Annotated in this window: 85 protein-coding genes and 1 other RNA gene; 30 read left to right on the top strand and 56 right to left on the bottom strand. The window is 31.4% G+C overall.

The genetic code is table 11. The features are described 5' to 3' along the window. Window positions 1-113: 113 nt before the first annotated feature. The 4 genes from DG435_RS10865 to DG435_RS10850 all read right to left on the bottom strand — a co-directional run bounded on the left by DG435_RS10865 (window position 114) and on the right by DG435_RS10850 (window position 4,501). Window positions 114-2,285, bottom strand: coding sequence for an ATP-binding protein (locus tag DG435_RS10865; protein WP_159025783.1), 2,172 nt, complete (start codon window positions 2,283-2,285; stop codon window positions 114-116). A 375-nt stretch (window positions 2,286-2,660) separates the two neighbouring features. Further along, window positions 2,661-3,089 carry a DUF4268 domain-containing protein gene (locus DG435_RS10860; RefSeq protein ID WP_106794901.1) on the bottom strand — a complete coding sequence of 143 codons (429 nt, stop codon included), beginning with the start codon at window positions 3,087-3,089 and terminating at the stop codon, window positions 2,661-2,663. A 3-nt stretch (window positions 3,090-3,092) separates the two neighbouring features. Continuing rightward, the gene (locus tag DG435_RS10855; RefSeq protein WP_106794900.1) at window positions 3,093-3,770 is read right to left on the bottom strand and encodes a ZIP family metal transporter; all 678 of its coding nucleotides are present in this window, start codon (window positions 3,768-3,770) and stop codon (window positions 3,093-3,095) included. Beyond that, on the bottom strand, window positions 3,770-4,501 hold the full coding sequence (locus DG435_RS10850) for a class I SAM-dependent methyltransferase (RefSeq protein ID WP_106794899.1): 732 nt from the start codon (window positions 4,499-4,501) through the stop codon (window positions 3,770-3,772). The genes DG435_RS10855 and DG435_RS10850 overlap by 1 nt, the downstream gene beginning before the upstream one ends. A 124-nt stretch (window positions 4,502-4,625) precedes the next feature. On the opposite strand from DG435_RS10850, the gene DG435_RS10845 reads away from it, so the two are divergent. Beyond that, the gene (locus tag DG435_RS10845; protein ID WP_106794898.1) at window positions 4,626-5,765 is read left to right on the top strand and encodes a class I SAM-dependent RNA methyltransferase; all 1,140 of its coding nucleotides are present in this window, start codon (window positions 4,626-4,628) and stop codon (window positions 5,763-5,765) included. A gap of 5 nt (window positions 5,766-5,770) precedes the next feature. On the opposite strand, the gene DG435_RS10840 is transcribed toward DG435_RS10845, so the two are convergent. After that, complete coding sequence (locus DG435_RS10840; RefSeq protein WP_106794897.1) at window positions 5,771-6,151, bottom strand: Fur family transcriptional regulator; 381 nt, start codon at window positions 6,149-6,151, stop codon at window positions 5,771-5,773. A gap of 199 nt (window positions 6,152-6,350) precedes the next feature. Here DG435_RS10840 and DG435_RS26090 point away from each other — a divergent pair, with 199 nt between their 5' ends. Next, the gene (locus DG435_RS26090) at window positions 6,351-6,788 is read left to right on the top strand and encodes a MerC domain-containing protein (protein ID WP_106794896.1); all 438 of its coding nucleotides are present in this window, start codon (window positions 6,351-6,353) and stop codon (window positions 6,786-6,788) included. Between the two features lie 182 nt (window positions 6,789-6,970). Beyond that, the gene (locus DG435_RS10830; RefSeq protein ID WP_106794895.1) at window positions 6,971-10,243 is read left to right on the top strand and encodes a glycosyl hydrolase; all 3,273 of its coding nucleotides are present in this window, start codon (window positions 6,971-6,973) and stop codon (window positions 10,241-10,243) included. A gap of 22 nt (window positions 10,244-10,265) precedes the next feature. Here DG435_RS10830 and ggt read toward each other — a convergent pair whose 3' ends face one another. From ggt to DG435_RS10815, 3 genes are all read right to left on the bottom strand, one after another. Beyond that, the gene (ggt, locus tag DG435_RS10825; protein WP_106794894.1) at window positions 10,266-11,951 is read right to left on the bottom strand and encodes a gamma-glutamyltransferase; all 1,686 of its coding nucleotides are present in this window, start codon (window positions 11,949-11,951) and stop codon (window positions 10,266-10,268) included. Between the two features lie 170 nt (window positions 11,952-12,121). Continuing rightward, window positions 12,122-12,832, bottom strand: a complete 711-nt coding sequence (locus DG435_RS10820; RefSeq protein ID WP_106794893.1) for a DUF6048 family protein — start codon at window positions 12,830-12,832, stop codon at window positions 12,122-12,124. Continuing rightward, a complete protein-coding gene (locus DG435_RS10815) occupies window positions 12,798-13,322 on the bottom strand; it encodes a DUF6452 family protein (RefSeq protein WP_024772586.1) in 525 nt (174 codons plus the stop codon). The genes DG435_RS10820 and DG435_RS10815 overlap by 35 nt, the downstream gene beginning before the upstream one ends. Before the next feature lie 88 nt (window positions 13,323-13,410). Here DG435_RS10815 and DG435_RS10810 point away from each other — a divergent pair, with 88 nt between their 5' ends. Then, on the top strand, window positions 13,411-13,596 hold the full coding sequence (locus tag DG435_RS10810; RefSeq protein ID WP_106794892.1) for a hypothetical protein: 186 nt from the start codon (window positions 13,411-13,413) through the stop codon (window positions 13,594-13,596). 88 nt (window positions 13,597-13,684) lie between these two features. On the opposite strand, the gene DG435_RS10805 is transcribed toward DG435_RS10810, so the two are convergent. The 3 genes from DG435_RS10805 to rlmD form a co-directional block, all read right to left on the bottom strand. Then, a complete protein-coding gene (locus DG435_RS10805) occupies window positions 13,685-14,095 on the bottom strand; it encodes a hypothetical protein (RefSeq protein WP_106794891.1) in 411 nt (136 codons plus the stop codon). A 41-nt stretch (window positions 14,096-14,136) separates the two neighbouring features. Then, complete coding sequence (locus tag DG435_RS10800) at window positions 14,137-14,445, bottom strand: hypothetical protein (protein ID WP_106794890.1); 309 nt, start codon at window positions 14,443-14,445, stop codon at window positions 14,137-14,139. A gap of 405 nt (window positions 14,446-14,850) precedes the next feature. Next, the gene (gene rlmD / locus DG435_RS10795; RefSeq protein ID WP_106794889.1) at window positions 14,851-16,260 is read right to left on the bottom strand and encodes a 23S rRNA (uracil(1939)-C(5))-methyltransferase RlmD; all 1,410 of its coding nucleotides are present in this window, start codon (window positions 16,258-16,260) and stop codon (window positions 14,851-14,853) included. Window positions 16,261-16,375: 115 nt separating this feature from the next. Between rlmD and DG435_RS10790 the strand changes: the two genes are divergently transcribed. From DG435_RS10790 to rocD, 3 genes are all read left to right on the top strand, one after another. Continuing rightward, on the top strand, window positions 16,376-16,933 hold the full coding sequence (locus tag DG435_RS10790) for an RNA polymerase sigma factor (RefSeq protein ID WP_106794888.1): 558 nt from the start codon (window positions 16,376-16,378) through the stop codon (window positions 16,931-16,933). After that, the gene (locus DG435_RS10785) at window positions 16,923-17,309 is read left to right on the top strand and encodes a DUF6768 family protein (RefSeq protein WP_106794887.1); all 387 of its coding nucleotides are present in this window, start codon (window positions 16,923-16,925) and stop codon (window positions 17,307-17,309) included. Before DG435_RS10790 ends, DG435_RS10785 begins: the two co-directional genes overlap by 11 nt. A 116-nt stretch (window positions 17,310-17,425) precedes the next feature. Next, complete coding sequence (gene rocD, locus DG435_RS10780) at window positions 17,426-18,670, top strand: ornithine--oxo-acid transaminase (RefSeq protein WP_106794886.1); 1,245 nt, start codon at window positions 17,426-17,428, stop codon at window positions 18,668-18,670. Between the two features lie 76 nt (window positions 18,671-18,746). On the opposite strand, the gene DG435_RS10775 is transcribed toward rocD, so the two are convergent. The 4 genes from DG435_RS10775 to DG435_RS10760 all read right to left on the bottom strand — a co-directional run bounded on the left by DG435_RS10775 (window position 18,747) and on the right by DG435_RS10760 (window position 19,994). Further along, window positions 18,747-19,055 carry a CCC motif membrane protein gene (locus tag DG435_RS10775; RefSeq protein WP_024772594.1) on the bottom strand — a complete coding sequence of 103 codons (309 nt, stop codon included), beginning with the start codon at window positions 19,053-19,055 and terminating at the stop codon, window positions 18,747-18,749. An 8-nt stretch (window positions 19,056-19,063) separates the two neighbouring features. Then, window positions 19,064-19,354 carry a DUF2752 domain-containing protein gene (locus tag DG435_RS26085; protein ID WP_159025781.1) on the bottom strand — a complete coding sequence of 97 codons (291 nt, stop codon included), beginning with the start codon at window positions 19,352-19,354 and terminating at the stop codon, window positions 19,064-19,066. Between the two features lie 85 nt (window positions 19,355-19,439). Beyond that, on the bottom strand, window positions 19,440-19,763 hold the full coding sequence (locus DG435_RS10765; protein WP_024772596.1) for a CCC motif membrane protein: 324 nt from the start codon (window positions 19,761-19,763) through the stop codon (window positions 19,440-19,442). Between the two features lie 12 nt (window positions 19,764-19,775). Then, a complete protein-coding gene (locus DG435_RS10760) occupies window positions 19,776-19,994 on the bottom strand; it encodes a DUF2752 domain-containing protein (RefSeq protein WP_369871921.1) in 219 nt (72 codons plus the stop codon). A gap of 283 nt (window positions 19,995-20,277) precedes the next feature. On the opposite strand from DG435_RS10760, the gene DG435_RS10755 reads away from it, so the two are divergent. Then, window positions 20,278-20,496: a hypothetical protein gene (locus DG435_RS10755; RefSeq protein WP_106794658.1), complete on the top strand. Its 219-nt coding sequence runs from the start codon at window positions 20,278-20,280 to the stop codon at window positions 20,494-20,496. Further along, on the top strand, window positions 20,493-21,041 hold the full coding sequence (locus tag DG435_RS10750; protein ID WP_106794659.1) for a DNA mismatch repair protein MutS: 549 nt from the start codon (window positions 20,493-20,495) through the stop codon (window positions 21,039-21,041). Before DG435_RS10755 ends, DG435_RS10750 begins: the two co-directional genes overlap by 4 nt. On the opposite strand, the gene DG435_RS10745 is transcribed toward DG435_RS10750, so the two are convergent. Beyond that, on the bottom strand, window positions 21,042-21,572 hold the full coding sequence (locus DG435_RS10745) for a hypothetical protein (protein ID WP_106794660.1): 531 nt from the start codon (window positions 21,570-21,572) through the stop codon (window positions 21,042-21,044). A gap of 16 nt (window positions 21,573-21,588) precedes the next feature. Beyond that, the gene (locus DG435_RS10740) at window positions 21,589-22,494 is read right to left on the bottom strand and encodes a hypothetical protein (RefSeq protein ID WP_106794661.1); all 906 of its coding nucleotides are present in this window, start codon (window positions 22,492-22,494) and stop codon (window positions 21,589-21,591) included. Between the two features lie 178 nt (window positions 22,495-22,672). On the opposite strand from DG435_RS10740, the gene DG435_RS10735 reads away from it, so the two are divergent. Then, complete coding sequence (locus DG435_RS10735; RefSeq protein ID WP_106794662.1) at window positions 22,673-23,821, top strand: cysteine desulfurase family protein; 1,149 nt, start codon at window positions 22,673-22,675, stop codon at window positions 23,819-23,821. A gap of 13 nt (window positions 23,822-23,834) precedes the next feature. Here the strand turns inward: DG435_RS10735 and DG435_RS10730 are convergent, their stop codons facing one another. The 3 genes from DG435_RS10730 to DG435_RS10720 form a co-directional block, all read right to left on the bottom strand. Continuing rightward, a complete protein-coding gene (locus tag DG435_RS10730) occupies window positions 23,835-26,303 on the bottom strand; it encodes a carboxypeptidase-like regulatory domain-containing protein (RefSeq protein WP_106794663.1) in 2,469 nt (822 codons plus the stop codon). 13 nt (window positions 26,304-26,316) lie between these two features. Continuing rightward, window positions 26,317-28,005, bottom strand: a complete 1,689-nt coding sequence (locus tag DG435_RS10725) for a M23 family metallopeptidase (RefSeq protein WP_106794664.1) — start codon at window positions 28,003-28,005, stop codon at window positions 26,317-26,319. 65 nt (window positions 28,006-28,070) lie between these two features. Beyond that, window positions 28,071-29,117 (bottom strand): beta-1,6-galactofuranosyltransferase, encoded by a 1,047-nt coding sequence (locus DG435_RS10720; RefSeq protein WP_106794665.1) that lies wholly within the window; start codon window positions 29,115-29,117, stop codon window positions 28,071-28,073. A 179-nt stretch (window positions 29,118-29,296) separates the two neighbouring features. Here DG435_RS10720 and glf point away from each other — a divergent pair, with 179 nt between their 5' ends. From glf to rny, 5 genes are all read left to right on the top strand, one after another. Beyond that, on the top strand, window positions 29,297-30,418 hold the full coding sequence (gene glf, locus DG435_RS10715; protein WP_106794666.1) for a UDP-galactopyranose mutase: 1,122 nt from the start codon (window positions 29,297-29,299) through the stop codon (window positions 30,416-30,418). 89 nt (window positions 30,419-30,507) lie between these two features. Then, entirely contained in the window at window positions 30,508-30,798 is a 291-nt protein-coding gene (locus tag DG435_RS10710; protein ID WP_106794667.1) for a hypothetical protein, read from the top strand. 7 nt (window positions 30,799-30,805) lie between these two features. Beyond that, window positions 30,806-31,096, top strand: a complete 291-nt coding sequence (locus DG435_RS10705; RefSeq protein WP_024772608.1) for a cell division protein ZapA — start codon at window positions 30,806-30,808, stop codon at window positions 31,094-31,096. Window positions 31,097-31,148: 52 nt separating this feature from the next. Beyond that, window positions 31,149-31,255, top strand: a non-coding RNA gene (gene ssrS / locus DG435_RS10700) — 6S RNA. A gap of 53 nt (window positions 31,256-31,308) precedes the next feature. Next, window positions 31,309-32,877 (top strand): ribonuclease Y, encoded by a 1,569-nt coding sequence (rny, locus tag DG435_RS10695; RefSeq protein ID WP_106794668.1) that lies wholly within the window; start codon window positions 31,309-31,311, stop codon window positions 32,875-32,877. A 98-nt stretch (window positions 32,878-32,975) separates the two neighbouring features. On the opposite strand, the gene DG435_RS10690 is transcribed toward rny, so the two are convergent. Continuing rightward, the gene (locus tag DG435_RS10690; protein ID WP_234387177.1) at window positions 32,976-33,377 is read right to left on the bottom strand and encodes a hypothetical protein; all 402 of its coding nucleotides are present in this window, start codon (window positions 33,375-33,377) and stop codon (window positions 32,976-32,978) included. A 262-nt stretch (window positions 33,378-33,639) separates the two neighbouring features. Continuing rightward, window positions 33,640-36,198: an ATP-dependent Clp protease ATP-binding subunit gene (locus DG435_RS10685; RefSeq protein ID WP_106794669.1), complete on the bottom strand. Its 2,559-nt coding sequence runs from the start codon at window positions 36,196-36,198 to the stop codon at window positions 33,640-33,642. A gap of 367 nt (window positions 36,199-36,565) precedes the next feature. Between DG435_RS10685 and gyrA the strand changes: the two genes are divergently transcribed. Further along, on the top strand, window positions 36,566-39,109 hold the full coding sequence (gyrA, locus tag DG435_RS10680; RefSeq protein WP_106794670.1) for a DNA gyrase subunit A: 2,544 nt from the start codon (window positions 36,566-36,568) through the stop codon (window positions 39,107-39,109). A gap of 30 nt (window positions 39,110-39,139) precedes the next feature. After that, a complete protein-coding gene (locus DG435_RS10675; protein ID WP_106794671.1) occupies window positions 39,140-40,414 on the top strand; it encodes a tetratricopeptide repeat protein in 1,275 nt (424 codons plus the stop codon). A 109-nt stretch (window positions 40,415-40,523) separates the two neighbouring features. Here DG435_RS10675 and pheT read toward each other — a convergent pair whose 3' ends face one another. After that, window positions 40,524-42,950, bottom strand: a complete 2,427-nt coding sequence (gene pheT / locus DG435_RS10670) for a phenylalanine--tRNA ligase subunit beta (protein ID WP_106794672.1) — start codon at window positions 42,948-42,950, stop codon at window positions 40,524-40,526. Window positions 42,951-43,079: 129 nt separating this feature from the next. Here pheT and DG435_RS10665 point away from each other — a divergent pair, with 129 nt between their 5' ends. The 4 genes from DG435_RS10665 (at window position 43,080) to DG435_RS10650 (ending at window position 46,558) form a co-directional block, all read left to right on the top strand. Continuing rightward, window positions 43,080-43,283, top strand: coding sequence for a hypothetical protein (locus DG435_RS10665; protein WP_024772615.1), 204 nt, complete (start codon window positions 43,080-43,082; stop codon window positions 43,281-43,283). Window positions 43,284-43,350: 67 nt separating this feature from the next. Beyond that, window positions 43,351-44,013, top strand: coding sequence for a hypothetical protein (locus DG435_RS10660; RefSeq protein WP_106794673.1), 663 nt, complete (start codon window positions 43,351-43,353; stop codon window positions 44,011-44,013). A gap of 78 nt (window positions 44,014-44,091) precedes the next feature. Then, on the top strand, window positions 44,092-45,321 hold the full coding sequence (locus DG435_RS10655; protein WP_106794674.1) for a peroxiredoxin: 1,230 nt from the start codon (window positions 44,092-44,094) through the stop codon (window positions 45,319-45,321). A 136-nt stretch (window positions 45,322-45,457) separates the two neighbouring features. Further along, the gene (locus DG435_RS10650; protein ID WP_106794675.1) at window positions 45,458-46,558 is read left to right on the top strand and encodes a DUF2911 domain-containing protein; all 1,101 of its coding nucleotides are present in this window, start codon (window positions 45,458-45,460) and stop codon (window positions 46,556-46,558) included. 76 nt (window positions 46,559-46,634) lie between these two features. Here the strand turns inward: DG435_RS10650 and DG435_RS10645 are convergent, their stop codons facing one another. Together DG435_RS10645 and DG435_RS10640 are read right to left on the bottom strand one after the other, a co-directional pair. Further along, entirely contained in the window at window positions 46,635-47,711 is a 1,077-nt protein-coding gene (locus tag DG435_RS10645) for a DUF418 domain-containing protein (RefSeq protein WP_106794676.1), read from the bottom strand. A 68-nt stretch (window positions 47,712-47,779) separates the two neighbouring features. Beyond that, the gene (locus DG435_RS10640) at window positions 47,780-48,649 is read right to left on the bottom strand and encodes a GyrI-like domain-containing protein (protein WP_106794677.1); all 870 of its coding nucleotides are present in this window, start codon (window positions 48,647-48,649) and stop codon (window positions 47,780-47,782) included. Between the two features lie 193 nt (window positions 48,650-48,842). Here DG435_RS10640 and DG435_RS10635 point away from each other — a divergent pair, with 193 nt between their 5' ends. From DG435_RS10635 to DG435_RS10615, 5 genes are all read left to right on the top strand, one after another. Beyond that, complete coding sequence (locus DG435_RS10635; RefSeq protein WP_106794678.1) at window positions 48,843-49,238, top strand: lipocalin family protein; 396 nt, start codon at window positions 48,843-48,845, stop codon at window positions 49,236-49,238. 13 nt (window positions 49,239-49,251) lie between these two features. Next, window positions 49,252-50,334, top strand: a complete 1,083-nt coding sequence (locus DG435_RS10630) for a hypothetical protein (RefSeq protein WP_159025759.1) — start codon at window positions 49,252-49,254, stop codon at window positions 50,332-50,334. 58 nt (window positions 50,335-50,392) lie between these two features. Further along, window positions 50,393-50,950: a porin family protein gene (locus DG435_RS10625; protein WP_106794680.1), complete on the top strand. Its 558-nt coding sequence runs from the start codon at window positions 50,393-50,395 to the stop codon at window positions 50,948-50,950. A gap of 270 nt (window positions 50,951-51,220) precedes the next feature. Next, complete coding sequence (pta, locus tag DG435_RS10620; RefSeq protein WP_108840604.1) at window positions 51,221-53,314, top strand: phosphate acetyltransferase; 2,094 nt, start codon at window positions 51,221-51,223, stop codon at window positions 53,312-53,314. Between the two features lie 51 nt (window positions 53,315-53,365). After that, window positions 53,366-54,556: an acetate/propionate family kinase gene (locus tag DG435_RS10615; protein WP_106795157.1), complete on the top strand. Its 1,191-nt coding sequence runs from the start codon at window positions 53,366-53,368 to the stop codon at window positions 54,554-54,556. 86 nt (window positions 54,557-54,642) lie between these two features. Here the strand turns inward: DG435_RS10615 and DG435_RS10610 are convergent, their stop codons facing one another. The 12 genes from DG435_RS10610 to DG435_RS10555 all read right to left on the bottom strand — a co-directional run bounded on the left by DG435_RS10610 (window position 54,643) and on the right by DG435_RS10555 (window position 64,545). Then, complete coding sequence (locus tag DG435_RS10610; protein ID WP_106795158.1) at window positions 54,643-55,083, bottom strand: SRPBCC family protein; 441 nt, start codon at window positions 55,081-55,083, stop codon at window positions 54,643-54,645. A gap of 61 nt (window positions 55,084-55,144) precedes the next feature. Then, entirely contained in the window at window positions 55,145-55,693 is a 549-nt protein-coding gene (locus DG435_RS10605; RefSeq protein ID WP_108840603.1) for a DUF1697 domain-containing protein, read from the bottom strand. 16 nt (window positions 55,694-55,709) lie between these two features. Further along, on the bottom strand, window positions 55,710-56,237 hold the full coding sequence (locus DG435_RS10600; RefSeq protein WP_108840602.1) for a hypothetical protein: 528 nt from the start codon (window positions 56,235-56,237) through the stop codon (window positions 55,710-55,712). A gap of 131 nt (window positions 56,238-56,368) precedes the next feature. Next, a complete protein-coding gene (locus DG435_RS10595; RefSeq protein WP_106794682.1) occupies window positions 56,369-57,883 on the bottom strand; it encodes a S41 family peptidase in 1,515 nt (504 codons plus the stop codon). A gap of 61 nt (window positions 57,884-57,944) precedes the next feature. Beyond that, on the bottom strand, window positions 57,945-58,718 hold the full coding sequence (locus DG435_RS10590) for an AraC family transcriptional regulator (protein WP_106794683.1): 774 nt from the start codon (window positions 58,716-58,718) through the stop codon (window positions 57,945-57,947). Between the two features lie 81 nt (window positions 58,719-58,799). After that, window positions 58,800-59,231 (bottom strand): hypothetical protein, encoded by a 432-nt coding sequence (locus tag DG435_RS10585; RefSeq protein WP_106794684.1) that lies wholly within the window; start codon window positions 59,229-59,231, stop codon window positions 58,800-58,802. Window positions 59,232-59,521: 290 nt separating this feature from the next. After that, a complete protein-coding gene (locus DG435_RS10580; RefSeq protein ID WP_106794685.1) occupies window positions 59,522-60,163 on the bottom strand; it encodes an MIP/aquaporin family protein in 642 nt (213 codons plus the stop codon). Window positions 60,164-60,231: 68 nt separating this feature from the next. Beyond that, window positions 60,232-60,633, bottom strand: a complete 402-nt coding sequence (locus DG435_RS10575) for a heme-binding protein (RefSeq protein ID WP_106794686.1) — start codon at window positions 60,631-60,633, stop codon at window positions 60,232-60,234. 133 nt (window positions 60,634-60,766) lie between these two features. Beyond that, window positions 60,767-61,606 carry an AraC family transcriptional regulator gene (locus tag DG435_RS10570; protein WP_106794687.1) on the bottom strand — a complete coding sequence of 280 codons (840 nt, stop codon included), beginning with the start codon at window positions 61,604-61,606 and terminating at the stop codon, window positions 60,767-60,769. Between the two features lie 159 nt (window positions 61,607-61,765). Next, window positions 61,766-62,257 (bottom strand): DinB family protein, encoded by a 492-nt coding sequence (locus tag DG435_RS10565; RefSeq protein WP_106794688.1) that lies wholly within the window; start codon window positions 62,255-62,257, stop codon window positions 61,766-61,768. A gap of 290 nt (window positions 62,258-62,547) precedes the next feature. Further along, on the bottom strand, window positions 62,548-63,945 hold the full coding sequence (locus DG435_RS10560; protein ID WP_106794689.1) for a hypothetical protein: 1,398 nt from the start codon (window positions 63,943-63,945) through the stop codon (window positions 62,548-62,550). Between the two features lie 168 nt (window positions 63,946-64,113). After that, the gene (locus DG435_RS10555) at window positions 64,114-64,545 is read right to left on the bottom strand and encodes a GNAT family N-acetyltransferase (RefSeq protein ID WP_234387179.1); all 432 of its coding nucleotides are present in this window, start codon (window positions 64,543-64,545) and stop codon (window positions 64,114-64,116) included. A 123-nt stretch (window positions 64,546-64,668) separates the two neighbouring features. Between DG435_RS10555 and DG435_RS10550 the strand changes: the two genes are divergently transcribed. Beyond that, a complete protein-coding gene (locus tag DG435_RS10550) occupies window positions 64,669-65,346 on the top strand; it encodes a class I SAM-dependent methyltransferase (protein WP_106794690.1) in 678 nt (225 codons plus the stop codon). 41 nt (window positions 65,347-65,387) lie between these two features. Here the strand turns inward: DG435_RS10550 and DG435_RS10545 are convergent, their stop codons facing one another. Further along, the gene (locus tag DG435_RS10545; protein WP_106794691.1) at window positions 65,388-66,245 is read right to left on the bottom strand and encodes an alpha/beta fold hydrolase; all 858 of its coding nucleotides are present in this window, start codon (window positions 66,243-66,245) and stop codon (window positions 65,388-65,390) included. Window positions 66,246-66,299: 54 nt separating this feature from the next. On the opposite strand from DG435_RS10545, the gene DG435_RS10540 reads away from it, so the two are divergent. Further along, on the top strand, window positions 66,300-66,929 hold the full coding sequence (locus DG435_RS10540; RefSeq protein ID WP_106794692.1) for a TetR/AcrR family transcriptional regulator: 630 nt from the start codon (window positions 66,300-66,302) through the stop codon (window positions 66,927-66,929). Window positions 66,930-67,234: 305 nt separating this feature from the next. Here DG435_RS10540 and DG435_RS10535 read toward each other — a convergent pair whose 3' ends face one another. Then, a complete protein-coding gene (locus DG435_RS10535; RefSeq protein WP_159025761.1) occupies window positions 67,235-68,056 on the bottom strand; it encodes an alpha/beta fold hydrolase in 822 nt (273 codons plus the stop codon). 115 nt (window positions 68,057-68,171) lie between these two features. On the opposite strand from DG435_RS10535, the gene DG435_RS10530 reads away from it, so the two are divergent. Continuing rightward, entirely contained in the window at window positions 68,172-68,780 is a 609-nt protein-coding gene (locus DG435_RS10530; RefSeq protein WP_106794694.1) for a TetR/AcrR family transcriptional regulator, read from the top strand. Window positions 68,781-68,807: 27 nt separating this feature from the next. Here DG435_RS10530 and DG435_RS10525 read toward each other — a convergent pair whose 3' ends face one another. The 5 genes from DG435_RS10525 to DG435_RS10505 form a co-directional block, all read right to left on the bottom strand. Beyond that, a complete protein-coding gene (locus DG435_RS10525; RefSeq protein WP_106794695.1) occupies window positions 68,808-69,845 on the bottom strand; it encodes a dienelactone hydrolase family protein in 1,038 nt (345 codons plus the stop codon). A gap of 122 nt (window positions 69,846-69,967) precedes the next feature. After that, complete coding sequence (locus tag DG435_RS10520) at window positions 69,968-70,465, bottom strand: DinB family protein (protein ID WP_106794696.1); 498 nt, start codon at window positions 70,463-70,465, stop codon at window positions 69,968-69,970. Window positions 70,466-70,652: 187 nt separating this feature from the next. Beyond that, window positions 70,653-71,324, bottom strand: a complete 672-nt coding sequence (locus DG435_RS10515) for a DUF6796 family protein (protein WP_106794697.1) — start codon at window positions 71,322-71,324, stop codon at window positions 70,653-70,655. A 115-nt stretch (window positions 71,325-71,439) separates the two neighbouring features. Next, window positions 71,440-71,808: a glyoxalase gene (locus tag DG435_RS10510; protein WP_106794698.1), complete on the bottom strand. Its 369-nt coding sequence runs from the start codon at window positions 71,806-71,808 to the stop codon at window positions 71,440-71,442. 306 nt (window positions 71,809-72,114) lie between these two features. Continuing rightward, window positions 72,115-72,585 (bottom strand): hypothetical protein, encoded by a 471-nt coding sequence (locus tag DG435_RS10505; protein WP_106794699.1) that lies wholly within the window; start codon window positions 72,583-72,585, stop codon window positions 72,115-72,117. Window positions 72,586-72,752: 167 nt separating this feature from the next. Between DG435_RS10505 and DG435_RS10500 the strand changes: the two genes are divergently transcribed. Beyond that, on the top strand, window positions 72,753-73,091 hold the full coding sequence (locus DG435_RS10500; RefSeq protein ID WP_106794700.1) for a helix-turn-helix domain-containing protein: 339 nt from the start codon (window positions 72,753-72,755) through the stop codon (window positions 73,089-73,091). 341 nt (window positions 73,092-73,432) lie between these two features. Here DG435_RS10500 and DG435_RS10495 read toward each other — a convergent pair whose 3' ends face one another. The 12 genes from DG435_RS10495 to DG435_RS10440 form a co-directional block, all read right to left on the bottom strand. Continuing rightward, window positions 73,433-74,461 carry a hypothetical protein gene (locus DG435_RS10495; RefSeq protein WP_106794701.1) on the bottom strand — a complete coding sequence of 343 codons (1,029 nt, stop codon included), beginning with the start codon at window positions 74,459-74,461 and terminating at the stop codon, window positions 73,433-73,435. A 211-nt stretch (window positions 74,462-74,672) separates the two neighbouring features. Next, window positions 74,673-75,065 (bottom strand): hypothetical protein, encoded by a 393-nt coding sequence (locus DG435_RS10490; protein WP_106794702.1) that lies wholly within the window; start codon window positions 75,063-75,065, stop codon window positions 74,673-74,675. Window positions 75,066-75,289: 224 nt separating this feature from the next. Further along, the gene (locus tag DG435_RS10485) at window positions 75,290-75,505 is read right to left on the bottom strand and encodes a hypothetical protein (protein ID WP_106794703.1); all 216 of its coding nucleotides are present in this window, start codon (window positions 75,503-75,505) and stop codon (window positions 75,290-75,292) included. 223 nt (window positions 75,506-75,728) lie between these two features. Further along, window positions 75,729-77,189, bottom strand: coding sequence for a serine hydrolase domain-containing protein (locus DG435_RS10480; protein WP_106794704.1), 1,461 nt, complete (start codon window positions 77,187-77,189; stop codon window positions 75,729-75,731). A gap of 151 nt (window positions 77,190-77,340) precedes the next feature. Next, complete coding sequence (locus tag DG435_RS10475; protein ID WP_106794705.1) at window positions 77,341-78,825, bottom strand: serine hydrolase; 1,485 nt, start codon at window positions 78,823-78,825, stop codon at window positions 77,341-77,343. Between the two features lie 86 nt (window positions 78,826-78,911). Beyond that, window positions 78,912-80,039 carry an AraC family transcriptional regulator gene (locus tag DG435_RS10470; protein ID WP_106794706.1) on the bottom strand — a complete coding sequence of 376 codons (1,128 nt, stop codon included), beginning with the start codon at window positions 80,037-80,039 and terminating at the stop codon, window positions 78,912-78,914. A gap of 263 nt (window positions 80,040-80,302) precedes the next feature. Next, complete coding sequence (locus DG435_RS10465; protein ID WP_106794707.1) at window positions 80,303-80,812, bottom strand: hypothetical protein; 510 nt, start codon at window positions 80,810-80,812, stop codon at window positions 80,303-80,305. Between the two features lie 217 nt (window positions 80,813-81,029). After that, complete coding sequence (locus DG435_RS10460; RefSeq protein WP_106794708.1) at window positions 81,030-81,566, bottom strand: hypothetical protein; 537 nt, start codon at window positions 81,564-81,566, stop codon at window positions 81,030-81,032. Between the two features lie 110 nt (window positions 81,567-81,676). Beyond that, the gene (locus DG435_RS10455; RefSeq protein ID WP_106794709.1) at window positions 81,677-82,330 is read right to left on the bottom strand and encodes a DUF4375 domain-containing protein; all 654 of its coding nucleotides are present in this window, start codon (window positions 82,328-82,330) and stop codon (window positions 81,677-81,679) included. Between the two features lie 144 nt (window positions 82,331-82,474). After that, window positions 82,475-83,335 carry a hypothetical protein gene (locus tag DG435_RS10450; RefSeq protein WP_106794710.1) on the bottom strand — a complete coding sequence of 287 codons (861 nt, stop codon included), beginning with the start codon at window positions 83,333-83,335 and terminating at the stop codon, window positions 82,475-82,477. A 267-nt stretch (window positions 83,336-83,602) separates the two neighbouring features. Then, window positions 83,603-84,049, bottom strand: coding sequence for a hypothetical protein (locus DG435_RS10445; protein ID WP_106794711.1), 447 nt, complete (start codon window positions 84,047-84,049; stop codon window positions 83,603-83,605). A gap of 253 nt (window positions 84,050-84,302) precedes the next feature. Further along, window positions 84,303-84,737: a hypothetical protein gene (locus DG435_RS10440; RefSeq protein ID WP_106794712.1), complete on the bottom strand. Its 435-nt coding sequence runs from the start codon at window positions 84,735-84,737 to the stop codon at window positions 84,303-84,305. Window positions 84,738-84,863 lie beyond the last annotated feature (126 nt).

Raw genomic sequence — 84,863 nt, 5'->3', positions numbered from 1 at the left:
CGAACAGAGAAGTTAAGCCCGTTAGCGCCAATGGTACTACAATCGTGGGAGAGTAGGTCGCCGCCTTCCTTGAAAACCCTTCATAATATTATGAAGGGTTTTTTTTATGACATTTATGAAGCTTTTGAAACTGTACTAGAAATATTTAATTCAATTTTTCGAAAAAACTCTTCACTTTTGTAAGGCTTTCTCATGAAATCACTAAAACCAGAATCTGAATTAAGTATTGCTTTTATGGTATCTTGCGTATCTGAGGCCGTCAATGCTATAATAGGTACATGAGAGTTAAATTCTCTAATTATTTTAGTAGATTCCATTCCACCCATATTTGGCATATTTAGATCCATTAATATAAGGTCATACTTTTTTTCTTTCACCATTTCGATGGCTACAAGTCCATCATCAGCAATTTCAGAATAGTATCCCTTTGTTTTAAGAATGTTTTGTGTAACTATTTGATTTATTTTATTATCCTCAACAATTAGAATATTATAATCTTTAGTGTTTAATAATGAGATACAGTTTTTGGTGTTATTTGTTTTATTGTTTATCTCACTTACAGTATCAATTTCAAAAGAGATAGTGAAATAAAATGTAGAACCTTGTTCTGGAAAACTTTTTATTTTGATATCTCCTCCATGTAGATCAACTAAGTTCTTAACTATATGTAATCCAAGACCAGTTCCTGTAGTATGATCTTTGGAATTGGCTTGAGAAAATTTATCAAAGATTATTTCTTGTTTGTCTAAAGGAATTCCTCTTCCGTCATCTTTTATTTCAAAAGTAATTTCGACCATGTTATCAGTAATAATTGGATTTATAAAATTTAACCAAATATTCCCTTTTTTGGTGAATTTATTAGCATTACTAATAAGGTTAATAAAAATCTGAGATAATCTCACAGAATCGCCAATAAGCAAATTAGGAATATTGGGATCAAAATTAAGGTGCAAAGTATTACCATTTTTATCAGCTTGATATTCGAATGAATTTTTAATATCATCTGCTAGATTTTTAATATCATAAGTAGATTTGTCAAGACGTATCTCATAAGATTCCATTTTAGAAACTTGAAGTACATCATTAATAAGATTTAGTAAATGATCTGCAGAAAACTTCATTAGTTTTATAAACTTATGATTTTCTTCATCCTTAATTCGTTCCATTAGAATTGATGATAACCCTACAACTCCATATAACGGAGTTCTGAGTTCGTGACTAACAGTAGATATAAATTTTGTTTTTACTGCTGCTAGGTGGTCAGATTTTTCTTTTGAAATTTTAAGTTGCTTATTTCGAAGAGCGAGAGATTTCCCGAGGATTTTTGTTTTTCTATGGTTATAAATAAAGAAGCAAAAGAGTATCAAACATAATAGAAGTAGAGAGACCGTAAAAATGGATATGGTTTTCGATTGCTGTGCCTTTTGAGTTTCTATAGTATTTTTTTCCTCACTTACGATTAATTGTTTTTTATATTGTTCGGCTTCTAATTTTTCTATTTCCAGTGCTGTTTGATGATGTTTAGTATATTTTTTTAGAATTAAATATGCTTTATCCTCTTTTCCAATTTTAACCAATAAATCTTCATATTTTTTATAAATGGTCATTGCTTGTCTAAACAATTGATTTTTTTCTGCAATGGTTGCAGCTAATTCATAATACTTTATTGCAGTACTATACCTTTTATTATGATAATAATATTCACCATAACTGGTATATGTAGTGGCTAATTTTGAAGGTTGTTGTTGCTGATTAATAAAGTACTTCTTGCACTTTTCTAATAGACGATAAGCTTTTTTGTAATTCTTTGTTTTTATATAAATATCCGCCAGGTTTAAGGCTAAAATATGTTGAGAGTTTTCATTTAAATCATCAGATTTTTCATATATATGCTTTATTCTTCTAAGAGCTTTTTTAGGTTTGTTAAACCCATTTATGTAAACCAGGGCAATGTTGTTATTTATATCTATGGCTAGTTCTGGGAATCCTTCAAGTTCTTTTACGAATAACTCGGCAATTTTATAGTTTCTAAGTGCTTCTTTATAATCTTTTGTCGAAAAGTGAATTTTTCCAAGTAAATTATATGAGTATCCTTTTAAATAATATTCTTGTTTAGGGTTAAATTTTTCAGAAATATCAATTATTGTTTCAATAATCATGATGCCATTGGCTCTTCTTATTGTTGAATTTAAATGATCTTCAGTGTGGATAATTACATTTTCTAATTCCGAAAAAGACATTTCTTCATATTGTTGAGTATATGCAATAGAATAAAGCAAACTCATACATAATAAACATATGTAATGCTTGTTAATTTTGACAGTCTTCATTGTTCAACATAGATTAGGGGTGTTTAAATATATTAAAAAATTAACAAATAATCGGTTAAAATGCATAAAATCATGATTAAATAATAATATTTGTTATTTTGTGATATACAATTGTAGTCCTAAACTTACTTTTATTAAAACAATCTAATTAGCCCCTTAGAAAGGCTATAATTATAGTCTATGAGTCTGTATATCAGTTTTTAATTAAGAAGAGATTAGTTTTATATATGAGTGAATCAACTGATTTTAATCTTTTAATAGGATATAGTAGTTATAAGGAGGGATTGTGTGTGTAATAAATTGATTACCGTATACTTTAAGTAACCAAATTTAGTCACTAATATATTCTTTATATTCCAAGAAGAATCCTTCAAGTTTATCCATGTTTTTTGATAAAAAAACCATAGTTTCTTTCCAAGTGTTCCTATTATGAATACTCACATTATCTACCTCTACATATATACGAGATACAATTTTACCGTTATCAAGTTCATAGAATTGTTCATAGATAATATCTTCTACAAATTCGGTGGTAAGAATGTTTTTTAAACTAATGAGTTTGTCATAATAATATGCTTTGATTATCTCATCATAAGGTTCAATATCAATAGATACTTGAGCTTTTTTTGTAGTAAAAGTAAATTTGAGAGTTACATCTTTAATTTTAGTATTATATAAAAGCCATTTACGAGGGTATTCTTTACCAAAGCTGGTCCAGAATTCCTGACGTATTTGTTTTGATTCTGATTTGCTAAACATTAATTATATAAGATATGCAGTAATGGTGGCTATAAGAATAACCATAAGCTTGGTAATATTAAATTTATGGCCTTCATTACTCTCAAAAAGAATTGTGGTCGATACATGTAGAAATATACCAATAACCAATGCAGTAATTTCTTTATAATAATTCTGAACTGCAGTGAAATTTTCAGCAATAAAAGTTCCAAGTGGTGTCATTAACGCAAATAAAGTCAATGATATGATAATAACACTTTTCTTGATTTTGGTATTTAATAAAAAGGTAGTCAAAATCATTGCAATCGGAATTTTATGTATAATTATACCTAACAGAATCCCATCTGTATGATGTATCGGAAATCCTTCGAGTATAGCATGCAGACCTAAACTAATAAATAATAATTTTGGAATGCGATGAGTCTCTTCATTAAGATGTATGTGCCCATGTTCTGCTCCTTTAGAGAAATATTCTAGAACTTTTTGAAGAAGAATACCAATCATAATCCAAACACCAGTACGTTTTGCAAAGAGGTTATCCTCAAATACCTCCGGTAATAAATCAAAAATGGTAATTGCAAGAAGAAAAGCACCACTAAAAGCTAAAAGTAGTTTTAAACTCTTTTGATTAGAAGTTTTAAAAATAAAAACTAATAAAGCTCCTATGAATACAGCGGTTATGGATAATATATAGTTGTACACTATTTAAAAATTAATATGAGTCTTGGCGAAGTAGTTTTATCAAATTTTTGAAGTTGGTAATTGCCAAAAATATCCAACAAATTTATATTGGCATTTTCAAAATAATTTTCAAAATCATTTAGTGTAATGCTCCTAACACGTTCGGTAAATAAAAAATCCTCGTTATTATCTTTAAATCTAATTTCTTTAAAGATATATCCATCTTGATAGTATCTCTTAATATTAAATGAGATGTTATTAACTTCTTTTGTTTCTTCAGCAACCAGATTATTAATGATATATTCAACATTCATAAAATCAATAACGCCAAATCCTTTTTCATTTAAATCTGATTTAATCGCTTTAATCGTATTTAGATTATCTTCTTCTTTGTCAAAGTAGCCAAAGCTGGTAAAAAGATTAAAAACAGCAGAGAATTTCTCAGAATAAGGTTGACACATATCGTGAACCCTAAATTTTAATGTTTCATTCTCAAATTGCGAAGCATATTCAATGCTATTTTTAGAGAGATCTACACCAGTCACATCATAACCTAATGTATTTAAATAGATACTATGTCGACCTTTACCACAAGCTAAATCCAAAATTTTTTCACCAGCTTCTAAGCTTAGATACTTAGTGATATTATCCATAAAGTCTTTAGCCTCAGTGTGATTTCTATCTTTATATAAGATATGATAGTATGGTGTGTCAAACCATGATGCATACCACATTGTTGAATCTTTTAGCATAGGGCGCAAAATTAGTGTATTTTTACGGTTTAATTATAGAAGTCGTTTAAAGTTTTAAACCTTTACACTTAAAAATTTAAATACCTTCGTGTCGAAAATAAGAATAGTGAGTAATTCGTTTAAAATGGTAGCCAAGACCCTTTATGGTTTTGAAGAAGTTCTTGCAAATGAACTTAGAAAAATAGGTGCTCAAAAAGTAGAAATTGGAAACCGTATGGTTAGTTTTTATGGTGATACAGGTTTTATGTATAAGGCAAATTTATGTTTAAGAACTGCAGTGAAAATTTTAAAACCAATTACTTCCCAAAAGGTAAAAAACGAAAAAGATATCTATGATTTTATTCAAAGTATACGATGGCAAGAGTATTTAGGTTTAGAAGACACTTTTGCTATTTCTGCTACAGTTAATTCTACCATTTTTAGTCATTCTAAGTTTATCGCATTAAAGACAAAAGATGCAATTGTAGATCAGTTTAGGGAAGAAACAGGTGAGAGACCAAATGTAGATACAGAACATCCTGATCTTTCGATTGATATACATATCCAACGTGATCTATGTACAGTATCATTAGACAGTTCTGGTGGTTCATTGCATCATAGAGGATATCGCACAGCAACTAATATAGCTCCGATTAATGAAGTCTTGGCAGCTGGCTTGTTGTTACTTTCTGGTTGGGACGGACAAAGTGATTTTCTGGATCCCATGTGTGGTAGTGGTACTATGGCTATCGAAGCAGCTATGATTGCTTGTAATATTCCGGCAAATATAAATCGTAAAGAGTTTGCTTTTGAAAAATGGTTGGATTGGGATTTAGACCTGTTTGAAAAAATAGAAGAAGCCTGTCTTAATAAAACCAGAGATTTCCATCATTCAATAATAGGAATAGATAAAGAATACTCTGCCGTTAGAAAGGCAAATGTTAATATAGAAAATGCTAATCTTACTGATTTTATAAAAATAAAAGAAGGAGACTTCTTTGAATCTGAAAAAGAAGTTGAAGGACCACTTCATATCGTATTTAACCCTCCTTATGACGAACGGTTAGAAGTTAATATAGAAGAATTTTATTCTCAAATAGGGGATACACTGAAACGAAATTATCCTGGTACAAATGCTTGGTTTATTACTGCAAATCTTGAAGCATTAAAACATGTTGGACTTCGACCATCCCGTAAAATAAAAGTGTTTAATGGAAAATTAGAAGCCAGGTTAGTTAAGTATGAAATGTATGCAGGAAGTAAAAAGGCAAAGTATCAGAATTAACAACACTAATTTATACACGCATCACAAATTCCTATCATTAGGAATTGAGTTTCTTGTATTTCAAAATCTTTAAGTTCTGGAACCTCTATTTTATGAGGCAGACAAGTTACTTTGTTACAAGATTTACATTGAAAATGAATATGATTATGCATTTCATGTTTGATATTACAATCATTACAAAGCGCATAATAAGCCTTGCCATCCTCACCAGTTACAAAATGTACTTTCCCTTTTTCTGCAAACCGCTCTAAGATTCTATATACAGTGGTCTTATTAACTTTTATAGGCATTGCTTTTAAAATAGACTCTACAGACATGGTATGCTTTGCATTGGCAAGTATATCTATAACAAAATCCTGTTTCTGTGTATTTCTTGTTTTTTTCATTCCCAAAATGTAATTGAAAACTATATTTTTTGTATTATTGCAACATTGTTGCGTTAATGTAATTTGATACTGAAAATTACAAAAAAAATCTGGTTGCTATTGCATCAATTTTTAGTTCTGATAAAAAACAGTACATAATACAAGAGTTAACAATAGAGAAGAGTTAAAAAACTAGTATTCTAAAAAAAGAATACGGTTTATGCCAATTGGTCAATTTTATATTAGTATGATACATAAAACAATACACGTAAATTGGGATTTTATAGGGTTTTCTGCATCATTTTTGTGTATGCTTCATTGTATATTTTTACCAATTGTTATAGCTATCTTTCCTTTGATGGGTCTTGCTTTTCTGACCGATGAATTCTATGAGATTTTTTTAATAGGAGCCAGTCTGATGATTGCAATGTTTGCAATATATAATGGATATAAAAAATACCATGGTAAACTATTACCAGTTTTTTTGTGTCTAACAGCATTAGTTCTTTTTTGCATTGGATTTTTAATAGAAAACCATTTTCTGGAAAGAACATTACATTTTTTAGGGACATTTTTTTTGATAATTGCACATTATTATAATTGGAAATTTACGAAAGATCATAAAAGTTGTAAGATTAAACAAACACATTCAATGTAATAGAATTATTGCTATCTAAGATTAATTTAAAGCTTTGATATTTATGTTATAAGACCGAAATAAGGAAAGTATAAACCTGTAAAGTCTTATTTAGACACTTTTATGTTTTTGTTAAGAGATTATTATTGAAATAACAATAATTTTCTACTTCTTTTTGAAGCTAACCCATCAATTATACTCTCATGAAAACAAAATTCACACAATTCTTTTTCATAATATTTTTGCTTGTATTTACTTTTTCTATTTATGGGCAACGAACTAAATCGAAACAAGAAGCATCAACAGTACTCTTAGATTCGATATTCTCTGGATTAAAACTAAGAAATATAGGCCCGGCTTTTATGTCTGGTAGGATCGCTGATGTTGCTATTCATCCTAAAAATGAAAGTATTTGGTATGTCGCTGTTGGTTCGGGAGGAGTATGGAAAACTGTAAATTCTGGAACTACCTGGAAACCAATATTTGATGATCAAACATCGTACTCTATTGGTTGTGTAACTATAGATCCCGTTAATCATAATACTATTTGGGTGGGCACTGGAGAGAATGTAGGAGGACGTCATATGGGATATGGTGATGGTATCTATCGTAGTAATGATGGAGGAGCCTCATGGACCAATATGGGATTAAAAACATCAGAACACATTTCTAAAATTATTATACATCCAGAAAACTCTAACGTACTTTGGGTAGCTGTTCAAGGTCCTCTATGGAAAAAAGGAGGAGATAGAGGGTTATATAAATCTAGCGATGGAGGAAAAACATGGAAAAAGACCTTAGGAGATGATACTTGGATTGGTGTTACCGATTTGGTAATAGATCCAAGAAATCCAGATCAGCTCTATGCAGCTACATGGCAGAGGCATCGTACAGTTGCAGCTTATATGGGAGGAGGTTCAGGATCTGGCTTACATCGTAGTACAGATGGTGGGGAAACATGGGAAAAACTCAAAAACGGGCTTCCTAAGTCCTGGATGGGTAAAATTGGATTAGCCATTTCGCCACAACAGCCCGATATTTTATATGCGGCTATTGAACTAGACAGAAGAACAGGAGGAGTATATCGCTCTACAGATCGTGGCACTACCTGGGAAAAACAATCTGATGCTGTTGCCGGAGCTACCGGACCACACTATTACCAAGAATTATATGCATCTCCTCATCATTTTGAAAGATTATATTTGGTAGATAATACGATGCAAATTTCTGAGGATGGAGGGAAGACGTTTAAAAGGATGAATGAAGAACATAAACATGGAGACAATCATGCTATAGCTTTTAAGAAAGAAGACCCTGATTACCTTTTGGTAGGAACAGATGGAGGCCTATATGAAACTTTTGATCTTACTAAAAATTGGAGATTTATAGAGAATCTTCCTGTAACACAATATTATAAAGTGGCTGTAGATGATTCTGAGCCTTTTTACAATATTTATGGAGGAACTCAGGATAATAGTACACAAGGCGGACCATCAAGAACTGATAACTTACATGGGATTCAAAACTCTGACTGGAAGATTGTGCTAAATTGGGATGGCCATCAACCTGCTACAGAACCAGGGAATCCTAATATTATGTATGCAGAGCGACAAGAGGGAAATTTAACTCGTGTAGATTTAGGTACAGGAGAAGTGATAGATATCCAACCACAACCTGCGGCAGAAGAGAATTTTGAACGTTTTAATTGGGATGCTCCAATTTTGGTAAGTGCCCATGATCCTGCCCGTATCTATTTTGCTTCTCATCGTATATGGAGATCTGATAATAGGGGAGATAAATGGACGACAATATCAGGTGATTTAACCAAAAATCAGGAAAGAATAGAATTGTCTATTATGGGCAAAAAACAATCATGGGATGCACCTTGGGATTTTTTGGCCATGTCTAATTATAATACAATTACTTCGATAGCAGAATCTCCAAAACAAGAAGGTGTTCTTTATGCAGGAACTGATGATGGAATTATTCAAGCGACAGAAGATGGAGGAACGAATTGGCGAAAAATTAATGTTGGTACGCTCCCAGGAGTTCCGGCAACGGCTTTTGTTAATGATATTAAAGCCGATCTTTTTGATACAAATACAGTATATGTTGCTCTTGATAATCATAAATATGGAGATTTTAATCCTTATTTGGTAAAGAGTATAGATAATGGAAGAACCTGGAAATCTATTAAAGGAAATCTACCGAGAAGAACATTGGTATGGAGAATTGTACAAGATCATATACAACCGAATCTTTTATTTGCAGCAACAGAATTTGGAATTTATTTCACAATAGATGGTGGTAATCATTGGGTAAAATTAAAAGGAGGTATACCTACAATTTCATTTCGAGATTTGGTAATTCAGCGCAAAGAGAATGATTTAGTAGGAGCTTCTTTTGGGAGAGGCTTTTTTATATTTGATGATTTTTCTCTTTTGAGAAGTGTTTCTGAAGCTAAATTGAAAGAAGAGGCTGTGCTATTTCCAACACGAGATGCATGGTGGTATATTCCAAGACCTAGTTTAAGTTTTGATGATAAAAAAGGAAGCCAGGGAGCATCACATTATGTAGCTCCTAATCCTGATTTTGGAGCTGTACTAACATACTACTTAAAAGATGGATTAAAAACCAGCAAAGAAAACCGACAGGAAATAGAGAAAAAGAATAAAGGAAAAGATATTGCTTTTCCTGGTTGGGATAGTGTAGAAGCAGAACGAACAGAAAGTAAACCTCGTATACTATTGGCAATAACAAATAGTGCAGGAAAGACTATTCGTAGAATTGAAGGACCTGTTACCCCAGGTTTTCATAGAGTAGCATGGGATTTACGATATCCAGCTACAAATGCAATTTCTTTAGAAAAACAAGAAAACTCATTTGGGGCTCCTAGAGGATTTATGGCTGCACCAGGAAAGTATACAGCTACGCTATCCAAAGTTGTAAATGGAAAAGTAACTCAGCTTTCAGACCCTGTTTCTTTTACGGTTAAGCGTATGCATAAAGGTACATTAAAAGGAGCTGCACTTGAAAAAGTGACATCATTCTGGAGAAGTTATGAAAATACAATTGGTAGAGTTTCTACTCTAAATATGCAAGTGAATAAAGCAGAAAAACGTATTAAAGCCATGAAAGTAGCTTTGCAAAGAACAAATAGTGCTCCTGGAGATTTAGATAATCGCTTAAATACTTTAGAACGAAGTATAGCAGATTTGAATAAGGAATTCTTTGGAAATAATTCTAAACAGCGAGTGGGCGAGAAGACGAAACCTACCATTGAAAATAGAATGTTTTCTATTTATAAAGGCGTAGATCGATCTACCTATGGACCAACCAGTACACATTTAGAAACAATGAAAATAATTGATGATCAATTAAAAACTATTGCTTCTAAGTTTACTGTTTTGAAAAATGAAATGGATTCATTTTCAAAAGCATTACAAGAGGCAGGTGCCCCATTTGTTGAGGAATAATTACTAGAAGTTTGTTGTTAGATTAATACCCAGCTGCCTGGCCATCTTTACGAGATTCGGAAGCTCCATAGTAGACACTATCTTTTATCATAATTGCCTGATAGCCTCCATAAGGGCCTAAAGCATACGATACATTATGACCTTTTGAAAGCAGACCTCTAATTGCTTGATAAGAAATTCCGGATTCGATATGTAATGTTCCTCCATTGGTCATTTCTTCTCCTGTGGGTTGAGACGATCCCATATGGTTTATTCTGGGAGCATCGCCAGCTTCTTGCAGGTTCATTCCAAAATCAATCATATTAACAATAATCTGCACGTGGCCTTGTGGTTGCATACCTCCACCCATAAGCCCAAAACTCATAAATGGTTTTCCGTCTTTAGTAACAAATGCAGGAATAATGGTATGAAAAGGTCTTTTTTTAGGTTCATAGGTATTAAAATGTCCTTCTTTCAACGAAAATAGCTCACCTCTGTCTTGTAAAATAAAACCAAGCTCGGTTGGTGTCATTCCAGACCCCATACCTCTATAATTACTTTGTATTAAGGATACCATATTTCCTTCTTCATCTGCCACAGTGAGGTATATAGTATCTCCATTATTGAGATTTCCGGCATCATATGTTTTTGCAGCTTTATTTTCATCAATAAGTTTTCGTCTTTTTGTGGCGTAGTCTTTAGAAACAAGCTCCTTTACAGGAATAGTATTAAAATCTGGATCTGCATAAAATTTTGCCCGGTCTTCATAAGCTAGTTTTTTAGCTTCAGTCAGTACATGTAGATATTCTGTTGTACCAAATCCCATAGATTTTAAATCATATTCTTCTAGAATGTTTAACATTTGCAAGGCAGCTATCCCTTGTCCGTTAGGAGGCAATTCCCATACATCGTATCCTCGATAGTTTGTAGATACAGGCTCTACCCATTCTGAAGTATGATTTTTTAGATCATCATAGCTCAGAAATCCACCGTTTTCTTTCATATACTTTGCAATAGTTTTAGCAATATCTCCTTTATAGAAAGCATCTCTACCTTCATTTGCAATTTTTTCTAATGTATTCGCTAAAAAAGGGTTTTTAAAAATTTCTCCTTTTTTTGGAGCAGAACCCTTTGGCATATATGTGGTTTTAAAACCAGGGTATTTTGATAAAAATTTAGCACTTAATTGCATATAATATGAAACCAGTTCGGTCACAGGAAAACCTTCACGAGCATAATTAATAGTTGGTTGTAAAATCTTTTTCATATCTAATTTACCAAACTTACCGTGTAGTTGATACCACCCATCTACACAGCCGGGAACAGAAACAGGAAGAGCACCATGAGAAGGTATTTTTATATGGTTGTTTTTCTTAAAATATTCTAAAGTTAATTTTTCGGGAGATCGTCCACTAGCATTTAATCCATATAATTTTTGGGTTTTAGCATCCCATACAATAGCAAACAAGTCACCGCCTATACCATTTCCTGTTGGTTCCATTAATCCAAGCATTGCATTGGCCGCAATTGCTGCATCAATTGCATTACCTCCTTGTTTTAAAATATCAAGAGCAGTTTGTGTAGCCAGTGGATGACTGGTGGCTGCCATTCCGTGGGTAGCAATTACTTCAGATCGTGTGGCAAAATTTTTACCGGTAATTCGATCCTGGGAGAAAACAATACTTATAGGTACTAAAAATAGAATGCAAAGGGTATTAAATGATTTCATGTGAATGATTATGAGATGATAAAATATCCAAACAAGATAAGCAATACCCCATAATAATTGATAGAATACCCAGCAAAATGATTAATTACAAGTTTATTACGAAGTGAGGTTATTAAGAAATATAGCTGAATGAATAACTAAAATGAGAAAAGGAGGAGTGGTTATTACTATTATTTTCTTTTCTTAAAAAACGGAATCAAATAACTTATAGAATATCCATAGCCTACACCGATACTACTGTAATCATTAGTACGACCAAATCCAGGAATATATAGATTATCGAATCTATCAGGTTTTTTTTCACTAACAAGATTTCTAAGAGATATATTAGCACCCAGGTATAGATTACTTATAAGTTCTACTTTTATACCAAGAACTAATTCTATCCAGCTGGCATTTAGGCCATCAGATTTGATGCTTCCGGTTATTTGATTTGGCCCAAAATAATCTGTGCTTGTAAAAATAGAATAATCATTCAGCGTTTGATCAAAAGTAGAAAATCCATATCGCAGCCCTACATAGATACTGTTTTGCATTCCGTACCAATTATCATATATGTTATAATCTATACCTACCCTTGCATAGCTTCCAGAACCTTTTGTGTTAATGTTTTCTTCATCTCTTATTAAGGATTCATTACCTATTTCGGCGGCGAGATAGAATTTTTTATAAAATCTATAATCTCCAACAATTTCGAATCCAGAATAGTTGTCATCAACCGCCGTTCGGATTAATCGACCAAGGTCAACTCCTGCTCTAAAACCATACTTTTCTGAAGGAGGAAGTGTGTCTTTTACACTAACCTTTGGTTCTTCTTGTCCATAGAAATAGCTGGTAATCAAGATGCTAATGAAAAATAAATACGTGTGCAGTGGTTTCATCGGTTACGTTCTCTCTTTGTATTGTTATATTTTTGATCCAACTCCCATCATCCCCAGCTTCTACAGGAGATACCGTTAGACCTTTGTAATTGATCTTAAACCCACAGGCACTACTTACATATTCTTCTTCTGTTGTGTATTGAAAACTTACAGTATCTTTATTTGGAAGAGGGTCAGTATCACTATTATTAGTAATGTCAGAATTTATAGTAAATTCATAATCAGTAATCGATACGTTATTTCTTAGTGGTATTAGAATAGAATCTGTAACTGTACCTAAAGTAAATGGAGTTTCTATACCAACTGCTTTTACCTGTAGCTCTAATGGGGCTTTTACTTGTGTACTTGTGTCAAAGTCAATAAATTTTATAACCAGAAAAGGTGTAGTAGGAGTACCTTCTGCACATATATCGTCTCGTTCACAACTTAAGTTTGAATATAAAACCAAGACCCCAATTAATATAAATAACGAATATTTGTATACTCTCATATAATATTTTTTTCTATCTCAACCACAATTTAATAAATATGGTTTTTCGCAATTATCCACAATACTATAGGGATAAAAATACAATTAGATGAATGCAAAAATATTGAAACAAAATAAGTTTCAAATTGCTATTTGCGTGACCAAAAATAAAAAAGATAAACCAATTCATACTGGTTATTTCTCAAAAATAAAAGACTGGAATAAAGAGGATGTGTTGCTACTTAAGCATATTTGGATTCTAGTGATGATTTTAATGACTATTATTTTGTTTTAAAAACCGGGAACCTTTGACAGCTCCCGGCCACCGCAATAGAAAATGTAGAAGATTGCTACATCAAGTTGCCATAATCTAAAGGGTGTAATTATTCCATAAAAACTAAATTCTGGGCTTTTGCCTTGCAGTTGTGGTTAAAAGTCACTGTACAACAGTAATAGTTTCTCCTATTTTCGCCTTTTTGATTTATCCAATCCACATAATTGATAACAGTAAATGTAGAATCATTAACGATCCTAACATCTTTATCACTTTCTCCGAAAGAAATAATAGTTGATGATCGTAATCTTTTGTTGATTATAGAGTATGATGCTGTTAATGCCTCGGATTTGTGAAAAAGAAATGTGTTTTTGTTGCTTTTTTTAGAATTGGTAATCTGACTGGTGTCATTAAAATGTTGGGTGTAAAAAATAGCCCCGATTACTATTGTAATACACATAATTGGTATTACGAAGAGTTTTATTATAAACTCTCCTTTTTTAAAATCTAATATCATCATTGTAAGCCTTGGTGGTAGTGAGATGGTTTGTGTGTAAAAAATTATGGTAAGTTAACGTTAGCATTTTTTGCATCCCGTTCTTCTTGTTCTTTTATTTTTGTCCATCTAGCATAGTTTTCTTTATCTCCAATTTGAAGAAAAGCTTCTGCAACGAATCCCGCATGTAATGATGCCTCTATTCCTGGACCGTTTCGCTTAACAATATTGTATTGTTTTATGGCTTCTTGCGCAACTTGATTTTTGGTTTCGTTGATTTGATGTTGATCAGTATCACTGGAACCGGTAGTAAATAAAAAATAAATTAAAATAAGAAGAATGAAGATCAGGGGTATTTTTACTACATTTCTCATAACTGTTAGTTTTGATAAACTTAGGTTTGACTATAAAATTTATTGTAGTAGCAATCTTCGGGTACAAATGTAGGAAATAACTCATGATATTAAATATGGTTTTTGAGTTAACTTTTTATGGTTTAACCGTAATGATTTTAACTTAATAAAATAAGATAAATCACTGATATGTAGTGTTTAGCGACTTTTTTGTTAAAAGGATTGGTTATGTGCTAATAAAGCATTTGAAGTTGATGAATTTATTGCAAATTGAATGCTTGAATATGTAATGAATAAAAAAATCGATGAAATGCATAATAGAGTTATGTTTCATCGATTTTATTTATTATTGAATCAATTTTCTGGTTATTTGCAGATATATAAGTTTAATGCAAACTCAGGTTTTGTCAGAAATTGATCATGAATCTATCTTTTTTCAAGTAATACAACGTTCTCTACGTGATATGTCTGCGGGAACATATCTACAGGTTGAACTTTACTTACTTTATACATCTCATCTAACAATGAAAGATCACGTGCTTGTGTTGCACTATTACAACTTACATACACTATTTTTTGAGGAGAAATGTTTAATAATTGCCCAACGACATCTTTATGCATTCCATCTCTTGGTGGATCTGTAATTACCACTTCGGGTTGACCATGTAGGGAAATAAAATCTTTGGTAAATACCTTTTTCATATCACCAACATAGAATTCTACATTGTCAATATTATTACGTTTTGCATTTTCTTTTGCATCTTCTATAGCTTCGGGAACTGCTTCTACGCCGATTACTTTCTTTGCTTTTTTTGCAACAAACTGTGCTATAGTGCCGGTTCCTGTGTATAGGTCATATACTAATTCTTCTCCGGTAAGATTGGCAAAATCTCGAGTTACTTTATATAATTCGTATGCCTGTTTAGAATTTGTTTGATAGAAAGATTTAGCATTAATTCTAAATCGCAATCCTTCCATTTCTTCTTCGATGTAATCTTTTCCTTTGTAACAAATAACCTCTTGATCATAAATTGTATCATTACCTTTAGGATTAATTGTATACTGCAGAGAAGTGATTTCTGGGAACTCTGAAACCATATAATCTAATAATAGCGTTCTTTTTTCTACATCTTCATGAAAAAATTGAAACAAAACCATAATTTCTCCTGTAGATGCAATTCTAATCATCAATGTACGCAAAAAACCATGCTGCTTCCTTGCGTTATAAAAAGAAAGGTTGTTTTCTGTAGCAAAAACTTTTACTTTATTTCGAATATCATTACTTGGATCTTCCTGTAGATGACATTTGTTGATGTCCAGAATTTTATCCCACATTCCTGGAATATGAAAGCCTAATGCATTTCTATTTTGAATTTCAGAATCACTTCTAATTTCATCTAGAGTTAGCCATCTGCTATCACTAAAAGAAAATTCCATTTTATTTCTATAGAAAAATTGATCCTCTGAGCCAAGTATTGAACTTACCTCTGGTAGCTCAATTTTACCTAATCGAGTTAGGTTATTTACAATTTCTTGTTGTTTATAAGCCAGTTGGTGTTCATAACCCATAAACTGCCATTTACAACCTCCACAAGTTCCAAAATGCTCGCAAGTGGGCTCAACACGTTTGTCTGATAGTTTGTAAAAAGTAGTGGCAGAACCTTCATAAAAGGCTTTACGTTTTTTGGTAGTTTGGATATCTGCTACATCTCCAGGAACTGCATTGTTAATAAAAATTACCTTCCCATCTGGGGCTTTAGCAATACTTTTTCCCTTTGCACCCGCATCAATAACTTCGATATTCTCAAAGATTTGTCTTCTGTTTTTCCTTGCCATAGCGCAAAAATAACAATAGAAAGCATATACTTATTAAATTTTCAATATATCTTAAAAAAAGAAATAAAAAAATGAACCTATTTATTATTTCTACGTCTATACTATAAAGGCCAATATGACAAACACCAATAAAACAATTGACTCTTTGTTGGTATTACAATGCCAATCAGGAAGCAAGAAAGCGGTAACTCTTCTTGTTAAAAGATGGCATACAAAACTATGTAAACAGGCGTATTGGTACACTCGAGATATGGAAATTTCAAAAGATATTGCTCAAGATAGCTGGAGTACTATTTTTTTAAAAATCAATAGCTTAAAAGATTCTAATAGTTTTGGAAGTTGGGCGTTGACCATTGTAACCAGAAATGCTATTAATTGGTTGCGGAAACATAAAAAGGAAGTAGAACATTTACAAGCATATAAGGATTGTAATACAAATCGTATTGAAGATGATGTCCAAAACAATCAAAATACGATGGTGTTATTAAAAAACTCAATTAAAAAATTACCTTATAATCAACAATTAGTACTTAACCTTTTTTACATAGAGGAGTATAGCATTAAACAAATAAGTGATATTATAAACGTTTCGACAGGTACTGTTAAATCACGTCTGTTTACTGCTAGAGAAAAACTGAAATTAATTTTAAAAAATAGAAATCATGGAGAATAAAATGAAAGATATCGATCAATTGATTAAAGAAACATTGAGTCAGGAAGAAGCAAAATTTTATGATGATTTAGATGAACAAAATCTTTTCGAAATGTTAGGAGGGCTTTTTAATACTAAACACAGATGGATTATTGTATTAATGAATATAGCAACTGTAATAGCTTTTGGTTTTTTTGTTTATTGTATTATTCAATTTTTGAATACAGATAATACCAACGAACTTATAAAATGGTTTGCAGGAGGAGCGATCTGTATAATGATTATAGGAATGACCAAATTATTTGCCTGGATGCAAATGGATAAAAATGCAGTATTGAGAGAAATTAAGAGGCTAGAACTACAAGTATCTTCTATAGCTGGAAAAATATCACAATAAGATTTTAGAAAGAAGCTTATATTTAGTAATTTGCAACCAACTTCAGTAGGATGATTTCTCTCCCGAACTTTATGTCGAAGTAGGAATTGTAAAGTTTTATTTTTAATACGTGAATAATGGCAATCTTAGAGAAAAAGTCATCACAGCATTTAATTGAATTAGAAGACAAGTACGGAGCTCATAATTATCACCCACTGCCGGTTGTTTTAAACAAAGGAGAAGGTGTATATGTTTGGGATGTAGAAGGAAAAAAGTATTATGATTTTTTAAGTGCATATTCTGCAGTGAATCAAGGACATTGTCATCCTAAAATAGTAGGAGCAATGGTTAATCAAGCGCAAACATTAACGCTAACCTCACGAGCTTTTTATAATGATAAATTAGGTGAATATGAGAAGTTTGCAACTGAGTTTTTTGGTTTTGATAAATTATTACCAATGAATACTGGTGCAGAAGCTGTAGAAACAGCATTGAAACTTTGTAGAAAATGGGCATATGAGAAGAAAGGTATACCAGAAAATGAAGCACAGATTATTGTGTGTGAAAATAATTTTCATGGAAGAACAACAACAATCATATCATTTTCGAATGATGAAGTAGCCAGAAAAAACTTTGGACCATATACTGCAGGATTTATAAAAATTGAATATGATAACCTATCTGCTTTAGAACAGGCCTTAGAAAGTAATGCTAATGTTGCAGGGTTTTTGGTAGAGCCTATACAAGGAGAAGCTGGTGTGTATGTTCCTTCTGAAGGGTTTTTGGCTAAAGCCAAAGCACTTTGTGAAAAACATAATGTACTATTTCTTGCAGACGAAGTTCAAACAGGAATCGCTCGTACAGGAAAATTATTAGCGGTCGATCATGAAAATGTTAAACCGGATATTTTAATTCTAGGAAAAGCATTAAGTGGAGGAGCATATCCTGTATCAGGAGTTTTGGCTAATGACACAATAATGAGTGTTATAAGACCAGGAAATCATGGTAGTACTTTTGGAGGTAACCCTGTTGCAGCAGCGGTAGCTATAGCTGCTTTAGAAGTGGTAAGAGATGAGAAATTAGCTGAAAATGCAGAAGAATTAGGTCAGTTATTTAGATCAGAATTAAGTAAGTACATTGAGGAGTCTAAAATAGCGAATTTAGTTCGTGGTAAAGGACTGTTAAATGCGATTGTAATTAACGATTCTGAGGATAGTGATACTGCCTGGAATATCTGTGTAGCGCTTAAAGAAAATGGTCTTTTGGCTAAACCAACTCATGGTAATATTATTCGTTTTGCACCACCTCTGGTAATGGATAAAGAACAGCTACTGGATTGTGTAAATATTATTATCAAGACCTTAAAAGAGTTTGAAAAATAGTGAAATGCTATTCAAAATTTATATGAAATAAAAAAGGAGGCATGATAGCCTCCTTTTTTTATTTTATGCAAAAAAATTATTGATTTAGTATTTCAGACCATGGCATTAGAGCACCCATAAATATAATATACCCAATAATGATTAATAGGTATAAAGAACTTAATATAGTACCAATTATAGCACAAATTCTACCTGCATTTAGATTTTCATAACCTATGTATAATTCGGGATTTGCTAGATATTGTTCTTTAGCTTTCTTAGCTAATACTAGTGCAATGATACCAAATACCAATCCAAGAAATCCATAACAAAAACAGGTTACTATTGATGCGATTCCGAATATTAATACCAATGTAGCATTTGGCAATTGTTGTTTGTTTTCCATATAATGTATTAGAATTTTATAATATAATTTGTAATGATAAGTATACTATTTAAGATATAAAAATATTGAAGGGTTTTAGCTCCTTTTTTAAATTTCAGAAAAAGATGAGCAATTAAATATCCAAACATTAATAGTAATGGTATAAGTGCAGGGTACATTAGAAAAGATTCTATTAAATTACCATTAATAAGTAATAAAAAACTTCGTTGAAAACCACAACCCAAACAATCAATACCAATTAGTTTTTTAGTTGGGCATTGTAATAGATTAGATTCAATATTATTAATAAACTGTTCCAAATTATAGTAGCAAGAAATTTATTCTAAATAAAAACTGTTCGAAATATAATTCCGAACAGTTTTTAAAAATTAAATTATTTACAGATTATCCTCCGTACTGTTCCATCATTCCTCTTTGCATCTCTAGGATGCCATCATATCCTACTGTTGCAAATATGAAGATAACATAGACTAAATAGATAATACTTAATATTAGACCTACAATTGCTAGTATCTTACCTGTTTTAACATTTTGATATCCAGTATATAATTCTGGGTTTTCATTGTATAATGCAGTAGCTTTTTTTGCAAGTACTATAGCCACAATAGCCAGGATGATTCCTAGTACACCATAACAACAGCATCCTAAGATTGATAGAATACCAAAAACCAAGATTAGGGTAGAATTAGGTAATGTTTGTTTTTCCATAATTTAGATTGATTAGTTAAAAATAATTTTCATTTTGATGACATAACTTATAATGATAGTAAGTATGGCAGTGGCCATAAGACTCATTCTTATAAGTCTATCATATTTAAATTTGATAAAAAAGTTGAATCCCAAAAATATAAGTAATAATAAAAGAGGATAAATCGCGGGATACATATAAAATGCTGCAACAAAATCTCCTTTAAATAAGAGAGAAATAGATCTTTGCATTCCACAGCCTAAACAATCAACGCCAAAAATTTTTTTGTTTAAACAAGGTAGCATATAGGTCTCCAAAAGCGAAAATCTTTATAATTATTAATCGCAATATACATAATTAAGTTATTTAAAATATTTGGAGGTTCAAAAATCTATTATTTAATACTTTTGTAACTGTAAAGAAAATGTCTTGAAGTTATTATTAGAAAAGAAATCAATTCTTATATATTAGATCGGTATATTATTAATGATTATAGATAATACTATCAGGTTAATGAAAAAAAGGTTTAGGTAAATGAATTATAGCAGGGTCAAAAAAATCATAAGTATACTTTTGGTAATTATTGGAGCTATTGCAATGATAAGTGAAATTTCCTCGGTAACGAAAAACTATTATATCCAGAGTGTTGGAGTGATTTTTTTAATGTTAGGAGTATTTCTGATTAATACTAAAGTGAAATCGAAGACGAAAATCGATTCTGATCCATACTTTGAAGAAGAAGAAGAATTATGATTAAAATAGGGGATACTGTATCTGTTTTGGATGAGCCAATTACAGGTAAAGTTATAGCGGTTACTGTAGATGAAGTAACAATTGAAACAGAAGATGGGTTTGATATGACATTTTTTGTTCGTGAAGTGGTAAAAATTGAATCTGGAGAGCTTATTATGCCTTCTTATGAAGAGATAAATAAAAACTTAAAGGAGAAGGAGGTTTTTAAAAAGAAACCCAAAAGACCTATCGTTAAACCAAAAGAACGAGATATACCACCGATGGAAGTTGATTTACATGTTAACAAATTGGTGAGGTCGACAAAGGGAATGACAAATCATGATATGATTACTTTGCAATTGGACACGGCAAAAAGACAATTGGATTTTGCGATTAGTAAACGTATTCCCAATGTGATTTTTATTCATGGGGTAGGGCAAGGAATTTTAAAAGAAGAACTCAAATACCTATTTGGGAGATATGATAATATAAGAATTTCTGAAGGTGATTATAAAAAATATGGGTTAGGGGCGATGGAGGTGTATATTGTTCAGAATCCAAAATAGTTATTTTAAAACCGTAATCTCGTCTTCACCGAGTTCTAATAATTCTTGTCGTATTGAAATCCCAGCTCCTTCCAGAGTGATATCGGTAAGGGTTATTGTTCTGGTATAGATGGTTTCTGTGGCAGTGTCACTCTTTACAACATATTTTATTACAGCATTTCCATTAGAGCTTTTTAGCTCTTGAGTAACTGTAATACCACTGGGAGGAACGCTGCTACAAAAATATGCTGAGCCATCGATTTGAGCATTAAACTGTCTATACACTAAGATATTCGTAGTGTTATTAAGCGCTATGGTTTGAGTAAGATCCTCTGGAGCTGTATTTAATTCAAAAGTAGTACTTGTAAAACTAAGAGAAAGAGATTGATTAATTTGAGAATCAATTTTGAAAAAAACAAAAGTATTTTCATTTTGATTAGAACAATTCTCTAACGGAGCTGTGAAATTACTGATGTCATTTTCAATAACATCTCCTTCACTACAACTAACCAATACTGCAATAAAAATTATATAGTAAAAAAAATTATTCATAATAATGTGATATGAGCTACTCTTTTTTGGTTGTCTTAGGGATAGTAACATCTCTAAAACCAAATGAAAAATTCTTGTCTTCAAAATTTTGATTGTTACCATCAAAAACAAGACCGTTTATTGATACAGTGGTCCTAAATGTGGTTTTTATAGTATTATCAAGAACAGGATCTACTGCAACTGCTACATTGGTTGATGCTGCGTCCAGATAAAATAGCTTTCCAGAAACGGCATCTCTATCATCTCTTGGGTTTCCATTCTCATCGGCATCTTCATTACGGGTTAAGATTCCATCATTATCATCATCTTGTTCGAGATAATCAGGTACACCATCTTCATCTGTATCCCGAGGATTATCATTATCAGGAATATCGTTTGGTAACTCAACACTAGTTAGAATGTTATCATTGTCGTCATCCTGATCTTTATAATTTGGAATTCCATCACCATCGGTATCATCATCCTCAAGGTTGCCATTACCATTAAGATCTTCTTGTTCTGCAGGAATCCCATCATCATCATCTTCTGTGATGATTTCGGTTAAAATTTCAGATGTTCCTGTAATACCATTAAGTTCTTCAGCAATTATAATTTCACTAGAGGGTACATTAGAACAAAAATAATCTACAGTTACGGGTACATTGAAATTTCTATATATTAAGTTATTGGAACCTTCGCTTAGTTTGATAGAAATAGGTGTAGGTGTTGCAATAGTGTCAGAAAAAGTATCGTTGATAAAGTTGTAAGAAATAGCCTCGTTTATAGTTTTACTAATCTTGAAAAAAACAAATTCATTTGCTTTTGCACCTTTGCAAAGTTGCAAATCAACATCATCAAACTCAAAACTGGTGATCACTATGTCACCATCATCACACGAGGTAATAGATAATAATAAAAAGAGAAATGAAAACAACTTTTTCATGTCAGAATGAGTATTTTTTTTGACAAAAGTAAAGGAATTGAAAGATTATAACGTGTCTACTCGAAAATAATTTTATTTAGATTAGTTTTGTAGTCGGAAAATTGGGAATATTGTAAGAATTAAAGTTTTTACAAAAAATAAATAAATATCTATTTCAACAACTTAATTACTTTGTTTTATGCAAAAAGTTTATTTTGATAGTGCGGCTACCACAGAGGTAAGACCAGAGGTTATTGCTAAAATGGTTTCTGTATTGAAAGAAGATTATGGAAATCCTTCATCAATACATGGTTATGGTCGATCTGCTAAGAATCATATCGAACAAACTCGTAAAAATATTGCTGGTTATTTAGGAGTAAAAGCCTCAGAAATTATATTTACTTCTGGAGGTACAGAAGCTGATAATTTGGCAATAAATAGTGCTGTTAGAGATTTAGGGGTTACCCATATTATCACCTCTAAAATAGAACATCATGCTGTATTACATACGGTACAGGAAATAGAATCTCGTACAAATATAACGGTAAGTTATGTTGCTATAAATGCAGATGGCTCTATTGATTATAAACACTTAGAATCACTTCTTAGTGATTCTACAGAAAAGACATTGGTAAGTTTAATGCACGTAAATAATGAAGTTGGAACTATATTAGATATTGAGCGTGTTGGAAACTTGTGTAATGAACATAAAGCACTTTTTCATAGTGATATGGTTCAATCAATAGGTCATTATGATGTAAGCTTAAGTAATTTGCATATTGATTTTACAGCTGTAAGTGCTCATAAATTTCATGGACCAAAAGGAGTTGGTTTTGCATATATTCGCAAAAACTCAGGTTTAAAACCGTTAATTTTTGGAGGAGAGCAGGAACGAGGATATCGAGCAGGAACAGAAAGTGTGCATAATATAGCAGGCATGGATGAAGCGTTACGATTATCATATGAAAATTTGGAAGAAGAGAAGAACTACATTATAAATCTAAAGCAATACTTTATTGATACTCTTAAAAGCAACATTGAAGGAGTAAAGTTTAATGCTAGTTGTTGTGATTTTAATAAAAGTACATACACGTTAATTAGCACGTGTTTACCTGTTTCTGAAGAAAAAGCTGGCATATTGTTATTCCACCTGGATATTAATGGAATTGCCTGTTCAAAAGGGAGTGCTTGCCAAAGTGGAAGCGGTAAAGGGTCTCATGTGTTAACCGAAATTCTTTCTGATGAGGATTTACAAAAACCATCAATACGTTTCTCACTTTCAAAATTTAATACTAAAGAAGAAATAGATTATACAGTTGATGTACTAAAGAAATTTATAGAAGAATAATCTATTCTTAAAATTAAAATTTCATTCCTAGTCGAACATTAAAAACCCGTGGCGTTAAATAGTTGGGGATAGCAAATTGGCGTTGACTTGCTGCGTCTCTAACAAAAGTATTGGTGATTGTATTTTGATTATCAAAGATATTGTAGATCTCAAAACCAAGGTTTAGTTCTCTAAACATATTAAGAAAATGACCTGCTCTTAATCTTTTGTTTTGATCAACCACGACATATGATATGCCTAAATCAGCTCTTCGATAATCTCGTAGTCTGGTCTGAAAATTATATGGATCTGCATAACTGGGAGAACCTCCTGGAACTCCTGTTTGATAGACCATATTTAAATACATCTTTAAACTTGGGATTGAAGGTACATAATCCTGAAATAATACTCCAATTTTTAGTCGTTGATCAGTTGGTCGAGATATATACCCGCGCTTATCAATATTTTCTTCAGTTTTTAAATATCCTAAACTAACCCAACTCTCTGTACCAGGAACAAATTCTCCATTAAGTCTTAAGTCTATCCCTTGCGCATACGCTTCCGCATTATTTCTAGCACGATATCGTATTCTAACATTTTCAATAGTATATGGGTTTACATCGGTTAGTTTTTTATAATACAGCTCTGTGGTTAATTTAAATGGTCTTTTCCACATAGAAAAGCTGTAGTCATTACCAAGTACGATATGTATAGATTGTTGCGCTTTAACATCAGGTCTTACAACTCCTAATGAATCTCGTAATTCTCTGTAAAAGGGAGGTTGATGATACAGCCCTCCAGAAACTCTAAAGATCATATCAGATTTCCAGTCAGGTTTAATAGCAACTTGTGCCCTTGGACTGAATACAATTTGCGAATCAGAACCCTCAACTGTGTTTCCATAGATATTCCAGTTATGTGCTCTGACACCTACGTTTGCCCAAATTTCATTTTCTTTTATATTAGAGCGAATGCTATATTGTACATATCCAGAAATACGGTCAATTTTAGTGTCATTTGTAGCTCTTACACTGGTAAAAGGAACAATAGGGCTTGCAAAAGGAGTGTATGGCTGATCATTTACAAAATCCAATACAGGAGGTCTGATAGAAAACCCAGCAGAATCAATGATTTCATATTCTTGTAAACGATCTCTAATATCTTCTGAGGTAAATTTGATACCCCAATCAAACTGATGTTGATCTGCAATATATGTTCCTTTGTGTTCTAGATTAAATATTAAGGCATCCAGATCATTTCTTGCATGCGTTAATTGAGAGCCTATTCCTTCGCTAAATTCTACTTCTCCTAAATTCTCACTACCAATGTCGGTATTTACAGTTCCTAGTGCATAAGCTGCAAAAATATCATAATGTTCTTGTTCTTGGGTGTGATATCCCGAGGCAATTAATTTTAGGGTTAGATTATCATTGGCTCTGTAGGTTCCCTTAAGTGCCCCAAAATAGGTTTCGTATTTATCTTTTTCCTGCCCATCATAACGAACAGTTAGTGCTTGCACTGTTTGTAATGTTCCAAAATTCACTTGCTCCGTTAATGGCTCATAGTCATAGGTGTTAAGTGCTAAATTACTTAAAAACCCTAATTCAAATTTACTAGAGAAGTTATAAGAAAGATAAGTTTGTACATCAGCAAATCTCGGTTGAAAATTGGTTTCTGTATTCTTAGCATCTACTAGTAAACTGTTATCTCTATATCGTACACCAACAATAGCGGCTAGTTTTTTGTTCTTAGAAATTCCTTCTGCAGAAACACTACCTCCTAGAAGACTTAGATCTGCTGTTGCTCCTAATCTTGTTGGTCTTTTGTAAGTAATGTCTAGAACTGAAGAGAGTTTGTCTCCGTATTTAGCTTGAAACCCTCCTGCAGAAAAATCTACATTGCGAACCATATCTGTATTTACAAAACTTAAGCCTTCCTGCTGTCCGGATCGTACTAAAAAAGGACGATAAACTTCAATCTCATTTACATAGACCAAATTTTCATCATAATTTCCTCCACGAACAGAGTATTGCGTGCTTAATTCATTATTAGAACTCACCCCGGGTAAACTTTTGAGAAGCCCTTCTACACCAGCATTGGCAGAAGGAGTTGTTCTAATGGTTTCGGGATCTAATGTTGTAATTCCTTCTACTATTTTACGTTCTCTACCCGATATAATAACTTCAGCTATCTGTTCAATATCTGTTTTTAATACTGGGTTGAGTTCATATTCTTGATTTTCTTCCAGATTAATAACAAACTGTACATTTTTTAAACTAATGTGAGATATGTTTATTGTGATTTCTTGATTAGCAGGAATACTAAGCTGATATACGCCATTTTTATCAGATTGAGTACCAGAATCGTTATAGGAGATGTTAGCTCCCTGTATGGGTACATTGTTTTCATTAAGAACTACACCTTTTAGCGTTGCAGTCTGAGCCGAAGAAGAGATACTGAATATAATCAGTAAAATCAAAAGAGGAAAAAAATTAGGTTTCAAGAAGTAAGAGTATTTAAGGTTTTCTAAAAAATGTGGTTTCGAATGTTGCTCGATTACCTACTTTATCTAACACAACAAGTTTAAAATTATTTTCTGAGTCCACATGATTTTTATCATTAAAGTCATAGATTAACATTCCGGTCTTATAATCATATTCTAATAAAATGAATTTTCCATTTATAGTCCCTCGATAGCTTTTTATTCCAGATTCAGAATCATTAATTTTTACTTTTAAATGTGTGGCCTTTGATATCCATTTTTTGCTAGAAACATTAATGGGTATTATCGTAGGTTTCAGATTATCGGTAAATAAGGAGTATGTGCCAAAAGTACGTGTCCGAGTAGAGAATCGATTACCCTTTTTTGCGGTTCTAGAGTAGGATGGTGTTTTAGATCCATTTATACGCCCTATGTATAGTTTTTTCTTATCTTCTTCTTTATATCTGGATACATCAAAAACCAGTGTCATGTTTTTGTGTAATGGAGTCTTGTTATTGTGAATTTTGATTTTTTCCCCACTAACGGATATATCCAAATAAGTATTTTCATACAATGCTCCTTTAGGAATAAAAAGATCAAAAAAGCCTGAGCTATATGTGTAATTTTCAGTTGCCTTAGCGTACTCTGATGTTTTAGGAATATCTGTTTTTGTAATCGTTTCGAGATATTTCCCTTGTATAGGAATATTAATTGTAGTTGTATTGTTTTTAAAATCTTTGATGTGGATAGTGTAGTTGTAAGAAAGGCTATCTTGAATATTAACAATGCCATTATTTGTTTTCTTTTTGAAAACGGTTAACGGATTGTTTTTTTCAACAAAGAGTTTCGTTATCCTGCTTCTATATTCCTTAAAATAGGAGTAATCAATAATTCTGTTTGCATACCGTGTTTCTGCAAAAGAAAAACGATTCATTTCTATTTTTAAATTTTCCTGACCATTAATTTCGGTGGTTATTTCATATACACCATTATTGTTTTCGGCTAAATCTTGTTTATCTATGGTAGATACACCAAAACCAATTTTTCCATATGCATTCAGGTTTTCTGCTTTATAACTACCATCTTCTAGAAGTGTAAGTTTTAATCTAACTGGTTTTTGCGAACCATTAATTTGTGCGTTTTTGCCTAAACTATATGACCAAATACTATTTATGATTGGTTTTCTGGTATCTTTTACATCCATGCCAAAATTCATTGGGTTCATTGGTCTGGATCTTGAATCTCTAATTTCAAAATGAAGGTGAGGACCAGAACTTCCGCCTGTATTACCACTAAGTGCTATAATATCTCCTTGCTTTACTAATAACGAACCTGATTTTGGAAAAAGCTCTATTTCATAAGATTCTTTTGCATATTGTCTTTCTTTTACAAAAGCTTCAATTTCTGGAGAGAATTTTTTTAAATGTGCGTATACACTTGTATATCCATTGGGATGTGCAATGTATAATGCCTTACCGTAACCGCCATGCGAAATTTTTATTCTAGTTATTCTGCCAGATGCAGTAGCGTATACATTTAACCCTTCTTCGCCATTAGTTTTCATGTCTAATCCAGAATGAAAATGATTAGATCTCAGTTCACCAAATGTCCCAGAAACTACAGTGGGGATATCAAGAGGGTTAATAAAATAGTCTTTAGGAAGATCCTTTTGTCCATAGCAAAAAGAAAATCCGAGTAAAATAAAAACTATAATCTTTCTCATAAAAAGGGGTATCTATGTGTATGTTTATGAAATGTGTTTATAAAACTACTTATTTTTTTGGTAGGTTATGCTATTTTCAATGCATGATTAATGGCATCATTTAAATATCCACCAGAAATGATTTTTGTTCTAACCAAGTCAACATTGGTTTTCATTTTTTTATATTCATCTAAAGATAAACTTTCGAGTTTGTCACTTAATTCATCTAAATTAGAAACTGTAAAGCCAATATTGTTATCTGTTATAAAAGTACTAATGGCTGCTTTATCCCATACAATTACAGGTAATCCACATAAAATATATAATGAAGTTTTATGAGGGTTGTTGTATTTTAAATATTGTCCATATTGCCCACTACATTCTTCTGTAGAGATACCATCCCATACTAATCCAAAAGATCCTTTGATATGATAAGCTACCACATCAGAGGGAAATGCTCCTTCATAAGAAAGAATTGATTTTTCTTTTTCGGTTTTTAGTTTTTGATAATCAAATCCCATACCATACAGGTTCATTCCGAATTTTTTTCTTTCGAGCTGGTCAAGATCATAGATGTATGAATTTTTACCGTCTCCAAATCCTCCGGCATATACTATTTCGTGAAGCTTTTCTCCTGTAACATTATTATTTTGATCGGGCAATCCTTTGTTTAATATATAGTCAAATATTCCAAGTACAATTATTGGAGTTTTAACTCCTTGTTCCAAGAACCAATCTTTCATCGAATCATTGTGCACAATAATGGCGTTTGAAGAAGTTATCTTTTTTAATTCTTTATCTGCATCACTAGTTCTACCTTTTAAAAAACGAACATCATGGACTATGGTAATGATTTTGCATCTTTTTATTTTTGCAACAAACAAGACATAGTTTCTAAACTTATTTAGTGGATATTGTGTACACAATGTTGATTTATAAGGTAGCCGTATTAAGGCAAAGGTGATGCCGAAAAAGTTTTTTAGAGCTCCAATAGCAGAATTAGGGATTGAAGATTGTTTGAATCCCAGGTTTTTAAACCCCATTTCGGTTAAAATAGACTCACAATCGGTTTTTGCTTTACCTGCTGCATTAAAAAGAGATTTGTAATTTCTAGAGATGAAATATCCTTTCATATAAATGTATAAATTTAGTGCAGGAAAGATACATACATTTTATTTTTTATACCCTATTTTAAGAAGATTATCAGTTGCGATTTTTTGATGTATAATTATTACATATAAAATCCTTTTAAAAATAGTAGTTTTGACAACTGAATTTTATAGAAGCCGTTTCGAATCAAAAAAGTATACTAGTGAAAGAAAAGAAATATGATTATCTAATTGTAGGAGCAGGGTTGTTTGGGAGTGTTTTTGCTCACGAAATGACTAATCGGGGTAAAAAATGCCTTGTGATAGACAAGCGAGATCATTTAGGTGGAAACGTATATTGTGAAGAAAAAGAAGGAATTAATGTACATAAATATGGAGCTCACATTTTTCATACTAATGATAAAAAAATCTGGGATTATGTAAATCAGTTCGCAACTTTTAATAATTATATAAACTCTCCTTTATCATTGTCAAAGGGTAAATTGTATAACTTACCTTTTAATATGAATACGTTCTATCAACTTTGGGGAACCAAGACACCGCAGGAAGCAAAAAATATTATTGATAAACAAGTAGCGCAATATGGAGTAAAGTCTCCTCAAAATCTAGAAGAACAGGCTTTATCTTTGGTGGGTAAGGATATTTATGAAACTTTTATTAAAGCATATACCGAAAAACAATGGGGGAAAAAAGCTACAGAACTTCCTGCTTTCATTATTAAAAGGCTTCCTGTTAGATATACGTATAACAACAATTATTTTAATGACATTTATCAAGGAATCCCTGTGGGAGGCTATAATGTAATTATTAATGGCTTATTAAATGGTATTGACACCAAAACAGGAGTAGATTTTTTTAAAGATAGAATAGATCTTGAATCTCTAGCAGATAAGATTGTGTATACCGGTAAGATAGATGAGTTTTTTGATTATAAATATGGGCAGTTAGAGTATAGGTCATTGCGATTCGAACACGAGCTTCATAAGATAGAAAATTACCAAGGTAATGCTGTAGTGAATTATAATGATGCAAGTTATGCATTTACCAGAATTATAGAGCATAAACATTTTGAATTCGGAAAGCAAGACCGAACAATCATAACAAAAGAATATCCTGAGAACTGGGATAGAGGTAAAGAGGCATATTACCCTATTAATAATGATAGAAATCAAGAAATCTTTAAAAAGTATAAAGAAGAATCACGAGAATTAGAAGGGGTGATTTTTGGAGGAAGATTAGCAGAATATCGTTATTATGATATGCACCAGATAATCGCATCTTCTTTGTCCAAAGTAGAAGAAATATCGAGGATTAAACCACAATAAAGTAGGGGTTTAAAATTAGTTGTAAAACTATTGGGTTTTTTCAATTGGTATGTTAACTTTGTGTATCGAAGTATTGTGTAAAATTTACAATGAGTGATTTAATTGAAATTATTGATTCTCTTGAAAATAGAATAAGTAAGTTGCTTCATAAGTATGAATTGGTTAAGCAACAAAACCTAAGTCTAAAAGAGAAAATATCGAATTTGGAGTCTAATTCAGAACTTCAGGTAGATCAATTAAAGCAGTGGGAAGAAAAATTCAGTGCGCTCAAAAATGCAAACGCAATACTAGGCAGTGACGAATATAAAAGGGAAACCAAGCTCAAAATAAACGCTTTAATAAGAGAGATTGATATGTGCATAGCACAACTTTCTGAATAAGTAAAATATGGCAGATAAGCTTAAAATTAAATTATCTATTGCAGATCGTGTATACCCATTAACGATTAATCCGGATCAGGAAGAAGGTTTACGAAAGGCTGCAAAAAAGATAGAAGCTATGATAAAGCAATTTGAGCAAAGTTATGCGGTTAGAGATAAGCAAGATGTATTGGCAATGTGTGCTTTACAATTTGCGGCACAAGTAGAACAAAAAGCTATAGATAAAGATGATGACACGGTTAATGTGGCTAATAGGTTAAATGAATTAAATAATTTGCTACACGAACATTTATCATAACGTTCTTTAAAATAAATAAGGTTACTGCCTGCACTAGTTGTTATTTTGATAAACTCAACAAGAATTAATTAAAAAGGGTGAGTTTAAGTTGTAAAAGCGCGCCGCCTTGAGCGGATTCTTGAGCAACTTGTTAGCCCTAAACCTGTTTTTACAGAGTTTATACAAAACCTTTGCTAGTGCAGGCTTTTTTTATATAAATACTAACATAAATTATGGATAATAATATTATATTTTTGATAGTTGCTGGGGTAGCAGGACTAATGATAGGGTTTATCATTGCCAAAGTTCTGGAGCGTAGCAAGGCGTCAGAAATTATTAAAAATGCTAAAAAAGCTTCCGAAAGCATTTTAAGAGATGCTAAAAGTGAGGGAGAGACAATTAAAAAAGACAAGATACTTCAGGCTAAAGAAAAATTTATTGAATTAAAATCAGAACATGAAAAGGTAATATTATCCCGCGATAAGAAGATAGCTGAAGCAGAAAAACGAACTAGAGATAAAGAATCTCAGGTTTCTAATGAATTATCTAAAAACAAAAAACTAAATATAGAGCTAGAAGAAAAGATTAAAGAAGGAGAGCAGCGCAAAGATTATTTAGAAAAGAAACAAAGCGAACTTAAAAAACTTCATAAAAGTCAGGTACAACAACTTGAAGTTATATCTGGATTATCTGCAGAAGAAGCGAAAGAACAACTTGTAGAATCTCTAAAAGGACAAGCAAAGACTGATGCTATGGCGGTTATTCAAGATACTATTGAAGAAGCTAAACTTACAGCACAGCAGGAAGCTAAGAAAGTAATAATAAATACTATCCAAAGAATAGGTACAGAAGAAGCAATAGAGAATTGTGTCTCAGTTTTTAATATTGAAAGTGACGATGTAAAGGGTAGGATTATTGGTCGAGAAGGTAGGAATATTAGAGCTATTGAAGCTGCTACAGGAGTTGAGATTATAGTTGATGATACCCCCGAAGCAATAATTTTATCTTGTTTTGATTCTGTAAGAAGAGAAGTTGCCCGATTATCACTTCATAAATTAGTGACAGATGGAAGAATTCACCCTGCACGAATAGAAGAAGTGGTAAGAAAAACGAGAAAACAAATTGATGAAGAGATAATCGAAGTTGGTAAGCGTACTGTGATTGATCTCGGTATACATGGATTGCATCCAGAACTAATTAAAACTGTAGGTAGGATGAAATATAGATCTTCTTATGGTCAGAACCTTCTACAGCATTCAAGAGAAGTTGCTAAATTATGTGGTGTAATGGCTTCAGAATTAGGATTGAATCCTAAATTAGCCAAAAGAGCAGGGTTGTTGCACGATATTGGTAAAGTTCCAGACACAGAAACAGAGGTGCCACATGCTATTCTGGGAATGCAATGGGCAGAAAAATATGGTGAGAAACAAGAAGTTTGTAATGCTATAGGAGCCCATCACGATGAGGTAGAGATGACATCTTTAATATCTCCTATCGTTCAGGTGTGTGATGCGATTAGTGGTGCCAGACCAGGTGCCAGACGTCAAGTACTGGACTCTTATATACAAAGATTGAAAGATTTAGAAGGGATTGCTTTTGGGTTTGATGGAGTCAAAAAAGCTTATGCGATTCAGGCAGGTAGAGAGCTTCGTGTAATTGTGGAAAGCGAAAAAGTAAATGATGAAAAAGCAGCTAGCCTTTCTTTTGAAATTTCTCAAAAAGTACAGACAGATATGACGTATCCAGGTCAGGTTAAAGTGACCGTAATACGAGAAACAAGAGCAGTAAATATTGCTAAATAATATTTTTAGAAATACGTATAGCAAAGCGATAGTACTTAAGGGTAATATCGCTTTGTTGTTTTTGGTAAGTTTACTTGGAGAATTATTTTAGTATAGGATTAATCTCTATACTTTTTAATAATGTTGTCTTTCCACTCCAGGGCTAATTCTAAGATGTCAAATTGTTTGAATTCTTTGTTGAAGAAAGTTTTTTCGAGCTTTATTTGTATTTTTTGTTTAGGATCTGTAGATACTACAGCAAAACCAATCATATTAGAGATTTTAGCTGTTTCCAGATATACAGTGGGGTTTACAGCATAAGAATTAATGCGGTGAGTAATGTAAACGAAGGGTTTGTTTTTAAAATGTTTTTCTACTATTTGTAGTAAAACATCGTTATGTTCTGGTGATACTGTGACTCCTTCTTTCATTACAGCCTTTACATAATCTTCATATATTTCTATATGACAAAAATAAAAATTGTATGAAGTGATCATTAGGTTTTTGTTAGCTTTTAACATGTGTTTTAGATACAAAAACAGGGTGAAAATAAAACTTTTTCATGCTATTTTATCGTATAATATATGAAAAAAACATGAATTTATTAAGAGGCTAAAATATGTCTCATGTTAAATTCATGGCTATATTCGTTCTGTTTATTTGGGGTTGATATTATTTAGTTAAGTAGCTCAACAGCTTTTAATAAAGTTTCTTTAATGGATTATAAAAAAGACTGTTATTTTAGAGATAACAGTCTTTTTTGTAATTGTTATGCTTTGATGATTAGGATTCAGTAGATTCTTCTGCTTTTTTAATAGTAATTGTTAATTCACCAGAATCATCATCCATATCCATGAATATGCTATCTCCTTCTCCAAGCTGAGAGTTTATAATCTCTTCTGCTAAAGCATCTTCTATATATTTTTGAATAGCTCTTTTTAAAGGTCTTGCGCCATACTGTCTATCAAAACCTTTTTCGGTAATGTAATCCTTAGCTTTTTCACTTAAGGATAAGTCGTATCCGAGATCTTTAATTCGTCCATATAGTTTATCAAGTTCGATATCGATAATTTTATGGATATCCTCTCGTTCTAATGCGTTAAATACAACAACATCATCTACTCGGTTCAGAAACTCAGGAGCAAATGCTTTTTTTAATGCATTTTCTATTACTCCTTTTGCATAATCTTCTGCTTGAGTCTTTTTGGCAGAAGTTCCAAAACCAACTCCTTGTCCAAAGTCTTTCAGTTTACGCGCTCCAATATTAGAAGTCATAATGATTATAGCATTTCTGAAATCAATTTTTCGTCCAAGACTATCAGTAAGGTATCCATCATCTAGTACTTGAAGCATCATGTTGAATACATCGGGATGTGCCTTTTCGATTTCATCTAATAAAATAACTGCATATGGTTTTCTTCTTACTTTCTCGGTAAGTTGGCCTCCTTCTTCGTAACCAACATATCCAGGAGGTGCTCCAATAAGTCTTGAAACTGCGAATTTCTCCATATACTCACTCATATCAATACGAATAAGTGTGTCTTCACTATCAAAAAGCTCTCTAGCCAAGACTTTGGCTAACTGTGTTTTACCAACTCCTGTTTGTCCTAAAAATATAAATGACCCAATAGGTTTGTTAGGATCTTTTAATCCGGCACGGTTACGTTGTATTGCTTTTACGACTTTGGTAACAGCTTCATCCTGTCCAATAACTTTACCCATAATTAGATCAGGTAATTCGGCAAGTTTATTGCTTTCGGTCTGTGCGATACGATTAACGGGGATACCAGTCATCATAGAAACTACATCTGCTACGTTTTCTTCATCAACGGTTTCTTTATGTAATTTAGATTCTTTTTCCCATTGTTCTTGTGCAACTCCTAGTTCTTTCTCCAGATTCTTTTCGTCATCTCTAAGTTTTGCAGCTTCTTCGTATTTTTGTTTTTTGACTACACTGTTTTTTAGTTCTCTTACTTCTTCAAGTTTTTTCTCGAGATCAAGTACTTTCTTAGGAACATCAATATTAGTAATATGTACTCTAGAACCAGCTTCGTCCAGTGCATCGATAGCTTTGTCTGGTAAAAAGCGATCTGTCATATATCTATTAGTTAGTTTTACACAAGCTTGGATAGCCTCTGGTGTATAACTAACATTGTGATGTTCTTCATATTTTTCCTTAATATTATTAAGAATTTCTATGGTTTCTTCAATATTTGTAGGTTCTACAATTACTTTCTGAAAACGTCTTTCTAATGCGCCATCTTTTTCTATATATTGACGATATTCATCTAAGGTTGTAGCTCCAATACATTGAATTTCACCTCTTGCTAAGGCTGGTTTAAACATATTCGAAGCGTCTAAACTTCCTGTAGCGCCACCAGCACCAACAATAGTATGGATTTCGTCTATAAAAAGAATGATATCATCGTTCTTTTCTAATTCGTTCATTACCGCTTTCATTCGTTCTTCGAATTGTCCACGATATTTGGTTCCTGCTACTAAGCTAGCCAGATCAAGAGTAACCACTCTTTTGTCAAATAAGATTCTAGAAACTTTTCGTTTCACTATTCTTAGAGCAAGTCCTTCTGCAATGGCAGATTTACCCACTCCGGGTTCTCCTATAAGGAGAGGGTTGTTCTTTTTACGTCTACTTAATATTTGAGATACGCGCTCTATTTCTTTGGATCGTCCTACTACCGGATCGAGTTTTCCTTCTTCTGCCATTGCAGTTAAATCACGGCCAAAGTTGTCTAAAACAGGAGTTTTAGATTTTTTCCCTGCTTTACTTCCTCCAGAAGGAGAGTTAAAAGGGTTTTCTTTGGATGAATCTCCTGTTAAATCATCATCATCTTCAGAGAAAGATTCTGCTTTTGGGTTATCTATATATTCTTCTTCGTTAGCAATCATAAACTTAAATTGGTCTTTAACATTATCGTAATCTACTTTTAAACGATTTAAAAGTTTTGTAGTTGGGTCGTTTTCATTTCTTAGAATACATAACAGAAGATGAGCAGTATTAATAGAAGAACTTTGAAATAGTTTAGCTTCTAAAAAAGTAGTTTTTAGTGCTCTTTCTGCCTGTCTGGTTAAATGTAAATTTTTTTTCTCGTTTGAGGCAACGGCTATATTTGGATTTGCAGGGCTAAGAATCTCGACCTTTCTTCTTAGATTGGTCAAATCGATATCCAGCGCATCTAGAATATTAATAGCTTTACCACTTCCGTCACGTAGCAACCCTAGCATAAGGTGTTCTGTACCGATAAAGTCATGCCCTAATCTAAGAGCTTCTTCTTTACTGTATGCAATAACATCTTTTACTCTGGGTGAAAAATTATCATCCATAAAATTATTCTCTTTCTTTATAACTAAAATAGTAATTTTTAGAATTATATTGACAAAAACTATTCCTTTTAATCGATCATTAACATATATATTTTGACAATAGGGTATTTTGTCATGTAATTTCAAGCTCTAAAAAAAAACACTAGCTCCGAGACAGTGTCTTTTAAGGTTTTTTTGCTTTTATTGGTAAATAGACAAAAAATGCTTTAATAATCAAAACCTATGATCGTAGACTTATTAACTATCTATATCCTTACTATTGTTAATAAATTACGTATATTAGATAGGTAATTGGCTGTTAAAACCGTCTTAATTTACTTAAATTAGCGCGTTTAATTAATCAATTTTTAGAATAAAATAATTTTTTATGGCTGATGGAGAAAAGCTTATACCTATCAATATAGAAGATGAGATGAAATCGGCATACATTGATTACTCAATGTCTGTTATAGTATCTCGTGCACTTCCTGATGTTAGGGATGGTCTTAAGCCCGTACATAGACGTGTTTTATACGGTATGTATGAACTGGGTGTTAAAGCAAGTAGTGCCCACAAGAAATCTGCAAGAATTGTAGGTGAGGTTCTTGGTAAATATCACCCGCATGGTGATACGTCTGTATATGATACGATGGTTCGTATGGCGCAAGAATGGAGTTTGAGATATATGTTAGTTGATGGCCAGGGTAACTTTGGTTCTGTAGATGGTGATAGTCCCGCGGCTATGCGTTATACAGAAGCAAGAATGCGTAAGATATCTGAAGATATGCTGGCAGATATCGAAAAAGACACTGTAGATCATACATTTAATTTTGATGATACCTTACAAGAACCAACAGTTCTGCCAACAAGAGTTCCGGGATTATTAATAAATGGAGCTTCGGGAATTGCAGTGGGTATGGCAACAAATATGCCTCCGCATAATCTAAGTGAGGTTGTTGATGGTACAGTTGCTTATATTGAGAATAACGATATCGAAATTGATGAATTAATACAATATATTAAAGCCCCGGATTTTCCTACAGGAGGAACAATCTATGGTTATGATGGTGTTAGGGAGGCTTTTAAAACGGGTAGAGGAAGAGTCGTTATACGAGCTAAAGCAAGTTTTGAAGAAGTAAACGGTAGAGAAAGTATAATCGTTACCGAGATCCCTTATCAAGTGAATAAGGCAGATATGATTAAAAAAACTGCTGACCTTGTTAATGATAAGAAGATTGAAGGGATTTCTACAATACGTGATGAGTCTGATAGAAACGGTATGCGTATCGTATACGTTCTTAAACGTGATGCAATACCTAATATAGTACTAAACCTTTTATATAAATATACAGCCTTACAATCTTCGTTTAGTGTAAATAATATTGCACTGGTTAATGGAAGACCACAGCTGTTGAATGTAAAAGAAATGATTCATCATTTTGTCGAACACAGACATGAAGTAGTTGTTCGTCGTACAAAATATGAATTGAAAAAAGCTGAAGAAAGAGCTCATATTCTTGAAGGGTTAATTATAGCCTCTGATAATATTGATGAAGTGATTGCTTTAATTCGTTCTTCTGCAAATGCAGATGAGGCACGCGAAAAATTAATAAAGCGTTTCAAACTTTCTGAAATACAGGCCAAAGCAATCGTAGAGATGCGTTTGCGTCAATTAACAGGTCTTGAACAAGATAAGCTACGTGCAGAGTATGATGAGTTGATGAAGACTATTGATGACCTTAAGGATATTTTGGAAAAGAAGGAGCGTAGAATGCAGATCATTAAGGACGAGCTGGCAGAAATAAAAGAAAAATATGGTGATGAGCGTCGTTCTCAAATAGAATATGCAGGTGGAGATCTGAGTATAGAAGATATGATTCCGGATGAAAAAGTAGTAATTACGATTTCACATGCAGGATATATAAAAAGAACTTCTCTTAATGAATATAAGAAACAAAATAGAGGAGGAGTAGGACAAAAAGGAAGTACAACACGTAATGAGGATTTTCTTGAACATTTATTTGTAGGAACCAATCATCAGTACATGCTGTTCTTTACTCAGAAAGGAAAATGTTTCTGGATGAGAGTATATGAAATTCCAGAAGGAAGTAAAACTTCTAAAGGAAGAGCTATTCAAAATCTAATTAATATACATAATGACGATAAAGTGAAAGCTTTTATCTGTACTCAGGATCTTAAAGATGAAGAGTATATTAATTCGCATTATGTCATTATGGCAACGAAAAAAGGTCAGGTCAAAAAGACATCATTAGAACAATATTCCAGACCGAGAACAAATGGTATTAATGCAATTACTATTAAAGATAATGACGAGCTTCTAGAAGCTAAGTTAACCGATGGTAAAAGTCAGGTAATGCTAGCAGTAAAATCGGGTAAAGCAATTCGATTTGAAGAAGAAAAGACTAGACCAATGGGGCGTGGAGCCTCAGGAGTAAGAGGAATCCGACTTGCCGATGATAAAGATGAAGTAATTGGTATGGTAGCTGTTAATGAAATGGAAAGTAATATCTTAGTAGTTTCAGAAAATGGTTATGGAAAACGCTCTAAATTAGAAGATTATAGAATAACGAATAGAGGAGGTAAAGGTGTTAAAACCATTTCTGTTACAGATAAAACAGGAAGCCTGGTAGCAATTAAGAACGTTACCGATTTAGATGATCTTATGATTATAAATAAATCAGGAATCGCTATTCGACTTGCAATAGAAGACTTACGTGTAATGGGACGCGCAACACAAGGTGTACGTCTTATTAATTTAAAAGGTAAAGATTCTATTGCTGCAGTAGCAAAAGTTATGCATGACGAAGACGATATAGATCAGGATGAAGATATAGAAGATGTTGATTCTTCTGAGACAGATACTGATAATGCTTCAGATGGCACGAATATTGATAATGAAACAAAACAATAATTAAATCCCATTTTAAAAAAAACTCAAGTAATGAAGACTAAATTTTTCGTAGTACTATTTCTAGCTGTTAGTGCTTTTGGATTTTCCCAAAAACAAGCAATAAAATCAGCCGCCAAAGCTTTAAAATCTGGCGATATGGATGTAGCAGCAGAAGCATTACAAGCTGCAGAAGGACAGTTGGATGCTGCCGATGATAAAATGAAGGCAAACTATTATTTTCTTAAAGGTCAGGTTATAGCTGCTTCTGCAGGTGAATCTTTAGATAAAATCGAAAGTGCAGCAAGTGCTTATAATAAAACAATCGAAATTGAAGCAGCAGCAGGAGCATCTAAATATACTGCTGATGCATCACAAAAATTACAATTATTGCGTCAATCTTTAATCGAAAATGCAATTAAAGATCAGAATGCAAAAAATTATAAAGGAGCATCAGAAAAACTTTATTTAGGATATACAACTAATAAAGCTGATACTACATATTTATATTATGCAGCGGGTAACGCTGTTAATGATAAAGACTATGATACTGCTCTAAAATATTACAAGGAATTAAAAGACCTTGGTTTTAGCGGAGAAAAAAAGGAATTTGTAGCAACGCATAAAGAAACTGGTAAGCTTGATGTTTTCGAATCTAAACAAATAAGAGATCTTTCTGTAAAATCTGGAGAGTATATTAAACCAGAAACTAAAACTTCTGAATCCAAAAAAGGAGAGATTGCTAAAAATATTGCCTTGATTTATATGAGCCAAGGAAAAGATGAAGAAGCTGTAGCTGCTATTGAAGAGGCTAAAAAAGAAAACCCTGAGGATTCTGCATTAATGCAGGCAGAAGCCGACGTATATTATAAGTTAGGTAATATTGCTAAGTATAAGGAGATTATGGAACAGATCGTAGCTAACGACCCTGAAAACCCAGATTTACTATATAATTTAGGAGTTAGTGCATCTCGTCTTGGTGACAATGATCAGGCAATGGGATACTATAAGAAGGCTTTAGAGCTAAAGCCAGATTATACTGCTGCTCAAATTAATATTGCTTCTATAATTTTAAGTGGAGAAACTAAGATTGTAGACGAGATGAATGGTTTAGGAACATCTTCAAGTGATAATAGAAAATATGAAGAACTAACAAAAAAGAGATCAGAATTATATAAAACAGCTGTTCCTTATCTTGAAGGAGCTCTAAAAAGTAATCCTGACAATGTAGAAGCTATTCGTACATTGATGAATATATTTTATCAGTTGGATGATCCTAAAGCTGGTGAAATGAAAGATAAACTTAAAGCTTTAGAAGGAGGTAACTAATAGTAGATCCTTTTAATAAGTCATAAAAAAAACCGGAATATACATTCCGGTTTTTTTTATGATCTATTTGAGCACTTATAGAATAGTATCCTAGATTGAATACTGTTATTTATCTAAGTTCAGCTCCTAATTTATTTTCAAAATTATACTGTAACTTGTTCATGATCTTATCAATTTGTTTATCGGTAAGTGTTTTATTATCGTCTTGCAAAATGAAGCTTACAGCATACGATTTTTTCCCTTTAGGCAGGTTTTTACCTTGGTACACATCGAATAAGTTTACATCTTTTAAAATTTGTTTTTCGGTTTGCTTGGCGATAGTGTGAATTTCTTCAAACTTTATAGAATCATCCAATAGCAAAGCAAAATCACGACGTACTTCAGGAAACTTTGGGATACCTGTGTACTTTATTTTGTTGTGTTTTGCATATTCCAAGATAACATCCCAGTTAAAATCGGCATACAATACTTCCTGAGAAATAGAAAAATGTTTTAGTATAGATTTTTTTAGTATCCCAAAATCAACTAATTGTGCTTTGCCAATACTTAAAGAAAGACCTTCTGCAAAAACATCATTCTTTATAGGAGAAGTTTTTAACCTTGTTAACCCTAAGCGCTCTAAAACAGAGTATACTATTCCTTTTAGGTAAAAGAAATCACTAGTTTGCGAACTCATGGTCCAGGTTTCTTTGGATCTATCTCCAGAAATAATAATGCTTAAATGTTTATTTTCTATTCTTTTATCTTCGTAATTATGATATGTTTTTCCAAACTCAAATAATTTAAGATCTGATCGCTTTCTATTGCTGTTATATGACACAGCTTCTAATCCTGAAAATAACATAGATTGTCTCATTACTGCCAAATCATTACTAAGTGGATTTAGCATCTCGACATTATTTTCATCTTTAAGTTGTTCACTTAAGGCAATATAATCAGGAGAGGTAAGCGAGTTGGCTAACATCTCATAAAATCCCTGACCAACGAGTTGATTTGATATCGTATTTTGCACATTATGATCAGAGAACTTATCAATATTTGATATAGAAGCATTTAATTTTTGAGTAAAACCTATAGTGTTATACCCGTATACTCTAAGAATTTCTTCTATAACATCAACTTCTCTTTGTACATCATTTCTATATGCAGGAATCGTAAGGCCTATACCTGTCTCAGTTACACTATTGATTTTAATGTCTAACGAAGTGAGAATTCTTTTAATAGTATCTTGAGGTACTTCTTCACCAATTAATTTTGTAGCATTTTCAAAAGATAAAATTACCTGAAAATCTTCAATTTTTTTTGGATACAAATCCATGATTTCACTAGAAATATTTCCTCCTGCAAGTTCCTGTATCAATAGAGCAGCTCTTTTAAGAGCATATTCGGTGATATTTGGATCAATACCTCGTTCAAACCTAAAAGAAGCATCTGTATTTAGACCATGTCGTTTTGCTGTTTTACGAATACTAATAGGATCAAAATATGCACTTTCTAAGAAAATCGAAGTTGTTCTTTCTGTTACTCCCGAGTTTACTCCTCCAAATACACCAGCAATGCAAAGAGGTTTTACAGCATCACAGATCATAAGATCTTCCTGATGCAATTCTCTTTCTACTTCATCTAGAGTTATAAATTTAGTACCGGCATCTAATGTTTTTACTTCAATTTTATTTCCTTCAATATAATGTGCGTCAAATGCGTGTAATGGTTGTCCTAGCTCATGTAAAACATAATTAGTAACATCTACTACATTGTTTTTTGGAGTAATTCCAATCGCTTTCAATCTATGTTGCAACCAGGCAGGAGACTCACTTACTTTAATATCAGAAATTGTTACACCACAATATCTAGGCGCCAGTTCTGTATTTTTGACCTCTATGTCGATTTTGTTTAACCTGTTTTCTACTCTAAAATTACTCACCGATGGAGTAATGAGTTCTAGATTAAGATCTTTTTGTAGTAATCCTGCTTTGAGATCACGTGCAGTACCCCAATGACTCATTGCATCTGCACGATTAGGAGTTAATCCAATTTCAAACACAGAATCATTTTCAATATCAAATATCTCTGCAGCTTTAGTTCCTACAGTGATATCAGTATTTAAAACCATAATCCCATCATGACTTTTTCCTAACCCTAATTCATCCTCGGCGCAGATCATACCATGGCTTTCTTCGCCTCTTATTTTTCCTTTTTTTATGACCCATTCTTCACCTTTATCATTGTAAAGTTTTGTGCCAATAGTTGCAACAGGAACTTTTTGTCCAGCAGCAACATTAGGAGCACCACAAACAATCTGAACTGGTTCACCACTACCTAAATCTACTTTGGTAATTTTAAGCTTATCTGCATTTGGATGTTTTTCGCAATTAAGAACTTGCCCTATAATAACACCTTCTAGTCCACCTTTTACACTTTGATAGGACTCTATTCCTTCTACCTCCAATCCTAAATCGGTAAGGAGTTCTCCGGTTTTTTCTGCATCCCAATCGATATTAATAAATTGCTTCAGCCAGTTATACGAAATCTTCATTTGTGATCTTTCTAAATTCAGGTGGTAAAGATAATATATTGGGCAGAGGATACAAATAGTTGTAAGTATATCTATAAATAAAATTATGGTATATTTAGAATAGTTTTATTCTAACCAAATTTTAATATTATGAAAACAGGAATTAAGTTATTTACTATTATGTTTCTTTTCGGAATAATTTCTTGTACAGATAAGAAAAAAGAAGAGGAAGAAACCAAAGCAGCCGTAGAAAAAATAGAAGCGGTTGAATCTGAATTAGATCAAATCTCAGAAGAAGTAGAAACCAAAGTAGAAGAATTAGAAGAATCGTTAGAAGATTTGGATAATATCTAAAAAAAACATTTTGTAATAAACCATCATACCTTCTTAATTATTACTAACATTAACTAAAAAAACTAACATGAAATTTATAAAACTAGTATTCGTATTTGTTTTGATTTTTACTTTAGGGAATCAGGTAACAATTGCTCAGGGAAAATCTCAAGAAGCAAAAGAAAAAATAGCTGAGAAAAAAGAAAAAGCTCAGGAGAAGACAGAAAAAAAAGCTAAAAAAGCTCAGGAGAAGGCAAAGAAAGCTAGAGAAAAAGCAGAAAAAAAAGTTGAAAAACTAGAAGAGAAAGTAGAAGAAGCTAAGGATAAAGCTATTGAAAAGGCTGAAAAAGCTGAAGAAAAAGCCGAAAAAGCTTTAGAAAAAGCTGAAGAGAAGATTAATAAGAAGGTCTATGGTGAAAATAAAGAAGGATTAACTGGTAAGGAATTTGGAATGGCTAGAGCTGAAGAAGCTAAGAATATGGTGAAAGAACGTAATGAGGTGTTGAAAAAGAATGAAGAAAGGATAACTAGAGGTAAAGAAAAAATTGAAGCAGCAAAAGAACGCCTGGCAAAAGCAAAGGAAAAGGAAGGAGAAGAAGCTCTAACTCCTGAAGAAATAGCAGAAAAAGAAGCCAAAATCACTAAAGCCGAAGAAAAACTAAAAGCCTTAAAAGAATCAATTAAAAAAGGAAAAGAAAAGATGAAAGAAGGAAAAGAAAAATTAGACAAATTATATGCGAAGGAGCAATAAAAACCTAATAAAATTATAAAAAGAGAATCGTCCGGTAAGTTTTGAGTAACTTTCCGGACTTTTTATACAATAAAAATAATGAAAAAAACAGCCGTATTTATTCTACTTGTAACCACTATTTTTTCTTCCTGTAAGAAAGAAAAACCATCTGATTTGATTGAGTTTAAAAGTGGACCCTGGAAAGCAACTTTAGAAGTTCAGGATAATAAAAAACTTCCTTTTTTGATTGAAGTAATGGAGGATCAAACCTTAAGGATTTTTAATGCCGAAGAAACAATCGATGTAGATGAAGTTATAATCAATAAAGATTCTATACGAATTAAGCTTCCTGTTTTTGAAGGGTATATCGCTGGTCGATTTGTAGATTCGATGACAATTTCTGGAAGTTTTATTAAAAAAAGCCTGGATAGAGTGGTGCCTTTTACGGCAAATTATGGAGAACAGGATCGATTTGAAATTGTTTCAAAATCAAATCATGATATTACAGGAAATTGGGAGACAATTTTTAGTAAAGACAATGAAGAAGATAGATATATAGCCAAAGGTACTTTTAAACAAAATGGAAATATGGTTACGGGTACATTTAGAACAACTACAGGAGACTATCGTTATTTAGAAGGCGTTTTAAATAATGATCAATTACAATTATCAACTTTTGATGGAGCTCATGCTTTCTTATTTACTGCACAAGTTACAGATAGTACATTAAGTGGTCATTTTTATTCGGGTAATCACTGGAAAGAGCCTTTTGTAGCAAAAAGAAATGAGAACTTTAAATTACCTTCTGAAGATTCACTAACTTTTCTGAAAGAAGGATATGATACATTAGAATTTAATTTCCCTGATGTTGAAGGAAATCAAATTTCGCTTAAAGATGATCAGTTTAAAGATAAAGTGGTAATCGTACAAATTATGGGGACCTGGTGTCCAAACTGTATGGATGAAACCAAATATTATGTAGAATATCAGAATAAGCATAAAAACAATGGAGCCGAATTTGTTGCATTAGCTTTTGAATATGCAAAGACCGAAGAAAAAGCATTTAAATCTATAAAACGATTACAGCAAAAATTAAAAGTAACATATCCTGTTCTTTTAGCTCAATATGGAACTTCAGATAAGCAGAAAGCACAAGAAAAACTACCAATGCTAAACCATGTATTGTCATATCCAACTACCATTTTTATTGATAAAAAAGGACAAGTACGTAAAATACACACAGGTTTCAATGGCCCGGCTACAGGTCAAAAATACGTAGATTTTAAAAAGGATTTTGAAGGTTTTGTTAATCAGTTGTTAAAAGAATAGTATGGTTTAACAATCAATTATGACTTTCTTTTTGAGTTTAACACTACCGTAACATTAGGATTGAGATATACCTCTTACATTGTTTAGGTCAGAAATTAGATTTCTCTAAGTGATAATAATTAATCAAAAAAAAGTCATGAAACAATTCAACTTAATTACAACTTGTATTGTGAGCGCAATGATGCTGCTCTCAATTCAAACAAATGCGCAACTTACCACGCCTGAAGGAAGCCAACGTGCCCAAGTAATGCAGCGTGTGGGAACTACCAACATCACAATTGATTATGGGAGACCAAGTGTAAAAGAACGTGAAATCTGGGGGAAACTAGTTCCTTATGGATATAATAATCTGGGTTTTGGAACATCTACAGCGGCACCCTGGAGAGCAGGAGCTAATAGCAATTCGACTATAGAGTTTACTCACGATGTGAAAATCGAAGGAAAAGATATTAAAGCAGGTACTTATGGCCTCCATATTGCACTAAAAGAAGATGGTGGAGCTACGGTTATATTTTCTAATAATTCTACCTCTTGGGGAAGTTATTTTTATGATGAAAAGGAAGATGCTTTGCGAGTAGATGTTAAAACCAAAGAGGCAGCACATACCGAAATGCTAACTTTTTTATTTCCTGAAGTAGAAGCTAATAGTACGATAGCAGCATTGAGATGGGAGAAAAAAGAAATTCCTTTCAAGATCGAAGTGGATGTAAAAAATGTTGTAATGAAAGACATTAAGAATGATCTTCGCAATTCTGCAGGTTTTACTCAGACAAACTGGGATAATGCTGCAAATTATGCTTTTAATGCAGGTGAGTTAGATCAGGCACTAGAATGGGTTGATGCATCTATATCCGGTAGCTTTTTTAGTAAAGAAACTTTTGCTAACCTATCTCTTAAATCACAAATTTTGGCTAAGCAAGGGAAAACAAGTGAAGCTATGACTTTTGTAGATAAAGCAGCTAAACTAGGAAGTACTTCTCAGGTTTTTAGATTAGGAACAGGTTTAATAAGATTAGGTCAAAAAGATAAAGCTCTCCTTGTTTTAAAGGATAACGTAAAAAACAGTAAAGGTGCATGGCCATCTAATTATGGATTAGCAAAAGCATATTCGGCAACCGGGGATTATAAAAATGCTATAAAAGCGATAAATACATCATTAGGCAATGCTCCTGATCGATTTAAAGGAAGACTTAATGGTGATTTAGAAAAACTTAAAAATGGAAAAGATATAAATTAAAGGAGTAATCTATAACAATAATGAAAGACCGTTTAAATTTTATTAAACGGTCTTTGTGTTTTATTTTATGTATAACTTAGTCGGTGAATTTTCTCATTACCCATTCAATAGGACCATATTTTGAATGCTTTTTATTAATCATAGAAAAGATAAGACATACTATAATAAAGAACATGGCGTATAAAAAGGAAAAGTTTACTGTATACTCTCCCATTTTTATAGAGCTAACCATTTCTATAAATCCCATTCCTATTATAACATGTGCAATATAAAACGTTAAGGCAAGTTGTCCCGTATTTTTTAATATATGTATGAAAGTGGTATTCTCATATTTCTTTGAAATTAGAATACAAAATGAAATAAGAAGTATGGCTACACTACTTCCAGAAATCATGTATAGTGGTAATGGTGGCATAGGATCTGTTCCAAGAATTGGAGTTAATTCTGTGATCATTTCTTGGTTTCCCATAGAAAAGAATGCAATTGAGAAATATGATATTATCTGTACAACTACAAATACAGTAAGACTGATCCATAATGCTTGTGTAACTACTCTAGTATTATCTAATTCCATTTTACCAAACCACATTCCTATAATCATAAATGCACTCCAGGGGATTACAGGATGGAAACCATTAAAAAAAAGGTTTTTTAAAAAACCTTTTACAGTCCATAGGTTTATATAGTTCATTTTTGCATAGTCCCATCCATTATCATAATCCCATAATATCATAAGTATAGGATATACTATAATCATTCCTATCGCAATAAATAATAGTGTTTCTGGCTTACTTTTTATTAAAAATATTGCCAGCAGTATATATATCCCATAAAAGTGTAAAATATCCGCTTGCCAGATTGTGGAATAGGATATGCCAATTAAAAAAAGAAATAGAGCTCTTTTGAGAAGTTTGTATTTGTTTCGGTTTAGTTCATCTGCATTATTACGATATGCTGCACCTTTTGTCATTAATGAAAATCCTACACCTGCCAGAACAACAAAGGTTGCAGCTGCTTTACCATCTAATAATCCTAAAATAGTAGTCAAGAATGGATTGTCATGATTTCCAAATACCATTTTAAAATTAACTATAATCATTCCAAAAATTGCCAGTGATCGTGCAACATCAATTCCAATAATTCTTTTTTGCATAGAGCTCTTTTTTGCAAACAAATATAGATGAGCAAATTAGAAGCGTTATTGTTCAATACAGACAATTATTATTTTACAGGAATATAAATCTCGGTAAGGAGTTCTTTTTCTGGAGTATCAGTTTCATCATTAAGATAAAACTCTAAAGTAGGTTTGTCTTCAAATTCTAATTGCACTTCGGTTATCCAGTACCCATAGATTAAATTGTAGGTGTCTGTAGAGCTCTCGTGACTACCTTTGTGTAAGAACTTGGCATATTTTTGTTGAGCTATATGTTTGGTTTTAAATAATCCTTTTAAAGGAAAGTCTATTTCTTTTTCTAGAACAATCCCAGCATTATATCTACAATGTAAAGTGTCTGTGATTGCATCATCATCTAATATTTCACCCAATATAATTGTTTCGTCTTTTAATAAATCATGTTTTGAGGCATATGAGATCAATTGTTTCCAGGTTTTTTCTATACCATTGATATTTTCATAAGATCCTTGATAGGTTAAATATAAAATATCAAAACCAGGAATTTCTTCGAGTTCATAAGTAAGAATTTGTTCCTTATTGTTTTCTAATGAGAAGATGGCTTTTTGGGTAATGTATTGTTTGATTTTGTTCGAATTTCGAAAAGAAGAAGGAGAACATTTAAATTGTTTTTTAAAAGCTTTACTAAAAGCGGCAATGTCACTATATCCAATTTCATGGGCAATATCTGAGATGTTTTCAGATGAAAATTTCAGGTATTCTGCGGCCTTTTCTAATTTTATTCTTTTTATATATTGACCTATAGTTTCGTGATGTAGTGCAAGAAATATTCTGTTTATATTTCGATAAGAATAAAACGATATGTCTTCTATATCTTTTTTACTGATCTCATTTTTAAATTTCTCTTCTATAAAGAGAATTAATTTTTTATAACGTTCCAGTTGTGTTGGATTTCCCATGTTTTATCATTTTAAAGGAAAGGTACTGCGAAATAGTAGTATCAGAGTTGTCTTTTTAGGACAATTAGATATGTTATTCATAGCGTAAAATAAGAATTTTAATGCAATATAGAGATTATACTTTTTTGTCTTAATAGGACAAACGACATAGTATTCATGCTTACTAATTTTGGTTAAAATTTAATAGTAGAACATGAACAATAAAACAAGTATAAAAGCTTTAATGGTAATATTATTCATTTTTTCAATCTATAATGTCAAAGCACAAACTATAGATAAGAATAACCTCTTAAAAAAATGGGATCTGCATACCTATAAGATTGGAGTTAAGAAATATCCGCCATCTAAAAAAGAAAAAAATGACTATATCCTTTTTAAAAAGGACATGACCTTTATCTCTATGTCTGAAGGGAAAAAGGAGAATGGTGCCTGGATGTTAAACACTAATGGTAGTTATATAATGATGACTGATGATAAAAAAGAAAAGGTAAAGGCACACATCCTCGTTTTAACATCTACGAATTTGGTGTTGCGTTTTGATATTAAAGAGATTAGAGAGATAGAGGTTCATTATGGGTTTAATTTATAAAATCAAATTTATAATGAAGCTTATCTGGTATGTATCAATATTTTTCTTGTCTTCTATAGTATTATCTCAAGAAAACATAACCTTAAAAACTGTTCCTTTTCATACAGAAAACTCATCAATATACATAGAACAGGTTTTCGATATTAGAAAAGAGAAAACCTTAGGACTAGGAACTAATAGATTTGGAGAAAAAGTCATTTTTCAATTACACCCAAATGCACCAAGGGCTATTCTGGATTTTATGAAAACTTCTTTTTTGCATGCTAAGGATGCAAAACCAATATATATAAAAGTCGAGGATTTAGAAATTCAACAATCTCAGAGTAGTATAAGTCATATAACGACCAGGGTGTATATAAACTTGGTTTTTTATGAAAAAGAAAATGATAAACTGAAAGAACTTCATGCTGTACGGCATTATGAAGAAGAAACTTTTTCTATATCTGATGAATCAAAAATATTTGAAACCTATGAAAAAAGAATCAGAGCTGCATTAGAATATTGTACCCTAAGTTTTATGAATCATTATAAAAAAAGGAACAGACCAGAATCTACATCAAGAGGTATACAAACAAACGTAGAGGATGTTTTTTATGAAAAATCCAAATCGAAACATGCAGAACGATTAGGAAAATGGTTTAACATGTTGACATATAAAAAAATATATAGCAAGTATAAAGAGGGATGGAAGATTAGTTATATAGGATTTGCTGATAGTGATAAAAACTTCATCATGCCCTTTGTAATATCTTATGATAGATATAGTATAAAACGAAGTTCATTGCTCAATAAAAGCTATACGTCTGTAGATGCTTTTAGTATTGGTGGTGGTTTTGATGGGTATTTAAAAATAGTACCTGGATTATATGCTAATATAAGCCTAGAAGTACCTTTGGGGCTTGAAATCGCAAAAAAAATAGAAGGTAAAAAGCAACACAATTTTCTTATCGGGATAAGCTCTAGGCAGGGAATAAAAATTATCCCATGGAAAGATTATGGTATTGTGATTGGAGCTGGTGTTTTTCAACAAATACAAACTTCTAAAGTGTATACAAAAAACTTCGGATTTGAGCTCGAACTAGGGGTTAATTTTTAATCTGAAAACCGCTTTCAGAACAGTAATGTATTCAATTAAAAGAAACAAATAAATCAAAATGAAGAAAACAATTAAATTAATGTTATGTACAGTGTTATTGGGGATAATAACTATAAGTGCACAAGAAAAACAAAAAGGGATAGAATTTGGAATTAAAGCAGGGGCTAACCTAACCGAATTTAGGAATACATCTTCTAAATTTAAAATAGGAATAATGGGAGGAGTCTTTTCTCAATATAGGCTATCCGAAAAATTAGCAATTCGATCCGAAATACTTTATTCTGCCCAAGGAGCAAAATCAAAGATTAGTTCTGGTAAAATAAAATTAAACTACATCAATATATTACCGGCGATCATAAAATTCTACCCTATTAATAAATTAAGCCTCGAAGCCGGACCTCATGTAGGATACCTGTTAAGTGGTAAAGGAGCAGGTTTTGTAAAGAGTAATTTTAAGAAAATCGATTACGGAGTAGCTTTGGGTATAGGATACTCATTAACTGATAATTTAGAAGTTGGAATTAGATATAACCTGGGGCTAGTTGATATTACTAAAGCGAGTACTACATCACTTAAAAATTCAGTATTTCAAGCCGGTTTAGCTTATAAATTATAATATTTATAATGATTGTGTTGATCAAATTAGCAGTAGAACAGATTATATCATTTATTGTATAAAGAATTTAAAAGCAGAAAAGACAGGAAGTAAGATGTCAAAAAGTTATCTGATATGATAAAAGGTTTAGAGTATTTCTAAACCTTTTTTGCTGAAATGAAAACCGAATTGTTAATATTATATGACTATGATAGAAAGAAGTTTTATTATGCATTGATCTTATGTTAAATTACGGTATTAGCGTATCTTTGTACTACCAAATTGTTATACATGAGTAAAGCCGTTTATATTGCTACTATAGAACCTAATAGTGGTAAATCTATTGTTGTTTTGGGTATGATGCGTATGCTTCTGGGTAAAGTAGCCAGAGTAGGGTATTTTAGACCAATTATTGACGATCCTAAAGAAGGAGAAGTTGATAATCATATCAATACTGTAATATCGCATTTCGAATTAGATATTAACTTCAAAAAAGCCTATGCGTATACAAGAAGTGAAGTACTTCAAAAATACAATCAGGGTAAATCAGGAGAGATTATAGATGAGATTATCAAGAAATACAAAAATCTTGAAGAAAGATTCGATTTCATATTAGTAGAAGGTACTGATTTTTCTGATGAAGGTAATATCATTGAGTTTGATATTAATGTTATTATTGCCAAAAACCTGGGTATCCCAGCTGTCATTGTTGCAAGTGGAATTGATAAACAAAACGATGAAATTGTTAGTAATCTAAAACTAGCATATGATACTTTTAATAGTAAAGACGTAGAGGTATTGGCTATGGTAGCAAATAAGGTTACCCAAGGTTGTGAAAAACAATTAGAAAATAGTTTTGAAAAAGATTTTGGGAATGATGTCGATCGTATTATTATTCCAAAAATTAACTCTTTGATTAATCCTACTATCAAAGAGATTGTAAACGAATTAGAAGGCAATGTGTTGTTTGGTAAAGAATACCTCAATAATCAAGCTGGTAGTTTTGGAGTAGGAGCAATGCAATTGCGTAACTACCTTACACATCTTAAGGATAATAGCCTTGTAATTACCCCTGGAGATCGTGCTGATATCATTTTGGGAGTATTGCAAGCAAATATTTCTGATAACTATCCAAAGATTTCTGGAATTATACTTACTGGAGGAATTATTCCTGAATCATCAATACTTAAATTAATAGAAGGAGTTTCTTTATCTTTTCCTATTATATCAGTACCTAGTGGTACATTTTCTATTACCAATAAAATAGGGGCCATTAAATCTAAAATTTACCTAGATAATCTACAAAAGATAAACACGTCGATTAGTATATTCGAAAAATATGTTAATGAAGATCAACTAGCGGATAAACTGATTACATTTAAATCAGAAGGGTTAACGCCACGAATGTTTCAATATAATTTATTAAGACGTGCTTTAAAACATAAAAAACATATTGTTCTTCCAGAAGGATCAGATGAAAGAATCCTAAGAGCTACATCCAGATTATTAGCTTCGGGAGTTGTGGATATTACTTTAATCGGAAACGAAAAGAAAATAAAGAGTAAAGCTACAAAACTTGATATTCCAATAGATTTTGATAAAATACAGGTTGTTTTCCCTACAGAATCTCCTTATTATGATGATTATGTGCAAACATTTTATGAGCTAAGAAAGCACAAAAATGTAAACCTGGACATGGCCAAAGATATGATGGCAGACGTATCTTATTTTGGTACGATGATGATATACAAAGGTCACGCCGACGGAATGGTCTCAGGAGCAGTGCATACTACACAACATACAATAAGACCAGCTTTGCAGTTTATAAAGACCAAACCAGGAGTAAAAGTTGTTTCTTCGGTATTTTTTATGTGTTTAGAAGATCGAGTATCAGTTTTTGGTGATTGTGCAATTAACCCCAATCCTAATGCAGAACAATTGGCAGAAATAGCAATTTCTTCTTCAGAATCTGCAGCAGCATTTGGGATTGAACCAAAAGTAGCAATGTTATCATATTCGTCAGGAACCTCTGGTAAAGGAGAAGATGTAGAAATTGTTAGAGAAGCAACTGCTATTGTAAAAGAAAAACATCCTGATCTAAAAATTGAAGGACCAATACAATATGATGCGGCAGTAGATTTAGAAGTGGCGCAAAGTAAATTACCGAATTCTGAGGTAGCAGGCCAGGCAAGTGTTTTAATATTTCCTGATTTAAATACAGGTAATAATACCTATAAAGCTATTCAACGAGAAACAGGAGCATTAGCCATTGGTCCAATGCTACAGGGATTAAATAAACCAGTTAATGATTTGAGCAGAGGATGTACTGTTGATGATGTATATAATACTGTAATTATAACAGCAATTCAGGCTCAGGGATTATAAAAACAGAGTGAAGAAATGCCTGATTTTAATACTCTAAACTCTTAAAAAAATATGCAAATACTTGTACTAAATTCTGGAAGTTCATCTATAAAATTTCAACTATTTACTATGCCCAACGCAAAGGTAATTTGTTCGGGCTTGGTAGAACGTATTGGTTTAGAAAATGCTAAAATCTCTTATGCGTCAGAAATAAATAAAATTGAAAAAACGGTAAATGTAAATACTCACAAAGATGGATTACAATTAATAGCCAGTTATTTGATGGATGATGAAGTAGGAGTGATCCGATTTGCATCAGAAATTCATACCGTTGGCCATAGAGTAGTGCATGGAGGAAGCACTTTTGCAGAAACAGTTGAAATTACAGAAGAAGTAAAACAAAAAATCAAGAAACTTTCTGCGTTAGCACCATTACATAATCCTGCAAATTTGGAAGGAATTTTGGTTGCCGAAGAAATTTTTTCTGATGCACAACAAGTAGCTGTATTTGATACAGCTTTTCATCAAACTATTCCTGTGGAAGCCTATAAATATGCTATTCCGAATACGTTTTTGGATGAGCATAATATCAGAGTATATGGTTTTCATGGTACTAGTCATAAATACGTTTCAGAAAAAGCTATAGAATTTTTAGGGAAAGAGAAATCAAAGTCCAAGATAATTACAATTCACTTAGGAAATGGATGTAGTATGACCGCGGTTCGGGATGGTAAAAGTATTGATCATACTTTAGGATTTGCACCCATGAATGGATTGATCATGGGAACTCGATCCGGAGATATTGACCCTGCAGTGATCTTTTATATGGTTAATTCCTTAGGGTATTCACTAAAAGAAGTAAACGATCTTTTACAAAAAGAAAGCGGAATGTTGGGGTTAACAGGGTATAGCGATTTACGGGATATTGAATCTGAAGCAGAAAAAGGAAATAAGGACTGCCAGTTAGCTCTGCAAATGAATGCATATCGTATCAAAAAATTTATTGGAGCATATGCTTCGATTATGAATGGTTTGGATGCTATTGTATTTACTGCCGGAATAGGTGAGAACTCTGATATGATTAGAAGTTTGGTATGTAAAGATCAAGAATTTTTTGGTATTCAATTAGATGACGAAAAGAACAGTATTCGATCTAAAGAAATAAGAGATATAAGTTTACCTTCTTCAAAAGTGAAAATATTAGTTATTCCTACTAATGAAGAATTAGAGATTGCCAAGCAATCGTTCGAATTATTAGCATAAAGGCATTATAAAAAAAGAAAACTAGAGAATCCCTGCAGTAATGCATGTGCATCCCGAAAAGAGACATATTCTTTTATGGTTAAACGCTATTGTCGTTCAGCAAATTCTTTAAATTGTCTGAGCCATTTTTCTGCTGGTTTTCGATACATACTCGGAAATAAAATCGCCATCAATTTTGGCATAATCCAGTTTATACGAGTGTACTCGTATTCGAATTCATACTTTGTTTTGTTTTCGCTTAATGCAATAAAATTACATTTCATGGTATTGTCCATATGTTTATGGTGATAACTAGCTTCAAAAGAATGTGGAAGTTCATTTTTAGTTATTGTTTCAATTAATTCCATATCATGTTTTCCGTGTTTATAAAACATTTTGGAAACAGTACCTACTTTACCCTTTTCTCCACTGATCAATTCTTTTTTAATAAACCCATCTTGATATTCCTTAAGATTATCGGGGTTTGCAAACAGCTCTGCCACTTTATCTAATGATTGATCAATCTCGATATAACCTTTATGTTTCATAAGAATTTAGTTTTAAATGGTTACAAATTACATTCCGATTTATTTTACTTTAATTCATGATTTATGAGTTGGCTTCAAGTTTCTTTTCTATTCGTTTAATGGTATTCCAGTTACGAGTTGTGATATGCTTACCAAAATATCGTTCTAGAACTTCCATTCCTTTTGGGGTCTTAGTTATAGAAAGGTCTAAGACACTTACAATAGTTTTGTCGATCTTATCGATAATTTTAAAAGCATTATTATCACTTGTCCATGGTAATTGTAAATCGGTTTCAACATCTTCCTTCAAAAATGAAACATACAATCGAATATCTTTTGTTACCAGGATGTCTTTAAATGGATCTCGATCCAACAAATCATACATCATTTCAGATTTTCTTATGATGGTTGGGATAGGAAAACCAAAGGTCTTTGCTAAATGATCAGAAATCATTTTTTCGAGACTCTTTGCATCACCTTTTGTTGAGTCAAATATTATATTTCCCGAATTAAGAATTGTAATTACTTTTTCGAAATTCAAATTTTCCATTTCTTTACGAAGTTCGGCCATAGGAACCTTGTGATGACCACTCACATTAATTCCTCGCAGTAAAGCAACATATTTACTCATTTCTTTAAATTTTATTTTAGTGTTTTTCTTCTTTTTTTAATTCATGTTTTAGTTTTTTTGTGTAATCAACAAACTTTTTTCCAATCATCTTATTTGCTTTTAAAGTCAAATCGACTTTATTTTTATCATTATCTAACCAAAGAAAGAGTTTCTCTTTGTGAAAATAATATCGATCTTCAATTATTGTGGTTTTATTTGAATCAAATTCTTCATTGTAGATTGGTATGTTGTAACGATATTGCTGGTCAAATGCAAAAAATAACTTTTTGTTTTTGAAATAATACTGAGTTATGTTTTTTCCGGTTTCTCCAAATTCAATTATTTCGATTAATTTTAAATCATCATTATCGAAATATGCAGTTACATGGCCTCCTTCGGTAGTATTTAATTCAATTTCTGAGGATCTTTTTATATAAAAATCCATATTGTTTCTTATCGTCTTATACTCAGATCTAATTTCTTTCAAGGTTGTTTCTTTCGATTGCGCCGAGATTGGTTCTAATCCAAAAAACAAAAGAGTCAATATAATTATAGTTTTTTTCATAATTGTTAGTGGCGTTATATATGAAAATAGAATCTTGATAATTGTGATCTTTTTACCATAAATGTATTAAAAAAGCGCAAGCTTTGATGACTTGCGCTTAATTAGCTGTTTTAATGTATCTTATCGTAACACTATTCTTGTTGTATTAGATCTATTACAAAATTTAGTTGTGTGTCAACTTGGTTGATATAATCGGTATATGTTTGTGATACGTTATGATCTGGTATAATTCCTCTATTGTAAATTTGATTTTCTTTTTTAACAACATCTTGTTCTAAATTTACTACAGAAAAGAATAGTTCAATTTTGGATTTTGGTAAAATATAACCCAAAGCATTATGCCCGTTATGTCCATAATAGCCACCCATTGTTTCTTCTCCTATAGTGATTGCATTACTGTTTCCAGCAACCATTGCTGCAAATAAACTACCAGCAGAAGCCACTCGCGGACTAATCAATAGGTATATATTTCCTGTAAAGGCATTTTTATTTGGTGTTCTAATTTTATGATCGGCACTAGTCGAATCTTGATAAAATTTCCCATTTTCTTCTTTTGGGAATTGATTTTGAAAGCTTTTATTGTATTTGCCAACTCCAAGAGGTCTTAGAAATCTAGGAATTTTGGTGTATGCATATTTTAGATAGGGAATTTTGTTGAAACTTATCCACGCTTGTTTGTTCTCTGAAAAATTACGTTGCGTTAAATAAGAATATGTAACCAAATCGTTAGGGTCTGTTCCCCCACCATTATAACGAATATCAACAATTAAGTTTTTAATATTGTTGTTTTTTATACCAGTAAAAACACTATCTAAAAAAGAAACATATCGTAAATGCATTGGATTTTTCTCATTTCCCATTCCAAAATCATTTATTGTTAAAATTCCGGTTTCACGGTCAATAGATTTGTAACTGTAAATTTCATTTTCCTTCCAATCCTTATAATTAACTTCATCAAATGGTTTCGAATATCTATTCTTTATATTTTTATAATAAGCGTTAAAACTTATACTATGTAAGACCTTTTGCTGAATTTTATCTGAATCATGAACTCGATATTTAACTTTAAAAGCGCTTTTAAGACCATAGTGTAACCTATAATATCTGCTAAAATTATAATGAATTCCAATTGATTTTCCTGTAATATTTACACCATCTGTTGTATAATATTTGTATAAACTTTGTAGTATTTCATTAATTTTTAAATTATTTATCGAAACTATTTCAGCACCTAAAGGAATTTCCTTGTTAACAATATTTACTATTACTTTGTCTTGAATTAATTTTATCGGCAAAGGGAAATATCCTTGCTCTTCATTTTTCATTGACTTGAACACTTTTTTTGGTAATGAAATATCATTATGTAAACTGCCTTCAAAATCAGTTAATTGATAAATTATATTATAAAAATCTCTATATGATTTTGATTTTTTAACTTCTTTAAATGCCCATTGATATATACTATCTATTTGTTTTTTAGTGCGATATTTATAGAGACCAGAATTTGCTTTAATTCGTATATCTTTAAAAATCTGTAGATCTTTTGTCATCTTATCAATAGAAAATTTTTCATCTAAAGATTGAGCAAATAGGGTAGAGGTATAGCATATTAAAAAACAGGTAAGTAAGGATATTCTGTATTTCATAAAGTAATTTTTTTTCAAAAATATATTTATACAGATACGCTAACTTGTAGAATCTTGGCAATTATAAGATAGATGAAATACTTTTTTGATACATTTTAGGTGAAATACCAACATAACGCTTAAAAGTATTAGAAAAATGCGCCAAATCTGAAAACTCATAATCAAATGCAATCTGAGTTAAGTCAGTGTTCTTTGTAATTAACTGTTTACTCGAAAATATTTTTTTCATTAAAATATAATTCATCGGAGTCATTCCTGTTGAGGCTTTAAACTTTTTTGCAAACCCGTATTTATTTAGATTAGCAATCTTAGAGAGCTTATCTAAACAAAACTTACTTGAAATGTTGTTATCAATATATGAGCTAACGTTATGGAGTGAATTGAAATTTAATTCGGAATATTCTTCTTTTTTTTCTTGAGAATAGTGTTTTAAAGTTGCCACAAATTGAAACAACAAATTTTCAATAGTTGGAATGTCATTTATAATAATTGCATTTTTCAATAACCTAAAGAGCTGGTTAGCATTTTTATTATTTATTTTCCGATTAACAAAAGTTATATTTTTTCCATTAAAAAGGTATTTCATTACATCTTTAGAAATATATATGGTATCGAATTCAACTTGAGAAGTGCTATCAATTAATGGGTTAGAATGTATTTCATATGGATTTGTAATTGTTATACAACCTTTTTCACTAAAAATGCTTTGACTTTCTAGCTCAATTTGCTCAATACCCTTGTGAATAAGTGAAATGCAAAACGTTTCATGATAATGCTTAGGAAAATCGGTTACTTGCTTTTGTACATTTATATATTCTAAGTTATCTAATATCATTCTTTAGTTTATCAATGTTGTCTAACTATTTAAAGAAACACCTGTTTTAATTGTGTTTAATTTTATGCTAGGTACAGTTTTCTATTCACCACTTTTTTTATTTTCTAATATCTTCATAGCTATTTTTCCACCAATCCATGCCATAGGAATATAAGCGATAACGATATCTGCTACTGCAAACCAGGTTGGTCCTGGTAGCATATAGTTAACCATGATTCCACCCAACAGGAACAATCCACCAATACCCAATGAGAATTTCATTTTGTGACTGGCAGCTATTAAACCAGCAATCGTTGCACCGGCAAGAGTACCTAATGCATGTGCCAAAAAAGGAAAAATAAAATGTTCGAATCCTAAAGTTGGCATAACAGCTGCCAAAGCGTCCATATCATTTGGATCAATACCCTTTATAGGAATTAACTTATGACCAACTTGGATGAGTGTTATATTGATAATACTACCACCTAACCATCCAGCAATAACAGCTAAAATATTTTTTAGAATTGAATTCATAGTTGTTTTTTTATGATTGCCAAACTTCAAACACAAACTTCATTTTTTCAGATTGTGTGTGATAATGTGTTTCTATAAATTAGTTGCAAGGTTAAACACCTAATTTAACAATTAATTTTATATAGTGTTGATAATAGGCTTTCTTTTATCGATCAAATCAATGTGTGAAAATAATATTCAGGATCCAATTTGATTAAACTAGAATATGATATGTATATATAGATTTAGATAATTTTTTGATTAAACATTAACTATTTTATTTTCTAAAAATAATTACTGTCTGATGGTTTTTATTTTGTTTTGGTAAATGTTTTCCAAACTTGCATTGCAACTACTGCGACTAATGTTGGGGCAGTAATATAAATCCAAAGTGCTGTTAAGTTTCCAGAAACAATTGCTGGTGCAAAACTTCTCGCTGGATTAAATGAACCACCAGAGATTGGTCCTGCAAATAAAATAATTCCAGTAACGAATAGTCCAATTATAAGCCCTGCTATATTAGAAAATTCTTTTTTGGATGTTACTCCCAAAATTGTAAGCATTAAAAAGAAAGTCAATACTGATTCTAAAAAGAAAGATTGCAATAATTCTCCAGAAGGAGTTGTAGTTCCTAATGTTAAGTTTTCAGGGAATACAAATTTGAGTAATCCGCTTGCGGAAACAGCTCCAATGATTTGAGCAGAAATATAAAATGAAGCTTCTTTTTTTGTAGTTAGCTTTCCTATTGTTAATGCTATAGTAACAGATGGATTCATGTGTGCACCAGAAATATTTCCGAAAATATAAATCATAGCACTAATTATTATTCCGAACGCTAAAGCGATTCCTATTAAACCTAAATTTCCACTGGTTTGTTGGTTTACTATTATTGCTCCTGTACCACAAAAAACTAAAGCAAAGGTGCCAATAAATTCGGCAATATATTTTTTCATATTATTCTTAAAAAGAAAAGAGGGTAATTAGCATGCTAGTTACCCTCTTTTTAGTAATATATTAAGTCTTAGATTGCTGCTGATGCACCAGCTTCTGCCACTGCATGGTCATTTTCAACAGAACTTCCACTTACTCCAATAGCGCCAATGATTTCACCTGCTATGTTCTTAATTGGTACACCACCAGGAAAAGTAATTAGACCATTATTTGAGTGCTCGATGTTGTACAAAGCACCTCCTGGTTGAGACAATTCGCCAATAATGCCTGTATTCATATCAAAATAACGAGCCGTTTTAGCTTTTTTAATTGATATATCTAAAGAACCTAACCAAGCTCCATCCATACGTCCAAATGCTACTAAGTTAGCTCCTGCATCTACAATTGCAATATTCATTTTTGTATCGATCGCTATAGATTTTTCTTTTGCTGCCGAAATAATTTTTTCAGCTTGTGCTAATGTAATATTCATTATTTTATGTTTTAATTTTTGTTATAATTTGAGTACAAATTTACAGTGTAGATAATATTATTCAATTACTAAAACAGTTCAATAACTTATGAAAAAAGGTCAAGTATAAAAATGAAATTAAAAAGATGAAATGTCATCTGGAAATTTCTTTGGGACTAAACCCAAATTTATTTTTAAAAGCTGTGCTGAAGTTTGAAAGGTTATTATAACCAAAATCCAAGTATATATCTGATGGTGTTAATTTTCCTAGTTCTAATGCTTCTTTTGCTTTTTGAAGTCGCTTGTCTTGTAACCATTTTCCTGGAGATGCTTTATACTCATTAATAAAATGACGTTTAAAAGTAGATAAACTCATATTACATAAAAATGCAATTTCCTCTAATTTTAGATTGGAATGTATTTTACTCTCGATAATTTTTTTGAAAGGAGAGGTTTCTTCAACGATTAATGATCTTAAATATAATTCAAACTTTTTTCCATATTTATGAATAAGGTAAAGCATAATTTCTTCAAATTTTACAGAAAGTAAGTTTTCTATAAAAACAGTTGGCGCATCACTAATTGTTGATAATGAATTTAAATAAGAAGTTATGTAAGCATCATTTCTAATTGCAAAATAAGGCACTTCTTCCTTTGTTATTTGTTGATTTTGTATGTGTTTATCTAAAAAATCTTTGAGTATTTTTTCAGAAAAAAATAAGAGCTTACAGTAATAAATAGCATCTGTATCCAGTAATTCTGTCCAAAGCCAATTTCCTTTTTTAAGAAGTAACGATTGATCTTTATTTACAGTAACCGATGTTCCTGCAAAGTGTACTTGCTTTTTTCCGACTTGTAAAAAGCTAAACATATGCATATTTAGGTTGACCTTAGTTTTAATGATGTCCTCGGTCATTTTAAAATCGTAGACAAAAAGATCAGGTTTAAGTTTAGGGTTATTAATATATAATTCTGGTATATTGTCTATTGGCATATGGTGGTATTTCAAAGTCATCTTATAATTCGGCCTCTTCCTGGTAACAAGATTTTTACGATGCTAAGATCTCAAAAAAAATATTTTTTTGAGCTACGAATATTTACATTTTCTATGTTGCTTCCTTCATAATAGAGAAACGTGTAGTCACAGCTTTTATTAAATGTATCTTTCTTTAATAATAGTAATATGATGTTTTTCATGACCAATTATAGACTTTAGAAAATCTTCAAGAGTAATTTCATATTGTTGGGCCATACCTTTTATCTTTAATTGACTTTTAGATAATGTCTCAATAAAACTAGTAGATGCCTTTCTTACATTTACAAAATCTGCTATTAATTGTTTGAGTGTTAATTCTTCAAAACGACTATTTTTCACTAATAAATTTTGGTCATAGCCCCATAGTTCTATTGATTCGTTTCTACTCATTAAAAATGCTCGAAATATTTTTATTCTTTCGTGATCTGTTATATGACCTACAATTTGTTTAATATTCCATTTAGTGGGTGCATAACGATAAATAGCTTTTTCCTCACCAATAGAATTTAGAAATTCTATCGTTGATGACGAAGAAAAGAGTGATTGATAATTCATATTCTTTACAAAGTCATAATAATATGGGAATCCATCTTCGGGTGTATATTTCATATTTTACTACGATGATTACTTGTCAATCAATGATATAATAGTCGCCTCTTTTAATTGTAAAAGATATAACTCTTTCCAAATGACGATAAGGTGTTTATGTATGGTTTGTTGCGTTAGAACTAAGATAACAAATTAAAGCAAATTAGATACCGAAGGAGGGAAGGTGCTGTTCATAGCATTGATTGGAGATATGTTCGAGAGTTTAAAAAACATAAACACCTAGATTAATGATGTTTATGTTTTTGAATGATATCCTTTACTATACTTTTATAGAGTATGAATATTAAGTTTTAGCTAATCGCACAACTTCCATTACCATTTGGGCTCATCCAATTACCTTGGATAGTATCTCCATCTGCGAGTTGGAGTAAAGCTTGACCCTTTAATTGACAGCCTTGATCCCACTTAGAATCAACTTCATAAATCATTGAAATCCCATTTGTACCTGCAGGAAAGGTGAATGTTGTTTTGGGACCATTTGCTTTGATAGCAACCGCTTCAAGCCAAGTTGGGTTAGCAGCATTTACATTTGATGTATAATTAAATTTGATATTTCTTCCTGTAGCAGGTGTTGTAATAGAATTTGTTAATGTTACTTTTACAGCCGTTGGTAATCCTGATGATGGAATAGCAGATCCTTTTACATATGGGTTATTTTTATCACAAGGAGCAGTCCCCATTGTATTTCCTGTACTGCTAAAGGATGTTATTTTAGAATATTCTGTAATGATTGATTTTGCGCCGTGATCAGGAATTTCGTCACCGCTTGTTGTGAGCATACCCCATCCAGCATTTCGCTCATAATATCTAAAAGCAAAGCCACCCGAAACGACATCTGCCATATTTATTGGCGAGCCTGATCCTGATTGTGGCGTGAGTTTCGTACCTCCATACAAATAGTCAACTTGTTGCCAAGTTCTTGGAGAGACAGCTCTTGGATTCGAACCCATTTCAGTAAAAGTTATCGGCACTGGGTTAGAGCCTTCAAATGCTTTTGTTAATGTATAATAAGCGCCAACTTTTGCTGCGAGTGTTCCTCCAGCCCAACGCTCACAATTGTAGCCTAAGAAATCAAGACGTTCTGATGCGTCCCCACACATGTACGCTTTAGCTGCAGGTATAGTGAAATCAGGATCATCACGAAGTGCTGCAGTAACGGGAACAGTACGAGCACAATTTTTTGCCATATAGGCTTTCAAGTATTTGGCCCCGGCTTTAATTTTATTTGGAATATCGTAACCTGGATTTTGTCCTTCTTTACCAGGATCAATTGTTTCGTTTCCTATTGAAAATCCCAGAACATTCTGGTATTTACAGAATTCATCAGCAATAGCTTTCAATCGGGCGTTATACACTGTAGGACCGTCATGTACTGTTGTGTGATCCACAGCACCTACTAAAACATAAATTCCTGCAGCAGCCAAAGCATTCATGACTTTTGTGTGATCTTTTGTTGGATCAACTTGATAAACACGAATGGCGTTTATTTTCATGTTTGTGAACCCGTAAGTTGTTGTTGTTTTCAATAAGTCTTGAATAGTAGTTAGATTATTGTCTGAAATTGGGTCTACAAAATCTGTAGGTTGATAACATACTCCTTTTGGAGCCCACTGATCTGTACCGCACATAAACAAATTATTGGAGATGGTAATTGGCTTAATGTTGGATGAATTAATACTTTGTGTCATAGTTTTGGTTTTAATATTGGTTTGTACTTATAAATAAGCGCAATAACCAATATACTAACCCCAAATCAATCTCATATTAGTATAAGTACCTTAATATATACGTACATATACGGTAATCTCTTTACTACTTTTATAAGGAATATTTAGTAAATTTCATTTTAATATAGTTTATACGTTGTTAGCAAAAGTTTTTTCCATAATTATATATTCAATTCCACCTTTTTCAAATTTTTTATCTGTAGGTTTTAAATCGAATCTCTCATAGAATTTTGATTTCTCCACTCGAGCATTACACCATAATTTTTTAATCCCTTCTTTCTCTATTAAATCGATTATATTTTTTAATAGAATTGTCCCGTACCCTAATCCCTGAAATTCAATTAATGTTGCAAATTTTCTGAATTGTGCCTCATTATTCTCTACAAATAAGGATATTATAGAAGTGATCTCTCCATTTACAAATAAACCAAAATGTCTCGCATTTTCATCGTTTGGCAATTCAACATATTCTATCGGTTTATTTGGCCACATAACTTTGTGTCGAATCGGTAAAGTCTCGGAAGAAGTAATTTGTTTAATTTCGGTAATTGTATTTTTCACTTATATGGGATTTTGTTATCACCAAATATATGTTATTACACATAATTTGTACGTTTGTTTTAATATTACATTTGAATATATATAATTATACTTTTATAGTTTGTATAGATCAATAGAGTATTTATGAAGAAGAAAGAAAATGGAACTAAAAGAATAAAGAAGCCTTGGCCAACTAAAGATGCTATGGAACAGGTTTATGAAATGAAACTTTGGGGTGGTAATAAATCTGATTTTTATTCTGGTGAGGGATCACATCATCCAGATATAATAAATCCATATATAGATGTTTTAACTTCATTTTTGACCTCTTTTAAAAACCCTCTTACGGTATGTGATTTAGGTTGTGGAGATTTTAATGTAGGAAAAGAATTGGTGAAGCATACTAAGAAATATGTTGCTGTTGATATAGTAACAGATCTTATAGCACGTAATAAAAAAATATATAAAGAAGAAAATTTAGAATTCCATTGTTTGGATATCGCAGTAGATGATTTACCTTCTGGAGATTGTGTTTTATTAAGACAAGTATTACAACATTTATCAAATGCTGAAGTACAGAGTATAGTAAGTAAACTAACAGGTTTTAAATATGTTATTTTAACAGAACATATACCTGAAGGAGATTTTATACCTAATAAAGAGATTGTTTCAGGGCAAGGAATTAGACTAAAAAAACAAAGCGGTCTAAACATATTAGCTCCACCATTTAATTTTAAAGTAACAGAAGAAAAACAATTATTGTCTATTGCTTTACATGATTATAAAGGGGTTATAGTAACTACGTTTTATAAAATTTTTTAAACTACATCTATGCAATTGATTTTGCATATTATTATTACATCTTATTCTTTTAATATCAATTTTTCTATTTTCCTATTATCGATTCTATTTTGGACGTGTTTCGAATTTTCCAGTAAAATGGTTTTCTTCAAAGTAGGGAAAATTTTGTTTGCTCGTTTTATCATTTTTTTACCAGGAAACATAATATCTTTTTTTGCAGCGATTATAGTAATTGGAGTTTTTATTGATTGAGCTTCTTCTTTTTTTATTGTTGGAACAGGAGTAAAGTCCATTTTAAAATGTAAAAAAACTTTCGATAAGTAGTTAAGAGCAAATTCATCTCTTTCAGAAAAAAGGACTTCCAAGAATTTTTCCAGATATTTTGTGTTTTTAGTTTTTATATATCGTTTCATAGGAACGAATACCTTGAATAGAGCAATAAGAGGATTTCCATTTACAATAAATGCGGGTGCAGATAAGAATACCTCTTTTATATTGCTTTGATTTTGAATCAAAGTTTTGAGAATTATTAGCCCCCCGAAAGAGAAACCAACCATAGTTACATTTTTCAACTCTAATTTATTGATAATATCGTTTATCCATAAACCATAACTTTCATCTTTCATATTTAATCTGATTTCAGCACTTTTATTAGGTTGTGCCAGTACATCTATAGCAAATACCTGATACTCTTTATAAAGAGTAGGGTAGGTTTCTAAAGCGATGGGAGCGCAACCATTAGACCCATGAACTAAAAGTAAAGGTGGCTTTATAGAATTACCGACTATAATGATATTGGTTTTTCCGAAATTGGTGTCAATAACCTTGTTTTCAAATTCTATTTCTAAATCATTTAATTTTTCATTATAAAGATTTAGTATTTCATTTCTTCCAAATTCTGATTTGTATAATGATTTCATTTTGTAATTTTAGGACAAATTTACTAATATTAATTTTTTAGGACAAGTTTACTAATGAGCAAAAAGAAGAAATTAATTTTAGAAGTTGCTAGAACTTTATTTAATGAAAAGGGTTACAGTCAAGTAACCATAAGAATGATTGCTTTAAAACTAGACATGAGTTCAGGAAATCTAAATTACCATTATAAAAAGCGAGAGGATATTTTTGAAGCTTTATATTTTGAGATGGTTTCAGAATTTGATGAGAGAATAAAGAACTTAAAAAATGCAGAAGTCTCAGTAACACAAATTAGGAATGATATTGAACAAAGTATGATAAGAATGATTGATTATAAATTCTTCTGGACAGATTTATACAATCTTTTAGCCGTAAGTGAAAAAGTAAAAAAACATTTTCAAGAAGTTTATAAAAACAGAATCACTGGTTGTTTTTTGTTGTTTGAAAAAATGAAAAATCAAAATTTAATGAGAGATTCGTCTTTTGAATTGGAGTATAATTTTTTGGCAGAAAGAATGATTAGTTATGGGAACACATGGCTATATTCTACGAGGTTATACTTTAATAAATTTAACTCAAATGATATAGATAATCAGGTAAATACACTTTTAAGTATGTTGTATCCATTTCTTACGTCTCTAGGGCAAAAGGAATTTAAAAAAATACTACCAAATCTTTTTGATTGAGGTGTTACAACGTCTTTTGTAGTATGGTTTGTTTGCATCCATCCATAAGGGCACATACACCATATAAATTGCTATAGACTTTTTATTTTTTTAATAGTTCTATAATCTCCTCATTTTTCATTCAGAATTCATTTTTTTCACGTGTAACTCATGGTTGGTGTAGAGTTTGATTGGCTAGGAACTAAATTAATAAAAGAAAAGAAACCAAAGGGAGAATTTGTAGGATTTTCCTAGTACGTATAGATTTAGTAATTAATTTTTTAGATTATTGCAAACCAGTTTGTAATATCTATAGTTCTTAATGTCTAGTTTATCCATTCCACTATTTTTTTTTGAATAATTGGGTATGAATTTTTAGAAGGCATATGTTTTGAGTTTTCTAAAAGATGGACTTCTTTTAAATTTGAAAATAACTCTTTACTTCTTTGAGCAATTTTTTCTCCAGGAAAATAGATATCATCTTTAGCAGCAATTACATATACTGGAGCTTTAAAATTTTCAACCTCTTTTGGTTTTAATAACTTAGGTATTCTTGTGTCTAATTTTACACCTTTCATTATTAGGCTTAACATTTGGAACAAAAAATCATCTTCAGTAGGAACAAATGCACTTAAAAAAGATTTTAGATGTTTTTCTTTTTTAGTAATACTCCATCTAATTAACGGAAAAGTAAGTTTTTTTGTGGACTTCCAAATATTTCCATTTACAATACCGCTTGGTACTACCAAAATACATTTTTCTATACGTTGTGGTTTATAAGTTATTAGCTTTTCAACGATAAACGCACCATAAGATATTCCAACAACATTTACTTTTTTTATCTCTAATTTTTCCAAAACTTCATCTACCCATAGCGCAAAAGAATTATCTTTAATATTCATTATTGTTTCTTCGCTCTTAGTTGCTTGTCCTATGGTTTCAATAACATAAAAACAATACTTGTCTAAAATCCCTTTGATGGCCTCTAACGTAATTGGTGCGCCAGCATTATAACCGTGAAACATTACAATTTTTTTTCCTTTAGAATTGCCTGTTTTTACAACTCTGGTTCTTCCAAATTTTGTGTCAACATCTATATTGGTATAGTCAATTTGTAAATCTTTTAATTTTTCATCATACAGATTCATTAGATCTGTTTTTGCCTGGTTATTCTTGTATATTGATGCCACAGTAAATTTAATTTAAAACAAAGATATTTAAAATATATCAAAATTAGTCCAAATAGCCTATTTTTGTGAAATAATGAAAACAAAAGACAAGATTAAAAATACAGCTAGAGAGCTTTTTAATAATAAGGGGTTTAGAAATGTTACGTTAAGAGAGGTTGCTAAAGAGCTTTGTATTAGCTATGGTAATGTTACATATCATTTTAAAACAAAGAATCAATTGATTCTTAATTTATATGAAGATATGCAAAACGAGATCTTAGAAATTTTAAAAACATTTGATTATGAAAATTTATTAAAAGGCATATTAGAGGCTCCTAAATTTACTTTTGAAATCTCAATAAAGTACTTGTTTTTTTATGTCGATTTTATAGAAATTAAGAGAAGTTATACAGATATTTCTTTAAAATTAGAACAAGATAATGCAGATAGAAAAAAAGGATATTTGCAAATTTTACAAAGGTTACAGCTTCAAGAATTATTGCGAGGTGAGTTAATCGATAAAGATTTAGATTATTTAATGGATTTAAGTGGAGCAATGCGTACTTTTTTCTTTATAAATCTTCATCCCAAGAATTTTTTAGATGTTGATTTAAAAGATAAATATGTAGTTTATGTAAATAACTTAATCTTTCCATACCTTACTACAAAAGGTATGGAGAAGTATAAGTCTTATTTAGGGTAATCTTTCGTTATAATAAGGTCTAATGGTTTACAACGTTTTTTTAAAAAAATCCAATGCCAATCTCAATGTTTTTTCGTGTATTTCCTTTCTGTCAACTGTTGGTTTGTCTATTGTTATGTTAGGTGCGACTTCTTTTCCGAATTCTGTGGGTTCATTCAAAAACACATAATGTCCAACATTTTTATCAAACAAGTGTATTTGGCTGGTCTTGATTAAATGATGGTAATTTTCCGCATTGTTTTTTATAGGTGTATTTGTGTCACCTTTTCCGGCTACAATAAAAACAGGTGCGGTAATTTTGCTTGTTTGTTCTTTGGCATGGAATCCAAATCCAATTGCTGGCGCCATCACAAAAAATGCCTTGATTCTATCATCTTTTACATGATCTTTGTACTTATTATAGGATGAAACGATAAGGCTGTCATTTTCAAAATCTATAATTTCATCCGTTTTGGGAAATTCGGCGGGCATTTCTCTACCTTCTGGTTTTTCATTTTCTCTAATTGTTCTATCTACATAACCACCTGCCAATGCGATATTTGTATAACCTCCCAAAGAAAAACCAACTCCACCAATTCTTGACGTGTCTATTTTTGTCCCAATTTCAGTATTGTTAAGGATATTTGTAAGTACGTATTGAACATCAATTGCTCTTTCCCACCATTTTACGAATTCCCTCGGTATTTTATTAAAAGTGGAATTCCCATAGTGATCTAATGAAACAACAACATACCCTTCTTTTACCATTTTTTCAATAAACCAAGTCAATGAAAACCTATTGCCTCCTGTTCCGTGCGAGATTAATATCAGCGGAAATTTTTCATTCGGAATAGTTGCATTCGGAATTGTTTCGATGGTCTTGAAAAGTTCCTTTTGGTTTTCTTTCGACTCTTTTTTTGTCAAATTATCTAAAGTAGGGTACCAAATTTCAGTAAGTAATGGTCGATTTCTTGATTCATCTACAAACGTTACTGATTTTTGTCCTATTCTAAACGTTTTTTCTTTTTGCTGGGCACAAGAAAGAAATAGGGTGATTGCTGTTAAAATTATTAACGTGTTTTTCATTTATTAGTTTGTCAGTTAAAATTTATAGACAAACGAAAAAAAAAAATGTTACAGTATTTCTTTAAATTACTATCGATGGTTTATATATGAATGGTAGGACAAACAATTACTTATAGCTATTATTAGCATTTGTTATTTTCTTTCAAATATTTAATGATTATTCCAAGTTGCCCTAAATGGTAAATATCGTGATGTAGCATTCCGTTAATTACAAAACTATATTTATAATTACCTTTAAAATCTGTATCATAATATTCTTCATTCAGAAATTCATCATCTTTTGATTTTAATAAGTTAATTAATTCGGTCAGGGTTTTATCATATTCCGATTTGATATATTGCCAACCGATTAATTTCAATTTGTCATTAGTCAACCAGTTTTCCTCGCAATCATCTGTTTTACTTCCTTTACCTGTCTGGATTTTTAAGATTGTCTCTTTTCTCCACAATGTCAAATGAGAAATTATTTCAGCGATACTGTGTAAGTTTTCAATCGGTCTAAAGAAAACTGCATTTTCGTTTACCTGATTCAATTTGCTGGTAAAAGTACTACATATCCATAATTTTCCATTTTGGACTTCTACTAATTGTTGAATAATATTTTCGACAAGGTATTTCATTAAAATAAATGCTAACGTTAAATATATGTGTCGTAGCAGGGCAAAATGTTATGTTGCGATCGACAAATCTGCGCTGATTTTATAACTTTCCCTACATATAGTCTTTATGTCTTAGCAAATATACAAGAACCATTGAATCCATCAATAAAACCTGCTATGACTTATATTTGGTGTTGTATGCAGTGCTTCATTCACTATTTGATTCACTTCGTTTGATATTCCACAAAGCAATCGTAGATGCGATAAAAAAGATAATTAAGATTATATTTAAGTACCCTCCACATACTATAATCCAAGTACTGCCTGACAAATTTTTACAAATAAAACCTTGAATCAAAAAAGGTATAAGTGGAAAAAAAAGAATAATCCATCTCGGATATAAAGTTTTTCTTTTCCAAACTTGAACGATAAATAAAATTGATAAAAGCCCAAAAATAGGATAAACAAATAACCTTAAAACATTATTTGTTTCTACAGCAAGTGAGACGGCCTCATTCATATCAAGATTATTTTGAGTAGCCAATTTTGCTGATGTTGCAATAGAAACATACACACCATGGATAACTCCATATGCTATTACAATAGCTCCAAAGCAAAATAATATGGTATTCCTTAAAACAGGTTTACTTGGTTTGAACGCATGATATACTTGAACCACTCCAAGCATATAAAACCAAGCAGCTAACAGAGCGGTAACGCCACTTGTAATAATTCTTAAGTCCGATGCCTTCCCCATATTTTCTCTTAAATTGGTATTACTTGAGTCATAGTAAAAAAGCATATCTCCGGCAAATAGAATTAGTCCACCAATTATTCCGAATATTCCAAAGACTCTAATCCAAAACTGATTAATTTTCATTGATTGCGCTTATTTTGTATGCTGTTTTTTATTTGTAATAGTAATGCCAATTACTTTCATAATTCGTGTCAAAATTCTCTTTATTGCCCAGGTAAGTAGTTTTTCAATCTTATTATTATTTGGAATTAAATTCCCCAAAATGCCATAATATTCCACAAGGGTCGTGAAGGAAAAACTCGTTTCCCCATTCTTTATATACAATTTCAGATAATCGTACATTCTTATACTTTTTAGTCAATTTTAGATTCTGTATAGTTTTTAAAGTATTTTCCAAATTATCTACTTCGAAGAAAATCATTGAGTTATCAATCCAATCTTTTACAAAAGCGTCTTGTAGATAAAATCCGAAGTTTCCAATATAGAAATAAGACATTTTTTTAGAGGTAATTATTTCCTCAAATCCCAAATCAGTATAAAAATCTCGAGAAATAGTATAGTTTTTAGAACCAATAAAAGGCCTAATGGATTTTCCTTCTATTTTCATTTTGAGCATTTTACTAAATTACATACAACGTGTTTGTATAAGAGCAGTAGCTGATAAATTGCTCTTACTTTCAGATAGCAATATACTCAATTAAAGACAAAAACGGTTTGAGTTCTCATCCATACCGCTATTGCTTTTATACGTTGTTAGCTGTAGTTACTTTACTAAGCTTAATAATTCATCAAATAATTTTTTTAGAACTCTAATTACCCTTAACGTTTTGGATATGGGCTTTTTGGGATTTAGAGACAAATATCTATCTAACTCGAATCAAACAAAGCCATTTTCAATAATTATTGCATTTCATTATTCTATGTAATTCGGTTGATAATAATTCTTAAGATAAGAATCCCAATTTGGTTTTTTTGAATTCTTTAAAATAGTCTCTACCCATAAATTTCTTTCGTACCACAGTATACCCAAATCCCAAACACAAAATTGTATTCCTTTGTCAGAGTAGTCTATTATTTCATTTGGAGAGTCTAATTCTGAAAAATAAACATGATGCTGCATTACATTTTCATAAATCCACCAATTTACTAATGTGAACACGCAATCTTTTGCTTCGTGAATGATAACAGTTCCTATCTTATAATTCGGATATGCATTTATCTTGGTTTTTTCTTTAATCAAGTTGGGTAATTTAGATTTGATAATTTTTTCTACATCTGGAATTACTCTTGTTTCATCATACTTTATGCGATATACCTTGAATTTCCAATCATTAAACTCGTATAATCCTGAATAACTAGTTGCTCTTTTTTTAAATTGTTCCATATTTTATTTTTCTTAAGATTGAATTTTTTTAATCTCTCATATGTGATTTTAAATCATATTTCATGATAAAAAAGTTATACTATAAAAAGTATAGTTGCAAAACTAATTATAGTATTTTACTTTTGCAATAACGGTCAAAAAGGATAGTTTAATTATATATTAGAAATATGTACAATTTTAACGGGAGAGAATACCCCTGTTGTTCAAGTTTAACGATGGGTATTATTGGAGGGAAGTGGAAAACAGCCATCTTGTATAATTTGATGAATGAAACATTGCGATACAATGAGCTAAGAAAGAAAATGTCAACTGTTGTTACCGATCGTACGCTAAGTTTGCAATTGAAATCATTAGCCGAAGATGGAATAATCAAAAGGAAGGTTTTTTATTCAAAACCACCACTTAAAGTTGAGTATTCTTTGACTGATTTTGGTAAAACATTGATTCCTTTAATTCAACTTATTGCTGACTGGGGAGCTTTTGTCAATGAAAGAAATACTAAGTAGGATTCTTAATATTTGTCAAGGATTCAAATACCATAAATAAGCAGTCCCAGTTAATTTAGTGTCAAATTTATATAGATTTAGATTGAAATCACCTAAGACCTTCTACCGTAGGTTTAAATACTAGTTTTTTCAAATTACAGTTAACGTTTAGTATATGGCAAGTAGGGCAGTAGAAAGCGATAAACTTTCGGGATTGCTCTGAGCCAAAGCGTTGTATTTTGTTTTTAATTTATTCATTTTAAAAGCCAAATCAACGATTTGGTGGTGTTTGTAAATAGCACTAAACTTTGGGTTAAGCACCAAAACCGGTATTAATTATAGCCATTGTTAGCAGTTGGTTTTTATTTTTTCAAAACATAATTAAACTTTGAACTTTGAATCTTTTCTTTGGTTTTATCAAAATTCAATGAGTCATTCAGTTTTTTATAAATTATGTTTTTTTGAATACTAATATTGATATTGTTGGAAGTTAAATCTATACTCTTAGAATATGTTTTCAATGCAGATTCTAAATTCCCTCTAAGATATTCCTTTGTTGCCTGTTTAAACAGTGACTCGTAAGATTTTGTAATATCACTTGTTTTTTTGTTGACTTCTATTTTTCCATTTACATTTTTTAAATCTGGAAACACGATATAATGAAATGAAATTTCTTTAAGAACTTTAACTTTTTTTCCATTTACGATTGGAGAAATCCACATTCCATTAGTTTTCGAAATCGCCTTTTTCAAATTTTTATCATATGATTTATTAATGTGATGATGGATTTTTATATCACTAACTTTTCCATCGGTGTTTATCACAAATGTAGAGTAAGACAAATGCTCTTTCCCATTTGAACGTTCTTCTACAAATGGTTGAATAAAACTCTTCACATCAGCGTTGTCTTTATTCCTGAATTTTGGGTAAACTTTTTGATTTTCAATATATAAATAGTCTTGTTCTTCTTTAATAATATCCTTTTCATCAAGAGTTAATCCATCCAAATAAACTTGCTCTCTATTAAAAAATATCCTAGTAGAACTAGGGCTAATTTTATTATTATTTAACTCAATTAAAATGAGTTGTTTATTATCTATTTTTTCAATCTTAAACTTGTTGAATAGTAAATCGACAATATTATTCTGAATGGTGTATTTAATTTCATTGCCCTTTTCATTGTAAACTGAGGAAATATACATTTGACCATTATTTTCAAAAGTATACTTGATAAATTTTTCATCTCTTTTTTCAATAAATGGGTCGCTTTTTTTATCAAATGCCTCCATTTTTGTTTTAATCCAAGAGCCAAGAATAATTCTACTATTTTGACTAAATAGAGATGTAGAAAGTGTAAATAAAAATATTGAGGTAATTATTCTGATATTCATTTTTTCAATTTGCTGCTAACGTTTAGCTATGCGTAGTGCGGGAGCAGAAAATTACAGGTTTTCGAGCAAGCACTTAGCCAAAGTTTATGTTTTGTTTTTAATTTATTCATTTTTAAAAGCCAAATCAACGATTTGGCGGTGTTTGTAAATAGCACTGAACTTTCGTCAACCACTGAACGCCTTATTTGCTATATACAGTGTTACCCATTTTTTATTTGTTCTTAATCGGGTTCGTTTTCAAATCTAAAATTTCGATCACCACACATTCTGCTGAATGTGTTGCACCTTCTCTGAAATAGCCCTTCATTCCAATTTTTATTTTGCCGTAATGATATGGTCTCATTTCATTATTAATAATCCACATTCGAGCCGTTCCAGAATTTGGCACTTGCTTGTCGTTATCAAGAAGAACATTGCCACATTCATCTTCAAATTCAGGCCATATCATATACATTTTATCTCCCTCACCTTCAATTGAAAAATCTGAACGTATTCCTTGAAAAGGCTCACCAGATATCCTCCCTCCATTTTCTGGATTTCTGAATTTATATCTGACTCGAAAATCTGCCTTATGACCTAGTCGGTTTTCGTATGATTCGTGCATCCCCAATTTTATTTATAACATATCAGTTTGACGTAGTCATCTGTTACTTCAAGAGCAAATTGCCCCACACTTTCTATTAATTCAGTAATCATTGATAGATTTTGTTCCTTTATGGGTTCTGCTTTAACTGTCTTCGGAAAAATTAGGAATTCTATTTCTTTGAAGGTCAACCAACCGCCAAGCGAATTGTGTCCTTCAAAGCCGTTTTGCCAATAGTCAAATCCTTAAGTGGTGTCCTCAGTGAGATATAATTCACCTATCCCTTCACTTTGGACCTTCTTGAATTCGATTTTTTCAATTTTGCCTGAGTCACCTACAAGTTTATCTATCAAACGAGCCCATTTTGAGTTTGACATTAGATGTTCAGAGAAACGAGCAACAGATTTTTCAATCTCTCGATCAATTTGTTCGTCATATCTTTTTGCTTTTTTCGTTCTCATTTTAATTGTGGGTAAAGTGTTTGTGTATGGTTTCGTTGCGTCTTTCAGCAACTAAATTAGCAAATACAAACCGAATAGAAAATCCGTGAGGATTTTCGTAAGTAGGCGAGTACTAGCAATGAATTATACACTGTGCTGGCATTTCGTTTTTTTACTTCTTGTATCTATATTAATAAGCAATATGAATTTATGGAGAATACATTCAATTCTGATTTTTCTTTATCTAATCTCCATCATTCATTCCTAATTTTTTTAGCATTGCAATACTATTAATGTTATCAGGATTAATTTCAACAGATTTTTTATAGTTAATAATAGCTTTTTCTTTCTCATTGTTTTTCATTAATGCCTCAGCATAACTATTATATACATTTGAAGAATTAGGAAATATTTTTACGTTTAGATGAAATACCGCAATTGCGTTTTCAAGTTCCCCTTTTGAAAGGTAGAAATACCCCAAATCATTCAATTGATTTTCTCCAAAATCATATTTGTCAGATTGACTTTCCTTTAGTTTCCAATAGATTTCGGTAGCAACTTCCATTCCTTCATTTCTAATCTTTATATTAATAAGGTTAGCAATAGAAGGTTTTTTTGGTTCAGTTAAAGGTGATGTTGCATCTAATAAATGAAATCCAATATCATCGATACCTACAGCATTTTTTGAATTTGTTAATACCACTACACCTTTATCTCCACCTTTTATAAAACCTATAAATGTTCGATAACCTCCTGTTCCTCCATTGTGCCATACAATTTCTAATCTATCACGTAATAGAATGTGCCACCCCAAGCCAACTTTTAAACTATTATGCACAGTTGCTGTTTTAGTATGCGACAGCTTCATAGCAGGATATAAATCATTCTTTTTTAAACCCATATTATGTGCTAAATAATTAAGCATATCTACTGCCGTAGAACGAATAGCTCCAGCACCTGCTAAAGTTGGAATGTCCCAATTTTCCACTTCAAATCCAAAACTGTTATGCCCTATAGCTAAATTTTCTTTCATTTTTGGATTTAAAGTAATACGAGTATTTTCTAATTTTAAAGGATTTGTAATAACCTCATTTACTAACTCTTCATAACTCATTTGTTTTTTATACGCCAATAGATGACCTAACAAACCCTGTGAGTAATTAGAGTATTCGTATTTTGAACCAATGTCTCGAGGAAGTTCATAATCATTCAAGAAATTATATAACTGCTCTATAGAATAGTCTGCATAAGGGTTTTCAGAATTAGCAGGGGTAAAATTATTTGGCATCCCAGGGAATGAAGAAGTGTGATTTGATAAATGATACAATTTGATTGATTTTCCGTTTCTTTTTGGTGCTGTAATACCTTTTGGCAAAAGCTGTTGTAAAGGAGTATCTAAACTTAACTCCCTATTTACTACTCTATCTGCTAATAAAATTCCCGTAAATGTCTTTGAAACAGAACCAATTTCAAAAACAGTATTTTCATCAACAGGAGAATTAGTCTTTAATGATTTTACACCATAGTTATAATAAGTTACCCCTTTAGAATTAATTACTCCAACAACTATTCCTGTATTTTCGCTATTATCAACACGAGATTTGATGTTTTCCTTTACTTCTTCAGAAATAATGTTGTTTTGAGTTTGACATCCAGAGAATACTATTTGAGAAAAAATTAATAAAGCAATGAAATATTTTTTCATGAGTTTTAAGTTTTTTGATTTATTGAACTACAAAGGTGGTAATTAGAATACAAAAGAATGTCCTACTTTAGTAAGTATTGGTACTTCTTTGTGCAAGTTTTAGATTATCAGTTATTCGTGATTTTGGGTGATAGGAAACTATTTACATAGTCTAATGAGGTTTTTTAATTTTCTTGAAGATAGAAATTGGCATTTTCGACTCTAAATTAATTTCTATAGCATCAATTTCTCCATTTATTGCTGTATGAAAATGTAATTTATATACTTCGTTATAACCACTTATTTTAAGCTTTACTTTGAAGTTATTAAACCCAATATGTTCCATTTTACTTTCAAAGTCATTGAATTCAAAATGTAGTTTCTTGTTCTTTTTTGAAATAGTGATATTTCCATATGTTTTATCTTGGTATTTTCCTATATATTCATCGGTTTCATGTAGCAATGGTATTTGTTTTTTACTAATAATTCTCTTCTTTTTCTCTTCTTTATATTCTAATGATTTTTCCAATTCATAATTTCTTACGTGATTATCTTCATCAAAAATTTCAGTAGCATAATCATTAATTAATGAAATATAATTAGACCAATTATTAGTCATTATTACAATACCAAACTTTTTTTCAGGCACTATGGTAACTTTGCTTCTAAATCCATCTATTGCACCCTCTTTTTGTATCCATTTTTTACCATTTTGAAAGCCCATTATCCAACCAATAGATGTTGATATAGAGTGAGTTGGTTTAAAAGGTGCGTGAGGACCTGTTACATAGTTGAATTGATTTTCATTTAAAAAATCAGTATTATCAACGGCACCTTTATTTGCTAGCATTTTTATCCATAATGCCATATCATGAGGTGTAGATGAAATTGAACCTGCTGGAGCAATGATGTCAATATTTTGATAATCTACTTCTGTTATTCCATCTGGCTTATAGCCATTAGACCTTTCTTTATATTCCATAAAATCTTTAAATCCAGTAAATGATGTTTCCATTTTTAAGGGATTGAAGAGTTCTTCTTTTACAAGATTCTCCCATTTTTTTCCACTCACTTTTTCTTCTACAACGCCTGCAACTAAATACATAAAATTATTATAACCATATTGTTGTCTAAATGAGGATTTTGATTCTAAGAGTGGAAGTTTCGACAATATTTCATCTCTTGTAATTAATGAGTTTTGATAATACATCAATTCATACCTACCTACACCTGTTGTATGTGTAAATAAATCTATCATTGTAGCATTCTTTGTTACATAACTGTCTGCCACTGCAAACTCAGGGTAATACTTTTTAATTGGGGTATTCCAGTCAAGTAATCCTTTTTCAACTAATTTAGAGGCAATAATTCCTGTCATAGGTTTTGTTACAGAACCAATAGCAAATAAAGTGTTTTTTGTAACTGGTTTTTTTTCAACAGCATCACGATAGCCAATACCACCTTGATAGATTATTTTGCCATCATAAACGATTGCCATTCCAACTCCTTGAGTATTTGTCTTAATGCGAAGTGAATCAGCTAATTTTAAAAAGTAATCTAATTTTTGATCTATTGTCCTTTTTGTAGTGTTTTTAACTGATTGCCCAAATACTGCTATTTGAGTTAAGAATATTAAGAGCATAAAGCATTTTTTCATGAATTCCGAATTTTTATATTTTGATATACAAAAGTGCTATTTAGGGTGAAAAAGAACGTTCTACTTTAGTAGGAATTAGCACTGCTTTATGCAAGTAACTGATTTTTAGCTGTTTTTCTGTATTGGGAAGGTGTTAAGTTTGTCTGCTTTTTGAACGCAGTATTAAAGGGAGTTTTTGAATTGAAGCCTACATCATACATGATTTCTTGAATTGTATTTTTTTTAAATGATGTATCTCTTAATATTTTCATCGCCTTTTTTATTCTATATTCATTTACAAAATCAAAAAAATGTTTACTCATATGTTGATTTATTAAAACAGATAATTCTCGTGAAGGAATATTTAAATGATTTGCTAATTTTTGAAGTGTTAAGGACGCATCTAAATATGGCTCTTCATCTTGCATAAATTGATTTATTTTTTCAATACGTGGATCTTCAATTCTGTTTATTTTTTCTTTAATTGGAAATAGACTTGCTTCTATGCCTTGAAATATTTTAGGAGCAAAAAGCGCTTTGCTAAATAACCATGAAATAAAAGCTACACTTAAAAGCAACATTATAATACGCAAATTGTCCATTGTGTCAATGTTATTGTAAGTATGTCGTTGAATACTTTTTGCGAATGTTATAGTTGCTATAATAATATCAATAATTAAAAATTGTTTTAACCATGTATAATTTATTAGAGCGTTCGAGTTAGAGTAATTTTGTTTTACAATGTTGCGATAGCGTATAACTTGATATACTTCAAGAAATAAAAAAGTATAACCCACTGCGTAGCCAAAAAAAGTAGTAAAAAGTACTGCTGGTTGGTCAGAGTAATTTTCAAAAAATAATTTTTGTTGATGTATATTAATATTAAAAAAAGCAGGAAATAATACCACTAAATTAATAAAAAGGGGTACGAAAAACAGTATATATTTGGTTTTAAGTTTAAAATTATCATATAATACTGAAAGTATATATAGGTACAGTATAGGGGATTTTAAACCGGCTAATACTTCCATTCTAAGCATTTCAGCAGTATAAGATAGTGTTATGAATTTCGGATAAAAAAATGCAGTTAGATCTAAAGCAATAACAATTAAATAAACTGCAAATAGTAAATTACTCAGCTTTTTATTTGTTTTTAGAGAGAGTAAATATCCTGCAAAAAATAAGAACAAAAAGACAGAAAAAATGCTTAATAATTCAATAGTATTAAATGTCATTATCGCATTGCGGTTTTAAAGTTTTTTTTGAATTATCTTTCTGTAATATTCTCATAATTTTGACTTTAGACTGGGATTTGTAAATGAATACCAACGTTTAATATATGTGTCGTAGCAGGGTAAAATGTTACCTTGCTTTTGGCTTTTCTGCGCATTGATTGTTAACTTTTACTTTCAGCAAGCATTGCGCCATCATAAATATACAAGAACCAATCGATTCATGACTTAGCTGCTATGATCACATATATGTTGTTGTACAACGTTTACTTGTTCATTAATTCATCCATTCTGTCATTAAATACAGTATAAATTTCTTCTGCTTTTAATTCGGTTTTGTCTTTTGTACAATCTCCACCAAGCATTACAATTACTGTTTCTTTGTTATTAACAGTTTTTACGTTAACTCCAAAAATTGGAGCATATCCACCAGAAAATTCAAAAAACATGTAGTATTCAGATTCAGAAAACTTGTCGGCTATTTTTGCTATGCGTTTTTTCAATTCTTGCTTTTCCATATCCGTCAAATTTAAACTTTCGCTTAATTTATAAGGTATTACGCAAGAAATGACAGAATTAAGGTCAGAATTTAATTTCTCTTTAAGTTCAACTATTACTTTATTTTCTTTTAATTCCGCAACTTTTAGATTTAGGATATGATTTACTTGTTTTTCCGATCCTTCTAGTTCAGATAATTGCTTAAGCAAAGGATTTTCTTGCGCTTTTAACGATAAAGAAAGGAAAATGAATAATATTGTAGTCAATACTTTTTTCATATGTTGTACAACGGTATTGTGTATGAAATGTAGCATGCAAAAAGACACTAACTTTTCAGTTTAACACAGAGCCGAATTTTAAATTTTGTTATTTATTTTTTTCTCATTTTAAATATACCAAATTTAAAAATTTGGTGACTTGGCAAATAGATAAAGACCTTTCGGTTAGGCACTTATTGTCCTATTTTTTTTATACATTGTTGTGTGTAGTGCTTTCTCACATTTTTGTTCCGATGTAATATACTTTTTTATCTTTCGGCACTACAAAAATTAATTCCGCTCCAGTTGGGTCAATTCCATTGCAATAAATACTCCAAGGATAGACATAAACATCTTCTTTTTGTAAATTTTCTAATTTCGGAAACCAAGGAATTTCATATTGCCATCCGCTTATCATTTTTACTGCATCATCCAAAACTTCTGGCAAACTATCTAATCTATAAAATCCTTTTTTATTTTTCAGCTCGTCAATTGTCACTTTCGATATGTCAATTCCATATGCATCAAGATAATCACCAGTAAAGGAGCGACCAGATTCATAACTATTCGTTACTTTTTCGATTCTTTCGTCTCCAAGTCCGCACCAATTTAATACAAATCTAACATCAGATTTCGTTGCTTTGTTTTCAATAGTTTTATTTCCGAATGATGATGAATAAGCGAAATAACATAAAATCAGAATTAGTCCAATTAATGATATTCCTCCCCAAATAGTTAGGGCTTTCTTTCCTAAATTATAAATTCTGTTCTTCAATTAATTTTAAGTTCAAAGGTTTGTTTCGCATTACACACAACGTCTCGGGTATGGTGCGTAGCGCGCTGAAAGCCGCTATGAACTATACCCATTGTTAGCCACTTTGTTTTTTATTCTGTTATAAATTCGTTTTTGTTTTCTCTAATGTACTTTATTCTTAGTTCTCCAATTTTCTCGGTATCATAAAGGTTATAAAATTCAGTGTCCAAATCATTTAGTGGATTGTCTTTATAAGATTCGCTAAAACTTTCCATTGTTCCATCGTCAAATTCCTCAAGTCGTTCCTTATTTTCCGAATAAATTTTATTCGCTCGTTTAGTTAATTCTGAAAACTTTTCTGCTCCAATTGTCATGAATCCGACTTCCGCCATTTCCGCATATTGTCCGCTCGAATTAAAATAGAATTGGTTAAATCCACCATTATTGACTTCTCCTTCGATTATCCAAGTCGAGAAGAAGGCTTGCTGTCCTTTCGAAAGTTTTTTCACATTATTTAATTCGTTTTCATAGTCGTCTCCGATAATCTCATAAATGTTGTCAAAAATTGCTTGTTCAAGCTTGTCATCAGAAATTGAGTCCAAAATTTCATCTGTCAATTCCTTATAGATTTTCCGATTTTTGAATTCATCAATACTGTTTTTGGACTGTTCAAGAAACTGCTCAAACTCAGCATCTTTTTTAGGTTCAGGTTCATTCTTTCCTTTACAACCAAAGAAATTTAATATTGAAGTCAAAATCATTATCGTTATTATTCTTTTGCTCATTGATTGGTCTACATTGTGGCTAACGTATTTGTGTATGGTTAGTTGCGTAATTTTAGCGTAAAAATAATTAAAATACTTGAAGTTAATTGTCTGCGAGATTTTTCCGAAGGAATAAATCCTTAAGCAAATGAATTATACACGTTGTTAGCACCAGTTTTTTATATATCGTTTAAATTCAGTTATTATTTCAAATGGAATATGGTAAGCATTAAAAGTTACTTCATTTCCATTTCTCTCCAAATTGTTAAACACTTTTATGTCATTAGTTTTGGTCTTATATTTTCCAGCAAAAGTTTCTAAATTAGAAATAGCATTTTCAATTTCTTCTTTTTGTTTAGTGAAAATAAATTTTTGAATTTTTAGTATAGACGTAGATAAATCCACAATTAGAGGTTTTAAATCAATATCTACTTCTAGATTCTTTATATCATCATAAACAATTTTTCCTAAAAGACTTTTCTCTTTCTTTATTAAATCGAGGTCAATCGATAATTGTAAACTTCCAGTCGTTTTTACTGGTGTTTCAATATTCTTTTCGGCTTTTAGTTCTAACCCTTGAAGCGGAAAACCTAAATGAAGAGAATAATTCCTCAATTTTATTAAAAAGCGATATGCAAAAACGTTATCAAATTCATTACTTGTAAGTTCTCTAAACTCTTTAGATTCTTCAGAGTCTTTTCCGTATTTTCTTTTTAGATGTGCTTCTCCATTATCGAGAAAAAACTTAAATGAAGATAGCAAATTCAGAATCACTCTATTTCCTTGGAATAATAATTCTTGACTATGTGCTTTTTTAATATCAACAGTTCCAATATGTAAATCCGATATTTTTTCTAAAAATTCCGAATATTCATTTCCGTTCATTTGAAGGTTTTTGAAAATAACAAATTGTGTATAAGCAACTTTTATTATTTCAGAATCGAGTTGAATCTCGTCAAAAGTTTCTTGACTTATATTTTTAATAGTGTCAAATTTTCTATTCTCAAATGTTGAAAGTCTTATCAATTCAGAGTGCGGTTTTCAAATTGGTGCTAACGTCTCGTATAAGAAACGTAGGGCAGGTGATAAGCGATACGTTTCGAATTGGTACTTAGTCAGATATAAATATTTTGCTTTTATTTTTTTCTCATAAATGCCAAATTTTATATTTGGCGACCTTGTAAATAAACACAGACCTTTCGATTAAGCACAAAAGCCCTATGTTTTTTTATACATTGTTATGTGTTTTCTATTTAACGGGTTTGATATGATAAGTCGTTTTTTCTTATTTCCCTAAGGAATAGTAATATATCTATAGTCAAAGTCATAAGGTGCCCCAAATAAAAATGCATTTCTTGAACTATCAAAAGTCACTTGTTCCCAGTCTCCTGAAAAGTTCTCTAAGTTCCATACTTCAACATTACCATCTTCTTTTATTAGCTTGATAGAACTATTTTTTAATTCTAATTTTCCAACACCTTGTTTCTCCAAAATTGGAGTTCCTTCAAATCCAATGAATGGTATTTTTACTCCGTTTAAAATAATAACTGATTTTTCTAAATCATACTCCCATTCATCTTCTATTTCTATAACTTTTCCAGTATCTATTTCAAAATAAACTATTGCATGGAAATCAAAAACATAGAAACAACCATTCTTAGGTATAGTAAACCCCCTAGACCTTTCTATACAGTCAACGAAGCATATTTCATAATACAGTTTTTGTGTCTTGATAAACATTAAGCCAATTATATTTTTATTTTTCAGTTTCTTTTAACTCCTTGTTCTAAGGAATTAATTCGTTTGTAATTTTGAGGATTGCACATAACGTTTAATATATGTGTCGTAGCAGGGCAAAATGTTACCCTAATTTCGACAAAAACTACGCATTGGTTGCTAACTTTTACTTTCTGCAAGCATTGCGCCTTACCAAAAATACAACAACCATTCGATTGACCACTTAGCTGCTATGATCACATATATGTTGTTAGCATTAGTTGTTTTGGTTTCTTATTAATTCCAATATTGTTTCGTAATCCCTTGTTTTTTCCCATTCCAAGTATGACTTTGGAAATTCGAGAATATTTAAAATCTCATCAACATATTCTTTTAAAAATTCATATTCATATTCAAAATCATAGAAGGATTTCAATTCAGAATACTTTCTGAAAATTGGAGTAGATTTATTTAAGTAATATTCCAAGATACAATTAGGACTTAATAATTTCGTGTTCTTTTTATTACCAATATAAATATAAGGCATATCATATCCTCCGTGTTGAATTGTGATTAATACCTTTTCTTTAGATATAAATAACATCTGTCCGTCCCTGGATTTAATCTTTTCAAAACCTATTTTGGGTAAAAGTAAAGATGCTTTTTCAGAAAGCTTATCATACAAAGGATGATATGGCCAATCAAATGACATATTTTTGTTTTTATTAATGCTAACGTTTCGTGTATGGTGTCGTAGCATCCCGAAGGGTGCTATGCACTATACACATTGTTAACTACTTTTATTTTATTAATTCTACTCTTGTAACTAAGTATGTCA

Source organism: Aquimarina sp. Aq78 (assembly GCF_900299525.1).
In the GTDB taxonomy this organism is placed as follows: Bacteria; Bacteroidota; Bacteroidia; order Flavobacteriales; family Flavobacteriaceae; genus Aquimarina.
The sequence above is the reverse complement of the archived record's forward strand: the minus strand, read 5'-3'. Positions and strand labels throughout refer to the sequence as shown.

Excerpts from the sequence above, each read along its gene's own strand:
- DG435_RS10865 (WP_159025783.1), bottom strand. The coding sequence starts at position 2,285 with ATGAGTTTGCTTTATTCTATTGCATATACTCAACAATATGAAGAAATG.
- DG435_RS10860 (WP_106794901.1), bottom strand. The coding sequence starts at position 3,089 with ATGTTTAGCAAATCAGAATCAAAACAAATACGTCAGGAATTCTGGACC.
- DG435_RS10850 (WP_106794899.1), bottom strand. The coding sequence starts at position 4,501 with ATGCTAAAAGATTCAACAATGTGGTATGCATCATGGTTTGACACACCA.
- DG435_RS10845 (WP_106794898.1), top strand. The coding sequence starts at position 4,626 with ATGGTAGCCAAGACCCTTTATGGTTTTGAAGAAGTTCTTGCAAATGAA.
- DG435_RS10840 (WP_106794897.1), bottom strand. The coding sequence starts at position 6,151 with ATGAAAAAAACAAGAAATACACAGAAACAGGATTTTGTTATAGATATA.
- DG435_RS26090 (WP_106794896.1), top strand. The coding sequence starts at position 6,351 with ATGCCAATTGGTCAATTTTATATTAGTATGATACATAAAACAATACAC.
- DG435_RS10830 (WP_106794895.1), top strand. The coding sequence starts at position 6,971 with ATGAAAACAAAATTCACACAATTCTTTTTCATAATATTTTTGCTTGTA.
- ggt (WP_106794894.1), bottom strand. The coding sequence starts at position 11,951 with ATGAAATCATTTAATACCCTTTGCATTCTATTTTTAGTACCTATAAGT.
- DG435_RS10820 (WP_106794893.1), bottom strand. The coding sequence starts at position 12,832 with ATGAAACCACTGCACACGTATTTATTTTTCATTAGCATCTTGATTACC.
- DG435_RS10815 (WP_024772586.1), bottom strand. The coding sequence starts at position 13,322 with ATGAGAGTATACAAATATTCGTTATTTATATTAATTGGGGTCTTGGTT.
- DG435_RS10810 (WP_106794892.1), top strand. The coding sequence starts at position 13,411 with ATGAATGCAAAAATATTGAAACAAAATAAGTTTCAAATTGCTATTTGC.
- DG435_RS10805 (WP_106794891.1), bottom strand. The coding sequence starts at position 14,095 with ATGATGATATTAGATTTTAAAAAAGGAGAGTTTATAATAAAACTCTTC.
- DG435_RS10800 (WP_106794890.1), bottom strand. The coding sequence starts at position 14,445 with ATGAGAAATGTAGTAAAAATACCCCTGATCTTCATTCTTCTTATTTTA.
- rlmD (WP_106794889.1), bottom strand. The coding sequence starts at position 16,260 with ATGGCAAGGAAAAACAGAAGACAAATCTTTGAGAATATCGAAGTTATT.
- DG435_RS10790 (WP_106794888.1), top strand. The coding sequence starts at position 16,376 with ATGACAAACACCAATAAAACAATTGACTCTTTGTTGGTATTACAATGC.
- DG435_RS10785 (WP_106794887.1), top strand. The coding sequence starts at position 16,923 with ATGGAGAATAAAATGAAAGATATCGATCAATTGATTAAAGAAACATTG.
- rocD (WP_106794886.1), top strand. The coding sequence starts at position 17,426 with ATGGCAATCTTAGAGAAAAAGTCATCACAGCATTTAATTGAATTAGAA.
- DG435_RS10775 (WP_024772594.1), bottom strand. The coding sequence starts at position 19,055 with ATGGAAAACAAACAACAATTGCCAAATGCTACATTGGTATTAATATTC.
- DG435_RS10765 (WP_024772596.1), bottom strand. The coding sequence starts at position 19,763 with ATGGAAAAACAAACATTACCTAATTCTACCCTAATCTTGGTTTTTGGT.
- DG435_RS10760 (WP_369871921.1), bottom strand. The coding sequence starts at position 19,994 with ATGCAAAGATCTATTTCTCTCTTATTTAAAGGAGATTTTGTTGCAGCA.
- DG435_RS10755 (WP_106794658.1), top strand. The coding sequence starts at position 20,278 with ATGAATTATAGCAGGGTCAAAAAAATCATAAGTATACTTTTGGTAATT.
- DG435_RS10750 (WP_106794659.1), top strand. The coding sequence starts at position 20,493 with ATGATTAAAATAGGGGATACTGTATCTGTTTTGGATGAGCCAATTACA.
- DG435_RS10745 (WP_106794660.1), bottom strand. The coding sequence starts at position 21,572 with ATGAATAATTTTTTTTACTATATAATTTTTATTGCAGTATTGGTTAGT.
- DG435_RS10740 (WP_106794661.1), bottom strand. The coding sequence starts at position 22,494 with ATGAAAAAGTTGTTTTCATTTCTCTTTTTATTATTATCTATTACCTCG.
- DG435_RS10735 (WP_106794662.1), top strand. The coding sequence starts at position 22,673 with ATGCAAAAAGTTTATTTTGATAGTGCGGCTACCACAGAGGTAAGACCA.
- DG435_RS10725 (WP_106794664.1), bottom strand. The coding sequence starts at position 28,005 with ATGAGAAAGATTATAGTTTTTATTTTACTCGGATTTTCTTTTTGCTAT.
- DG435_RS10720 (WP_106794665.1), bottom strand. The coding sequence starts at position 29,117 with ATGAAAGGATATTTCATCTCTAGAAATTACAAATCTCTTTTTAATGCA.
- DG435_RS10710 (WP_106794667.1), top strand. The coding sequence starts at position 30,508 with ATGAGTGATTTAATTGAAATTATTGATTCTCTTGAAAATAGAATAAGT.
- DG435_RS10705 (WP_024772608.1), top strand. The coding sequence starts at position 30,806 with ATGGCAGATAAGCTTAAAATTAAATTATCTATTGCAGATCGTGTATAC.
- rny (WP_106794668.1), top strand. The coding sequence starts at position 31,309 with ATGGATAATAATATTATATTTTTGATAGTTGCTGGGGTAGCAGGACTA.
- DG435_RS10690 (WP_234387177.1), bottom strand. The coding sequence starts at position 33,377 with ATGTTAAAAGCTAACAAAAACCTAATGATCACTTCATACAATTTTTAT.
- DG435_RS10685 (WP_106794669.1), bottom strand. The coding sequence starts at position 36,198 with ATGGATGATAATTTTTCACCCAGAGTAAAAGATGTTATTGCATACAGT.
- gyrA (WP_106794670.1), top strand. The coding sequence starts at position 36,566 with ATGGCTGATGGAGAAAAGCTTATACCTATCAATATAGAAGATGAGATG.
- DG435_RS10675 (WP_106794671.1), top strand. The coding sequence starts at position 39,140 with ATGAAGACTAAATTTTTCGTAGTACTATTTCTAGCTGTTAGTGCTTTT.
- pheT (WP_106794672.1), bottom strand. The coding sequence starts at position 42,950 with ATGAAGATTTCGTATAACTGGCTGAAGCAATTTATTAATATCGATTGG.
- DG435_RS10665 (WP_024772615.1), top strand. The coding sequence starts at position 43,080 with ATGAAAACAGGAATTAAGTTATTTACTATTATGTTTCTTTTCGGAATA.
- DG435_RS10660 (WP_106794673.1), top strand. The coding sequence starts at position 43,351 with ATGAAATTTATAAAACTAGTATTCGTATTTGTTTTGATTTTTACTTTA.
- DG435_RS10655 (WP_106794674.1), top strand. The coding sequence starts at position 44,092 with ATGAAAAAAACAGCCGTATTTATTCTACTTGTAACCACTATTTTTTCT.
- DG435_RS10650 (WP_106794675.1), top strand. The coding sequence starts at position 45,458 with ATGAAACAATTCAACTTAATTACAACTTGTATTGTGAGCGCAATGATG.
- DG435_RS10645 (WP_106794676.1), bottom strand. The coding sequence starts at position 47,711 with ATGCAAAAAAGAATTATTGGAATTGATGTTGCACGATCACTGGCAATT.
- DG435_RS10640 (WP_106794677.1), bottom strand. The coding sequence starts at position 48,649 with ATGGGAAATCCAACACAACTGGAACGTTATAAAAAATTAATTCTCTTT.
- DG435_RS10635 (WP_106794678.1), top strand. The coding sequence starts at position 48,843 with ATGAACAATAAAACAAGTATAAAAGCTTTAATGGTAATATTATTCATT.
- DG435_RS10630 (WP_159025759.1), top strand. The coding sequence starts at position 49,252 with ATGAAGCTTATCTGGTATGTATCAATATTTTTCTTGTCTTCTATAGTA.
- DG435_RS10625 (WP_106794680.1), top strand. The coding sequence starts at position 50,393 with ATGAAGAAAACAATTAAATTAATGTTATGTACAGTGTTATTGGGGATA.
- pta (WP_108840604.1), top strand. The coding sequence starts at position 51,221 with ATGAGTAAAGCCGTTTATATTGCTACTATAGAACCTAATAGTGGTAAA.
- DG435_RS10615 (WP_106795157.1), top strand. The coding sequence starts at position 53,366 with ATGCAAATACTTGTACTAAATTCTGGAAGTTCATCTATAAAATTTCAA.
- DG435_RS10610 (WP_106795158.1), bottom strand. The coding sequence starts at position 55,083 with ATGAAACATAAAGGTTATATCGAGATTGATCAATCATTAGATAAAGTG.
- DG435_RS10605 (WP_108840603.1), bottom strand. The coding sequence starts at position 55,693 with ATGAGTAAATATGTTGCTTTACTGCGAGGAATTAATGTGAGTGGTCAT.
- DG435_RS10600 (WP_108840602.1), bottom strand. The coding sequence starts at position 56,237 with ATGAAAAAAACTATAATTATATTGACTCTTTTGTTTTTTGGATTAGAA.
- DG435_RS10595 (WP_106794682.1), bottom strand. The coding sequence starts at position 57,883 with ATGAAATACAGAATATCCTTACTTACCTGTTTTTTAATATGCTATACC.
- DG435_RS10590 (WP_106794683.1), bottom strand. The coding sequence starts at position 58,718 with ATGATATTAGATAACTTAGAATATATAAATGTACAAAAGCAAGTAACC.
- DG435_RS10585 (WP_106794684.1), bottom strand. The coding sequence starts at position 59,231 with ATGAATTCAATTCTAAAAAATATTTTAGCTGTTATTGCTGGATGGTTA.
- DG435_RS10580 (WP_106794685.1), bottom strand. The coding sequence starts at position 60,163 with ATGAAAAAATATATTGCCGAATTTATTGGCACCTTTGCTTTAGTTTTT.
- DG435_RS10575 (WP_106794686.1), bottom strand. The coding sequence starts at position 60,633 with ATGAATATTACATTAGCACAAGCTGAAAAAATTATTTCGGCAGCAAAA.
- DG435_RS10570 (WP_106794687.1), bottom strand. The coding sequence starts at position 61,606 with ATGCCAATAGACAATATACCAGAATTATATATTAATAACCCTAAACTT.
- DG435_RS10565 (WP_106794688.1), bottom strand. The coding sequence starts at position 62,257 with ATGAAATATACACCCGAAGATGGATTCCCATATTATTATGACTTTGTA.
- DG435_RS10560 (WP_106794689.1), bottom strand. The coding sequence starts at position 63,945 with ATGACACAAAGTATTAATTCATCCAACATTAAGCCAATTACCATCTCC.
- DG435_RS10550 (WP_106794690.1), top strand. The coding sequence starts at position 64,669 with ATGAAGAAGAAAGAAAATGGAACTAAAAGAATAAAGAAGCCTTGGCCA.
- DG435_RS10545 (WP_106794691.1), bottom strand. The coding sequence starts at position 66,245 with ATGAAATCATTATACAAATCAGAATTTGGAAGAAATGAAATACTAAAT.
- DG435_RS10540 (WP_106794692.1), top strand. The coding sequence starts at position 66,300 with ATGAGCAAAAAGAAGAAATTAATTTTAGAAGTTGCTAGAACTTTATTT.
- DG435_RS10535 (WP_159025761.1), bottom strand. The coding sequence starts at position 68,056 with ATGAATCTGTATGATGAAAAATTAAAAGATTTACAAATTGACTATACC.
- DG435_RS10530 (WP_106794694.1), top strand. The coding sequence starts at position 68,172 with ATGAAAACAAAAGACAAGATTAAAAATACAGCTAGAGAGCTTTTTAAT.
- DG435_RS10525 (WP_106794695.1), bottom strand. The coding sequence starts at position 69,845 with ATGAAAAACACGTTAATAATTTTAACAGCAATCACCCTATTTCTTTCT.
- DG435_RS10520 (WP_106794696.1), bottom strand. The coding sequence starts at position 70,465 with ATGAAATACCTTGTCGAAAATATTATTCAACAATTAGTAGAAGTCCAA.
- DG435_RS10515 (WP_106794697.1), bottom strand. The coding sequence starts at position 71,324 with ATGAAAATTAATCAGTTTTGGATTAGAGTCTTTGGAATATTCGGAATA.
- DG435_RS10510 (WP_106794698.1), bottom strand. The coding sequence starts at position 71,808 with ATGAAAATAGAAGGAAAATCCATTAGGCCTTTTATTGGTTCTAAAAAC.
- DG435_RS10505 (WP_106794699.1), bottom strand. The coding sequence starts at position 72,585 with ATGGAACAATTTAAAAAAAGAGCAACTAGTTATTCAGGATTATACGAG.
- DG435_RS10500 (WP_106794700.1), top strand. The coding sequence starts at position 72,753 with ATGTACAATTTTAACGGGAGAGAATACCCCTGTTGTTCAAGTTTAACG.
- DG435_RS10495 (WP_106794701.1), bottom strand. The coding sequence starts at position 74,461 with ATGAATATCAGAATAATTACCTCAATATTTTTATTTACACTTTCTACA.
- DG435_RS10490 (WP_106794702.1), bottom strand. The coding sequence starts at position 75,065 with ATGCACGAATCATACGAAAACCGACTAGGTCATAAGGCAGATTTTCGA.
- DG435_RS10485 (WP_106794703.1), bottom strand. The coding sequence starts at position 75,505 with ATGAGAACGAAAAAAGCAAAAAGATATGACGAACAAATTGATCGAGAG.
- DG435_RS10480 (WP_106794704.1), bottom strand. The coding sequence starts at position 77,189 with ATGAAAAAATATTTCATTGCTTTATTAATTTTTTCTCAAATAGTATTC.
- DG435_RS10475 (WP_106794705.1), bottom strand. The coding sequence starts at position 78,825 with ATGAAAAAATGCTTTATGCTCTTAATATTCTTAACTCAAATAGCAGTA.
- DG435_RS10470 (WP_106794706.1), bottom strand. The coding sequence starts at position 80,039 with ATGACATTTAATACTATTGAATTATTAAGCATTTTTTCTGTCTTTTTG.
- DG435_RS10465 (WP_106794707.1), bottom strand. The coding sequence starts at position 80,812 with ATGAAAAAAGTATTGACTACAATATTATTCATTTTCCTTTCTTTATCG.
- DG435_RS10455 (WP_106794709.1), bottom strand. The coding sequence starts at position 82,330 with ATGAGCAAAAGAATAATAACGATAATGATTTTGACTTCAATATTAAAT.
- DG435_RS10445 (WP_106794711.1), bottom strand. The coding sequence starts at position 84,049 with ATGTTTATCAAGACACAAAAACTGTATTATGAAATATGCTTCGTTGAC.
- DG435_RS10440 (WP_106794712.1), bottom strand. The coding sequence starts at position 84,737 with ATGTCATTTGATTGGCCATATCATCCTTTGTATGATAAGCTTTCTGAA.